Source organism: Frigoribacterium sp. PvP054 (genome assembly GCF_040547465.1).
In the GTDB taxonomy this organism is placed as follows: Bacteria; Actinomycetota; Actinomycetes; order Actinomycetales; family Microbacteriaceae; genus Frigoribacterium.
In genome coordinates this window covers 57672-169236 of the sequence record NZ_JBEPPU010000002.1, presented here as the reverse complement: position 1 = coordinate 169236, position 111565 = coordinate 57672, and the positions used below count along the sequence as shown (strand labels likewise).

Genomic DNA, 111565 nt, shown 5'->3' with positions numbered 1-111565 from the left:
GTTCGGTGTTCGACACCGGCAGCCTGTTCTTCGCGACCGTGTCGCAGTGGTGGCAGCTCGACCAGGTGCTCATCGTGCTGGGCACCACCGCCTCGATCGTCGCGGTGTTCGTGAAGAAGCTGCGTCCGCTCGGCGTGATGATGGTGTTCCTGATCGCGTTCATGTTCCGCCCCGGCGGGTACCTGCCGGTGCCCTACGTGATCATGCTGCTGCCCTTCGCGGCGCTGCTCGTCGCGGCGGTCACCGACCACGCGGTGAAGGCGTTCCGGGCCCGTCGGTCCGGCGCCCTCTCGACCGCGGCCACCCGCACCGGTTCGGTCGCGTGGCTGGCCCTCACCCTGGCCGCGATCGTCGCCGTCGTGCCGCTCTGGGCCGTCCAGCTGCGCGGGTTCCTCGACAGCGACCTCGACGCGCCGATGCGCAACGCCGAGACCTGGGTCGAGACCAACGTGCCGAAGGACAGCCGCCTGCTGGTCGACGACGCCGTGTGGGTCGACCTGGTCAAGGCCGGCTTCTCCCGCGAGAACGTCATCTGGTTCTACAAGATCGACACCGACGGTGCCGTCCAGGCGCAGTCGCCGAACGGCTGGCGCGACTCGGACTACCTGTTCGAGACCGAGTCGGTGCGCACCTCGGGGGCGGCCTCGGCCGACATCCGCGACGCGCTCGCCAACTCGACGGTCGTCGCCACCTTCGGCGAGGGCGACCAGCAGGTGAACATCCGCCAGATCGACAGCCAGGGCGAGGCCCAGGCGCAGACCGAGGCGGACGACGCCGCGTCGGCCCGGTCGCAGGCCGGTGCCGAGCTCGCGCAGAACCCGAACCTGCAGATCTCGTCGACGCTCCGGACCGCGCTCTCGGACGGCCGCCTCGACCCGCGGGCCATCATCGTGCTCGGGCAGCTGGCCGCCATGGGTCCGATCTCGGTCGCCGACCCGCAGGCGCTGCCGGGCGAGCAAGAAGCGCTGTTCCGTCGGTTCGACGTCACCCCGCAGGGCGGCCAGTCCGTCGACCAGCTCCGGTCGACGCTCGAAGGGCTGGGCAGCGTCTACGTGCCCGAGTCGGTCGTCCCCTCGGGCGACGGGCTCCAGGTCACCTTCTCGGCCGTCGCGCCGAGTGGAGTGCTCAGCAACTGATCGCCACGCCGGTGCCCGCCCCCGCGGCGGGCACCGGCACCTCCTCACCGCGTCCCACCCCCGGGTGGGACACCCGACCGGAAAGGACCAGCCACATGGCTTCCCTCTCACGCACCACCGGCGCCCTCGCCGCCACCGCTCCCGGACAGCCCGTCCGGCGTCGTCGCCTCGCGACGGTGCTCGCCCTCACCGCCGCGGCGGGCGTCGCCCTCGCCGGCTCGCTCGTCGGCGTCTCGCCGGCGAACGCCGCCGACGGCGACGGCTGGGTGCGCGTCGGCCACCTGTCGCCCGACACCAAGGCCGTCGACGTCACCCTGACCTCGCTCAAGGGCGGGCAGGTCGTCATGGACCTCGACGACGTCACCTACGGTCAGGTCAGCCCGTACCAGGCGCTGGCCGCCGGGACGTACGTCGTCTCGATGACCGCCGCGGACGCGCCCACCGACGCCAAGCCGGTCATCACGTCGAACATCACGGTCGACAGCGGCCAGCCGATCACCGCCGTCGCCTACGGACCGAACGACGACCTCAAGACTCAGGTCTTCAAGGACGACCTGACGGCACCGGCCGAGGGCCAGGCGAAGGTCCGTCTCGTGCAGGCGGCCAACGTCAGCAAGACCGTGACCGTCGCCACCAGCACGGGCACCACCATCGCCGAGGACGCGCCCTTCGGCAGCGCCAGCGGCTACGCCCAGGTGGCCGCCGGTCCGTGGACCCTCGACCTCACCGGCCAGAAGGTCACGGGCACCAGCGACGTCGACCTCGCCGCGGGCAGCATCAACACGCTGTTCGTGCTCGACAACTCGACCGGTGGCATCACCATCGTCCCCGTGGTCGACAGCGCCGCCACGGCGCAGGCACCCGTCGGCGGCGTCCAGACGGGTGGCGGCTACCTCGCCGAGCACCCCCAGAAGAGCGAGTCGAAGGGCCTCTGGGCCACCGTGCTCGGCTGGTTCGGCATCTGACGCCGAGCACGCTCCCGGCCGGACGGGGAGGCGCGGTGGACGACCGCGTGCACCGCGCCTCCCCGACCCCCACGGCCCCGCACGACGGCCCGCCCCGGCGGTCCGCCCACGGCATCGAGACGAAGAAGAAGAGAACGACATGACGAAGAAGACGAAGGCGCTGCTCGCAGCGGCCGTCGTGGTGGCCCTCGCCGTCACGGCCGGCATCGCCTCCCTCGTCGTCGGAGGGTCTGGCGGCCCGTCGACGGACCAGGCAGGCGCCGGCGCGGACGCGACCGGCACCCCCGGCACGGGCACCCCGACCCCGCAGGCCCGCACCGCCACCGAGATCGGCCAGGACTTCCTCGACGACTACGTCGACGACGACGGTCGGGTCGTCCGACGCGACCAGGGCGACGACACGGTCAGCGAGGGGCAGGCCTACGGCATGCTCGTCGCGGTCGCCGTGGGCGACGAGAAGCGCTTCGACGCCATCTGGACCTGGACGCAGGACGAGCTCGTCCGCCCCGACGGCCTGCTCGCCTGGCAGTGGAAGGACGGCGCGGTCGTCGACGACATGCCCGCCAGCGACGCCGACGTCGACGCCGCCCGGGCCCTCGTGCTCGCCGGCTCGACCTTCGACCGCCCCGACCTCACCACCTCGGGCGTCGACCTCGGCACCGACGTGCTCGACGAGATGACCGTCTCGACCGACGTCGGCCGCATCCTGCTGCCGGGCCCCTGGGCCATGGGCCCCGGCCCCTGGTCGTACAACCCCTCGTACGCGTCGCCCGCCACCTTCGCCCAGCTCGGCGAGGCCAGCGGCGACCCCCGCTGGGCCGAGCTCGAGGCCGGGTCACGAGCCGTGACCACGAACATCCTCGCCTCGACCGCGCTGCCGAGCGACTGGGCGCAGGTGCGGCAGGACGGCACGACCGTGCCGCTGCCGAGCGCCGACGGGTCGTCGGGCAGCGTGCAGTACAGCTACGACGCCGGCCGTCTCGCCCTGCGCTACGCCGAGTCGTGCCAGCCCGAGGACGTGGCCCTGGCCGCGTCGATGGCCGGCGTGCTGCAGCGGTACGACGAACTGCCCATGCAGCTCGACCTCGGCGGGCAGTCGGTCGGCTCGGACCAGAGCCCGCTCGCCTACGCCGCCCGCGCGGCGGCCGAGGCCAGCGCCGGCCAGGACGACCGTGCGTCCGCCGACCTGCGGACCGCCGACGACCTCTCGCAGTCGACCCCCACCTACTACGGCTCCGCCTGGGCGGCGCTCGCCGCCCTGCAACTCGAGGGCACGAGCCTCGGTGCCTGCTCACCCCTGGCGGTGGCCCGATGAGCCTCGCGACCTTCGTGGCGGGCCACCGTGCAGCCGTCCTCGCGGCCGGAGCGGCCGTGGTGCTCGTGGCCGGCGGCGTGACCGTGGCAGCCGTGGCCGCACAGCCCGACGGCACCTCGGCCTCGGCCTCGGCCACGCCCTCGCCCACCTCGACGCCGGACGCCGCCCGCGGGTCGGCCGGTGCGTTCCAGGACCCGGCGGCACCGTCGTACACGGCGCCCCCGGCGGACGCCACCCCCGTCCGCGTCCAGATCCCGTCGATCGGCGTGGACTCCGGCCTCGAAGACCTCGGCCTCGGCGCCCAGGGCGAGCTCGACCCGCCGAAGGCCTGGCAGTCGGCGGGCTGGTACCAGGACGGCGTCGTGCCCGGCGCCGTCGGCCCCGCCGTCATCGCCGGCCACGTCGACTCGGGCAGCGGCCCGGCCGTCTTCGTCGACCTGGCGAAGCTCACGACGGGCGACGAGGTCATGGTGACGCTCTCGACCGGCTCGGTCGAGACCTTCCGCGTCACCGGCAGCGAGCGCACCCCGAAGGCGACGTTCCCCACGAGCGACGTCTACGGGGCGAGCCCGACGCCCGGCCTCCGGTTGATCACCTGCGACGGCACCTTCGACCGGTCGACCGGGCACTACGTCGACAACCTCATCGTGTTCGCCGACCTGGTCACCTCGTGACCCGGCGCCGCCCCGCCGGCCCCCGCCGCGCCTCCTGAACCCGACGCACCCACCGACACCCGACACCTCCGACTCCCACCCGACGGGAAAGGACCCCACCATGAACGACGCACTCGTCATCATCCCGACCTTCAACGAGCGCGAGAACCTCGACTGGATCGTGGGGCGCACCCTGGCCTCCGGCGCCTCGGTCGACGTCCTCGTCGTCGACGACGGCTCGCCCGACGGCACCGGCGAGCTCGCCGACGCCTACGCCGCCCGCGACCCGCGCGTGCACGTGATGCACCGCACCGAGAAGGCCGGCCTCGGCGCCGCCTACCTGGCGGGCTTCGCCTGGGGCCTCGAGCGCGGCTACGACGCCCTCGTCGAGATGGACGCCGACGGCTCGCACCACCCCGAGTACCTGCCCGGCATGCTCGAGCTGCTGCGCGAGAACGACCTGGTGCTCGGCTCGCGCTGGGTGCCCGGCGGGGCCGTCGAGAACTGGCCGCTGCGGCGCGAGCTGCTCAGCCGCGGCGGCAGCTGGTACACCCGCGGCGCCCTCGGCATCCGGGTGGCCGACACGACCGGCGGGTTCCGGGTGTTCCGGTCGTCGGCGCTGCGTCGCATCGACCTCGACCGGGTCGAGTCACGCGGGTACTGCTTCCAGGTCGACCTGCTCTGGCGCGCGCTGCAAGCGGGCCTGCGGGTCGTCGAGACTCCGATCACGTTCACCGAGCGCATCCACGGTGCCTCGAAGATGAGCGGCTCGATCGTCAGGGAGTCGCTGACCAAGGTGACCCTCTGGGGTCTGCGACGACGGACCCGTGCCGTCGTCGAGTTGGTCGTGCGACACCGTCGCCTGCCGAGCGTCCGCGCCACCTCGCACCGGGTCGGGCCCGTGCGGGGCGGCGTGTCGACGCGCTAGCAGGGAGGCGGCACACAGCGCGCGCGCCCGGGGTGGTCAGCCCCGGGCGCGCGCGTCGTGCGTGGTGCGGCGTCAGCGGACGATCGCGACCGAGTGCGCCGGCAGCAGCAGGCTCGACCCGGGGGTGATCGACCCGTCGCTGGCGAACAGGACGGTCTCGGCGCTCACCGCGACCCGCGCCTCCTGGTCGGCGAGGTTGATCGCGATCTTGAGGTCACCGCGCGTCAGCACGAGCCAGCGGGCGTCGCCGTCGTACTCGACGCTCGTCTCGCCGAAGCGCGGGTCGGTGAGCGCGGGCTCGCTGCGACGCAGGGCGCCCAGGCGTCGGTAGGCGTCGAGCAGGACCGCGTGCCGACCCGTCTCGAGCTCGGACCAGTCGAGCTTGCTGTTCTCGAAGGTCGAGGGGTCCTGCGGGTCGGGCACCGACGACTCGTCCCAGCCCATCTTGGCGAACTCCTCGATCCGGCCCTTCGCCGTGGCCTCGCCGAGGTCGTGCTCGGGGTGCGAGGTGAAGAACTGCCACGGGGTCGAGGCGGCCCACTCCTCACCCATGAAGAGCATCGGCGTGTAGGGTCCCGCGAGGGTCAGGGTTGCGGCGATGACGAGCTGGCCGTCGTCGAGCGTCGCCGCGAGGCGGTCGCCGATCGCCCGGTTGCCGATCTGGTCGTGGTTCTGGTTCGCCACGACGAGCCGCCAGGTCGGCATGTGCTCGGTGTCGACCGGGTACCCGTGCTCGGCCTCGCGGAAAGACGACCACGTGCCGTCGTGGAAGAACCCCCTGGTCAGCACCTTGGCGAGGGCGCCGAGCGGTTCGAAGTCGGCGTAGTAGCCGGTCGTCTCGCCGGTCAGCGCGACGTGCACGGCGTGGTGGAAGTCGTCGCTCCACTGCGCGTCGAGGCCGTAGCCCTGACGGTGGTCGGGGCCGAAGCCGCCGCCGTCGCGCGGGGTGATCAGCCGGGGGTCGTTGAGGTCGCTCTCGGCGATGAGCGAGAGCGGGCGGCGGAGGTGGCTGCTCAGGGCGGCGGTCCGCTCGGCCAGCTCCTGCAGCAGGTGCACTTCGCTGTCGTCCTTGAGCGCGTGCACGGCGTCCAGGCGCAGGCCGTCGACGTGGTAGTCGTCGAGCCACATCGCCGTGTTGTCGAGGATGAACTCGCGCACCTCGTGGGCGCCGTCGTCGTCGAGGTTGACGTTGTCGCCCCAGGTGTTGGCGTGCTTGCTCGACAGGTAGGGGCCGAACAGCGGCAAGTAATTGCCCGAGGGGCCGAGGTGGTTGTAGACGACGTCCTGCACGACGCCCAGGCCGGCCGAGTGAGCGGCGTCGACGAAGCGCTGGTAGGCCTCCGGTCCGCCGTAGTTGTCGGTGACCGTGAACCAGTCGACGCCGTCGTATCCCCAGTTCCAGCGGCCGTTCACGCCGTTCACCGGCAGCAGCTCGACGAGGTCGACGCCCAGGTCGACGAGGTGCGGCAGCTTCTCGATCGCCGAGTCGAGCGTGCCGTCGGGCGTGAACGTGCCGACGTGCAGCTCGTAGACGACCGACCCGGCCAGCTGACGCCCGGTCCAGGCGTCGTCGGTCCAGGCGAAGGCCGACGGGTCGTAGGTCTCGCTGAGGCCGTGCACGCCGTCGGGCTGGCGGCGCGATCGCGGGTCGGGCAGCGGCGTCTCGCCCTCGGGGGAGTCGCCGCCGTCGAGCACGAAGCCGTAGCGGTGGCCCGGCCCGCGGTCGAGGTCGGCGGGGGCCCGCCACCAGCCGGTCTCGGGTTCGGCCGTCAGCGGCAGCAGCTCGCCGTCGAGGTGCAGGTGCACGGTGGTCGCTTCAGGGGCCCAGACGTCGTAGACGCTCATCGGTCTCCTCGGGTTCGGAACGGGTGGGGGAGGGGGCGAGGAGCCACGACGTGCCGCCCACGTCGGGACGTGGGCGGCACGGTGATCGCTCGACTGGGGCCGACGCTAGTCGGGCGCGACGTGGCGCGACCCGACGGGGTCAGTCCTCTGCGGGGATCAGCAGGGCGACGGGGTACGTCTCGAGCACGTCGGCCAGGCGGAGGCGACCGCCCTCGTGCCGCCGGCCGGTGAAGACGTCGCGGTACGCGCCTCCCGAGGTCAGCACGACGGTGTCGTCCCAGCCGCCGGCCTGCTCGAGGGCGACGGGCAGGCGGGTCGCGATCGCGAGCGCGCCGCCACGGTCGACGGCGACCGCCGACGCGGCCTGCTCGCCGAACACCGGCAGCGCGGCGTACCGCGTGAAGAGGTCGGGACGGTCGCGGCGCAGCGTCAGCGCGTGGTGCGTGACGACGAGCTTGGCCGCACCGGTGTCGTCGACCGCGGGCGTCGCGCCGCCACGGACCTCGTCCAGGAGGCGCCGGCGCAGTCCGAAGTCGACCTCGCGTCGGTTGTCGGGGTCGACGAGCGAGAAGTCCCACAGCTCGCCGCCCTGGTAGACGTCGGGGCTGCCCGGCCCGGTCAGCTGCATCAACGCGACGCCGAGCGAGTTGCTGTAGCCCGGGGCGCGCAGGACGTCGACGATGCGCTCGACCTCGTGGCGCACCTCGTCGTCGTCGAAGGCCGCGTCGACCGCCGCGTGCATGCGCTCCTCGAAGGCCTCGGCCTCGTCGGTGCGGTCGGTCCACGTGGTGGACGTGCTCGCCTCACGGGACGCCTTCTCGGCGTAGTCGTGCAGGCGTTCGCGAGACGTCGGCCACGAGCCGACGATCGTCTGCCAGAGGATGTTCTCGAACGGGCCGTCGCCGACCGGGGCGAGTTCGCGCAGGCGTTCGAGGGTCGCGGCCCATTCGGTGGCCACCTCGGCCAGCACCGAGATGCGCGCCCGGACGTCCGCGCTGCGCTTGGTGTCGTGGGTCGACAGGGTGGTCATGCCGAACGGGCGCTCGGCCAGGCGCACCTGCTGACGGGCGTGGAACTCGTCGGGGGTGAGGGCGAACTCGCTCGGGTCGGCTCCGACCTCGGTCAGCGTCGCGAGACGGCTGTAGCGGTAGAAGGCCGTGTCCTCGACGCCCTTCGCCATCACCATGCCGCTCGTCTGCTGGAACCGCACGGACGCCGGGTGCGTCTCGTCCCGCAGCACGGCGACGACCTCGTCGATCGCGTCGGTCAGCTCGGGCCGGTGCGACATCGCGACCTCGGCGGCCTCGGTGAGCCAGGCGGCACCCTGCGGCAGGTAGCTGCGGTACACCGGGAACGCCGCGGCGAGTTCGGCCAGGGCGTCGACCACGGCGGGGTCGACGGTGCCGCCGCCCGCGACCAGGCGGGCGAGGCGGTTGATCTCGCTGCCGAGGATGCCGTCCGCGATGCCGCGCTTCGTGCCGAGGATCATCTCGTGCCAGTCGGCGGGCTCGTCGCCGGTGGTCTCGTCGGCCCCTGCGGCCTGCTCGTCGGCGTCGACGCCGCGTGCCCGACGGAGGCGGGCGTCGAGGGCGTCGAGGGCCGGCGCCCCGTGGGGGTCGACGAAGAGGCGGTCGAGGTCGGCGAGGGCGTCGTAGCCCGTGGTGCCGGCGGTCGCCCAGTCCTCCGGGAGGCGCTCGTCGCCCTCGAGGATCTTCTCGACGAGGACGTGGGCGTCACCCGTGAGGGTCGCGAGCCGGTCGAGGTAGCCCTTCGGGTCGGCGAGTCCGTCCGGGTGGTCGACGCGCAGGCCGTCGACGAGCCCCTCGGCGAACCAGCGGCCGATCTCGGCGTGCGACTCGTCGAAGACCCGCTCGTCTTCGACGCGGATGCCCGCGAGCGTGTTGACCGCGAAGAAGCGGCGGTAGTTCAGGTCGGTGTCGGCGCGCTTCCAGTGCACGAGCTCGTAGGCCTGTCGCGCGTGCACCGCGGTCGCGTCGTCGCCGGGCGCGCTCGTGCCCGGGGCGATCGGGTAGACGTTGTCGTAGTAGTGCAGTTCGTCGCCGTCGACGCTCAGGCCCTCGATCGAGCCGTCGGCCGCGGCGGGCTCGCCGAGCACGGGCAGCAGCACCTTGCCGCCGCCGGCCGCCCAGTCCACGTCGAACGCGTCGGCGTACCGCGACTCGCGACCGTGGGTCAGCAGGTCCCACCACCAGACGCTCGCCTTCGGCGTGGCGACGCCGACGTGGTTCGGGACGATGTCGACCAGCACGCCGAGTCCCGCGGCGTGGGCCCGGGTCGACAGCTCGTCGAGCCCCTCGGCGCCGCCGCGCTCGGGGTCGACCAGGCTGTGGTCGACGACGTCGTAGCCGTGGTCGCTGCCCGGCTCGGCGGCGAGGATCGGCGAGAGGTAGACCCAGTCCGCGCCGAGGTCGTGCAGGTACGGCACCAGCTCGGCGGCGGCCTCCAGGTCGAAGGAGGCGCGCACCTGCAGGCGGTACGTCGAGCGCGGGTGCATGGTCGGTTCGTGTCGGGTCACAGTTCTTCCTCGGCCGTGGCACGCAGGACGACGAGCGAGCGACCCACCACGGGGAGTCGGTCACCGGCCCGCAGGGCCGCGGGGGCCTGCGGTGTCGAGGGCGGTTGGGGGGTGGTGGCGGCCCGGGTGGCCGTCGGGGTGCGGGGGGCGGCGTTCGCCGGCGGCGGGGGAGCGGTCACGGTGCTGTCGACGACGACCTCCCAGCCCTGGGCGTACTCGTCGGGCGGCAGGACGAACGTGACCGTCTCGGCGCTGGCGTTGAAGTAGAGCACGAAGTTGACGTCGGTGATCCGGCCGCCACGGGCGTCGCGCCCCCGGATGCCGTTGCCGTTCAAGAACATGCCGATCGCCTTGGCGTACGACTCGTTCCACTCGCCCTCGTGCATGGCGTCGCCCTCGGTGGTCAACCACACGATGTCGGGCAGGGGCTCGCCTTCTCCCCGCGTGACGGGTCGGCCGTTGAAGTAGCGCTGACGACGGAAGGTCGGGTGGTCGTGGCGCAGCTTGATGACCTCGGCGACGAACTCGATCAGTTCGCGGTCGGCGTTCGGCCAGTCGATCCAGCTGATCGAGTTGTCCTGCGCGTAGGTGTTGTTGTTGCCGCCCTGGGTGCGGCCCAGTTCGTCGCCGTGCAGCAGCATCGGGACGCCCTGGCTGAGCAACAGGGTGGCCAGGAAGCTGCGCTGACGCTGTTCGCGCAGCGCACGGATCTCGCCGTCGTCGGTCTCGCCCTCGACGCCGGAGTTCCACGAACGGTTGTGGCTCTCGCCGTCGTTGCCGTTCTCGCCGTTGGCGTCGTTGCGCTTGTCGTTGTAGCTGACCAGGTCGCGCATCGTGAAGCCGTCGTGGGCCGTGACGAAGTTGATGCTCGCCACAGGGCGACGCCCGTCGCGTTCGTACAGGTCGGCCGAGCCCGTGATGCGGCTGGCGAACTCGCCGAGGGTCGAGGGCTCGCCGCGCCAGAAGTCGCGCACGGTGTCGCGGTACTTGCCGTTCCACTCGGTCCACTGCGGCGGGAAGTTGCCGACCTGGTAGCCGCCGGGCCCGACGTCCCACGGCTCGGCGATCAGCTTGACCTGCGAGACGATCGGGTCCTGCTGCACGAGTTCGAAGAAGGTCGAGAGGCGGTCGACCTCGTAGAACTCGCGGGCGAGCGAGGCGGCGAGGTCGAAGCGGAACCCGTCGACGTGCATCTCGGTGACCCAGTAGCGCAGGCTGTCCATGATCAGCTGCAACGAGTGCGGGTGCCGCACGTTCAGGCTGTTGCCGGTGCCCGTGTAGTCCATGTAGTGCTGCTGGTCGCCGTCCATCAGCCGGTAGTACGCGGCGTTGTCGATGCCCTTGAACGACAGCGTGGGCCCCAGGTGGTTGCCCTCGGCGGTGTGGTTGTAGACGACGTCGATGATGACCTCGATGCCGGCCTCGTGCAGCACGCGCACCATCGTCTTGAACTCCTGCACCTGCTGGCCGATGTCGCCGGTCGCCGAGTAGGCGGCGTGCGGGGCGAAGAAGCCGATGGTGTTGTAGCCCCAGTAGTTGCTGAGGCCCTTCTCGAGCAGGGTGTTGTCCTGCACGAACTGGTGCACCGGCATGAGCTCGAGCGTGGTGATGCCGAGCTTCTTGAGGTGCTCGATGATCGCCGGGTTCGCGACGCCGGCGTAGGTGCCGCGCTCTTCTTCGGGGATGTCGGGGTGCGTCTCGGTGAGGCCCTTGACGTGGGCCTCGTAGATGACGGTCTCGTCGTAGCTGTACTTGGGGGCGCGGTCGCCCTGCCAGTCGAAGAACGGGTTGATGACGACGCCCAGCATCATGTGCGGGCCGCTGTCCTTGTCGTTGCGCGAGTCGGGGTCGCCGAAGGTGTAGGCGAACAGCGCCTCGTCCCAGTCGATCTCGCCGCAGGTCGCCTTGGCGTAGGGGTCGAGCAGCAGCTTGTTCGGGTTGGCCCGGACGCCGTTCGCGGGGTCGTAGTCGCCGTGCACCCGGTAGCCGTACCGCTGGCCGGGCTGGACGGTGGGCAGGTAGGCGTGCCAGACGTAGGCGTCGACCTCGGTGAACTCGACCCTCGTCTCGGTTCCGTGGTCGTCGAACAGGCACAACTCGACCTTGCTGGCTGCTTCGCTGAAGATCGCGAAGTTGGTGCCGCTGCCGTCGTAGGTCGCGCCGAGGGGGTAGGGGTTGCCGGGCCAGGTGTGCATCGAACCTCCGATTGGGACTCGTTCAGCCTAGGGGCGAACGGGCGCGCCGTCCGCGCGAGGACGGGGCGCCCGACCGGCCGCTCGGGCCGGACGGACGCCCCGTCGTGGGCGGTGCCCGCTACTTCGTGACGGCCGCCAGGGCGTCGACGATCCCCTCGCCGAACCAGCCGTTGTCCGCGGCCGAGCCCGTGCAGGTCGTCGTGCCGGTCGGGCACGGGGTGTCGGTCGCCTGCCGCTCGAGCAGGCCGGTGAGGGCGGCGCCGCTCAGGCGCGGGTGGGTGGACTTCAGCAGGGCCAGCACGCCGGCGACGTGCGGCGAGGCCATCGAGGTGCCCGACTTGGTGCCGTAGCCCCCACCGGTCACGGTCGACAGGATCGCCGAGCCGGGGGCCGCGACGTCGATCACGCCGTCGCCGTAGTTCGAGAAGCTCGACTTCGCCCCGGCCGACGTGGTCGACGACACGGTGACGACGCCGTCGAGTTCGGTCGGGATGTCCAGGCAGCGCGAGTCGATCGGCCGGGTGACCGGCGTGGTGTCGTTCGGGCTGTCGGTGTCGACGGTCTTGTTCGCGAGGTCGATGGACGAGTTGCCGGCCGCCGCCACGTTGACGATGCCCTTCTTCTGCGTGAACTGGACGGCCCGGTCGACGGCGGTCAGCACGGCCGCCTGGTCGACGTCCGAACCGCACCAGAACTGCCACGGGTCGACGTAGTAGCTGTTGTTCGTGACGTCGGCCCCGGTCGCCGCGGCCTGCATGAAGCCGCAGATGGCGGCCTCGGGGTAGATGAAGCCGTCGTCGTTGACGACCTTGACGGCCGACATCGTGACGCCGGGGGCGACGCCGACGATGCCGACGCCGTTGCGGGCGGCGGCGATCGTGCCGGCGACGTGGGTGCCGTGGTCGCTCGTGGTGGGCTGCCAGGCGGCGTAGCTCGAGTCGGGGGTCCCGGTCAGGCAGCTCGCCGAGGCCGCGACGTCGATGTTGGGCTGCAGGTCGGGGTGGTCGCCCTGGATGCCCGAGTCGAGGACGGCGACGAGCACGTCGCGGCTGCCGTCGGTGACCTGGTGCGCCCGGTCGGCCCCGATCGCGGCGAGGTCCCACTGCTGGGCCTCGAGGGGGTCGGCGACGACGGTCGTGGTCTCCTCCAGCCGCTGCTCGGGCGAGGTCGCGGCCCGCGGTCCGCCGGGGTGTCCCGGGCCGCCGGGCGTGCCGGGCCCGCCCGGGGTGCCGGGCTTCACGGGCTTGCCCGGGCCGGGGGCCGTCGTGCCCACGCCGTAGGTCGGGTCGGTCTCGGCGACCGCGGCGGTGCGGGTGGCTCCGGCCGAGAGGACGGCCTTGTCGCCGCGCACCGAGGCCGCGAAGTTCACGTTGCTCGACTGGGCCACGACGACGCCGAGGTCGGCGTACGCGGCGATGACGCTGCCACCGGCCGCGGCGACCGCGCGCTCGACCTGCTTCGTCGCGCCCGGGTTCGCCTTGGTCGCGTTGACGGCGTAGTTCATCACCGGTCCCTCGACGACGGGCAGTGCGGGGCCCGGTCGGCCGGGCGCGGCCGGAGCCGACGGGCCGGCACCGGGAGGCGCGGCGACGGCGGCACCGGAGCCCACGGCGACGAGTCCCAGGGTCAGGGCGGCCGCGAGACAGACGGTCGCGGCGCGGCGGCGGGTGCCGCGCGGGCGGGGATCGGTGAAGGTCATGGTTCTCCTCGTCGGGTGGCGCGTGCCGGGTGGGACGCGCGGAGCGGGTGGCTCGTCGCGGGCCGTGCCCGGTGATCCGACGAGCCGCCGTGCCCCTCACAGGAAGTCTGAAGAATCTTCGGCCCGGGCACAGTGGGCACTTGGGGGGACGCCTCGTGACCCCCGGACGGGGTACGCCCGTCGGGGGTGGGCCGGGTAGCGTCGGCTCATGTCCTCCGCTGCCGCTCGACGAGCCGCCACCCCGCCTCCCTGCCGCGCCCTCCCGACGATCTCGGGCTCGGCCTCGTGAAGATCGTCGTCATCGGGTCCACCGGCCACGTGGGTGGCTTCCTCGTCCCGCGACTGGTCGAGGCCGGCCACGAGGTGGTCGCCGTCAGCCGCGGCGCGTCCGAGCCGTACCGACCGCACGCCGCGTGGTCACGCGTGACGCGCCTCCTGCTCGACCGCGAGGCGGGCGACGCCGACGGCACGTTCGCGCGCGAGATCGCCGGCCTCGGCGCCGACGTCGTCATCGACATGATCTGCTTCACGGTCTCGTCCGCGCGCAAGATGGTCGACGCGTTGCAGGGCACGGGCACCGTGCTCGTCCACTGCGGCACCGTGTGGGTGCACGGCCCCTCGCGCGAGGTCCCGATCACCGAAGAGGCCGAGCGCACGCCGTTCGGCGAGTACGGCACGCAGAAGGCCGCGATCGAAGAACTGCTGCTGCGCGAGTCGCGGAGGCCGGGCGGGGTTCGGTCCGTCGTGCTGCACCCGGGGCACATCACGGGCCCGGGCTGGCCGATGATCAACGCCGTCGGCAACCTCGACCTCGCAGTGTGGGAGGCCCTGGCCACGGGTGGCGAGGTCGCCGTGCCGGGCCTCGGCCTCGAGACCGTCCACCACGTCCACGCCGACGACGTCGCGCAGGCCTTCCAGCTCGCCGCCGAGCGGCACTCGCAGGTCGTGGGCGAGGCGTTCCACGTCGTCAGCGACCGCGCGATCACGCTGCGCGGCCTCGCCGAGGCGATCGCCCGCCACTACGGCCAGGAGGCGCGGCTGCGGTTCGTCTCGTGGGCCGAGTTCCGAGACCAGACGACCGCCGAGCACGCCGACGCCTCGTGGCAGCACGCGTCGCGCAGCCACTCGATGAGCATCGCCAAGGCGCGCCGCCTGCTCGGCTACGCGCCGCGGTACACCTCGGTGCAGGCCGTCGTCGAGGGCCTCGAGTGGCTCGAGGCCGACGGGCAGCTGACCCTGGCCTGAGCCGAACGCCGTGCCCCGGGCCGGAAACCGCACCGTCGTGCGCGGACCGCGCCCGGGCGCGGTCGACGGTGCAGTGTCGAGGCATGATCGAACGAGACGACAGCTTCACCGCCCTGACCGTCGAGCGCGCCCAGCAGAACGTCGACGAGGGCGGCAAGCCTTTCGCCTGCCTGCTGGTCCGCGACGGTGAGATCGTCGCCGAGGCGACCAACCACGTCGCGCAGACCGGCGACCCCACGGCGCACGCCGAGATCCTGGCGATCCGGCTCGCCGCCGAGCAGGGCATCACCGACCTCCGCGGCGTCGACGCCTACGTCACCGCCTACCCGTGCCCGATGTGCCTCGGCGCCCTGTACTACGCGCAACCGGATCGCGTCGTCTACGCGGTGTCGCGCGAGCAGGAGGGCGAGCACTACGAGGACGGCAACCGGCTCATGTCCCTGGGCACGTTCTACGACGAGTACTCCAAGCCGGTCGACGAGCGTGCGCTCCGATCCGAGCAGGGGCACGCCGAGGACGCGACGGCCCCCTTCGCCGACTGGACGGCCCGACACGCGTCGTGAGGCCGAGCGCGTCGTCCCCGCTCAGGCCTCGGCCTCGCCCGCCGTGGTCGTCAGGAGCGGGGCCAGCACGATGATGCCGGCTCCGAGCAGGCTCACGGCCGAACCGACGTAGTCCCACGTCGTCGGCTTGAACCCGTCGACCACGATGCCCCAGGCGAGCGAGCCCGCGACGAAGACCCCGCCGTAGGCCGCGAGCACCCGACCGAAGGTCGCGTCGGGTTGGAACGCGGCGACGAAACCGTAGGCGCCCAGCGAGACGATGCCGAGCAGGGCGAAGAGCCAGCCCCGGTTCTCGCGCACGGCCTGCCAGATCAGCCAGGCACCGCCGATCTCGGCGACGGCCGCGAGGACGAACAGCAGGACGATCCGGACGACGGTCATGCTGCATCTTGGCAGGCCTCCGTGCCCGCGTGGCCTGGTGGTCGAGGCGGGCGCGCCTCCTCGGGGCCTCGGGGCGTAGCGTCACGGGCGTGGATGCTCCGGCCCTCGGCGCATCCCTCGATCGAGGGAGCGCGTCATGAAGGTCGTCATCACGGGGTCACGCGGCAAGGTCGGCCGCGCGGCCGTCCGCCGGTTCGTCGAGGCCGGCCACGACGTCCTCGGCGTCGACCTGGCTCGGCCCGTCTTCGACACGGGCGTCGACGAACCCGGCCGCTACGTGATGGGCGACCTGACCGACGCCGGCACCGCCTTCTCGGTCGTGGCGGGTGCCGACGCCGTCGTGCACGTCGCGGCCATCCCGCAGCCGACCGCGAACCCGGCGCACGTCGTCTTCCACACCAACCTCATGTCGACGTTCAACCTGGTCGAGGCGGCCGTCCGGTTCGGCGTTCCCCGCTTCGTCAACGTGTCGAGCGAGAGCATCGTCGGCAACTTCTTCCCCGAGCGGCCCTTCCTGCCCGACTACGTCCCGGTCGACGAAGAGCACCCCTTGTACCCGCAGGACCCCTACGCCCTCTCGAAGGCCTTCGGCGAGCAGCTGATGGACGCCGCCGTCCGGCGCTCCGACCTGCGGGCGATCTCGATCCGCCCGAGCACCGTCCACGACGAGACGAACTACGAGGCGAACCTCGGGCCGCAGGTGCGCCGAGCCGACCCCGACAGTGCGAACTTCGGCAGCTACGTCGACGCCGACGACCTCGCCGACGCCCTCCTGCTCGCCGCCGAGAGCGACCTGCCCGGTCACGAGGTCTTCTACGTCGCCGCGGCCGACAACGCGGGCGGCCACGACCTCGCCGCCACCCTGCGCGAGCACCACGGCGACCGCATCGCACTCCGGCAGCTCGACCGGGTCGACGCGTCCGGCATCTCGACGGCGAAGGCCCGTCGGCTGCTCGGCTGGACGGCGACGCGGTCGTGGCGGGACCACCTCGACGCCGACGGACGCGCCCTGCCGAGAGCCTGACCGGCCGCCGTCCGTCAGAGCAGCTCGGCGAGCATCGCGAACGTGCGGTCCGGGGCCTCGAGCTGCATGTCGTGGTGCACGCCCGGCAGGCGGCGGACCTGCCACCCCACCCTCTGGTAGTCGGACACGAGGCGTTCCGGCACGACCGCGGGCGAGTCGTCCGACAGCACGACGACCGACGGCACGGCCGGCGCCGTCGCCGCCACCGGGTGGAACGCCACGTCGCGGAACACCCCGATCGCCATGCTCGAGTCGAACCGGGCACGGGCGTCGTCCAGGGAGGTGCGGGTCGCGTCGTCGTACCCGGCGCGCAGCCGGGCGCCCTTCCGCGCCTGGGCGAGCGCCGCGACGCCCATCGTCACGGTCGGCGCGGCCCAGAACAGCCGCCCGGCGAGCCCCGTCGTCGGCAGGGCCAGCGAGAACCCGGGGTCGAGGTAGACGGCGGTGCGGGGCTGCAGCCGGTCGACGGCACGGACGAGCACCGACCCGCCCAGCGAGTGTCCGACGACGCCGTGCAGACCCCGGGGCAGGGCCGAGGCGACGTCGTCGGCGAAGTCGCCCAGCCGGTACGACGACGCCCGGTCGCTCTCGCCGTGGCCCCTCAGGTCGACGGTGGTGACGGTGTACGACCCGGTCGCGACGAACCGGTCGACGATCGGCCGCCAGGTCGCCCCGTCGGCACCGAGCCCGTGGACGAGGGCGACGTGGCGCTCGCCGTCGCCCGTGGTCGTCGTTTGGAGGTGCATGACGACCATCCTGCCTGTCATCATGGGGCCCATGCCGACCCGACCGGGCCGACCCACAGCACGCAGGCACGAGAAGGGCACGACCATGGCGGACGCCGGGTTCAGCACGGAAGAGAAGGCCGCGATGAAGCAGCGTACGGCCGAGCTGCGGGCCGAGGCGAAGCGTCAGAAGGCCGCCGACAAGTCGGCCGCCGAGGCCCAGGACGCCGTGGACGCCATCGCGGCGATGACCGACGCCGACCGGCCCATCGCGCAGATGGTGCACGAGGTCGTCGCCGAGCACGCGCCGGACCTCGCCCCCAAGACCTGGTACGGCTTCCCGTCGTACGCGAACAGCGACGGCAAGGTCGTCGTGTTCTTCCAGCCGGGCGCCAAGTTCGGCACGCGGTACTCGACGCTCGGCTTCCAGGACGCCGCCCGGCTCGACGACGGGTCGATCTGGGCCACCTCGTACGCGGTGACCGACGACGACGACGCGACCCGCGCCTCCGTGGCCGCGCTCGTCCGCAAGGCCGCCGGGCTCTGACCCGCCCGGGGGCGGCGCTATGATCGTCCCCACGACACACGGGAGTCCGGTGAGCCGGGCTGAGAGGAAGCGAACCACGCTTCGACCGTCGAACCTGATCTGGGTCATGCCAGCGCAGGGAGGAGAAGAACAGATGTCCACGTCCACGCCCGAAAACCGTTCCACGGCGGCTCGCGACAGTTCGACCGGCTTCACGCCGAAGCCCCGCACCACCCCCACCCGACGCTGGCGCGTCGTCGACATCGTCGTCGCCAGCGTCATCGGCGTCGCCGCCGGCGTCGTGTTCTGGGCCTGGGGCCTGGCCTACACGCCCATCGACAGCGTCCTGAGCTTCTCGGGCGGCTTCGAGGGCGTCCTCAACGGCGGCTGGCTCTTCGCCGGCGTGCTCGGCGGCATCGTCATCCGCAAGCCCGGCGCCGCCGTCTACACCGAGGTGGTCGCCGCCGTGGTCTCGATGCTCATCGGCACGCAGTGGGGCTTCTCGGTGCTCATCTGGGGCATCGTCCAGGGGCTCGGCGCCGAGATCGTGCTCGCGATGTTCCTGTACAGGTCGTGGCGGCTCGGCACGGTGCTGCTCGCCGGTGCCGTCGCCGGCCTCGCCGTCGGCCTGATGGACACCAGCTTCGCCTCGGCTGCCGCCTACGCCGCGGGGTCCAAGGCGATCTACGTCGTGACCTCGATCGTCTCGGGCACCGTCATCGCCGGCCTGCTCTCGTGGCTCGCCGCCCGCGGCCTCGCCCGCACCGGGGCGCTCTCGCGGTTCGCCTCGGGACGCTCGGCGGACGCCCGGGTCTAGGCGCGCCTCCTCGTGTCCTCCGTGTCCCACGGGGCGGGCGGCGCAGGCGAGCCGACCCGCGGTGGCGTCCGCGGCGCCCGCGTCACCGCCCGCGGCTGGGGTTGGCGTCACGCCGGCCGCCGCCGGCCCGCCGTGTCGCAGCTCGACCTCGACGTCGCCCCCGGAGAACGCGTGCTGCTGCTCGGTGCCTCCGGTGCCGGCAAGTCGACGTTGCTCGCCGGGCTCGCCGGCGTGCTCGGCGGCGACGACGAGGGCGACGAGGCCGGCGACCTGCTGGTCGACGGGCGCGAGCCCGCCGACCAGCGGGGCCGGGTCGGGCTCGTCCTGCAGGACCCCGACTCGCAGGTCGTCCTCGCCCGCGTGGGCGACGACGTCGCGTTCGGCTGCGAGAACCTCGGTGTTCCCCGCGACGAGATCTGGCGTCGCGTCGGTCACGCCCTCGACGCCGTCGGGCTCGACCTGCCGTTGGCGGCGGCGACCTCCGAGCTGAGCGGTGGACAGAAGCAGCGCCTCGCCCTCGCCGGTGCCCTCGCCATGCGGCCCGGACTGCTGCTGCTCGACGAACCGACCGCCGCCCTCGACCCCGAGGGCGTCGTCGAGGTGCGGGACGCCGTGGCCCGCGTCGTGGCCGCCACCGAGGCGACGCTGGTCGTCGTGGAGCACCGGGTCTCGGTGTGGCTCCCCGTCGTCGACCGGGTGGTCGTGCTCGACGCGGGCGGGGGAGTGCTGGCCGACGGCCGCCCCGACGACGTGCTGAGGGCCGAACGCGACCGCCTCGTCGACGCGGGGGTGTGGGTCCCGGGCGCCGCGCCTCCTGCGCCCGCCCGGTCGCGCACGACCGGAGACCGGCTGATGACGGCGATGGGTCTCGGGGTGGGACGCCGGGGCGCCAGGGGCCGTGCGGTCGCGGCGGGCATCGACCTCACCGTCACCGAGGGGCGCGCGCTCGCGGTGACCGGCACGAACGGTTCGGGCAAGTCGACGCTCGCCCTCACCGTCGCGGGGCTGCTCGCTCCCGTCGCGGGCGCCCTCGAGGCCACCCCGTCGTTCGCCGACGGAGCCGGTGCGTCCCCGATCCGGTGGAAGCCCCGACAGCTGCTGACCCGCGTGGGCACGGTCTTCCAGGACCCCGAGCACCAGTTCCTGACGGCGACCGTCCGGCGCGAGCTGGCGGTGGGTCCGGAGGCGCTGGGCGGGTCCCCGACGGAGGTCGCCTCGCGCGTCGACCACCTCCTCGACCGGCTGCGCCTAGACCACCTCGCCGGGGCCAACCCGTTCACGCTCTCGGGCGGTGAGAAGCGCCGGCTCTCGGTCGCGACCGTGCTCGCGTCGCGCCCGTCGCTGCTCGTGCTCGACGAGCCGACCTTCGGGCAGGACGCCCGCACCTGGCGCGAACTCGTCGCCCTGCTCGCGGAGCTGCTCGACGAGGGACGCGCGGTCGTCGCCGTCACCCACGACGCCGAGTTCGTCGACGCCCTCGCCGACGGCGTCCTCGACCTGAGCGCCCACGCCCGGCGCGTCGACGCCACCGGGACGCCCCGGTGAGCGTGCTGACGCCCGTCGTCGCCACCGGGGCGGTCGGGCGCGTCAACCCGGTCGCCAAGCTGCTCGCCGCGGTCGTGCTCGCGGTCGCCCTGCTGCTCTCGATCGACTGGGTCTCGGCGGGCACGGCCCTGCTGCTCGAGGCCCTGCTGCTGCCCTTCGCGGGCCTCTCGGCCCGGCAGCTGCTCGCCCGCACCGCGCCGCTCTGGGTCGCCGCCCCCACGTCGGTCGTGGCCATCGCGCTCTACGGTCGCGACGGGGGTGCGGCGGTCGTCGAGTGGGGGCTCGTCACGGTGACCGAGGGCTCGCTCGCCCTCGCCGGGGCGATCGGGCTGCGCATCGTGGCCGTGGGGGTGCCGGGCATCGTGCTCTTCGCGACCACCGATCCGACCGACCTCGCCGACGGTCTCGGCCAGGTGCTGCGGCTGCCGGCGCGGTTCGTGCTCGGCGGGCTCGCCGGGCTGCGACTGGTGGGCCTGTTCATGGACGACTGGCGGCAGCTCGCCCTGGCCCGCCGTGCCCGGGGCGTCGCCGACTCGGGCGGCCCGGTCGGCGCCCTGCGGCGCTTCGGGCAGCAGGCCTTCTCGTTGCTCGTGCTGTCGGTGCGACGAGGCAGCAAGCTCGCGACGGCCATGGAGGCCAAGGGCTTCGGCACCGACACCCCGCGCACGTGGGCACGCCCCTCGACCTTCGGGCTGCGCGACGGCGTGCTGGTCGCCCTCGGCGTCGTCATCGCCGGGGCAGCCGTCACGGCGGCCGTGCTCGCCGGGACGTGGGAGTTCGTCCTTGCCTGAGCGGGTCGCCGTCGACGACGCCGTCGGCGTCCTGCTGCGGCGGGCCGAGGAGGCGCGGGCCGGGTCGCACCGCGTGGTGCTGCTGATCGACGGCCGGTCGGGTTCGGGCAAGACCACGCTCGGCCGTGCGGTGGCCGCCGCGTGGCCCGCCGACCGGCTGGGCCCCGTGCGTCTGGTGCACCTCGACGACGTCTACCCGGGCTGGCACGGTCTGGCCGCCGCGTCACGGACGGTCGAGACGACGCTGCTCCGGCCCGTCGACCCCGGCTGGCGGCGATGGGACTGGACCGCGGACCGTGCGGGCGGGTGGGAGGCGCTCGACCCGGCCGTCTCGCTGATCGTGGAGGGGGCCGGGGCGGTGACCCGCGCCTCCTCGGCTCTGGCTGACGTGCGCGTGTGGCTCGAGCTCGACGCGGGATCGCGGCGGGCACGGGCGCTCGCCCGCGACGGGGCGACGTACGAACCGTGGTGGGACGTCTGGTCCGAGCAGGAGGAGGTGCACCTGGCGAGCGAGGAGCCGCGCTCGCTGGCCGACGTGGTGGTCGACGCCTAGGGCGCGAACCCGGTCCGGTTCGGCGGGTGCGGTCGTCCGGGGCCGCCGGGGCACGTCGGATTCGCCCGGGTGTGGGTCAGGCCCAGCCGAGTTCGTGCAGCTGGTCGTCGTCGAGGCCGTAGAAGTGGGCGATCTCGTGGACGAGGGTGACGTGGATCTCGTCGGCCAGCTGGTCGAGGTCGTCGACGGCGGCGAGGTGCGGTTCGCGGTAGAGGATGATGCGGTCGGGCAGTTCGCCGAAGCCGTACTGGCCGCGTTCGGTGAGGGCGACGCCGTCGTAGAGGCCGAGCAGGTCGAGTGAACCGTCCTCCGGTCGGTCCTCGGTGACGAAGACGACGTTGTCGAGACCGTCGACCATGTCGTCGGGCAGCAGGTCGAGCTGGTCGACGACCATGGCGTCGAACGCGGCGGCGCTCACAAGGCCCGGGTCGACGCCCTTCGGTCCGGCGTCGGCAGCGGGCGCGTCGTCGTCGTTCGCGGGGGAGTGGTCCACTCCCTCACTCTCGCACGCCCACGCGGCCTGTCGCTGGACATTGCCCCGACCGTGACGAGCGCCGGGGGTCCCCTGCGATGCCCCGAACGTGACGAGCGCATCGAAGTCTCCCCCCGCGACGTCTCGGATGCGCTCGCGCATCCGAGACCACAAGGCGCTGAACCCGAAAACGGCCCTGCCCCATCAGGGCAGAGCCGTTTCATTCGGGTGAGTAACGGGGCTTGAACCCGCGGCCTCCTAGACCACAACCAGGCGCTCTACCAGCTGAGCTATACCCACCATGTGCGACCACCGAGGCGATCGCAACGAGAAGACTCTACTACAGCCTGGGGGCCCATTCGTCCACGACGGCCTTCGAGATCGCCTGGACGTCTTCGGTGGTGGGGCCGGGGTCGGCGACGAAGCCGGCGCGGCGGTAGTACTCGAGTTCGCGGATGGATTCGAGGATGTCGGCGAGGGCGCGGTGGCCGCCGTGCTTCTGGGGGGCGTTGAAGTACACGCGGGGGAACCACCGGCGGGCGAGCTCCTTGATGGACGAGACGTCGACGCTGCGGTAGTGGAGATGGCCGTCGACGCGGGGCATGTACTTGGCGAGGAAGGCCCGGTCGGTGCCGATGGTGTTGCCGGCGAGGGGGGCATGCTGTTCGGTGGGCACGAACTTGAGGATGTACTCGAGCACCTCGAACTCGGCCTCGGCGAGGCTGACGCCGTCGGGGATCTCGTCGATGAGGCCTGACGAGCGGTGCATCTCGGTGACGAACTCGCCCATGTTGTCGAGTGCCGACTGGTCGGGCTTGATGACGATGGTGAAGCCCGGGTGCACGGGCGTGAGGTCGAAATCGGTGACGACCACGGCCACTTCGACGAGTTCGTCGACCGTGAGGTCGAGCCCGGTCATCTCGCAGTCGATCCAGACCAGTCGGTCGTTGCTCGTAGCCATTGGGCGAGTCTAGTCCGGTGCCCGTCCGCGGCCGCGCCTCCCGGGCTCGTCCGACGGTCGGACCAGGAGGCGCGGCTGCGGACGTGCCGGACGTCCGGTCTACAGGGCCTCGCCGGCTCCGATGGCCTCGGCCTCGACGCGGGCCGGTTCGGGGCCGTCGTCGACGCGGCGGAGGGCTCCGCGGGCGGCGACCACGACGACGAACGCGACGGCGACGCTGGCGGCGGCGAACACGTAGGCGGCGCTCGGCGCGATGGTGTCGGCCAGCAGGGTCGCGACGGGTGGGGCGACGGCGCCGCCGAGGAACCGCACGCCCGAGTAGGCGCTGGACGCGACCGAGCGGGGCAGGTCGGTGGCCTCCATGACGGACTCGGTCAGCACGGTGTTGAGCACGCCGAGCACGAGGCCGCCGACGACGACACAGACCACCAGGGCGGCCGGGGTGCCCACGAACACGGCCGCGGCGACCAGGTCGAGTGCCAGGAGCGGCAGGGCGATCCGCAACACGGTCGTCCGCCGGAGGCGCGCGGTCAGCAGGGGCGCGACCCACACCGACGTGACGGCGAGTCCGACGCCCCAGCCGAAGAACGTGAACCCGATGCCGAGCGCACCGAAGCCCAGTGGGTAGGGCGTGTAGGCGAGCAGGACGAAGAAGCCGATGTTGTAGAAGAGTGCGGTCGCGGCGAGGGCGCCGAGGGCAGGGCGGCCCAGGGCGCGGAACGGGGCCGAGAGATCGGTCGGGGCGACCTTCTCGGTCGCGCCGCCCTTGAGGAACAGCACGATCGCGATGAAGGCGATCGCCATCAGGGTCGTGACGCCGAAGAACGGTCCGCGCCAGCTGACCGACCCGAGCAGGCCGCCGATCAAGGGGCCGATGGCGATGCCGAGGCCCAGGGCGGCCTCGTAGAGGATGATCGCCGAGGCGGTCCCCCCGGACGCGGCACCCACGATGGTGGCGAGGGCGGTCGAGATGAAGAGGGCGTTGCCGAGGCCCCACCCGGCTCGGAAGCCGATGATCGACCAGACGTCGCCGCTGGTGGCGGCGAACAGGGCGAAGACGACGATCAGGGCGAGCCCGATCAGCAGGGTGCGCTTGGCGCCGAGTCGGCTCGAGACCCAGCTGGTGAAGAACATGGCCACGCCCGTAACCGCGAGGTAGCTGGTGAAGAGCAGTTCGGTCTGGGTGGGGCTGGCCTGCAGCGACTCGGCGATGGCCGGCAGGATCGGGTCGACGAGCCCGATGCCCATGAAGGCGACGACGCAGGCGAAGGCGATGGCCCAGACGGCCGTCGGCTGCTTGAGGATGCTGGGTGCCGGCTCGTGCGCGGTCGGGGTCGCGGCGCTCATGCGAACACCGCCTCGGTGTCGGCGCGGACGTCTGTGCGGCTGCTGAAGCGTGAGGCCAGCAGGCTGGTGGCTCGGTCGAGCACGGCCCAGTCGTCGTCGTCGAGGTCGGCGAACAGGTCGCCGAGCGAGTCGGCGAGCTGACCTCGCCACTCGGTGAGGGCGGCCGTGCCCTTCGGGGTGATGGCGATGAGCCAGGCGCGCGAGTCGTCGGTGTCGGCGATGCGCTTGACCAGCTCGTCCTCGGCGAGGCCGCGCACGAGCTTCGTCATGGTGGGCTGCGAGACGCGGCTGGCCCTGGCGAGGTCGCCGACGCGCAGGTCGCCGTCGGTCGTCAGGATCGAGAGCGTGCGCCAGACGGCGGGGGAGGTGGTGCGGCCGGTCTCCTGCGCGGCGATCCGCGTGAGGCGATGGGTCGACGTCAGGAGGGATTCCAAGATGTCTGTCGGCTGGGAAGTCATCGCACTAGTGTATAGCCAAGCTATATAGCTTGGCTATACTTTTGGGGAATCGCTCGGAGGCGGCAGGGCGGTGAGAAGACTGGACGCCGACTCCGCGCCTCCTGGTAGACCTGTGGGCATGACAGACAGCAAGCCCACCGTGGCCGAGGGTTCCGAGTACGTCGTCTTCTTCGACGGCGGTCCGAGCGACGGCTCCACCGACACCCGCATCAGCACCGATGGCTCGTACGACGAGCAGATCACCGACTTCGTGCTGATCGACGGCATGGAGACGGGCATCGTCTACACGGCCACCGAAGCGAAGATGGTCGGCGAGCAGCTGCAGGTGCACTACTCGCTCGACGCCGCGGACAGCGACCCGGTCGACGATCCCGAGGACCGCAACGACGACCGAGACAACTGACGCCCGCGGCCTCGGCCGCGACGACGCACGAGACCGCAGGAGGCGCGGGGGAAGATTCCCCCGCGCCTCCTCGTTGTTCCCCACATGAAGCTCGAGCTGTACACGTCCGCCTTCTGCGGCCCCTGCCACGCGGCTCGAGCGGTCGTGGCCGAGGCCCGGGCGCTGGTCCCGTCGCTCGTGGTCGACGAAGCCGACGTCGCCGCCCGGCCGGAGCAGGCCGAACGGCGCGACGTCCGCAGCACGCCGACCCTCGTGGTGACGCGCGACGACGGCGAGGTCGTCTTCCGGTCACCCGGCGTCCCGACGCTCGACCGACTGCTCGGGGCCCTGGCGCTGGCGGTCTGATCGTCGGCCCGACCTGACGGGCCATCGCCGAACCCGGCATGCGCCCCGTGTCGCACCGCCTTTCGTGCACTGCACCGCGACTAGTCCGGGCGACGTGCACGAGACGCGGTGCCGAGCCGGGCTCGGCCGCTGCGGGGCCGCGTGACTCGGCACGGTATCGTGGGCGAGTCCGCCCCCGTAGCTCAGCGGATAGAGCAGGAGCCTTCTAATCTCTTGGTCGCAGGTTCGATTCCTGCCGGGGGCACCCCGAGCCACTAGTTCTCGCGGTGCTTCTCATCTCTTGGTCGCAGGTTCGATTCCTGCCGGGGGCACCAGATCTCGCGGTGCTTCTCATCTCTTGGTCGCAGGTTCGATTCCTGCCGGGGGCACCAGGCGTCCGATGATCCACGCGGTCCTTCTCGTCTCTTGGTCGCAGGTTCGCGGTGTCGATGGCGCAGCCTGCCGGGGGCACCAGGCGTCATCCACCGCCCGACACGACGACGCGCCCCCGACCGAGGTCGGGGGCGCGTCGTCGGCCACGGGGTCAGTCGTCTGCGCGGTCGGGGGCGATCCTGCGCCGGACCTGGCTGGCACTGACCGGCTGCTCGTAGCGCTCGTCGTCCATCGGGTCGTCACGTGTGTCGTCGTCGTCCGAACCTGACGCCGACGCCGACGCCGACGCCGACGCCGACGCCCAGGCGGCCGGTGCTTCGGGAGCCGAGACGGGCGGCGGGCCGGTCAGAGGCGACGTCAGGGACCCACGCCGGGCATCGCCACCCGGGGCCGGGGCCGGGGCCGGGGCGTCGCCGAGGACGGACGGTCGGAGCGGGGTCGCGGCGTCGGGCCCGCCCTCGGAGCCGCTGCCGCGTCGGACGTCGGCGGCCGCCGCGGCACGCTGCTCGGCCTCCCAGGCCTTCTGGCGCTCGGCGGCCTCACGGTCGACGTCGGCTTCTTCGTACTTCCAGCGGGCGAGGTCGTCGCGGAACAGCTTCTTCGCCCGACCGGGGCGGCGCTGCCACTCGACGAGGCGGTCGGTCATCTCACCCAGCGACCGGTCGGCCTGGAAGCTGAAGGACGCGGAGTTGCGCTTGATCTCGGCGAGTTCGTGCGCCGCCCAGTCCGCGGCGAGCGTGCTCCCCGTGGACGGCAGCAGGCGCAGGCGGACGTCGGCCTCGTGACCGAGGTGGTCGACGTACGTCCGTTCTTCGGTGCCGAGGGAGCTGTACACGGCACCCTTGCGCGCTGCCGAGACGACCCCCGCGATGGCCGCCGCCCGGGCGGCGTCGTCGTGCGCCGAGAGGACGCGTCGGGTGGCCCCGCGACCGATCAGGGCTGCGACGACGCCGGCGACGACGATGGCGACGAACGGGACCGCCGCATCCGTGACGACGCGCTGACCGTTGTCGGACGAGAGCCAGTCGACGAAGGTGTTCCACCAGTTCATGGGGCGAACACTACAGCTGAGGTCGAAGGTTGCCGCGGTGCGACATGCGAGCGCGCCCGGCCCCTCGACGGTCGCGCTCAGGCGAACCGGAAGCAGTCGGTGGCGTCGTCGCGGCTCCAGAACTCGCCGATCTCGACGAACTTGCGCTGTCGAGGAAGGAAGCGCTTCGCGCGGTAGCGGTCACCCTGCGGGTCGTCGAAGCGTTCGACGTACCCGACGACCTCACCGCCGGGACGCGTCACGCGCGCGAGGTCGTCGTGCACCTGCACGAGCCTCAGGCCGCCGCGTGTCGTTCGCAGGGCGGGGCGCGTCGCATCCGCGAGGGCGTGCGCGTGCGGGGCGGGGGAGGTGAGGACGGAGGTGCTGGTGGTCATGAGGTGCTCCTGAGGTCATCCGGCCGATGCTGTCGAGAACACCCCCGACGTTAGGGGGCACCACCGACATCGCCGCGGGACGACCTCGGGGGGCGCGGTGCCCGACCGGCACCGCGCCTCCTCGGGGTCAGCGACCGGTGCCGTCGACCGCGAGCGGTTCGATGGCGGCGAGCTCGTCCTCGGTGAGCTCGGCTCCGTCGAGGGCGTCGAGGCTGTCGTCCAGTTGGGCCACCGACGACGCCCCGATCAGGGCACTGGTCACCGCGGGCTGCCGCAGCACCCAGCTGAGCGAGAGCTGCGCGAGCGACTGACCCCGCGCCTGTGCGATCTCGTCGAGGGCCCGGACGCGCGAGAGGTAGGTCTCGTCGAAGGCGTCCTCCGAGAACCAGCGGCCCTCGGCCGCGCGAGAGCCGGCCGGTGCCTTGCCCGAGAGGTAACGGTTCGTCAGCAGGCCGCCGGCCAGCGGAGAGAACACGATCGACCCGACGCCGTGCGTGAGCAGGGTGTCGAAGAGTCCTCGCTCGGGCCGTCGGTCGAACATGTTGTAGCGCGGCTGGTGGATCAACAGCGGCACGCCCTCGGCGGCCAGGGCGTCGATCGCGGCCTCGGTCTGCGCCGGGTCGTAGTTCGAGATGCCCGCGTAGAGCGCCTTGCCCTGCCGCACGGCCGTCGCGAGCGCCCCCATGGTCTCGTCGATCGGGGTCTCGGGGTCGGGACGGTGCGAGTAGAAGATGTCGACGTGGTCCATGCCGAGGCGCCCGAGGCTGGCCTCGAGCGAGTTCAGCAGGTACTTGCGCGACCCGCCGTCGCCGTAGGGCCCCGGGGTCATGTCGTAGCCCGCCTTCGACGAGACGACGATCTCGTCGCGGTAGGGCCGCAGGTCGGCCGCGGCGATGCGCCCGAACTGCTCTTCGGCCGAACCGTACGGAGGGCCGTAGTTGTTCGCCAGGTCGAAGTGGGTGACGCCGCGGTCGAAGGCGCGCAGCACGATGTCGCGCTGGGTCTCGAGGCCGCGGTCCGAGCCGAAGTTGTTCCAGAAGCCGAGCGAGATGCGGGGCAGCTTGAGCCCGCTGCGACCCGTGCGGACGTAGTCGAGTCGCGAGTACCGTGCGTCGTCGGCGACGTAGGGGGTGAAGGGTGATCTCATGCGGTCAGCCTAGGGCTGGGCCCCGGGCGCAGGAGTAGGTTCACGGGCATGACGACGTTCGTTCTGGCCGGTGGCTGCTTCTGGTGTCTCGACGCGGTCTACCGCACCCTCGACGGCGTGCTCGAGGTGGTGCCCGGCTACACGGGCGGGCACACCGCCGACCCCGACTACGACGACGTCTGCACCGGCCGCACGGGGCACGCCGAAGCGGTCGCGGTCACCTTCGACCCCGAGAAGATCCCGGCCGACGTCGTCCTCGACGTGTTCTTCACCCTGCACGATCCGCGTCAGCTGAACCGGCAGGGTGCCGACGTCGGTACCCAGTACCGGTCGGCGATGTTCGCGGCCGACGACGAGCAGACCGAGTTCTTCGAGGCCGCCCGCGAGCGCGCCTCCGAGGCCTGGGACGGCGGCGTGGTCACGACGATCGAGCCGCTGTCGACCTGGTACGACGCCGAGCCGTACCACCAGGACTTCTTCGCCAAGAACCCCGGTCAGGGCTACTGCCTGGCCGTCGCGCTTCCGAAGGTCAACAAGATCCGCAAGTCGTACGCGAAGTACGTGCTCGCCTCGTAGACGGGTCGCGTCGTCCGACGCGACCGACCGAGAAGGACGAAAGGGGCGCTCGACGATGAGTGACCAGAACACGATGCACCGCCAGACCTGGGTGGCCGTGGGGCCGGCCGGGGCGGTCGGTTCCATCCTGCGGACCGACGACGGCTTCGAGGTCCGCCTGCCGGGCAAGGCGCCGGAAGGCGGCCTCTACCCGACCCTCGCCGTGGCCAAGAGCGCCCTGTTCGCGGCTCTCGGGCCGGGGGCGGACTACCCCGAGTTCCACGAGCACTGACCTGCCCGCCGTCGGCCGACGCCGCCGACGACGGGTCGTCCCCAGGTCGGCCCCGCGCCTCCTCGTGCACAAGGAGGCGCGGGTGCCGTCCCCGGGGCGCCCCGCCTTCGCGAGACTCCCGTCATGACAGACACCATCACCCTCACGGGCATCATCGCCACCGACCCCCGGGCCCTCGTCACGCAGTCCGGCCTCTCCATCACGAGCTTCCGCCTCGCCTCGACCCAGCGCCGGTACGACCGGGTCAAGGGCGAGTGGCTCGACGGCGAGACCAACTGGTACACGGTGACGGCCTTCCGCCAGCTGGCCGAGAACGTCGTCGGCAGCCTCCGCAAGGGTCAACGCGTCGTCGTGACCGGGCGACTCCGCATCCGGTCGTGGGAGTCCGGCGACCGGAGCGGCCTGACGGTCGAGGTCGACGCCGACGCGATCGGTCACGATCTCACCTGGGGCACCTCCTCGTTCGAGCGCCGGGTCGCGTCGGCGCCGGCGGGTGACCGGGCGGCGACGCCAGCCGACGGTGGCGACACCGTGACGTCCGATGCGACCGAGGCGTCCCCGGCGGAGGCGTCGCCTCCCGGAAGCGGCCCCGAGGGCGACGCTCGCGGGCGGTCCACGGACGCCGGGTCGGGGGCGGACGGTGCCTCACCGGTCGACGGCTCGTCCGGTTCCCCGGCCGGAAGGGCGACGTCCGGCTCGGCCGAGGCCTCCGACTGGGGTGCTCCGGCGCCGCTCGGAGCGGACGAGGTGCTCGCGCCGTTCTGACCGAGCGGGCACCGTCCGGGGCGGGGCGTGGTGATGTCGTCCTCCCGGGTCGCGGGCGGGTGCGCCCTAGAATCGAGGCGGCTCGCCGACCCGCGGCGACGCCGACGACGAAGGACACCCGTGACCGGTTCGAGATTCCTGCGAGGCCCCGCGCTCGCCGCGATCCTGCTTGCGGCGTCGGGCTCCCTTGTCGGCTGCACGTCGTCGCCCGACGTCGAGCCGACGACACCGCCGAGCGCGGCGTCGACGGAGGCGGCCCCGTTCTCGTCGGATTCGTCGACGAGCGACGCGGCCGCTCACTTCGACGAGGTCGTCAGGGCCACCGTCGCCGCGAACGCGCGCCCGGGCGGCCGGGCGCTGGTCGACGCGCTGGTCGCGGCGGGCTTCGACAAGTCGACGATGCAGGTCACGGCCGACACGACCTCGATCGGGCGCGACGCCGACAGCGTCCAGTTCTCGGTGCGCTGGCGTGACGACTGCCTGATCGGGCAGGTCTCCGACGCGGGCTACTCGAGCCAGACGGCGCCGGTGCTCGGCACGGGCGCCTGTCTCGTCGGGTCCACGCGGACCATCGACTGGTGACCTCGGGCGCGGGCCGCCGCCCGATAGACTCGCTCCCATGGCCGAATACATTTACTCGATGGTGCGCGCCCGCAAGGCGGTCGGCGACAAGCTGATCCTCGACGACGTCACCATGTCGTTCATCCCGGGGGCGAAGATCGGCGTCGTGGGGCCGAACGGCGCCGGCAAGTCGACGATCCTCAAGATCATGGCGGGGCTCGACACCCCCAGCAACGGCGAGGCGAAGCTGAGCCCCGGCTACACCGTCGGCATCCTCATGCAAGAGCCCGAGCTCGACGAGACCAAGACGGTCCTCGAGAACGTCCAAGAGGGCGTGGGGCCGATCAAGCAGAAGCTCGACCGGTTCAACGAGGTCTCTGCCGCCATGGCCGAACCCGACGCCGACTTCGACGCGCTGCTCGCCGAGATGGGCACCCTGCAAGAAGAGATCGACGCCGCCGACGCGTGGGACCTCGACTCCCAGCTCGAGCAGGCCATGTCGGCTCTGCGGACGCCGCCCGGTGACGCCGAGGTCGCCAACCTCTCCGGCGGTGAGAAGCGCCGCGTCGCCCTCTGCAAGTTGCTGTTGCAGAAGCCCGACCTGCTGCTGCTCGACGAGCCCACCAACCACCTCGACGCCGAGAGCGTGCTCTGGCTCGAGCAGCACCTCAGCAAGTACCCCGGCGCCGTGCTCGCCGTGACCCACGACCGGTACTTCCTCGACCACGTGGCCGAGTGGATCGCCGAGGTCGACCGCGGGCGCCTCTACCCCTACGAGGGCAACTACTCGACGTACCTCGAGAAGAAGGGCGAGCGCCTGCAGGTCCAGGGCAAGAAGGACGCCAAGCTGGCCAAGCGCCTCGCCTCCGAGCTCGAGTGGGTGCGCAGCAACGCCAAGGGCCGCCAGGCCAAGTCGAAGGCACGCCTGGCTCGCTACGAAGAGATGGCGAACGAGGCCGAGCGCACGCGCACCCTCGACTTCGAGGAGATCGTGATCCCCGTGGGCCCGCGCCTCGGATCGCAGGTCATCGACGCCAAGAAGCTCCACAAGTCGTTCGGTGAGCGGGTGCTCATCGACGACCTGTCGTTCACCCTGCCCCGCAACGGCATCGTCGGCGTCATCGGCCCGAACGGCGTCGGCAAGACGACGCTCTTCAAGACCGTCGTCGGCCTCGAGCCGCTCGACGGCGGCGAGCTGAAGGTCGGCGAGACCGTCGACATCTCGTACGTCGACCAGAGCCGGGGTGGCATCGACCCCAACAAGAACCTGTGGGAGGTCGTGTCCGAGGGGCACGACTACATCCAGGTCGGCAAGACCGAGATCCCGTCGCGCGCCTACGTGTCGCAGTTCGGCTTCAAGGGCCCCGACCAGCAGAAGAAGGCCGGCGTCCTGTCCGGTGGCGAGCGCAACCGGCTCAACCTCGCGCTGACCCTGAAGCAGGGCGGCAACCTGCTGCTGCTCGACGAGCCCACCAACGACCTCGACGTCGAGACGCTGGGCAGCCTCGAGAACGCACTGCTCGAGTTCCCCGGCTGCGCCGTCGTCATCACCCACGACCGGTGGTTCCTCGACCGCATCGCGACGCACATCCTGTCGTGGGAGGGGCTGAACGACGACGGCACCCCGAACTGGTACTGGTTCGAGGGCAACTTCGAGGCGTACGAAGAGAACAAGGTCGAGCGCCTGGGCGCCGACGCGGCGAAGCCCAGCTCGGCCACGTACCGCAAGCTGACGCGCGACTGACCGGCACCCCACCGTCATGACCCGCCTGCACGTGCCGACCCGAGTGCGCTGGAGCGACCTCGACGGGTACCGGCACGTGAACAACGCGTCGATGCTGCGCCTCCTCGAGGAGGCGCGCATCGACGCGTTCTGGTCGGCCGAGGGTGCGGTCGACGAGCGATCGTCGGCCGCCGTGCTCGACGGCAGCCCGGACGCCGCGACCATGACGCTCATCGCGCGTCAAGAGCTCGAGTACCTGATCCCGATCCCGTACCTCCGGGCACCCCTCGACGTGCAGATCTGGGTGGGGCGCCTGGGCGGGGCGAGCCTCGAGGTCTGTTACGAGGTGTGGTCGCCCGAGGGCGTCGAGCCGCGGCAGCTGTTCACCAAGGCCGCGACCACCATCGTGTTGGTCGACTCCGCGACGAACCAGCCGCGGCGCATCTCCGGCGTCGAACGTGACGCCTGGGCTCCGTACGTCGAAGAGCCCCTGACCTTCCGCCGCCGCTGACGGCTCGTCAGCTGCGGGGCACCCGCACCATGCCCTCTTGCGCGACGCTCGCCACGAGGGTGCCCGCGCGGTCGTAGATGCGACCGAGCGACAGCCCCCGACCGCCGACGGCGTTCGGGCTCTCTTGCACGTAGAGCAGCCACTCGTCGACCCGGGCCGGTCGGTGCCACCACATGGCGTGGTCGAGGCTCGCGGCCTTAAGGCCGGGGGTGACGAAGGCGATGCCGTGCCGTCGGTAGATCGGCTCGAGCAATGTGTAGTCGCTGGCGTACAGCAGCGCGGCGCGGTGCAGGTCGGCGTCGTCGGGCATCGGGCCGGTGGCTCGGAGCCAGACGGCCTGGTGGGCCACGTGGTCGCCCTCGACGCTGAAGTACACGGGTGAGGGCACGTGCCGCATGTCGAAGGGGCGTCGGGCCCACGAGCGCGCGACCGGGTTGTCGACGGCCGACAGCAGCTCGGCGTCGCTGGGCACGTCGTCGGGCTCGGGCAGGCCGGACGGCATGTCGACCTGGTGGTCGAGGCCCTCGTCGGGGGTCTGGAACGAGGCGATCATCGAGAAGATCGGCACGCCGTCCTGAGACGCCTGCGTGCGCCGCGTCGCGAACGAGCGGCCGTCGTGGATGCGGTCGACCGTGAAGGTGATGGGGATCGTCAGGTCGCCGGGCCGCAGGAAGTACGAGTGCAGCGAGTGGACGTCGCGACCGCCGCCGACCGTGCGCTGGGCCGCGACGAGGGCCTGGGCGGCGACCTGCCCGCCGAACACGCGCCCCAGGGGCTCGGGCTGCGACCCGCCGGTGAACACGTCCTGCCCGCCGACGATGCCGGCCGGTGCCAGGTCGAGGGTGGACAGCAGGCTCTGCAGCGGATCGTCGGTCACCCGATGTAGTTTAGGGGGCCGATGAACGACGCATTCACCCTCCCCGACTCCCTGTCCCTCAGCGATCTCGCGACCTATCTCGGGCGGGCCGGCCGGGTCGAGGACGGCTCGGTGCGGCTCATCGCCGGCTCGGGCGTGCTCGCCGTCTACGTGGCGGTGTTCTACCCGATGGGCCTGCTCGACGCGAGCCCCACGGTGCTCGGCCTCCGGACCTTCCAGCTCGACGACCGCCCCGAGTTCGACGCCGTCGTGCCGGTGCGTTCCCTGAAGGAGCGCCTCGTGCGCCTCCAGAACGACGTCGTCGATCCCACCGCGGCGGTCGAGGTGTCCGTGCCCGCCACGGTCAACACGGTGACCTGGGCGGCCATCTCGCCGCCTCGCGGGGGATGGGCGAGGCTCGACGCGATCGAGGCGGCCCGCCTGCGGACGACCGCCGAGGCCGGCATCGCCCGGGTGGCCGAGGCCATCCCGGCCGGCACGGGTGAGCAGATCGTGCACCGGGTGCGGGCCGACGTGTGGTCGGCGCCGGTCGAGGGTGCCGAGGCGGTCCCGGCCGGAGCGGGTTTCGGGGCGCTCAGCCTGGGGTTCCTCGACGGCGAGGACGAGGTCGCGGTCTTCGAGACCGGCACCTGGACGCGCCTCACGACGCCCAAGGGGCACGTGCTCGTCAAGCGCCGTTCGTCCCTGCTCTGAGGCGCGGTCCGGGGCACCCTCGGCCCGGCGGCCGCACGACGTGTGGCCCGGCCGCTCGGCCCGCCCGCTCGGCCCGTCATCGCTCGAACGTGTTGACCATGGCCTGGGCGGCGCGGTCGAGGTAGCCCCAGAGCATGGCGTCGTCGAGAGGTGCGAGCTCGAGCTCGTCGACGGCCACCCGCATGTGCCGGAGCCACCGGTCGCGAGCCTCGGGGGTCACGCGGAACGGCATGTGCCTCATGCGCAGGCGCGGGTGCCCGCGCTCCTCGCTGTAGGTCGTCGGGCCTCCCCAGTACTGCTCGAGGAACCCGGTCAGCCGTTGGATCGCCCCCTCGAGGTCCGCCTCGGGGTACATCGGCCACAGCACGTCGTCGGTGCGGACGCCCTCGTAGAACCGACGCACCAGCTTCTCGAAGGTCGGGCGCCCGCCAATCTGGTGCCAGAAGTTGCCCTGGGCCGAGTCGTCGCCGAGCCCGCGTCGCACGGTGACCGGCACGGCCGTGGGCAGGGCCGGTGGCGTCGACGGAGTCGGCGGGCGACCGTCGGACGCACCGGACGCACCGGACGCACCGGACGCACCGGACGCACCGGACGCGTCCGACGGCCGCGGCGTCAGCGGCAGGTCGTTCACTTGCGCTTCCCCCGGGGGACGTGGGGCGTCGGCACGGTGCGCGGCGCCCGGGCACCCTGCACCGAGGAGGCGCTGTCGAAGCCGGTCAGGACGACGCTCGTCAGCGACGGCAGGACGATGTCCATGCCGTCGAGCGTCTTCTTGAGCCGCGACCGCAGTTCGCGGTCGACGTTGTCGCGGTCCGCGGATCGGGTCTTGGCGACGATGCGGATGATCACGTGTTCGTCCGCGATGGACTGGATGCCCCACACCTCTGGCTGGTCGATGATCGCTCGCTTCCACTTGGGGATCGCCGCGAGCTCGTTCGCCGTGTTCAGCATCGCGTCCTGCACCTGGTCGACGTCGGCCGAGTAGGGCACGGCGAGGTCGATCACGACGCGCGTCCAGCCCTGGGACATGTTGCCCACCCGCAGGATCTCGCCGTTGCGGACGAACCACAGCACGCCGTTGACGTCGCGGATCTGCGTGACCCGGATGCCGACGGCCTCGACGACGCCGGCGGCGGGGCCGACGTCGACGACGTCGCCCACCCCGAGCTGGTCCTCGGCCACCATGAAGATGCCGTTGAGCATGTCCTTCACGATGTTCTGGGCGCCGAACGCGAGGCCCGCGCCGACGACGCCCGCGGCGCTGACGATGGCGACGACGTTGAAGTCGAGCTCGCCGAGGATCAGCACGAGGGCGATCGCGGCGACGACGACCGTGACGACGTTGTTGAGCACGCTGCCCAGCGTCCGGGTGCGCTGGACGACCCGGACCGCCTGCAGCGGCGAGGCGATGAGCGCCTGCGTGTCGTCGACGTTCTGCTTGCGCTTGATGCCGTTGACCACCTGGTCGACCACCCGGCGGATGGTGAAGTGCAGCGCGACGCGCAGCAGCACCGCGATCAGCAGGATGGCCGCGATGCGGATGGGCACGCGCCACATGTTCCAGAAGGCGTCCCAGTCGAACGACAGGGGGGCGGCAGGGTCGGTGGCGGCAGCGAGGAGGAGGTCCATATGGGCATCAAGTGAAGCACGCCTCGGGCGGCGCACCCGTGAGGCGCCTGGACGCACGGACGGCGGACCCTGTGACAGGGCCCGCCGTCCGCACGGTCCGCCGGGTCGACGGGCGACCGGTGCCGCGACTACTGCCGGTCGACCGCCTGCACGCGCAGTGCCCGCTCGACGCCCGCGACGCTCTCGCTGACGATCCGTCGGAGGGCCGGCGTCTCGGGGTTCGCCTCGAGCCACGCGTACGACGCGTCGACCAGGGCCTGGTCGGCGAGGCCGGCCGGGTACAGCCCCGAGACGAGCGTGTCGGCGATGTGGTAGCTGCGCGACTCCCAGATGCCGGTGAGCGACGCGAAGTAGCGCTCGACGAGCGGCTGCAGGACCGCCGGGTCGTTCGTGTGCTGGAACCCGAGCGTGGTCGCCCGGACGATGGCGTTCGGCTGCTCGGCGCTGTCGACGACCGACGCGAAGGCGGCGAGCTTGCCCTCGGTCGTCGGGATGGTCGCGCGCGCGCGTGCGGCCGCCTGGGCGCCGTTCGCCGTGTTGTCGTCGGCGAGCGCGGCGTCGATCTCGGCCTCGCCGGCTCCGCCGACGAGCACGAGGCCCTCGAGCAGCTGCCAGCGCAGGTCGGTGTCGACGGTGAGGCCGTCGAGGACGCGTGATCCGTCGAGCAGGCCGGCCAGCGCCTCCCGGTGCTCGTCGGTCGAGGCGATCGCCGCGAAGAACGTGACGAACTGGAACTGGGCGTCCGACCCGGCCTCGGCGTTCTGGGCGAGCGCCCAGAGGCCGTCGCCGACCTCGGTGACCGTGGAGGCGCGGCGCGCGGGGGCGACGTAGCTGCGGGCGGTCTGCAGCAGCTGCGAGAGCGTCGTGCGGATGGTCGTCGACTCGGTCTCGGTGGCGATGTTGTCGAGCACCAGGCGGACGTAGTCGGACGGCGAGGTCTCGGCGTCGCGCGTGGCGTCCCAGACCGAGCCCCACACCAGGGCGCGGGCGAGCGGGTTCGAGATCTTCGACAGGTGGGCGATCGCCGTGGCGAGCGAGACCTCGTCGAGGCGGATCTTCGCGTAGGCGAGGTCGTCGTCGTTGATCAGCACGAGGTCGCCGCGCGTCAGGCCGACCAGCTCGGGCACCTCGGTGCGCGTGCCGTCGACGTCGATCTCGACGCGGTCGGTGCGCACCAGGGAGTCGCCCTCGAGGGCGTAGAGGCCGATGGCGAGGCGGTGCGGGCGGATGGTGGGGTGGTCGGCGGGTGCCTCCTGCAGCACGGCGAACGACGTGATGACGCCGTTCTCGTCGACCTCGAGCTCGGGACGCAACGTGTTGACGCCCGCGGTCTCGAGCCACGCCTCGGACCAGCTGGTCAGCTCGCGGCCCGAGGTCGCCTCGAGCTCGACGAGCAGGTCGCTCAGCTCGGTGTTGGAGTGGTGGTGCTTCTTGAAGTACGCCGCGACGCCGGCGTAGAACGCGTCGATGCCGACCCAGGCGACGAGCTGCTTCAGCACCGACCCGCCCTTGGCGTAGGTGATGCCGTCGAAGTTCACCTGGACGTCTTCGAGGTCGGTGATCGTGGCCACGACCGGGTGGGTCGAGGGCAGCTGGTCCTGGCGGTAGGCCCAGCTCTTCTCCATGGCCTGGAAGGTCGTCCACGCCTCGGTCCACTCGGTGGCCTCGGCCGTCGAGATGGTCGACGCCCACTCGGCGAACGACTCGTTGAGCCACAGGTCGTTCCACCACTTCATGGTGACGAGGTCGCCGAACCACATGTGGGCGAGCTCGTGCAGGATCGTGACGACGCGACGCTCCTTGATGGCGTCGGTGACCTTGCTGCGGAAGACGTAGGTCTCGACGAAGGTGACGGCGCCCGCGTTCTCCATCGCACCGGCGTTGAACTCGGGCACGAAGAGCTGGTCGTACTTCTCGAACGGGTACGCGTAGTCGAACTTGTCCTCGTAGTAGGCGAAGCCCTGACGGGTCTTCTCGAAGATGTAGTCGGCGTCGAGGTACGCGGTCAGCGAGCGGCGCGTGAAGATGCCGAGCGGGATGGTGCGGCCGTCGGCGCTGGTGAGGTCGCTGCGGACGACGTCGTACGGGCCCGCCACGATCGCGGTGACGTAGCTCGAGAGCACCGGCGTGGGCGAGAAGGACCAGGTGCCGACCTCGCCGTCGACGACGGGCTCGGGGGTGGTCTGGTTGCTGACGACCTGCCAGCGGGCGGGGGCGGTGACCGTGAACCGGAACGTCGCCTTGAGGTCGGGCTGCTCGAAGACCGCGAAGACGCGGCGGCTGTCGGGCACCTCGAACTGCGAGTAGAGGTAGACCTCGCCGTCGACCGGGTCGACGAAGCGGTGCAGGCCCTCGCCCGTGTTGGTGTACTCGGCGTCGGCGACGACCTCGAGGACGTTCTCGGCCGCCAGGTCGGCGAGCTGGATGCGCACGCCGTCCGACACCGCGTCGACGTCGAGTGCGGTGCCGTTCAGCCTCACCGAGTGGACGGTGCGGGTGAGCGCGTCGATGAAGGTCGAGGCGCCGGGGATGGCGGTGAAGCGCACGGTGGTCGAGCTGCCGAACACCTCGTCGCCGCGGGTCAGGTCGAGGGCGATCTCGTACGACTGCACGTCGACGACGTTCTTGCGCTCCTGCGCTTCGACGCGGGTGAGGTTCTCTCCGGGCACGCTTGCTCCATCCGTCTGGGGTGAGTGGGGGGACTCGTGGTCCGCTGAGAGCCTAGACCGGCTGTACGACACCGGGGTGTTGACTGTGCGCATGACCGACACCACCGCGCCCGCCCCGGCCCCCGCCTCCCACACCGTCGTCGACTTCTGGTTCGACCCCTCGTGCCCCTGGGCCTGGATGACCAGCCGGTGGGTCGACGAGGTCGCGAGGCACCGGGACCTCGACGTCACGTTCCACGTCATGAGCCTCGCGGTGCTCAACGAGGAGAACGACGTCAGCGACGAGTACAAGGCGAACTTCGCGCGCATGCTGCGGTACACGCGACTCGTCACGGCGGCCGGCGAGCTCCACGGCCAGCAGATCGTGAAGCCCCTCTACGACGCGCTCGGCACCCGCATCCACCACGACGGCGAGAAGGACGGCGACGTCGTGATCGCCGGCGCGGTCGCCGAGGTCGGCCTGCCCGCCGACTTCGCGCGCCACGCCGACACCGACGAGTACGACGCGCAGATGCGCGCGAGCCACTTCGACGGCATCGGGCGCGTCGGCCAGGACGTCGGCACGCCCGTGATCGCCGTCGACGGCGTCGCGTTCTTCGGCCCCGTCATCTCGCCCGCACCGAAGGGCGAGGAGGCGCTGCGCCTGTGGGACGGAGTCGTCGCCGTGGCCTCGTACCCCGGCTTCTTCGAGATCAAGCGCACCCGCACGGTCGGGCCGATCTTCGACTGACCGGGGCACGGGGTCGAGGGCGGCCGGGCTTAAGATCGAGACCATGCGCATCCACGTGGCGACCGATCACGCCGGCCTCGACTTCAGCAAGACCGTCATCCAGCACCTCACCGACGCGGGCCACGACGTGACCGACCACGGTCCGACGAGCTACGAGCCGCTCGACGACTACCCGTCGTTCTGCATCGCGGCGGCGCGTGCCACCGTGCGCGACCAGCGTGCCGGTCACGAGGCGCTGGGCGTCGTCTTCGGCGGGTCGGGCAACGGCGAGCAGATCGCCGCGAACAAGGTCGAGGGCATCCGTGCCGCCCTGGTCTGGAACGACTCGACGGCGAAGCTCGCCCGTCAGCACAACGACGCCAACGTCATCGCCATCGGCGCCCGCCAGCACACCGAGGCCGAGGCCCTGGCCTTCATCGACGCCTTCGTCGCCGAGCCGTTCAGCCACGACGAGCGCCACGTCCGCCGCATCGCGCAGGTCAGCGAGTACGAGACCACGGGCGCCATCGCCGGGCACCCGGTCGACTGATCGCCGGGCACCCGGTCGACTGACGACGTAACGTCGAGAGCGGCGAGACCCCGACCGGGGGCTCGCCGCTCCGTCGTCTCCGCCCCCGCGCGCGAGACCGTCACACCGTCCCACCGAGAGAGGTGCCGCCGTGCCCGAGGGCCATTCCGTCCACCGCATCGCCAACCAGTTCCAGCAGAGCTTCGTCGGCCACCGCGTCGAGGTCAGTTCGCCGCAGGGGCGCTTCGCCGCCGGGGCCGAGAGGCTCGACGGCGCCACGATGGTGGACTCGAAGGCCGTCGGCAAGCAGATGTTCCTCGAGTTCGACAACGGGCTCTGGTTGCACGTGCACCTCGGGCTCTACGGCGCCTGGGACTTCGCCGGCGAGATCGCCACGGGCCACTCGATGGCCGAGTCGCGCACGCGCCGGTCGGCCACCCGGAAGGCCGAGGCCGCCCCCGACGACGACGGCGAGCACTCGATGTCGAGCATCGGCGCCCCCCGCAAGACCAGGGTGCGCATGGCCGAGCAGGAGAAGACCGAGGACGACGTCGAGTCGTTCCCGCCCGACCCCGTCGGTCAGGTGCGCGTCCGCCTGCTCACCGACACCGCCGTGGGCGACCTCCGCGGCCCGACGAAGTGCGAGGTGCTCGACGCGGCCGGCGTCGACCTGGCGATCTCGAAGCTCGGCCCCGACCCCCTCGTCGACTCGCCGAAGAAGGGGGCCGACCGCTTCGTGTCCATCGCGGGCAAGAAGCGCACCCCGATCGGCCTGCTGCTGATGGACCAGAGCGTGGTCAGCGGCATCGGCAACATCTACCGCGCCGAGCTGCTGTTCCGAGCACGGCTCGACCCGCACACCCCCGGCAACCAGGTGCCGGAGGACGTGTTGCGCGCCCTCTACAAGGACTGGACGAAGCTGCTCAAGAGCGGTGTCGAGCTCGGCCAGATGATGACGATGGACGGCCTCACGAAGGCCCAGCACGCCAAGGCCCTGCGCAGTCGGGCCGACCGCCATTGGGTGTACCACCGCGAGGGCCTGCCCTGCCGGGTCTGCGGGACGAACATCGTGATGGAGATGGCCGCGGGTCGCAAGCTCTACTGGTGCCCGACCGACCAGACTTGAGTGCATGCGGCACACCCCCACGTTCGTCCTGTCCGACGTCGACGAGGTCAAGCGGCTGGTCCGTGAGAACCCGTGGGCCACGATCGTCTCGCACACGGCCGCGGGGCTCGTCGCCTCGCACTACCCCGTCGTTCTCGAGGAGGACGCCGCCGACCCCGACGCGATCGTGCTCGTCAGCCACGTCGGCCGCCCCGACGAGCGCTCGCACGAGCTGGGCGAGCACGAGGTCATGGTCATCGTCCAGGGCCCGCACGGTTACGTCTCGCCCGGCTGGTACCCCGCCGAGCAGATCATCCCGACCTGGAACCACGTCACCGCGCACCTCTGGGGCACCCCCGAGATCCTCTCGGACGACGAGAACTTCCGCGTGCTGGGCGAGCTCGTCGACCACTTCGAGCGCGTCATGCCCGAGCCGTCGACGCTCACCCTCGACGAGGCGGGTTCGCGCCGGGTCGCGAAGGGCACCGTCGGCATCCGCCTGCGCGTGACCCGGTTCGACGCCCGCGCCAAGCTCAGCCAGAACAAGGCGCCCGAGGTCGTCGACCGCATCGTCGACGAGCTCGAGCACGGCGAGCACTACGCGCAGCCCGCGCTCGCCGCCGAGATGCGCCGGGTGCGCGACCGATGACGGTCGTCGGCGCCCCCGGAGGCGAGGAGGCGCGGCGCACGCTCCTGCGCGACGTCCGCCTGGTCGGTGGCGGGCCCGCCCCCGTGGACGCCCTGCTCGACGGTGGCCGGGTCGTCGCGCTCGCGTCCGGCCTCGCCCCCGACGGTGCCGAGGTGCACGACCTCGACGGCCGCTGGCTCGCCCCCGGCCTGTGGGACTCGCACGTGCACATGGACCAGTGGGCGCTCGTCCGTCGCCGCCTCGACCTGTCGGGGGCGCGCTCCGCCGCCGAGGCGGCGACGCTCGTGGGGGAGCGGCTGCGGTCCCGACCGGTCGAGGCGGGGTCGAGCCTGGTCGGCTACGGCTTCCAGGACGCGCTCTGGCCCGACGCCCCGAGCCGGGCGCTGCTCGACTCGGTGGCCGGCGACGTGCCGGTCGTCCTGGTCAGCAACGACCTGCACTCCGTCTGGCTCGACTCGGCCGCTCTCGCCCGGCACGGTCACGCCGACCACCCGACGGGCCTGCTTCGCGAGCAGCCGGCCTTCGACGTCAGCGCCGCGGTGAGCGTCGTCCCCGACGACCTGCTCGACTCGTGGGTCGACGAGGCCGTCGACGCGGCCGCCGCCCGAGGGGTCGTCGGCGTCGTCGACCTCGAGATGACGCTGGGCCTCGACCGCTGGGCGCGACGGGTGGCCGGCGGGACGCGCGGGCTGCGCATCCGTGCCGGGGTGTACCCGCGCGGTCTCGACACCGTCGTCGCCCGGGGCCTGCGAACCGGAGACGTCGTCCCCGGCACCGACGGCCTCGTGACGACGGGGCCGTTCAAGATCATCACCGACGGCTCCCTCGGCACCCGCACCGCGTGGTGCCACGACCCGTACCCCGGGCTCGAGGGCGACCCCGCGGCCCGGGGGCTGCGCATCTACGAGACCGACGAACTCGTCGGGTGGCTGCGCCGCGCCTCCTCGGCCGGGCTGGTGCCGGCCGTGCACGCCATCGGGGACGCCGCCAACGCCCAGGCCCTCGACGCCTTCGAGCAGGTCGGCTGCGCCGGCAGCATCGAGCACGCCCAGCTGCTCGACGCACGAGACGTCGAACGCTTCGCCCGCCTCGGCGTCGTGGCCAGCGTCCAACCCGAGCACGCCATGGACGACCGCGACGTGGCCGACCGGTACTGGGCGGGCCGCACCGGGCGCGCGTTCGCCTTCGAGAGCCTGGTCGCGGCCGGCGTCCGGCTGCAGCTCGGGTCGGACGCCCCCGTGGCACCGCTCGACCCGTGGGTGGCGATGGCCGCGGCGGTCTCCCGCTCGCGTGACGGGCGCGAGCCGTGGCACCCCGAACAGCGCGTGGTCGCCTCGGCGGCGCTCGCCGCGTCGACCGGCGGTCGGTCGACGGTCGAGGTGGACTCGGTCGCCGACCTCGTCGTCACCGAGCTCGACCCGCTCGCCGCGTCCGACGTCGAGCTGAGGGGCATGCCCGTCTCGGGCACGCTGCTCGGCGGCCGCTGGACCCACGCCGACCTCTGACCCGGGGACCCGACGGCGAAGGCCGCCACCCCGTGCAGGGTGGCGGCCTTCGTCCGTCTGGCGGGTGGCTCAGCCGGCGACGTGCGCGGCGAGGAACCAGCGGTCCTTCTCGAGGCCGCGCGAGATCTCGATGGCGACGTCCTGGCTCGAGGCGTCGAGTTCGCCGAGCTCGTCGATGGCCTCGCGGACGGCGACGAGCGAGGCGTCGATCTGGGCGACCAGCTCGGCGACGGTGACGTCGATCTGGTTGAAGCCGGGCGAGGTCGGGGGGATGACGGTCTTCGCGGCGACGGTCTCGATGCGGCCGTCGACGGGCAGGCCGAGGGCGACGACGCGCTCGGCGGCGAGGTCGGCCCATTCGCGGGCGTGGTCGACGACCACGTCGATGAGTTCGTGGACGGCGACGAACGCGATGCCGCGCACGTGCCAGTGGGCCTGCTTGCCGTTGACCGACAGCGCCGTCATGTCGGTGACGATCTGGCTGAGGAACTGGGCGACGCCGGCGGCGACGTCGGGGTCGACGGAACCCTGGGGGACGGTGCGGGTGATGTCGGTCATGACGTGGTCCTTTCCTAGACGATGAGGCAACGCTAGACGCCTGTGAGGATTCCGCAAGCAAGCTGAGGCTCGGCTCACCAAGGACAGGCTCACCTCACGTCTCGCCGCCCCAGGGCCGGGGTGGGGATAACCCCACCGTCGTTCCGGGCGCTGGCACCATGGGGTCGACGCGTCGGGCCGACCAGGCTCGAAGCATGATCCAGGAGACCCCCATCACCGCCGCGAACCCCTACCTCTCACCACCGTCCCGCCCCGGCGGGTACCGACGACGCTGGCGCGAGCTGCCGCGAGAGCTCGGCTACGTCGCGCTCTCGGCCGTCCTCGTCGTCATCGTCTCGGCGGCGGCCTCGCTGTTCCTGCACGCGGTCAACGGATCGAGCGACTCGCTGGGGACGCTCGTGTTCCTCGCCGTCGTCGTGTTCGGCGCCCTCTGGGTAGCCCGCTGGTTCGGCACCTTCGAGGTGCTGCGTCTGCGGTGGGCGAGCGACCGGCCGATCCGACCGGTCGACTGGACGCCGAACACCGCCTGGGGGCGGTCGACGAACCGCTTCGTGCGGGCCGTCTCGGTCTTCGCCAACCCGCACTACTGGCTGTACCTGCTCTACGGGGTCGTGGTCTTCCCGATCGTGGCGGGGTTCAGCACGTTCGTGCTGGTGTCGCTGCTGGCCGGCCCGATCGTGTTCGTCGTCGGGGCGTCCCTGCTCTTCGGCATCGTGCCCTCGATCCAGCCCGGCGACTGGATCTCGTTCGTGGGCAACGGGGCCGGCGTGGCCCTGACGCTCATCGCACTGGCGCTCTTCGCCGGCGTCGTCCTCCTCTACCCGTACGTCGTCCACGCCGCCGTCGTCATGCACCAGGCGATCGCCGCCGCCATGCTCGGCGGGTTCCGCAGTGAACAGCTCGAGGTCGAGCTCGCCGACCGCGAGATCTCGCGCACGGCCGCCCTCTCCGCCGAGGGCACGGCTCTCCGACGCCTCGAGCGCGACATCCACGACGGGCCGCAGCAGCGCCTGGTGCGCCTCCAGATGGACCTCGCCGCGGCCTCCCGCGTCGTCGACGCCGACCCCGAGAAGGGCAAGGCCCTCATCGAGGAGGCGCGGGCGCAGTCGCGCGAGGCCCTCGAGGAGTTGCGCGCCCTGTCCCGCGGCTTCGCGCCTCCGTTGCTCCTCGACCGCGGCCTCGTCGCGGCCCTCGAGTCGCTCGTCGACCGCTCGGTCGTGCCGACGACCCTGCTCGACCGGGTGCCCGCGCACGTGGTCGTGCCGAGCGACATCGAGCGCAACGCCTACTTCATCGCCTCCGAGCTGGTGACGAACACGGGCAAGCACGCCCAGGCCGCGAGTGCCGACCTCGTGCTGCGCACGCGGCAGGCGCCGGACGGCGTCGGCACCCTGCTCGAGCTCGTCGTCACCGACGACGGCCGGGGCGGCGCGGGGCTCCGCGACGGACACGGTCTCGCCGGCGTGCAAGAGCGCCTCGTGGGGCTCGGCGGGTTCCTCGACATCAGCAGCCCGCAGGGCGGGCCCACCATCGTCACGGTGAGCATCCCGATGGCGGTCGACGTGCCGAGCAGCCTCACGCTGCCCCTGCCGACCGAGCCGCTGCCGCCGTTCTCGGCGACGGCCGTCACCGAGCCGCTGCCCGACGGCCCGCTCGACCCGCCCGCGACGCTTCCGGGCGGTCCACTGGACCCGCCCGCCGGGCCGGCCCCTCGGTCGTAGACCCCCGGCCCGCCCCTAGTCTGGTCGGGTGAGTCTCCAGAGCCCCTCCCGTCAGCCGCTCCGCGTCGTCGTCGCCGACGACTCGGTGCTGCTGCGGGAGGGGCTCGTCCGGTTGCTCGACGAGATCGGGGTCGAGGTCGTCGGGGCGTACGGCGACGCCGACTCGCTGCTGGCCGACCTCGCCGAGGTGAGACCCGACATCGCCGTGCTCGACGTGCGCATGCCCCCGACCCACACCGACGAAGGCGTCCGGGCCGCGATCGAGGCCCGTCGCCGACGACCCGACCTCGGCATCCTGCTGCTGTCGCAGTACGTCGAGGTGGCGTACGCACGCGACCTGCTGGAGGCCGGCTCGGGCGGGGTCGGTTACCTGCTGAAGGACCGCATCGCCTCGATCGACGAGTTCCGTGACGCGCTCGCGCGGGTCTCCGACGGCGGGACGGTCCTCGACCCCCAGGTCGTGTCGCAGTTGCTCGGTCGACGCAGCGACCCGCTCGCGGCGCTCACCCCGCGCGAGCGCGAGGTGCTGACCCTCATGGCCGAGGGGCGGACGAACGCCGCCATCGCGGCCGAACTGGTGATCGGCACCGGGGCGGTCGAGAAGAACGTGACCTCGATCTTCCAGAAGCTGTTGCTCGAGGACAGCGGCAGCGACCACCGCCGCGTGTTGGCCGTCCTCGCGTTCCTGCAGCGCTGAGCCCACGGGTCGACGCACGGGTGCGACCACCGCGCGCCGTCCTCACGACGCCACCCGCGCCTCCTCGGGGCGTCAGCTGCCCGACTGCGAGCCGTCGGCGTCCGGGTCGGTGGGGGAGTCGGCCTGCGGGGCGCCGGCACGCGCGCCCGCGACGTCGAGGACGACGTCGCGCAGTTCGTGGCCGATGGTCTCGTAGCCGGCCGTCGTCGGGTGGATGCCGTCGAGGCTCGTGCCGGGTGCGTAAACCTCGCCGGCCCGGGCGAAGCCCCACGGATCGGTGAACGTCCACCCCTCGTCGACGACGTAGCGCTCGAGTTCGGCCTCGTACCGCGCGGCGGCGGCCGGGTCGCGGTCGTACGGCGGGATGGCCGCGACGACGACGTGCTTCGGTCGGATGGTGTCGACGATCGCGTCGTACGACGCCGCGGACTCGGCGAATCCCAGCCCGAGCCGCACGTCGTTGGTGCCGGACATGAGCACGAGGACGTCGACGTCGGCGACGGGCCGGACGGCGGCGGCCTGTTCTTGCACGGTGGACCCGCCCTTGGCGTAGCCCCCGACGTAGTCGACGCCGTCGCCCTGCGCGTAGGTCATCCAGGTGTCGGCGGTCAGCCCGTCGCTCAGCAGGCGACCTCCGCCTGCGGTCAACGAGTCGCCGACGACGGCGACGCGCACGCCGCCCGAGGCGGACGCCACGGCCCTGCCGGGTGCGGCGGCGGCCTGCACCGTCGTCGACCCGGACCCGGAGGCGCCGGTCGCGTGGGTCGTGGGGGCGGCGCACCCGGCCGCGAGGGTGGTCACGATCGCACCCGTCAGTGCGATCCGTGCGAGCGTCGCGTGTCTCATACGGTCATCTTGGGCCACGCCGCGTCGCGAGAAATCATCCCGCAGCAGGAGTTCTCGATGAACCCGCCGCGAGCCACCTGAGTGCCCCGAGCAGCGCCGGGCGCCCGCGGGAGAGGAGCGGAGCACGTTCGTCCACGGCACCTCCGGCGCCGGACGCCTCCGTGCAAGTAGCAGCCGAGATTCATACACGGCGCCCCCCGGCGCCGGACGCCGGAGGCGTCGAACAAACACGAGGGGATGACGGGAATCGAACCCGCGTGATCAGTTTGGAAGACTGAGGCTCTACCATTGAGCTACATCCCCGTGAGCGGCCTGGCCGCACGGGTGAGACAAGCATAAGGCATCGGTCGAGGTCGCTCCGTCACGGGCCCCCGGCGTCGGCTAGACTCGACGCGGCCTTCACGCACCCGACCTCAACGGGGACCACGTGTGGCGGCCGGTTCCAGGCTGAATCACGGGGCGTAGCGTAGTGGCTAGCGCGTCCGTTTTGGGGGCGGAAGATCGCAGGTTCGAGTCCTGTCGCCCCGACGATCGTCTACCTGCTGTCTCGGATGTGAGATCAGCGCCACCAACACAGGAGAAGCCCCACATTGGTCCAGACCACGGTTGAGAAGCTCAGCCCCACGCGCGTCAAGCTCAACATCGTCGTCACCCCCGACGAGCTCAAGCCCAGCGTCACGCACGCCTACGGTCACATCGCCGAGTCGGTCAACATCCCCGGGTTCCGCAAGGGCAAGGTGCCGCCGCCCATCATCGACCAGCGGGTCGGTCGTGAAGAGGTGCTCAACCACGCCGTCAGCGAGAGCCTCGACAAGTTCTACCGCGAGGCCGTGACCGAGACCGAGATCCGCGTCCTCGGCCGTCCCGAGGCCGACGTGGTCGAGTGGCCGGACGTCAAGGACTTCTCGGGCGACCTGAAGATCGCCGTCGAGGTCGACGTGCGTCCCGACTTCGACCTGCCCGACTACGACGGCCTCGAGCTGACGGTCGACACGGTCGACGTCACCGACGACGAGATCGCCGAAGAGCTCACGAACCTGCGCACCCGTTTCGGCACGCTGGTCACCGTCGACCGTCCGGCCACCTCGGGTGACTTCGCGCAGATCGACCTGACCGCCACCATCGGCGACGACGTCGTCGACACGGCCAAGGGCATCTCGTACGAGCTGGGTTCGGGCGAGCTGATCGAGGGCATCGACGAGGCCCTCGAGTCGCTGACCGCCGGTGAGAGCACCACGTTCGAGTCGAAGCTGCTCGGCGGTGACCGCGAGGGCGAGACCGCCCTCATCGCGGTCGACGTCACGGCCGTCAAGGAGCGCGAGCTGCCCGAGGCCGACGACGACTTCGCCCAGATCGCCAGCCAGTTCGACACCATCGACGAGCTCAAGGGCGACCTGAAAGAGCAGCTCGCCAAGTCGAAGACCTTCGGTCAGGGCGCGCAGGCGCGTGACCAGGTCGTCGAGAAGCTGCTCGAGTCCGTCGAGATCCCCGTCCCCGAGAAGCTCGTCGAGGACGAGGTGCACCGTCACCTCGAGCAGGAGAACCGCCTCGAGGACGACGAGCACCGTGCCGAGGTGAAGGAGAGCAGTGAGAAGGCCTTCCGCAACCAGATCCTCCTCGACGCCATCGCCGAGAAAGAGGCCGTCAAGGTCGAGCAGGACGAACTGACGCAGTACCTGATCCAGGGCGCCGCGCAGTACGGCATGGAGCCCGGCGAGTTCATCAAGGTCCTCGACCAGAACGGCCAGATCCCCGCCATGGTCGGCGAGGTCGCGCGTAGCAAGGCCCTCGCGGTCGTGCTCAGCAAGGCGAAGGTCGTCGACGGCGAGGGCGCCCCGGTCGACCTGTCCGCCTTCACCGCCACCGCGGGCGTCGGTGACGACGACGACCATGAGGGTCACGACCACGCGTAGTCGACGGGGTCGGGTCGTGTGACCCGTCACGTCGAGAGGGCCGGGTGCGGATGCGCACCCGGCCCTCCGTCGTCTGCGACGCCGCGCCTCCCGGGGCGTCTGGCGTGGCCCCGGAGGGCCCGGGAGGCGCGGTATCTGCCGTGGGCGAACAGCCCGGAACCCGCGCGTCGGCTCCGATAGATTCGACGACAAGCGACAACGAATGGGAGCTCCACCATGGCCGACGTGACACTGCCCAACAGTGTTTTTGACCGACTGCTCAAAGACCGGATCATCTGGCTCGGCTCTGAGGTCCGCGACGAGAACGCCAACGAGATCGCCGCGAAACTGCTGCTGCTCGCTGCGGAAGACAGCGAGAAGGACATCTACCTCTACATCAACTCGCCCGGCGGGTCGATCACGGCGGGCATGGCGATCTACGACGCCATGGAGTTCGTGCCGAACGACATCGTCACGGTCGGCATCGGCATGGCCGCGTCGATGGGTCAGCTGCTGCTGACCGCCGGCACGAAGGGCAAGCGGTACATCACGCCGAACGCGCGCGTCCTGCTGCACCAGCCGCACGGTGGGTTCGGCGGCACGTCGTCCGACATCCAGACGCAGGCCCAGCTGATCCTGTCGATGAAGCGTCGACTGGCCGAGATCACGGCGGCACAGACGGGCAAGACCGTCGAGCAGATCAACGAGGACGGCGACCGCGACCGCTGGTTCACCGCCGAAGAGGCCCTCGAGTACGGCTTCGTCGACCACATCCGCGGGTCGGCCACCGACGTCGTCGGCGGTGCCGGCACCGACCAGGCCTAGGCCTCCGCCCCTTCGTCAGAACGAGAAAGAGAAGAACTCATGGAACTCCCGATGATGGGTGGCGCGGGTCGAGTGCAGACCCCCGACTCCCGGTACATCCTGCCCAGCTTCGAAGAGCGCACGGCCTACGGCTACAAGCGCCAGGACCCCTACGCCAAGCTGTTCGAAGACCGCATCGTCTTCCTCGGCGTGCAGGTCGACGACGCCTCGGCGGACGACATCATGGCCCAGCTGCTCGTGCTCGAGAGCATGGACCCCGACCGCGACATCACGCTCTACATCAACTCTCCGGGTGGCTCGTTCACGGCCATGACGGCCATCTACGACACGATGCAGTACATCCGTCCCGAGATCCAGACGGTCTGCCTCGGTCAGGCGGCCTCGGCCGCGGCCGTGCTGCTCGCCGCCGGGCAGCCCGGCAAGCGCCTCGCGCTGCCGAACGCCCGCGTGCTGATCCACCAGCCCGCGACCGGTGGCAGCAGCGGTGGCCAGGCCTCCGACATCGAGATCCAGGCCGCCGAGGTGCTCCGCATGCGCACCTGGCTCGAAGAGACGCTGTCGAAGCACTCGAACAAGACGCCCGAGCAGGTCAACCGCGACATCGAGCGTGACAACATCCTCGGTGCGCAGGAGGCCCTCGAGTACGGCCTGGTCGACCAGGTCCTCGGTTCCCGCAAGAACCAGCCGGCCGCCCTCACGCGCTGACCACCGCATGACCACGAAGGCCCCGGGCGCCAGCCCGGGGCCTTCGTCGTGCCGACCGTCCGTCGCACGACCGGCGGGGCGCGGCGGATGTGCGCGAACCACCCGGGTCGGTCCGTGGGCGTCGGTGGTTCGGGTTAGGCTCGTGGACACGACGACCGGTCCCGGTCGATGACCTCAGCCAACCAGGGAGGCCGAGCATGGCGCGCATAGGTGAGAGTGCCGATCTGCTCAAATGCTCGTTCTGCGGCAAGAGCCAGAAGCAGGTCCAGCAGTTGATCGCCGGTCCGGGCGTCTACATCTGCGACGAGTGCGTCGAGCTCTGCAACGAGATCATCGAAGAGCGCCTCGCCGAGGCGGGTGACGAGCCCACGAGCGAGTTCGACCTGCCCAAGCCGCGCGAGATCTACTCGTTCCTCGAAGAGTACGTGATCGGTCAGGACGCCGCGAAGCGCGCCCTGTCGGTGGCCGTCTACAACCACTACAAGCGCATCCGTGCCGCGTCGACCCTCACGGCCGCCGAGTCGCTGGCCGACGAGGTCGAGATCTCGAAGTCGAACATCCTGCTGATCGGCCCCACGGGCTGCGGCAAGACGTATCTCGCGCAGACCCTGGCGAAGCGGCTCAACGTGCCCTTCGCCGTGGCCGACGCCACGGCACTGACCGAGGCCGGCTACGTCGGCGAAGACGTCGAGAACATCCTGCTGAAGCTGATCCAGGCCGCCGACTACGACGTCAAGCGTGCCGAGACCGGCATCATCTACATCGACGAGATCGACAAGATCGCGCGCAAGGCCGAGAACCCGTCCATCACCCGTGACGTCTCGGGCGAGGGCGTGCAGCAGGCGCTGCTCAAGATCCTCGAGGGGACGGTCGCCTCGGTGCCGCCGCAGGGTGGCCGCAAGCACCCCCACCAGGAGTTCATCCAGGTCGACACGACGAACGTGCTCTTCATCGTCGCCGGGGCGTTCGCCGGGCTCGAGGACATCATCTCGAACCGCGCGGGCAAGCGCGGCATCGGCTTCGGTGCCCCGCTGCACACCAAAGAAGACGAGGCGGCCCTGTTCAGCGAGGTCCTGCCCGAAGACCTGCACAAGTTCGGGCTGATCCCCGAGTTCATCGGGCGTCTCCCCGTCGTCACCACGGTCACGCAGCTCGACCAGCCCGCACTGATGCAGATCCTCACCGAGCCGAAGAACGCGCTCGTGCGCCAGTACCAGCGCATGTTCGAGATCGACGGGGTCGAGCTCGAGTTCGACCGCGGTGCCCTCGAGGCCATCGCCGACCTCGCGGTCCTGCGGCAGACGGGTGCCCGCGGGCTCCGTGCCATCCTCGAAGAGGTGCTGGGGCCGATCATGTTCGACGTCCCCTCCGACGAGACGGTCGGGCGCGTGGTCGTCACCCGCGCCTCCGTCCTCGAGAACGCCGCGCCGACCATCGTCCCGCGGCTCGTCGAGCACCGCACCGAGAAGTCCGCCTGACACCGGCTCGCAAGCTGCACGGCACGACGAACGCCCCCGCTCCTTGAGTGGGGGCATTCGCCGTCCCGAGGGCGCGTCCTGGTGTGCGAGGCCTGGATTCGTGCAGCGGCGGACCGGGCGCCACGACACCGCGTTTCGTGCATGGCACCCCGACTAGTCCGGGTGCCATGCACGAAACGCGGTGCGGTGCGGTGCGATGCGCGCCGAACCTGAACCTGAGCCCGAGCAGCAGCCCGCAGCCAGCCCGCCGTCAGGCGAGCCCGCGGCGGGCGAGCAGCGGCTCGACCCGGGCGTCGCGCCCGCGGAAGTCGCGGTAGGCCTCGAGGGGGTCCTTCGAGCCGCCGACGCCGAGCAGGCGCGACCGGAAACGGTCGCCGTTCTCGCGCACGAGCCCGCCGTTCTGCTCGAACCACTCGACGGTGTCGGCGTCGAGCACCTCGCTCCAGATGTACGAGTAGTAGCCGGCGTCGTAGCCCCCGGCGAAGGTGTGGGCGAAGTAGGTGCTCGAGTAGCGGGTGGGGACCGACGCGAGGTCGAGGCCGACCGCGGCCAGCGCCTCCTGCTCGAAGGCCTCGACGTCGGTGACGGCCGCCGCCTCGGCCGCCGACAGCGCGTGCCAGGCCTGGTCGAGCAGGGCGGCGGCGAGGTACTCGCTCGTCTCGAAGCCCTGGTTGAAGTCCTGCGAGGCGAGGAGGGCGTCGACGAGGTGCCGGGGCAGCCGCTCGCCGGTCTCGTGGTGGACGGCGTAGTGGGCCAGCACCTCGGGCCAGAGCATCCACATCTCGTTCACCTGGCTCGGGAACTCCACGAAGTCGCGGAAGACGTTGGTGCCCGAGAAGGACGGGTAGGTGACCCGGGCGACCAGCCCGTGCAGTGCGTGCCCGAACTCGTGGAAGAACGTGGTGACCTCGTCGAGCGTCAGCAGGGTCGGCCGGCCGGCCGACGGCTTCGGCACGTTCAGGTTGTTGACCACGACGGTCGGCAGGCCGGTCAGGGACGACTGCGAGACGAGCGGGTTCATCCAGGCACCGCCGCGCTTGCTGTCGCGCGTGTACAGGTCGAGCACGTAGAGGCCGACCTCGCCGCCGTCCGCGTCGGTGACCTCGAAGACGCGGGCTTCGGGGTGGTAGCCGACGAGGTCGCGGCGTTCGGCGAAATGCAGGCCGTACAGCGACTCCGCCGCGAAGAAGACGCCGTCGTGCAGCACGCGCTCGGCCTCGAAGTACGGGCGCATCGCCGCGGTGTCGACGTCGTGTTCGTCGGCGCGGACGCGCTCGGTGTAGAAAGCCCAGTCCGAGGCGCGGACCGGTCGGCCGGCGACGCGTTCGAGCGCGGCCTGCTCTGCACGGGCGTTGCGGGCCGCCGGCGGCGCGAGGCGGCCGAGCAGGTCGGCCACCGCCTCGGGGGTGCCGGCGGTCTCGCCCGCGGTGACGTAGGCGGCGTGCGAGGCGAAGCCGAGCAGCTCGGCACGCTCGGCCCGCAGGCGGGCGATCTCGAGCACGAGGCCGCGGTTGTCGTGGTCGCCGCCGCGGCGTCCGCGGGACAGCGAGGCCTGCATGATGCGCTCGCGCAGCGACTCGCTCGTCAGGCTCGCCAGGTACGGGTGGCCGCTGAACAGCACGAGGGTGATGACGTACCGGCCGTCGAGCCCCCGCTCGCGCGCGGCCTCGGCGGCCGCGTCGATAGCCCCCTGGTCGAGGCCGTCGAGCTCGGCGACGTCGTCGACCACGACGGCGAGGTCGTTCGTGTCGGCCAGCAGGTTCTTCTCGAAGCGGGTGGTCAGGGTCGAGAGCCTGCCGTTGAGCTCGCGGAGGCGCCCCTTCTCGTCGTCGCCGAGCGCGGCACCCGAGCGGGTCGCCTCGTCGACGAGTCGTTCGACCAGGTAGCGCTGCTCGGCGGTCAGGTCGAGGTCGTCACGGTGCTCGTGGACGGCGCGCAGCCGGGCGAACAGGCGCGGGTCGAGGCGGATGGCGTCGGCGTGGGCCGCCAGCCTGGGGGCGAGGTCGAGCTCGAGGGCGTCGGTCGCCTCGGTCGAGTCGGACGAGGTCTTGTTGAAGAACACGTGCTCGACCCGGGTCAGCGTGGCTCCGCTGCGCTCGAGGGCGGCGACGGTGTTCTCGAAGGTCGGCTCGGCCGGGTCGGTGGCGATCCGCTCGACCTCGGCCAGCTGCTCGGCGAATCCGGCCTCGAACGCCGGGCCGTAGTCGTCGTCGGTGATGTCCGCGAACGGCGGCAGCGAGTACGGCAGCGTGCTGGGGGTGAGGAACGGGTTCGTCATCAGCCCACCCTAGGAGGCGCGCTAGGGTCGCGACATGAGCGACCGCCCCGAGACGCCCGCCCGTTACACCCACGGCCACCACGAGAGCGTGCTGCGCAGCCACTCGTGGCGCACGGTCGAGAACTCGGCCGCGTACCTCGAGCCGCACCTGGTGCCCGGCGTGAGCGTGCTCGACGTCGGCTCGGGCCCCGGCACCATCACCGTCGACATCGCCGGACGCGTCGCCCCGGGGCGGGTGGTCGGCGTCGACGCTGCCGCCGGCATCGTCGAGCAGGCGACGGCCCTCGCGGTCCGGTCCGGCCTGCACAACGTCCGCTTCGAGACGGCCGACCTCTTCGCGCTGCCCTTCGACGACGACGCGTTCGACGTCGTGCACGCGCACCAGGTGCTGCAGCACGTCGGCGACCCGGTCGCGGCCCTCCGCGAGATGCGCCGGGTGACCCGGCCCGGGGGAGTCGTGGCCGTCCGCGACGTCGACTACCACGGCTGCGTCTGGGCTCCCGAGAACCGAGGTCTCGATCGCTGGATGACCGTCTACCAGGCGGTGCACCGGGGCAACGGCGGTGAACCCGACGCGGGGAGGCGCCTCAAGGGCTGGGCGCTCGAGGCGGGCTTCGTCGACGTGGCGAGCAGCGCCTCCGTGTGGTGCTTCGCCTCGGACGAGGACCGCACCTGGTGGGGCGACAGCTGGGCGGCCCGGGCGACGGAGTCGGCGTTCCACGCCGACGCGATCGAGAAGGGCGCCGCCACCGACGGCGAGCTGCACGCGATCGCCGACGCCTGGCGCGCCTGGAGCGACGCCCCCGACGGCTGGCTGATCATGCCCCACGGTGAGGTGCTCGCCCGCGCCTGAGGGACGGCACGCCCCGCACGACGCGACGTGCCGCCCGCCTGGCGAGGCGGACGGCACGTCGTGGCGTCGAGAGGCGGCTGGCCCTAGTCCTCGTCGCCCTCGGCATCGACGGGCTCGTGGACGTGGGCCTCGCCGGTGACGGCGTCGACGCGGATGACCGTGCCGTCGTCGAGCTCGACGACGGGGCGGCGCTCGAGCCAGGTCAGCGTCCAGCGCCACGACGTCGCGTCGACGCCCTGGTCGGAGAGCTCACGCTCGACCTGGGCGACCGCCCCGAGGACGGGAGCGGGCAGTTCGGCCGGAGCCGCGCCTCCCACGCTCCACCGCGTGCCGAGCTGCATCAGGCACCCGCCGTCGGAGCGGGGGCGGCTGCCGGGGCGGTCGCCCCGTCGGCCGGCTGCTCGGCGAACACGATGTCGCCGACCGCGAGCTCGTCGCCCTCGGCGAACGACAGCTCGGCGATCTTGCCGACCGCCGCGAGGTCACCCGCCGCGAGCCGGACGAGGTCGAGCTGGGCGGCCGGGCCCGTGATGACGGCCGAGGCCACCGGGGTCTTCTGCGAGGCCTTCGCGTCGGACTTCGCCCGACGGACGAAGATCAGCGCCTGGCCCACGAGCCCGACGAGGCCCGACGAGCGCTCGCCCTCGGCGAGGCCGAGCTCGCCGACCGTCGGCCACGCGGCCCGGTGGACCGAGTCGTCGTGGGTCCACGACCAGACCTCCTCGGTCGCGAAGGGCAGGTACGGCGCCAGCAGGCGCAGCAGGCCCTCGAGGACCGTCCGCAGTGCGAGCACGGCCGAGGCCTGCTCGGCCGGGGTGGTCGCCCCGTAGGCGCGCTCCTTGACGAGCTCGAGGTAGTCGTCGCAGAAGGCCCAGAAGAACTTCTCGGTCGTCTCGAGCGCGCGGGCGTGGTCGTAGCCCTCGAGTGCCTCGGTCGCGGTCTCGACCACGGCGGCGAACGACGCGAGCAGGTCGCGGTCGAGCGGCTGCGTGATCTCGAACTCACCGGAGGGCAGCTCGAACGAGTACACGAACTTCGCCGCGTTCAGCACCTTGATCGCCAGGCGACGACCGATCTTGATCTGCTTCGGGTTCTGCGGGTCGAACGCGGCGTCGGTGCCCAGTCGGCTCGACGCCGCCCAGTAGCGCACCGAGTCGGAGCCGTGCTCGTCGAGCATGGCGGCCGGCGTGACGACGTTGCCCTTCGACTTCGACATCTTCTTGCGGTCGGGATCGACGATGAAGCCCGAGATCGAGGCGTTCTTCCAGGGCACGGTGCCCGACTCGAGCTGCGACCGCAGCATCGTCGAGAACAACCAGGTGCGGATGATGTCCTGCCCCTGCGGGCGCACGTCGTACGGGAACACCAGGTCGAACAGTTCGGGGTCGCGCTCCCACCCGCCGGCCAGCTGGGGCGTGAGCGACGAGGTCGCCCAGGTGTCCATCACGTCGACCTCGCCCTGGAACCCGCCGGGCACGCCGCGCTGCGACTCGTCGTAGCCGGGCGCCGTGTCGGACGCCGGGTCGATCGGCAGCTGGTCCTCGGACGGGACGATCACCCGGTCGAACACGGGGTTGCCGTCACCGTCGAGCGGGTACCAGACCGGGATCGGCACGCCGAAGAAGCGCTGACGCGAGATCAGCCAGTCGCCGTTCAGGCCGTTGACCCAGTTGTCGTACCGCACGCGCATGAAGTCGGGGTGGAAGGCCACCTGGGCGCCCCGCTCGAGCAGCGAGCCCTTGAGCTGCTCGTCGCGGGCTCCGTTGACCACGTACCACTGCCGGGTCGACACGATCTCGAGGGGCTTGTCGCCCTTCTCGAAGAACTTCACCGGGTGCGAGATCTTGCGGATCTCGCCCACGAGCTCGCCCGAGGCCGTGAGCTGCTCGACCACCGACTGCTTGGCGCTGAACACCGTCTTGCCGGCCAGCTGGGCGTACGAGGCGCGACCAGCCTCGGACGTGATCGCCTCGGGCGCCTCGCTGACGAACCGTCCGTCGAAGCCGATCACGGCTCGGTTCGGCAGCTGCAGCTCACGCCACCACACCACGTCGTTCGTGTCGCCGAAGGTGCAGACCATGGCGATGCCCGACCCCTTGTCGGGCTGGGCCAGGTGGTGCGCGACCACGGGCACCTCGACGTCGAACAGGGGCGAGCGGACGGTCGTGCCGAACAGCGCCTGGTAGCGCTCGTCGTCGGGGTGCGCCACGAGGGCCACGCAGGCCGGCAGCAGTTCGGGGCGCGTCGTGTCGATCAGCACGTCGCCCTCGCCGTCGGTGCGGTGGAAGGCGAGCTTGTGGTACGCACCGGGCATCTCTTTGTCTTCGAGCTCGGCCTGGGCGACGGCCGTGCGGAAGGTGACGTCCCAGAGGGTGGGGGCGTCGGCCTGGTAGGCCTCGCCGCGCGCCAGGTTGCGGAGGAACGCCTTCTGGGCGATGGCCTGCGACCCGTCGTCGATGGTGCGGTAGCTCTGGGTCCAGTCGACCGAGAGGCCGAGCTTCCGCCAGACGTCCTCGAACTGCTTCTCGTCCTCGACGGTCAGGCGCTCGCAGAGCTCGATGAAGTTGCGGCGCGAGATCGGCACCTGGTCGGCGGCCTTCGACGACTTGTTGTCGCCGCCCTCGAAGGGCGGGGTGAAGTCGGCGTCGTAGGGCAGCGACGGGTCGCAGCGCACGCCGTAGAAGTTCTGGACGCGACGCTCGGTGGGCAGGCCGTTGTCGTCCCAGCCCATCGGGTAGAACACGCTCTTGCCGCGCATGCGTTCGAACCGGGCCTTGACGTCGGTGTGCGTGTAGCTGAACACGTGGCCGATGTGCAGGCTGCCCGAGGCCGTGGGCGGGGGCGTGTCGACCGAGAACACGGAGGCGCGGGTCGCGCCGGTGCGGTCGAAGCGGTAGGTGCCGCGGCCCTCCCAGACCTGACCCCAACGGGCCTCGAGTCCTTCGAGGGCGGGCTTCTCGGGCATCGCTGACGGCATGGTCTTCTCCGGTTCTGTGGACGGCACCGTGTCGGTGGGGAGGTGCCTGGTTGTGGGACTCCGACCAGTGTACGCACCCTCGCGAGGCGTCCTCGGGGACCGTCGCCGCGCCTCCCGGGCGGTGCGGTCGCTGCACCGATGCAGTCGCTGAACTGGTACTGACATGGCAGCCCTGGTAGGCTCGACGGGTTTTGCCGACACCGGGGTCGACGTCCACCGCCCGACGACCTGGAGGCCTCACCTGATGTCAGCCAAGAAGCACGACAGCAAGAAGTCCGCCCGCCGCACGCTCACCACCGACGACGTCACCGTCGTCGAGGAAGGTCTGCTCAAGCGCGCGGTGAGCGCCGCGGCGCTCGGCAACGCCATGGAGTGGTTCGACTTCGGCGTCTACGCCTACATCACGACGACCATCGCGCAGGTGTTCTTCCCGCCGGGCGACGACGCGCTGAACATCCTCTTCACCTTCGGCACGTTCACCGCCGCGTTCGTCGTGCGCCCGATCGGTGGCGCGTTCTTCGGTCCACTCGGCGACCGCATCGGCCGGCAGAAGGTGCTGGCGCTGACGATGATCCTGATGGCCGCCGGCACGCTGGCCATCGGGCTCATCCCGTCGTACGCGACGATCGGCCTCTGGGCGCCCGTGCTGCTGCTGCTGGCCCGCCTGCTGCAGGGCTTCTCGACCGGCGGCGAGTACGGAGGCGCGGCCACGTTCATCGCCGAGTACTCGCCCGACAAGCGCCGCGGCTTCATGGGCTCGTGGCTCGAGTTCGGCACGCTCGCCGGCTACGTGCTCGGTGCCTCGCTGGTCACCGGCCTCCAGCTCGGCATGAGCGAGGAGGCGCTGCTCGCCTGGGGCTGGCGCATCCCGTTCCTGATCGCCGGGCCCCTCGGCCTCATCGGGCTCTACCTGCGGCTCAAGCTCGAGGAGACGCCCGCGTTCCAGAAGCAGCAGGAGGAAGCCGCCGGACGCGAGCACGCGAAGGTGCCGTTCGTGAAGCTGTTCGCCGAGAACTGGCGTGCGCTGATCGTCTGCATCGGCCTCGTGCTGGTGTTCAACGTGACCGACTACATGCTGCTGTCGTACATGCCGACCTACCTGACCAACACGCTCGGTCGCAGCGCGACCTCGGGGCTGCTGCTCGTCATCGTCGTGATGGTGCTGATGATGATCGTCATCACGTTCAGCGGGCGCCTCAGCGACCGGTTCGGCCGCCGACCGGTGCTCTTCGCCGGCTGCGTCGGGTTCCTGGTGCTGTCGTGGCCGGCGCTCAAGCTCGTGCAGTCCGAGAGCACGCCGCTCGTCTTCGTGGGCCTGCTGGTGCTCGGCCTCGTGCTCGTCACGTTCACCTCGACGATGCCCTCGACGCTGCCCGCGCTGTTCCCGACGATCATCCGCTACGGCGCCCTGGCCATCGCGTTCAACGTGTCGGTCTCGCTGTTCGGCGGCACCACCCCGCTCGCGACCGAGGCGCTCGTCGTCTGGGCCGAGGGTCGTGGCTTCTCGTGGGCCCACGACATCCCGGCCTTCTACCTGATGGCCGCGGCCGTGATCGGCCTCGTCGCCGTCTGGTTCACGAAGGAGACCGCCAACGAGCCGCTGCTCGGTTCGGGCCCGTCGGTCGCCACCGACGACGAGGCGCGCGAACTGGTCGAGGCCTACGCCGACGAGTCGAGCGAGGTCGCGAAGTCGGACTGGGCGCTCGAGTGGGCCCAGTCCGGGCTGATCGACGTCGTCGACCCGAAGGCCGCCGAGGCCGACGCCGCCCGCCGGGGCTGAGCCGACCCCGCCGTCCGGGGCCGGACCGACCCGTCGTCCGGGCCGACTACGGCCGGGCGGCGAGCAGGGCCCGCGTGTGGGCGTGCTGCGGGCGACCGAAGACGTCGGCCGTGGCGCCCTGCTCGACGACCCGCCCCTCGTGCAGCACGGCGACGCGGTCGGACACGTGCTCGACCACGTCCAGGTCGTGCGAGATGAAGAGGTACGCCAGGCCGTCCTGACGCTGCAGGTCGTCGAGCAGGTCGAGCACCTGGGCCTGCACCGAGAGGTCGAGAGCCGAGACGGGCTCGTCGCAGACGATCACCCGGGGTCTCGGGGCGAGGGCCCTGGCGATCGCGACCCTCTGGCGCTGGCCGCCCGACAACGTGTCGGGGCGGCGCCCGACCGTGTCGGCCGGGAGCCCGACCCGGCCCAGCAGGGCGACGACCTCGGCCTCGACCGGTCGGAGGCGCGTCCGGCGACCGGACGTCAGGGCGTCCGCGAGCACCCGGCCCACCGTGAAGCGCGGGTCGAACGAACTCGAGGGGTCCTGGTAGATCGCGCCGAGGTCGGCCCGGCGCGGACGCCGGTCCCGCTCGCGCAGCGGAGCCCACCGGGCGCCGAGCAGGTCCACCGTCCCGTCGTCGGGTTCGTCGAGGCCGAGCAGCAGGCGCGCGGTCGTGGTCTTGCCCGAGCCCGAGGCGCCGACCAGGCCGAGGGTCTCGCCGGCGTGAAGCGTGAGCGAGACGCCGTCGACGGCGACCCGGTCGGGGCCGCGGCGGCCGGCGAAGACCCGGCGGAGGTCCGTGGCGACGAGGACCGGCGGGGCCGTGACATCCGTCGCCGAACCGCGCGCGCCTCCTGACGGGGGAGGGGTGCTCGCGGGGTCCGGGGCCGAGTCGCGCGCGCCTCCCGCCGCCCGGGTGCCGGGCGTGGAGGGCGTCGACAGGCGGCGCCCGCGCGGCACCCCGCCGGGCAGGGCGGCGACGAGCATCCGCGTGTGGTCGGCCTCGGGGGAGTCGAGCACGCGCGCCGTGGGCCCCTGCTCGACCACGACTCCGTCGCGCAGGACGACGACCCGGTCGGCCAGGCGACGCACCACGCCGAGGTCGTGACTGATGGCGAGGACGGCCGTCCCGTCGTCGCGCAGGGCGGCGAGCCGGTCGACGACGACGCGCTGCACCTCGGAGTCGAGCGCCGTCGTGGGCTCGTCGGCGACGATCAGGCCGGGGCGCAGCGCGAGGGCCGCCGCGATGAGTGCCCTCTGACGCAGGCCCCCCGACAGCTCGCCCGAGCGGAGCCCCCGACGCGTCTCGGGGTCGGGCATCCCGACCTCGGTCAGCACCTCGAGCACGCGGGCCCGACGCTCGGCGGCCGACAGCCGGGTGTGCAGCCGCAGTGCGTCGTCGATCTCACGCCCGACGGGGCGCAGCGGGTCGAGCGAGACCAGGGCGTCCTGCAGGACGAGACCGACGCGCGGGCCGCGCAGCCGTCGCCAGCCCCGCTCGGTCAGCGTCAGCAGGTCGTCGTCGCCCAGCCGGAGCACGTCGGCGCCCACCGTGCCTCCGGTCAGTCCCAGCAGGGCCCTGGCGGTCACGCTCTTGCCCGACCCGGACTCGCCGACGAGGGCCACGCACTCGCCGGGGCGGAGCGAGAACGACACGTCGTCGACGGCCGTGACCCCGTCGAAGGCGACGTGCAGGTGCTCGACGACGAGGTCGTCCGAGGAGGCGCGGCGCCCGTCGCCGTGCGGGGCCGCGGGGCCCGAGGGGGTCGCGGTCACGGCCGACCTCCCCGGCCGCGACGGGCGAGCCCACGACCGAGCACGGTCGCGGAGGCGGCCGTCACGACCACGGCGAGGCCCGGGAAGACGGTCATCCACCAGGCGATCGCGAGGTAGGTGCGGCCGGCCGACAGCATGGCTCCCCATTCCGGCGCCGGCGGAGGCGACCCGAGACCGAGGTAGCTCAGCGACGACGCCCAGACGACGGCCTGGCCGAGGCCCAGCGTCGCGAGCACGACGACCGGCGCCAGCGCGTTCGGCAGCACGTGGCGCACGAGCACGACGGCCGGTCGTCGGCCGAGCACGGTCGCGGCCTCGACCATCGGCGACCGGCGGACGGCGGCCACCTGGCTGCGCACGATGCGGGCGTACCCCGGCGCCGTGGCGAGGCCCACGGCGATCGTCGCGGGCACGGCGCCCGGGCCGGTGAAGGCTATGACGACGAGCGCGAGCAGCAGGCCGGGAAGGGCGAAGAGCACCTCGAGCACCCGGCTGACGCCGGCGTCGGTCGCGCGCCCGGCCCACCCGCGTCCCCCGAGACCCGCCAGCACCCCGAGCGCCGTGCCGAGGCCGGTGCCGACGACCGTGGCGACCAGCCCGATGGTGAGCGAGGCGCCGGCTCCGTGCACGACGCGGGTCCACACGCCGCGCCCCGACTCGTCGGTGCCGAAGGGGTGGGCGAGCGACGGGCCGGCGAAGGCGTCGCCCGGGGACACCGCGAGCGGGTCGGCGGGGGCCAGCAGTCCCGGCGCGACGGCCATCAGGACGACGAGCAGCAGCAGGGCCGCGGCGACCGTCTCGGCTGCGCCGAGCGGTGGGCGACGCCGGCGGGTGCGGGACGAGGAGGCGCGGGTCGGTCCGCCACCCCGGGGCAGGTCGGGCAGCACGGTCACGTCGCACGCCCCCGGGGGTCGACGGCCCGCTCGGCCAGGTCGCCGAGCGCGACGACCACGACGTAGGCCAGGGCCGAGACGAGGGCGACCCCGGTGACGAGCGGGATGTCGCGCAGGGTGACCGCGCCCAGCAGGGTGCGGCCGAGGCCCGGGCGGGCGAACACCGACTCGACGACGACGGCGCCGCTCAGCAACGAGCCGAACGCCCACCCCGACAGGGCCAGTCCGGGCAGGGCGGCGTGGCGCAGCAGGTGGCGGGAGAACAGCCCGGACGGGCTCTCGCCCCGCGCCCGTGCCGAGATCGCGAACGGCGCCGCGGCCGCGTCGAGCAGCGAGTCGCGGGTGACCTGGCCGAGGAACCCGGCGACGGGGATCGCGAGGGTGACGACCGGCAGCACGAGCCCGGCGGGCGTGCCCGTGCTCACCGGGGGCAGCAAGCCGAGGCCGGTGCTGAAGACGAGGATCAGCAGGCTCGCCAGCCAGAAGTGCGGCACCGCCGAGGCGACCACCTCGAGCCCGGACGAGACCGTCGCGGCGACCCGGCCGCTGAGGGTCGCCCACCAGGCCGTGCCGATCGCCAGGAGCCAGGCCACGACGAGCGACAGCAGCGCGAGGCCGATCGTGCCGGGCAGTTGGTCGAGCAGCAGTCGGCCGACGTCGGTCCGCAGCGAGTACGAGGTGCCCAGGTCGCCGGTCGCGAGCCTGCCGAGCTGCGCGAGGTACTGCACCAGCAGGGGCTGGTCGAGACCGTACTGCCGACGCACCGTGTCGAGCGCCTCGGCCGACGCCTGGGACCCCGGCCCGCCGAGGATGGCCTCGGCGGGGTCGCCCGGCACGAGGCGGATCGCGAAGAAGATCAGGGTGGCGACCGCCCAGAGCACGAAGACCGCACCCAGCAGGCGGCCGACCAGCCACCGCCCGGCCCGTCGCCACCGCCCCGGCCGCACCCCGGTCAGCTCGCCTTGTAGGCGTCGTACATGGTCGGGGCCTGGACGGTCGGGAGGGCGCGGACCCCCTGGACCTCCGAGCGCACGAGGTAGTGGTTCTGCTGGTCGTAGAGCGGCAACACGTGCCACCCCTCGAGGATGGTCTGCTGGGCCTGCTGGTAGAGGTCGGCCCGTTCGTCGGCGTCACTGGTCTCGGAGGCGCGGGTCAGCAGGTCGTCGAGGGCCGGGTCGTCCGTCTGGGACAGGTTGGCGAAGTAGCCGCTCGGGGCCGGGGTGATGCCGGCGCTGTCGTAGAGGATGCGCAGGACGTCGGGACCGACCTTCGTGTACGGCGCGCTGACCAGGTCGTACTCGTTCGCGGCGAGGGCGCCATACCAGCTCGACAGGTCGAGGGGCTCGAGGGTGACGGCGAAGCCGAGGTCCTTCGCGCCGGCCTGCACCTGTTCGAAGAGCGACTGCTCGGCGGGGATCGACTGGTTCGTGCTGACCGGGAAGGTCGCGGCGAGGCGCACGCCGTCCTTCGTGCGGTACCCGTCCGCGTCGCGGGTGGTCCAGCCGGCCTGGTCGAGCAGGTCGTTCGCCGCGTCGGCGTCGACGTCGAAGAGCGACTCGTCCGAGAACGCAAGGGGTTCGACGCTCGAGAGCGGGCTGTAGGACCGCTTCGCCGTGCCGAAGAAGAGCGAGTCGATGCCGGAGTCGACGTCGACGCCCCGGATGAACGCCTCGCGGACGGCCGGGTCGTCGAACGGTGCCTTGCCGGCGTTGAGCTCGATGCGGTTGGAGGCGCCGGGCCGGGGGGCGTCGATCTCGTCCAGCGAGTCGTCCTTCGCGGCGGCGACGAGGGTGTCGGGCTGGGCGTTGTCGATCACGTCGACCTGGCCGGCCTGGAGGGCGGCGTAGCGGGACGCCGAGTCGGGGATGAATCGCCAGACGATCTCGTCGAGGTAGGCCGGACCCTGGTGCCCGGCGTCGGCCGGTGGCGACGTGTAGTCGTCGTTGCGGGTGAGCACCACCTGTTGCTGCTTCGTCCACGAGTCGACGACGAACGGCCCGGTGCCGACCGGCGACTCGCAGTTGACCTCCTGCGTGCGGGTCAGGGCCTCGGGGGACTCCATGGCGAGCCACGGCTGCGAGAGCGACTCGAGCAGTGCGCTGTCGGGCGCGCTCAGGTCGAAGCGGGCCGTCCGGTCGTCGACCGCCTCGACGCCCGTGACCTTGCCGAGGGCGAGGTACCCGGTGGACGAGAGGGTCGTAGGGTCCTGCAGGTGGGCGACGTTGGCGGCCACGGCTGCGGCGTCGAACGGGGTGCCGTCGGTGAAGGTGACGCCGTCCTTGAGCGTGAAGGTCCAGCTCAGGCCGTCGTCGGCCTCTTCCCACGAGTCGGCCAGCCACGGCACGACGTCGCCGTTCGCGTCCTTCGAGACGAGGGACTCGAGGTACTGGGTCGACACGAGCGCCTGCGGGTAGTTGCCCCCGACGTGCGGATCGAGGCAGGTGGGCTCGGCGTCCCCCGACGCGTAGGTGAGCGTCCCGCCCGCGACCGGGGTGGACGAGGCGTCGGGATCGCCCCCGCTCGTGCACCCGGCGAGCACGAGGCCCGCCGCGGCGGTGGCGGCGATCAGGGCGGGCAGGCGACTGCGCATGGGACTCCGGGCGTGGGGATCGGGTGCGTACGGGACGGGGAGGTCGGGGGCGGTCCGAGGCGCCCCGGTGCGGGGCGGCATTCGTGGACCGGGTGCAACAAGTGCGCCGTCGAGTCTAGCGGCATGATGGTCTCCATGTCCGATGGCCCAGGTACCCGCCCGCGGCGGCCGGTCGGTCGACCGCGACGGTCGTCGGCCGAGATGCTGGCCGACGCCGCCGCCGAGCTGTTCCTCGAGAACGGCTACGCCCGTACGACCGTCGACGACATCGCTCGGCGCGCCGGCGTCAGCCGGGGCACGTTCTTCAACTACTTCGAAGCGAAGTCCGACCTCTTCTGGCTCGACCTCGACCAGAGCCTGGCCGACCTCGGCGACCTGTTGCGCGCCTCCTCGTCGCTCTCGCCGGTGCGCGCCGTCGAGGCCGCGCTCGTCGCCCTCGCCGAGGCGCACGACCCCGAGCGCGTGCCCTGGGCCCTGACCCAGTCCGAGGCCATGGCCCTCGGCGACGACCTCGTCGCCTCGGCGGCCGTCCGCTTCGTCCGGCAGCAGGCCGTCGTCGCGTCGTACGTGGCCGAGCGCACCGGCCGCGACCGGCCGGACCTGTCGGCCCAGGTGGTGGGGTCGGCCCTGATCGCCGCCGCGTCGGCGGCCGTGGCCACCTGGGCCAGGGCCGGGGTGTCGCGGGGTGACCTGGGGTCGGTCGTCGCCGCTGCCGTCGGACCGGTGGCCGACGGACTGGCGGCCCGGGAGGCGCGCTCGGCCTAGACCGTCGGCGTCGGTGACGTCGACGGCGACGTGGGCGAGAGCACGTCGGCGATCTCGGCCCGCTTCGGGAAGACCCACTTGTTCATGGCCCAGTAGCGGAAGACCATGGCGAACAGCGTGCCGATGACCGGGCCGCTGACGAAGTCCGCGATCTCCTGGGTCGCGCGGGAGACGTTCGGCACCTCGAGGCCGAGCCCGTAACGGGACAGGTAGGCGGGCGCCGAGTTGATGGCGACGCCGACGAGGCTGACCACGACGAACAGCAGCATCTCGTGGGCGGTGTGCCTCTCACCGCGGTCGTCGAACGACCACTTCTTGTTCATCCAGTACGAGACGATCGTCGCGACGACGATGCCCAGTGCGAGAGCCGTGACCGGGTGCTGCGGGATGACGAACAGCTTGAGCCCGTAGTTGATCGCCATCGTGATCACGAAGCCGATGCCCCCGACGACGAGGAACCTCGCCGCGGACGGGTGCTCTCTCACGAGCTTGATGACTGCATGCACCGGCTCACGGTATCCGAGGGGGCCAAGAACCGGCTGCGAACGACGCAGGAACGGTCGTGATTCATCCCCCGAACGAGTGGATGACCCGACGGGGTCGTCCGGGGGTGGAGGCGCGCTCATCACAGCGGATGATCTCGCGCAACGAACGGGTCACGGAGTGAGAGAAGCTCGGTACGAGCCGATAGCGTCGAACTCGTCGGTTCGGATCACCAGGCCGACGATCGGGCGTCCGGGGTGGGTCGGGGCGGGCCGGTCCTCTCTGACTCACGAAGAGGAAGTCACGCATGAAGAAGACCGTGTCGAGCGCCGCCGCGTTGTCGACGGCCATCGCCATCGCCCTGGGGGGCGTCGCCCTGAGCGGACAGGCCGCGATCGCGGCCCCTGCGCCGCTCGGACACGAGACGGCGTCGCCGTCGACCGACGCCGTGGACCCGGCAGCGGGTGGGACACCGGGCGCCGACGCGGCGACCGGCGACACGGCGACCGGCGACGCGGCGGCCGACGACGCGTCGGTCACCGACGAGGTCCCCGTGGCCGAGACGGCTCCATCAGCCGAGCCGGACGCCGGCACCGCGGACGACACGGGGGACGCGACGGATGCCGTCGGTGCGGCCGGGGTCGGCGAGGAGGTGCCGATGCCCGAGGCGGCCGTGCCGGCGACCCCTGGGCCGACGACCGAGCCCGCGCCGGTCGCGGCGCTCGCCGCGACGCCGGCCGCTCCGGTGATCACGTCTCCGGCCGACGGGCAGTCGCTCGAGGTGACGGCGGCGGACGGGGCGACCGAGGGTGACGTGCCCGTCGCCCTCGCGGGCACCGGGCAGCCGGGTGCCGAAGTCGCCCTGTCGTTCGTCCGCGACGACGCCGCGGCAGACGTCTCCACCGAGGCGGACGTGAGCACCGTGGTCGGATCGGACGGCACCTGGACGGTCACGGTCGGCTTCGAGGGCGGTCGGTGGGCCGCGACGGCCACGCAGCGCTCACTCGACGCCGACGGCCTCGCCGACAGCGACCCCTCGGCCGAGTCGTCCGTGACGCGCTTCGAGGCGATCGCGCAGGTCCTGCCGCAGTGGGCCGTCGTCGACCAGGCCGGCGACGAGGTCTACGTCGCCGACGCGGAGGTCGACGGAGAGCAGCGCGCGACCGTCTTCACGACCGGTACGACCGGCACGCTGTACCGGGCCGAACTGACCTTGGTCAGCGAGGACGGCACGCGGGTCCTCGCGCCCGTCGTCGCGGACGAGTTCCGTGACGGCGGATTCGCGACCGAGCTGTCGGTGCCCGTGGGCGTCTGGCGCATCGCGGCGAAGCAGGTCGACCTCGAGGCTTATCCCACGCACCCCGGCATCAAGTCGGCGTCCTCCGCCGCCAACCTCTCGCCCCTCATCACCGTCCTGCCGAGTGAGGCGGGCGTCGTGGACGCACCGGTGGTCACCTCGCCGGGCGCCGGTGCGACGATCACGGGACGACCCGACCCGCGGCCTGGTGCCGAGGGCTACCTGGAGTTCGACATCACGGGCACCGGTACGCCGGGGGCGTCCATCGCGCTCTACGGCTTCTTCGACGACGGGACGAGCGGCATCGAACGGTACGCCGCAGCCCTGCGCGGAGAGATCCCGGTCACCGAGGTGGAGCGCCCCTCGGCCGGACTGGACCCGGTCGTCGTCGGATCGGACGGTCGCTGGAGCACGACCGCCTCGTTGCGGCCCGGCACCTGGTCGTTCGCCGCTTTCCAGCTCGACGACCGCCTGGGCGTCGAGCTGATCTCGGACGCGAGCGTGCCGGTGACCTTCACGCTGGCCGCCCCGGTGATGCCCGCCGTGTCGACGACCGTGCGGGGCACCTCCCCGACGTCGTTGGCCTACACGGGGTCGTCGGACTCGGCACCGCTCGCGGGGCTGGCCGGCATGCTGCTGGTGGGCCTCGGGGCGGCGGCGGTCGTCGTCTCGCGGCGCCGCGCCTCCCGGGGCTGACCCCGGTCGCGCGAGCGTCCCTCACGGGCCGGGCCCGACACCTCTCGAGGCGTCGGGCCCGGCTTCGTCGTACGCGGTCGACGCGCCCGAGACCGCACCCGGAGGTGCGTCACGACGTGCCCCGAGGAGGAGACCGCGACCGACCGCGCCGTCCGGCGGACGAGGGGGCCTCACCCCTCCGGATGACCTTCGGTCACGGACCGGTCACGGCGTGAGGATTCGTCGTCATGGGTCGCTAGCGTCACAGGTGTCGGACCGGAACGCCGGGCCGACGGCCGGTGGCCCGGGGTGGGTCAGGGCGACCGGCCCACCCTGACTCACTGACAAGGACAACACTCATGAAGAAGACCGTGTCGACCGCCACCGCGCTGTCGACGGCCATCGTCATCGCCCTGGGGGGCATCGCACTGAGCGGGCAGGCGGCACTCGCCCAGCCGGCCGTCGAGTCGGGGGGCGACCTCGCCCGCCCGCAGGGAGACCTCGTCTCGACCGACGGGGGCGAGGAGGCTCAGGCTCCGGTCGCCGTCACGCCGACACCGGAGGCGTCCGAGGCCGCCGAGGAGGCGCCCGCGACGGCCCCGGAGGCGTCCGCGCCGGCCGAGGAGGCGCCTGCGACGGCCCCGGAGGCACCCGTGGCGACCGAGGAGCCCGCCGTGCCCGCCGACGAGGTGCCGGCGTCCGAGGGGCAGGCCGACGTCGAGGCCGACGAGCAGGCGGCCCTCGTCGCCCCCGAGGCCCCCGTCGTGGAGTCTCCGGCACCCGACGCCTTCGTCTCGGTCTCGACGGCCGAGGGAGCCCAGGGGTCCACGCTCCCCGTGACGGTCGCGGGGACCGCCGCCCCGAGCGCCGTCGTCACGATCACCTTCGAGCGCCTCGAGGCGGACGGCGCCTCGGCCGATCCGGTCACGGTCGGCACCGACGACGCCGGCCGGTGGACCGCGACCACGAGGCTGGCGAGCGGGGACTGGTCGGTGACGACCACGCAGCACCTCGTCGACCCCGCCGGTGAGCGCGCCAGCGAGGACTCGCCCGCGTCGACTCCGGTCGAGTTCCGGGCCGTCGCCGTGACGCTCCCGGCACCCACGCTCGACGGACCGGCGGCCGGCGACCGGTTCGCGGCCGTCGGGGGAGGAGAGGCCGCCGTCGCCGTGACCGGGGGTGGTGAGCCGGGTGCCCGCGTGCGGCTGGCGGCCGTCGCCGCGGACGGGACCGACGTCGACTACGACGGATCCGTCCCGGTCGACGAGGCCGGCCGGTGGACCGCCACCGTCCGGGTGCCCGTCGGGACCTGGACCCTCGGTGCGATCCAGGACGTCGTGGTCGACGCGGTCACCACGCGGACGTCGCCGAACGCCCTGGGGGGGACCTTCGTCGTCGAGGCCCGCGACCGCCTCGCGGCGCCCGTCGTCCTGTCGCCCCGGGCAGGCGACCGGTTCGAGCAGGCGTCCGACCTGGCTCCCGGCTACGTCGACACCGTCTTCGAGGGCACCGGGGAGCCCGGCGCGTTCCTGCTGCCCTTCTCGGGCACCCGTGCCGAGGTCGACGACTTCCTCGCCGTCGTCGCGACCGAGCCGATCCCGGGCTACGACTTCCCGATCGTGGTCGGCGCGGACGGGACCTGGAAGATCTACGGAGCCGAGCTGCCGGGTGACTACCTCTTCACGGCGGTGCAGTACGACCCGGCCTTCACGGCCCCGGTGGTCTCGGCCGGCGCGGACACGGTCGCCTACTCGGTCGGTGCGCCGGCCGAGGTGCCGGCCGGGACGGGTGGCCCGGGCGTGACGCCGGTCGTGGTGGCGACCGGCTCCGGGCTGCCGGTCCGTGCCGTGACGAACGCCACGGGCCTGGCCTACACGGGCGCGTCCGAGTCGGCGCCGTGGGCGGGCCTGGCCGGGCTGGTGCTGGTGGGCCTCGGGGCCGCGACCGTCCTCGTCACCCGGCGTCGCGCCTCCCGGGGCTGAGCCGCCGCGCGACCGTCAACGACGAGCCGGGTCGGACGCCCCCGCGGGCGTCAGGCTCGGCTCGTCCGGCGTGGAGAGGGTCAGCACGGCCTCTTCGACGGCGTCGTGGTCCTCGAGCTCCCGCTCGACCCGCCGCAGTGCCACGGCGACGTGCTCCTCGCGATCGTTGCCGGTCATGTCGACCGCGGCGACCAGGTAGAGCCGGCCGGGGCCCACGAACTCGGTGTGCAGGTAGGTCACGCGAGCGATCTCGGGGCGGGCCAGGAGGCGCTCGAGGACGGTCGACTCGAGTTCGTCCGACGGGCTCTCGCCGACGAGGAACCTGCGGTTGCGGTCGACCAGCACGAGAGCGACGACGCCCAGCAGCACGCCGACGGCGATCGACCCCACGGCGTCGAACACCGCCGACCCGGTGATCTGGTGCAGGAAGATGCCGAGGAACGCGATGAGCAGTCCGACCAGGGCGGCCGCGTCCTCGGCGAAGACGGCCCGCAGGGTCGAGTTCGAGCTGCGCAGGACGAAGCGCAGGGTCGGGGCGCCCCGCTCGCGGGCCGAGCCCCTGGCCTGTCGGAAGGCCTGGAGGAAGGACGTGCCCTCGAGCGCGAACGCGATGGCCAGCACGACGTAGTTGATCAGGTAGTCCTCGGCCTGCTCGTCGGCCGTCAGCTGCGAGATGCCGTGCTGGATCGAGACGACGGCGCCCACGGTGAACAGGCCGAAGGCCGCGAACATCGACCAGACGTACGTCTCCTTGCCGTAGCCGAGCGGGTGCGCGTCGTCGCGCCGCTTGACGCCGCGCTTGTCGGCGATGAACAGGAAGATCTCGTTGCCGGTGTCCGCCCACGAGTGCGCCGACTCGGCGACCATCGAGGCCGACCCCGTCAGGAACGCGGCGACCGTCTTGGCGACGGCGATCAGCAGGTTGGCGAGGAACGCCACGATCACGGTGACCGTGCTCTCGGGCTTGGCCGGCGGGGCGGACGGGGTGGAGGACATGGCCTCGATCCTGCTCCTCGCGACGGCCTCGCGCCTCCTCGGCTCTGACGGTAGGATCGGACACGCGTCGATCCGGCCATCACCGGGGAGCACCCGGAAGAAAGCGACCGGCGGGCCACGGCCCGGTGGTCGTCGGTAGAACCGGGCGGGGCAGGCCCGTCACAGCCGGAGCAGAGCGGTCACGGTCACCGTCCGAGAGGGCGGGGTCGGTGACAAGCGGGGTGGTACCGCGCCCCCGGGTCACGCACCCGGACGGCGTCCTCGTGGTCAGAAGGTCCCTCGGCCGGAACAGCGGGGGCGACCCACCGCACGACCTGGAGAACCGATGACCTACCCCAAGGGTTCCGACGCCACCGGCGTCCCCGCCTCGCCGCGATTCCCCGAGATCGAGACCGGCGTCCTCGCGGCCTGGAAGCGCGACGACACCTTCGCCGAGTCGATCCGCGCCCGCGAGGGATGCACCGAGTGGGTCTTCTACGACGGCCCGCCGTTCGCCAACGGCCTGCCGCACTACGGCCACCTGCTGACCGGCTACGCCAAGGACGTCTTCCCGCGGTACCAGACGATGCGCGGCAAGCAGGTGCACCGACGCTTCGGCTGGGACACCCACGGGCTGCCCGCCGAGCTCGAGGCCATGCGCCAGCTCGGGCTGACCGAGAAGCACGAGATCGTCGACATGGGCATCGACGTGTTCAACGCCGCCGCCCGCCGCTCGGTGCTGCAGTACACCGACGAGTGGCAGCGGTACGTCACCCGGCAGGCCCGCTGGGTCGACTTCGAGAACGACTACAAGACCCTCGACGTCGACTACATGGAGAGCGTCGTCTGGGCCTTCAAGCAGCTGCACGACAAGGGCCTCGCCTACGAGGGGTTCCGGGTGCTGCCCTACTGCTGGCACGACCAGACCCCCCTGTCGACCCACGAGTTGCGCATGGACGACGACGTCTACAAGACGCGCCAGGACCAGACCGTCACCGTCGCGTTCCCGTTGGTCGGGGCCAAGGCCGAGGCGCTCGGCCTGACCGGCGTCGAGGCGCTCGCCTGGACCACCACCCCGTGGACCCTGCCGACCAACCTGGCGCTCGCCGTGGGCCCCGGCATCGAGTACGTCGCCGTCCCGCACGCCCTGCTGCCCGGTGAACGCACCGGAGACCAAGAGCTGTTGACGGGCAGCGTGTTCCTGCTCGCGGCCGACACGCTCGCCGCCTACGCACGAGACCTCGGTTACGACACTCCCGAGGCCGCCGCAGCCGCCGTGACCGCGACCTTCACGGGAGCCGAGCTCGAGGGCGTCGAGTACGACCGCATCTGGGACGTCTACGCCGACACGGACGCCTGGGGCACCGAGAACGCCTGGCGCGTGCTGGTCGCCGACTACGTGGCGACGGGCGAGGGCACCGGCATCGTGCACCAGGCCCCCGCCTACGGCGAGGACGACCAGCTGGTCTGCGCGGCCGCCGGCATCCCCGTGATCGTCTCGGTCGACGACGGCGGGCGATTCCTGCCGATGTTCGACGAGCTGGGCGTGGCCGGGGTGCAGGTGTTCGACGCCAACAAGACCCTCGTGCAGCGCCTGCGGGCCGACGGCCGCCTGGTGCGCCTCGCCAGCTACGAGCACAGCTACCCGCACTGCTGGCGCTGCCGCAACCCCCTCATCTACAAGGCGGTGTCGAGCTGGTTCGTGCGCGTCACCGAGTTCCGCGACCGCATGGTCGAGCTCAACCAGCAGGTCACCTGGGTGCCCGACAACGTGAAGGACGGCCAGTTCGGCAAGTGGCTGGCCGGTGCCCGCGACTGGTCCATCTCGCGCAACCGCTTCTGGGGTTCGCCGATCCCCGTGTGGAAGAGCGACGACCCCGCCTACCCGCGCGTCGACGTCTACGGGTCCCTCGCCGAGATGGAGGCCGACTTCGGCCGCCTGCCGACGAACGCCGACGGCGAACCGGACCTGCACCGCCCCTACATCGACGAGCTCACCCGGCCGAACCCCGACGACCCGACGGGGCAGAGCACCATGCGCCGCATCGAGGACGTCCTCGACGTCTGGTTCGACAGCGGATCGATGCCGTTCGCGCAGGTCCACTACCCGTTCGAGAACGAGCGGTGGTTCGACGAGCACAGCCCCGCCGACTTCATCGTCGAGTACATCGGCCAGACCCGCGGCTGGTTCTACACGCTGCACACCCTGTCGACCGCGTTGTTCGACCGTCCGGCCTTCTCGAACGTGGTCAGCCACGGCATCGTGCTCGGCTCCGACGGCCAGAAGATGTCGAAGAGCCTGCGCAACTACCCCGACGTCAGCGAGGTCTTCGACCGCGACGGGGCCGACGCCATGCGGTGGTTCCTCATGTCGAGCTCGGTCATCCGCGGGGGCAACCTCGTCGTCACCGAGGAGGGCATCCGCGAGGGCGTCCGGCAGTTCCTGCTGCCGCTCTGGAGCACCTGGTACTTCTTCTCGCTCTACGCCAACGCCGCGTCGGGAGGCGCGGGTCGCCACGCCGCCGCGGGGTACGACGCGCAGTGGCGCACCGACTCGAGCGACGTCCTCGACCGGTACCTGCTGGCGAAGACGCGCCTCCTGGTCACCGACGTGCAGGCGGCGCTGGACGCCCTCGACACGCCCCTCGCCACGGCGACGCTACGCGACTTCGCCGACGTGCTCACCAACTGGTACGTCCGTCGGTCGCGTGATCGCTTCTGGTCGGGCGACGACCCGGTCGCCTTCGACACCCTGTACACGGTGCTCGAGACGCTCACCCGGGTCGCGGCGCCCCTCGCCCCGCTCGTCGCGGACGAGGTCTACACGGGCCTCACCGGCGGGCGCTCGGTCCACCTGACCGACTGGCCCGACGCCTCGGCGTTCCCCGCCGACGACGCCCTCGTCGACGCGATGGACGCCGTGCGTGCCGTCGCCTCGAGCGGACTGGCGCTGCGCAAGGCCCAGGGGCTGCGGGTGCGCCTGCCGTTGGCGAGGCTGACGGTGGTCACGCCCGACCCGGCCGCCCTCGAGGCGTTCGCCGACATCGTGCGCGACGAGCTGAACGTCAAGGAGGTCGTGGTGACCCAGCTGACGGAAGAGAGCCTCGGCGAGTACGGGGTCACCCGCAAGCTCACGGTCAACGCGCGGGCCGCCGGTCCACGCATCGGCCGGCAGGTCCAACAGGTCATCCCCGCGGCGAAGAAGGGCGACTGGCAGCCCGCGGGCGAGAACGTCGTCGTCGGCGGGGTCGAACTGCTGCCGGGCGAGTTCAGCCTCGAACTGGCCGTCGCCGACTCGTCGAGCGCGCTCTCGTTCGTCGGTGACGGCGGCTTCGTGCTGCTCGACACCGCGACGACGCCCGAGCTCGAGGCCGAGGGGCTGGCGCGAGACGTCGTCCGGGCCGTCCAGCAGGCCCGCAAGGTCGCCGACCTCGACGTGTCCGACCGCATCGCGACCAGGCTGACGACCGACGCCGCGGCGGCCGAGGCCGTCGAGGCCCACCGCGAGCTGATCTCTCGCGAGACCCTGACCACCGAGCTGACCGTCGACGTCCACGAGGGCGTGGGCGACCGGCCCGAGAAGACCGTCGTCGGATCGGGCCCCGGCTCGGCCGTCGTCGTGGAGGTGCGACGCGCATGACCCCGAAGAACGACGACCGGGCCGCCGACGCGGGCGACGAGTTCGCCGAGGGCGCCCGTCGCGTGTACGACGAGCTGCTCGCGCGGATCGGCGAGCAGGCGCCCCAGCCGCGGCTCGAGCCGACCCGACGCGCCGTCGAGCTGCTGGGCGACCCGCAGCGGGCGTACCCCGTCATCCACCTCACGGGGACGAACGGCAAGACATCGACCAGCCGCATGATCGAGAGCATCCTGCGGGCGCACGGCCTGCGCACCGGGCTCATGACGAGCCCGCACCTGGTGCGCCTGAACGAGCGAATCGTCGTCGACGGCGAGCCGATCAGCGACGAGCGTCTGGTCGCCAACTGGGACGACATCCAGCCCTACCTGACGATGGTCGACACCGACCTCGAGTCCTCCGGGGAGCCGGCCCTGACCTTCTTCGAGGCCCTGACGGTGCTGGCGTTCGCGTGCTTCGCCGACGCCCCCGCCGACGTCGTCGTGCTCGAGGTCGGCATGGGTGGCGAGTGGGACAGCACCAACGTCGCCGACGGGCAGGTCGCGGTCTTCACCCCGATCGCCCTCGACCACCAGGCCCGGCTCGGGTCGACCGTGGCCGAGATCGCCCGGACCAAGGCCGGCATCGTCAAGCCGACCGCGGCCGTCGTGTCGGCCTCGCAGACACCGGAGGCGCTGGCCGAGATCGAACGCGCCGTCGAGTTGAGCGAGGGGTCGCTGAGCGTCGAGGGCACGGCCTTCGGCGTCGAGTCGACGACCGTCGCCGTCGGCGGCCAGGTCGTGACGATCCGCGGGCTCGCGGGTCGGTACGACGACCTGCTGCTGCCGCAGTTCGGCGACCACCAGGCCCAGAACGCGGCCGTGGCCGTCGCCGCGGTCGAGTCCTTCCTCGGCGGAGGGTCGCAGCCGCTCGACCACGACGTCCTCGCCGAGGGCCTCGCGAGCGCGACCTCACCCGGCCGGCTGCAGATCGTGGCCAACGAACCCACCATCCTCGTCGACGCCGCGCACAACCCGCACGGCGCCCGCGCCCTCGCGAAGGCGCTCGACGACTACTTCCAGTTCGGGGGCGTCGTCGCCGTGCTCGGCGTGCTCGCCGACAAGGACGCGGCGGGCATCGTGCGCGCCCTGGCGCCCACGGTCACCCAGTTCGTCGTGACCAGTTCGCAGTCCGACCGGTCGATCGACGCCGACGAGCTCGCCGCCATCGCGGTGGGCGTCGTGGGGGCCGACCGCGTCGTGGTCGAGACCGACCTCGTGGCCGCGCTTCGCACCGCCCGCGACCTGGCCGACGAGGTCGAGGGCGACGAGCCCGGCGGTGTCGTCGTCACGGGGTCGATCACCCTGGTCGGTGACGTCATCGCCTTGTCGCAGCAGCCCGAGGGCCTCTCGTGACGACGGCGCCGCCCCCCGCGGGCGCCGGTGCGACCGGTCGGCCCCCGCGTCCTCGCCGGCGTCGGGGAGCCGTCGAGAGCCTGCTCTCGATCGTCCTGGTGCTCGAGGCCATGACCCTGTTCTTCGTCACGCTCGTCGTGTTCGGACGACAGCTGCTGCCCGCCGGCGTGGCCTGGGGCTGCGGCCTCGGTGCCATCGTGCTGACGCTGCTGATCTCGCAGACCCTGCGCTGGCGCTGGGGCGTCGCCCTGGGGTGGCTCGTCCAGCTCGGCCTCGTCGCGTGCGGGTTCCTCGATCCGGTCATGTTCGTCGTCGCCGCCCTCTTCGTCGCGATCTGGACCTACTGCCTCGTCAAGGGCACGCAGCTCGACCGCATGAACGCGGCCCGACTGCGTGAGACGCCCGGCGACGCGGCCTGACCGCGCCCCGCACCCCCCGCCCGCCGGGCCACCCGCTCCGGCAGCCATCCGCCACCCACCGAAAGAGGAGCAATGTCCGATCTCGAAGAAACCCTCGTCCTCGTCAAGCCCGACGGCGTCGCCCGCGGCCTGACCGGCGAGATCCTCCGCCGCATCGAGGCCAAGGGGTACTCGCTCGTCGACGTCCGCCTCGTGCAGGCCGACCGCGACCTGCTCGCGAAGCACTACGAAGAACACGTCGGCAAGCCCTTCTACGAGCCGCTCGTCGAGTTCATGCAGAGCGGCCCGACCGTGGCGCTGCGCATCGCCGGCGACTCCGTCATCGCGGGCTTCCGCTCGTTGGCCGGCACGACCGACCCGACGACCGCGGCCCCCGGCACCATCCGCGGTGACCTCGGCCGCGACTGGGGCCTCAAGGTGCAGCAGAACCTCGTGCACGGCAGCGACGGCGCCGAGAGCGCCGCGCGCGAGCTGGCCCTCTGGTTCTGAGCCGGGGGTGACCGACCGAGCCCGCGCCTCCTGAGTCGATCAGGAGGCGCGGGCTCGGTCGTCCGCGCCGGTCGCGCGCTCAGGGGGTCGGCGTCGCCGTCGACCCCTCGGTCTCGCCGGTGCTGGTGTCGCCGGTCGGCTGGCCGCCCTGGACCTCGGCGACGAACTGGGCGAACGCGCTCGCGTCGGTGAGCGAACCCTGGTACTGCTGGCCGTTCACGAGGACGAGCGGCGTGCTCGACAGCTTCGCGAGCGACGAGTTCGGGATGGGGTCGTTGAGGGCGCGCTGGGTGGCCGAGGCGACCCAGTCCTCGAAGTCGCCACCCGTGATGCACGAGGCGATCTGGTCGTCGGTCGCCCCGGCGCCCTGCACCAGCGTGACGAGTTCGTCGTTCGTCAGGCCCCGCGTGTTCTCTTCGGGTTGCTGCGCGAACAGGGCGGTGTTGACGTCGAGGGCCTTGTCGGGCTCGTAGTTCGCCACGCACGCGAAGGCGTTGGCCGCCCGCGTCGAGTACCGGCTGCCCTGCGAGGCGTTGTCGAGGAACCCGATGGGGTGGATCGCCAGCGTGGCGGCGCCGCTCGAGACGGCCTCTTCGAGCTGGGCGGCGTTCGTCGTGTCGAACTGGCCGCAGTAGGGGCACATGTAGTCGAGGTAGACGACGATCGACGGGACGGCGCCCGATGCGCTCGGGGCGGGCGTCGGGGTCGCGTCGGCGGCGAGGGCGCTGCTCGGCACGGCCGTGACCGCCCCGTTCGACCCTTCGAGGAGCAGGCCGTCGCTCGCCATGTTGGCCGGACCGGGGCCGGCCGGCTTGATCGACTGCGAGATGACGAGCCCCACGATCGCGAGCACCGCCACGACGCCGAGGACGAGGCCGCCCTGCACCAGCCACTTGTTGCGTCGGCGCCGACGGGCCTCGGCCTCGCGCGTGATGCGGGCCTTCTCTCGGGCCGCCTCTCGGCGCTCCTTCTTGGTGGCCGGGGAGTCGTTGGGTGGAGTCATCAGTCCTCGTCGTGGTCCGGGGGTCGTCAGGACAGGGTGCCGAGGTCGTCCTTGATTCCGCTGAGAACGACCTGGGCGCGCCGGGCGACGGCGGGTGGAGGCGTCCCGGGCGACGAGGGGAGGCGCGGGGCGGCCGGGCCGCGTCAGCCGGCCGTCGTCAGCCGAACAGCGTCGGCAGCAGCAGGGGGAACACCACGACGATCGTCGTGGCGACGACGACGTAGTTCAGCACCGGCAGCACCCACGAGTACGGCAGGAACCTCGCGGCGACCCGCTGGAGCCCGCCCTCGTGGACGGTCACGCCCCGGGCGGCCGCCCAGACCGTGAAGACCCAGAAGAGCGGGATGGTGACGAGCCAGACGAGCATGCACCACGGGCAGAGGGCGCCGATGACGAACACCGTCTGGGTGAACAGCCACGTGACGAAGACCCAGGCGAGCAGCAGGCCGACGTTGAAGGCCCACCAGAACCACCGGGCGAAGCGGGCGCCGGCGAGCAGCCCGAGGCCTACGGCGACGGGAGCGGCGAAGCCGACGAGGCCGAGGATCGGGTTCGGGAAGCCGAAGAGGGACGCCTGCCAGCTCGCGATGACGGGTGAGCAGCCCACGAACGGGTTGACGTCGCAGCCGAGCGCCGCGCCCGGGTCCTCGAGCAGCCGGAACTTGTCGAGCGTGAGGGCGAAGGCTCCGAGCAGACCGCCGAGACCGGCGACGACGAGCAGGACGGCCGTGACGAACGGGGTGCGGCCGGTGGGCAGGGTCACGGCCCGGGGCGTCTCGACGGTCACGGTCAGCAGTATCGCACGGCCCGACTCGACCTCGGGTCGACCCAGAGGGCCCCCGGGCGTGCGATAATCGAGCCAGTCGTGGGGCCCAGGCCCCGAGATCCAGGCTTACCGGGCAGTGCCGGCCGCCGTCGTCACGCGAGAGATCGCGGTGTCGACCAGGTCGAGCGGAAACCGGGCCAGAGCGCAGGCGCTCACCGTCGGATGGCCAGTTCCGAACCAGCAAGGCGACACGAAGAACAGCACGTCGACGAACGACATCGAGGGCGACGACCGCAGGTCGGTCGACACCCCGGGTGACCGAACGTGACGTGTCCGACAAGGCGCGCCGTGAGAGGGCGCGGTGGTCAGGGGCAGGTGCGACGTCACCGCCAGGCCACGACACGAGAATTCCTGCCGACGGCATGGCCTCGGCGGGGCGAGGAGCGCACCGCAAGTGGTGAACGACAACACAGACAACGACGGACGTCCGAAGAAGAGAAGGGGATTGTTCGCAGGCCTCAGGGCACGCCAGGCGGCGTTGGACGCCGCCCCGGCGGCAGCCCCCGACGCTCAGCGACGAGAACCCACCCCACCCGTCCGGACGACAGACGACGCCCAGGAGGCATCCCCCGTGACCCACGAGACCGTGACCACCGACGAGCAGGTCGCGGCCCAGGCCCCGACCGCCGAGCAGAGCGCGACCGACGCCGTCGCCCAGGCGTTCGTCGCCGGGGCGGCCCGGCCGTCCGCGGACGACGAGGCGACGGGTGACGAGGCGTCCGCGTCGCCGATCCCGGCGAACCTGACGACCACGTCGCTCATCTTCCACGCGCCCGAGATCACCGTCCTCCCGGCTCGTCCCGGTCGACGCCAGCGCGACGACCGCTACGACCGTGACGACTCGTGGGACGACGACCGTGAGGGCGACGACCGCGACGACCGCGACGACCGCGACGACCGCGACGACCGCGACGACCGCGACCAGCAGCCCGCCTCGCGACGCCGCCAGCGCGGCCGCTCGCAAGACCGGGAGGAGCGCGACGCCGAGCCCCGGGGTCGCGACCGCGACCGGGCCCCTCGTCAGGCCGAGCTCATCACCGAGCCGCAGCGCATCAAAGGCTCGACCCGGCTCGAGGCCAAGAAGCAGCGTCGTCGTGACGGGCGCGACGCCGGTCGTCGACGCACGGTCATCACCGAGGCCGAGTTCCTCGCGCGCCGCGAGAGCGTCGACCGCAAGATGATCGTCCGCTCGTCGGGCGACCGCATCGAGATCGGCGTGATGGAGGACGGCACCCTGGCCGAGCACTACGTCGCCAAGGCCCAGAACGTCTCGCTCATCGGCAACGTGTACCTCGGTCGCGTGCAGAACGTGCTGCCCAGCATGGAGGCGGCCTTCGTCGACATCGGACGCGGCCGCAACGCCGTCCTGTACTCGGGCGAGGTCGACTGGGACTCCCTGTCGACGGGCAACCAGCCCCGCCGCATCGAGCTGGCCCTCAAGCCCGGCGACCGCGTGCTCGTCCAGGTCACGAAGGACCCCGTCGGCCACAAGGGCGCCCGGCTGACCAGCCAGATCTCGCTGCCGGGCCGCTACCTCGTGTACGTGCCCAACGGGTCGATGAACGGCATCAGCCGCAAGCTGCCCGACACCGAGCGTGCGCGCCTGAAGAAGATCCTCAAAGAGGCCCTGCCCGAGAACACCGGCGTCATCGTGCGCACGGCGGCCGAGGGCGCGACCGAAGAGCAGTTGACCCTCGACGTCAAGCGCCTGACCAACCAGTGGGCCGACATCGAGAAGAAGGTCGCGGCGGGCAACGCCCCGAATCAGCTGCACTCCGAGCCCGACCTCCTCATCAAGATCGTCCGCGACGTCTTCAACGAGGACTTCCACGAGATGGTCATCGACGGCGACGAGGCGTTCGAGACGCTGCAGTCGTACCTCTCGGCCGTGGCGCCCGACCTCATGGACCGCGTCAAGCGCTACGAGGGCGACAAGGACGCGTTCGACGAGTACCGACTCAACGAGCAGATCGAGAAGGCGCTCGACCGCAAGGTCTGGCTGCCGTCCGGCGGCTCGCTCGTCATCGACCGCACCGAGGCCATGACCGTCGTCGACGTCAACACCGGCAAGTTCGTCGGCTCGGGCGGCAACCTCGAAGAGACCGTCACGAAGAACAACCTCGAGGCCGCGGAAGAGATCGTCCGCCAGCTGCGCCTCCGCGACATCGGCGGCATCATCGTCGTCGACTTCATCGACATGGTGCTCGAGTCCAACCGCGACCTCGTGCTCCGTCGCCTGGTCGAGTGCCTCAGCCGCGACCGCACCAAGCACCAGGTGGCCGAGGTCACCTCGCTCGGGCTGGTGCAGATGACGCGCAAGAAGCTGGGCCTCGGCCTGGCCGAGTCCTTCTCCGAGGCCGGCAGCGCGGCGCGCGTGCAAGAGCAGCAGCCCCGCAAGGGCGGCCAGCAGGGCGATCGTCGACGCGGCGGTCAGGCCGGCGGGCCGGGCAAGTCCGGCGGCAACGGCCACAACACGGGCGCCGGTGCCGGCACCGCGCCGCAGTCCGGTCGAGGCGGCCCCGCCTCGCCCGCCGGCGGCTCGCACCCCACGACCGGCACCCACGCCATCACCGACGACGTGAAGAACGCCCTCTCGCGCATCGCGGCGAGCACCATCGCCCACGCCGAGGACGGCGGCGCGAAGGACGACGACGCGGCCAGCCAGGCCGCCGCCGCCGTCGAGGCCGCCATCGACGCCGCCGCGGCGAGCGCCGCGAAGGCCGAGCCGGCCGCGGAGGCACCCGTCGACGCCGGTGACGAGGGTCGCCGTGGTCGCTCGGGACGCAAGGGCCGTCGTGGCTCGTCGCGCGCCCAGCGCGAGGCCGGTGAGGGCACCGACGGGTCGGCACCCGCCGAGTCGCCCGCGTCCGAGCAGGGCGTCGGGGTGATCGAGGTCCCGGCCGCGGCCCCGGCCGAGCGCACGGCTCCGGCCGAGCCCGCCGTCCCCGCCGCGAGTGCGCCCGTGGACGAACCCACGGAGGCGCGGGTCGAGAAGACCACGGAACGTCGCCGCTCGTCCGCGACGGTCTCGACCCCGGACGCGACGGTCGCGATCCTCGACATCCCGGTCGCCACGACCCGTCGCGAGCCCCGTCGCATCAGCAGCCAGGACGCCGAGCAGCTGCTCGACTCCGTCCTGGGCGCACTGCCCGAGCCGAAGCAGCCCGGCCAGGGTCGTTCGCGCTCGCGCCGCGCCTCCAGCCAGGGCACGACCGCGGCGGCCCCCGTCGAGCCGACGGCAGCCGGCGAGTCCGGCCCGTTCATCCTCGGCGTGGGGGTCAGCTCCGACGATCTGTGAGTCGTCTAGGGTGACTTCGTGCCCCTGACCCAGCCCGGAACCACGACCGTCAGGTCGAGGCTCCGGGCTGTGTCCGTCGCGGTCTCCGGGCCCGAGGGGCGCGAGCGCGTGCTCACCGCGGGCACGGCCCTCGTGGTGGTGCTGGTCGCCCGCTTCGCCCTGGGGCTCGTCGCGCTCGTCGGTTCGGCGGTCGGCTTCTCGGTGACGGCCTTCCCCAGCGGGTTCGTCGCGACGCCCGTCGGGCAGTTCCTCGGCAGCTTCGCGTTCTACCCGTTCCCGTTCTACGTCGCCTCGTTCGTGGTGCTCGTCGCCGTCCGACCGCTGACGCCGCGGTCCGACCTGCGCACCGTGGTGCGTCACGCCGCGTTCGCGGGCGGTGTCGGCACCGTCGCCCTGGCGGTCGTCGGCATCGTGCCGGGCATCGTCCTCTCGATCAGCGGCGGCACCTGGGTCAACCTCGCGCTCTACCTCACGACCATCCCGCTCTCGGCCGGCATCGTCGACACGGCACTCCTCGTCGCCGGTGCGGTCCTCGCCCGGCTGTGGACCGGTGGCGGCGACGGCGACGAGGTGTGGGCGGTCGAACCCGTGGCCCGGGTCGACGAGGGCGAGGCGGACGCCGCCGCGACGGTCCTCGACCACGACGTCGCGCCTCCCGTCGTGGACGACGACCGGTTCACCCGCGTCCCGACCGTCCGCGCCGCGGGTCCTTCGACCCCCGTCGTCCCGCCCGAGCGTCCCGTCGTCCCCGCACACCCCGCCCCCGCGCCCGAGGACTGGTCGCGCTTCGCGCCCCCGGCCGCGCCGCGCGAGGACGACCGGTGAGCGCTCCCGTCCGCGAACGAACCGCCCACGCCGGGCACGGCGCCGGTCGGCGCGCCCGTCGCGCACCGTCGCGCGCCCCGCTGCTCGTCGCCGGCGGGCTCGTGCTCGCCGTGCTCGTGGCCGTCCGGCTCGCGTCGTCGCTGCTCGGCCCGGGGCTGCTGCCGAACGCCCTGCAGGACTTCGTCACGCTGACCATCAGCGTCATCGTCGAGTCGATGCCGTTCGTGCTGCTCGGCATCGTGCTGTCGATCGTCGTGCAGGAGTGGCTGCCGCAGGCGTTCTTCTCGTCATGGCTGCCGAAGCGCGGCCTGCCGCGTCGGGCCGTCATCTCGTTCCTCGGGATGTTCCTGCCGGTCTGCGAGTGCGGCAACGTGCCGCTGGCGCGCGGTCTCGTGCTCAAGGGCTTCACGGTCTCGGAGTCGATGACCTTCCTGCTCGCGGCGCCCATCCTGAACCCGATCACGATCATCACGACGCACCAGGCGTTCGGGTGGGACGGCGGCATCCTGGTCGCGCGCTTGATCGGTGGCTTCGTCATCGCGAACCTCATCGGATGGCTGTTCAGCAAGCACCCGAACCAAGAGAGCCTGCTCACGCCGTCGTTCGCGGCCGAGTGCCGGGTGGACGACGGGCACGGTCACGGCCGTGGTCGCACCGCCAAGAGCGTCGACCTGTTCCGTCGCGAGATGTCGACGATGATGCCCGCGCTCTTCGTCGGCGCCGCCGTCGCGGGCGCGATCCAGACGATCGTGCCGCGATCGGTGCTCGTGACCCTCGGCAGCAACCCGGTGTGGTCGGTGCTGGCGATGATGGTGCTGGCGTTCGTCATCTCGATCTGCTCCAACGTCGACGCCTTCTTCGTGCTGCCGTTCGCCTCGACCTTCATGCCCGGCGGCATCGCCGCCTTCCTCGTCTTCGGCCCGATCATCGACGTCAAGATGCTCGCCCTGCTGCGGACGACGTACACGCCCAAGGTGCTCGGTCAGGTCACCCTCGTGGTGGCGCTGACGAGCGCCGCGATCGGACTGGTGGTCAACTATGTCGCCTAGCCCCGCCCACGGCCCCCTGCGCCGTCTCCTCGACCGGTGGCAGGGGGTGCTGCTGACGCTCGTCGTCGGCGTCGCCACCCTCTGGCTCGCCGCGACCGGGCAGCTCGTGCTCTACATCCACCCGCGCTACGACGTCTTCACGGTCGTGATGATCATCGTCGGCATGCTGCTGTCACTTGCCACGCTCGCCCTCTCGCCCGCCCGCGGCGACGACGGGCACGACCACGCCGACCACGCCGACCACGACGGGCCTCGTCACGACGCCCGCCTCGAGGCCGCCACGGTCCCCGCCGCCGAAGACGGACCGCGCCCCCCGCGAGGTCGCCCGGTGGCCTCCGGGCTCCGACGCGTCGCCTTCTCGGCAGGCGTCGTCGTCACGACGGCGATCGCGATCGCCGTCGTCGCCCTGCCCCCGGCGACCCTCACGAGCGCCACGGCCGGCCAGCGCGACGTGAACTCGTCGACCGCGGCGCTGGACCGGACGACCGTCGCGGACGCGGAGGGCGCCTCCTCGGACGCCTACCGGTCGTTCAGCGTCCTCGACTGGGCGGGCCTGCTGCGGCAGACGACCGACCTCGCGTTCTACCAGGGCAAGACCGCCGACGTCGTCGGGTTCGTCACGCCGTCGGACACCGATCCGGACGACGTGTTCTACGTGTCGCGCTTCGTCGTCACGTGCTGTGCCGTCGACGCCCAGCCCGTCGGCGTGCCGGTGTACCTGCCGGGCTGGCAGGACCAGGTCGCCGCCGACGACTGGGTCGAGGTCACGGGCGGCTTCGACACGAACCGCAGCAGTGCGAGCCAGGACCCGATCGCCCTCGTGCCCGACGAGGTCACCACCGTGGGACAGCCCAGTGACCCGTACCTCTACTGAGGACGGGCGGGGCCGGGCTGCGACGGGCGGTGTGACGCCCGACCCGTTCGCGTCCGACCCGGTCTTCCTCACCGAGCAGGACGCGCGCGAGGCCCAGGCCCGCTGGCGCACCCGCTGGATCGCCGTCGTCACGGTGCTCGCTCTCGTCTGCGCCGCCTTCGTGGGGCTCACGTACTTCCAGGGGCCGAGGGTGAGCGACACCCAGGTCGACGCGGCGGCGACCGTCGAGCGCCCGGGGCAACAATTGAGGGTGTTCGCGAACCAGGCCGTCTCTCACGTCGACCCGTCACAGGTCGTCGTCTCGCCGGCGACCGCGTTCACGGTCCAGACCTCGGGTGACGTCATCGCCGTGACCTTCACCGACCGGCTCGACCACGACACCGACTACCGGGTCGTCATCGACGGCGTCTCGAGCGTCTACCAGCGGCAGACGTCGACCCTGGAGGCGCGGTTCAGCACGCCCCCGGCGACGCTCTGGCGGCTCGTGCGAGGCACGGGCGGGGCCGACGACCGCATCGAACGGGCCGGGCTGCGCGGCTCGGACCGCACGACGGTGTGGTCGGCACCGCGCATCCAGGCCTACGAGGTCTTTGACTCGGCCGTCGCGGTGGTCACCGACGACGGGGCCCAGAGCGTCCTCAGCCTCGTGTCGCTCGACGGCGCGGCGGTGGAGACGCTCCCGGTGCCCGACCAACCGGGGTTGATCACGCGCTTCGCGGCCGACGCCGCGACCACGACGTTGGCCTTCTCGTTCCGGCCGACGGGTTCCGACGTCGAGACGCTCTACACGCTGCCCCTGCAGGGGCAGCGGGCGGTGGCCCCGGTGCTGTCCCTCGCCGGTCAGCCCGTCGAGCCGGCCGACTGGGCGTTCGTCCCGGGCGAGGACGACGTCGTCGTGCAGGCCCTCGACGACTCCGTCAGCCTCATCGACCTCTCGGGCGTCGATCCCGTCCGGCCGTTGGGCACCTACTCGCTGCTGCAGGGCGTCTCGCTCGACGGGACGACCGTGATCGCCGCGTCGAGCATCGCGTCCATGGTCGTCGACCTCGCCACGGGTGACGAGCGCCCTCGTGCCCCCGCCCCCGTCGACGGCGTGCTGCCCTTCGCCGGGCCGCTCGTCGCCCTCGACGCCGACCACGTCGTCCAGCAGGTCTCGGTGCCGTCGGACGACGGCCTGACCTACCGCACGCTCGTCGTGGCCGACGACGGCGCGACGTCCCGGACGCTCTGGCAGCCGCCGAGCGCGTCGGGCGTCGTCGAGGGGTTCGGCGTCTCGCCCAACGGCCAGTACCTGGCGGTCCAGTCGGTCGGCGAGGCGACGGCGCCGACCGACTACTCGTACACGATCGACCCGGTGGCCGACGGGGTGACGACGACCATCGTCGACATCGCCTCGGGGGCGGTGCTGGCCAGCTACGACGGGTTCGACACCGCCTGGTGAGGGGATGGGGCGGCCGATCGCCCGGGCGGCCGGGCGGTCGGTCGGCTGGTCAGGCCGTCAGGCCCCGCTTGACGCGCTGCGAGACCCTCAGGCCGCTGCGTTCGAGGCGCCGGGCGAGCTCGAGGCCCGTGACGGCGACCGCGCCCCCGTCGATCAGATCGGCCCGCCGGGACTCGGGGACGTCGTAGTGGTCGTGGTCGAAGCCGCGCCGCGGGATGCCGTGCCGTGCGGCGAACTCGTGCAGCTCGTCGTACGAGGCGTCGCTCACCAGGTGCGCCCACAGGGTGTCGTGGGCCGGCCACACGGCCTCGTCGATCAGGATCACGCCCTGGATGCTAGTCGCCGACCGCGTCCGGGTGCCGGGCTGGTCCGCGATCGGGGCGACCGCCCGGGCGCCGGGCGCGTTGACGGCCCGAGAGGCCCCCTGTACGATGGGCGGTTGGTGCGCGCCGGTCCAGGGCCGCGATGTGCCGCACACCCCAACTCTTAAGGAACAGACATGGTCTACGCAGTCGTGCGCGCCGGTGGTCGGCAGGAGAAGGTCGAGGTCGGCACGATCGTCACCCTCGACCGCCTCAAGGCCGCCGAGGGCGACTCCATCACCCTCCCCGCCGTGCTGCACGTCGACGGCGACACCGTGACCTCGGCGGCGGACGCCCTCGCGGGCGTCACCGTGACGGCCGAGGTGCTGAACGACCTGCGCGGCCCGAAGATCGTCATCCAGAACTACAAGAACAAGACCGGCTACAAGCGTCGCATGGGCTTCCGTGCCGACCTGACCCGCGTCAAGATCACCTCGATCGACTGAGCAAGGGGCTGAGAACACATGGCACACAAAAAAGGCGCATCGTCCACCCGCAACGGCCGTGACTCGAACGCACAGCGCCTCGGCGTGAAGCGCTTCGGCGGCCAGGTCGTGCTCGCCGGCGAGATCATCGTCCGCCAGCGCGGCACCCACTTCCACCCCGGCGTCAACGTCGGCCGCGGCGGCGACGACACGCTCTTCGCCCTCGCCCCCGGCTCGGTCCAGTTCGGAGCCAAGGGCGGCCGCAAGGTCGTCAACATCGTCGCGGCCGAGACGGCGACGGTCTAGCACGACCACGCGGCGTCGACACCCGGCCCGCATCGGCGACCCCTCGAGGGTCGCTCCGTCTGGGGCGAGCATCCTGCTCGCCCCAGACGTGTTTGACCCGGGCAGCTCGCACCGGCACGCACAGACAAAGAGATCAAGCACCCCATGGCCACATTCGTCGACCAAGTGACCCTCCACCTCCGCGCCGGCAACGGCGGCAACGGCTGCGTGTCGGTCAAGCGCGAGAAGTTCAAGCCGCTCGCCGGCCCCGACGGCGGCAACGGCGGTCACGGCGGTGACGTCGTCATCGTCAGCGACACCGGCGTCACGACGCTGCTCGGGTTCCACCGGGCGCCCCACCGCTCCAGTGACAACGGCGGCTTCGGCATGGGCGACCACCGGGCCGGCACGAACGGCGAGACCCTCGAGCTCGTCGTGCCCGTCGGCACGGTCGTCAAGTCCGCCGACGGCGTCGAGCTCATCGACATGGTCGAGCCGGGCATGCGCTACGTCGCCGCCGAGGGCGGCATCGGCGGCCTCGGCAACGCGGCCCTCTCGTCCACGAAGCGCAAGGCCCCCGGCTTCGCCCTGCTGGGCACCCCCGGCTGGGCCGGCGACGTCCTGCTCGAGCTCAAGGTCGTCGCCGACGTGGCCCTGGTCGGCTACCCCTCGGCCGGAAAGTCGAGCCTCGTCGCCGCCCTCTCGGCCGCGAAGCCGAAGATCGCGGACTACCCGTTCACGACCCTGCACCCCAACCTCGGCGTTGTGGAGTCGGGCGACACCCGCTACACCGTCGCCGACGTCCCGGGCCTCATCGAGGGCGCCAGCGAGGGGAAGGGGCTCGGGCTCGAGTTCCTCCGCCACGTCGAGCGCTGCTCGGCCCTGCTGCACGTGCTCGACTGCGCGACCCTCGACCCCGGCCGCGACCCGCTGACCGACCTCGACGTGATCCTCCGCGAGCTCGAGGCATACCCGGTCCCCGACGGGCAGAAGCCCCTGCTCGAGCGCCCGCAGCTGATCGCCCTCAACAAGGTCGACGTGCCCGACGGGCGCGAGCTGGCCGACTTCGTCACGCCCGAGCTCGAGGCCCGCGGGTACCGCGTGTTCGAGATCTCGGCCGTCAGCCACGAGGGGCTGCGCAACCTGTCGTTCGCCCTGGCCGAGGTCGTCGAGGCCAGCCGGGCCGAGATCGCCGCCCGACCCGCGCCTCCTCGCATCGTCATGCGCCCGCGCGCCGTCAACGAGAAGCCCTTCGTCATCCGCGTCGAGGGCGGCACGTACGGCAACGTGTACCGCATCCTCGGCCAGAAGCCCGAGCGCTGGGTCGTGCAGACCGACTTCAACAACGAAGAGGCCGTGGGCTACCTCGCCGACCGGCTCAACGCCATCGGCGTCGAGGACGCGTTGTTCAAGGCCGGGGCTCAGGCCGGCTCGACGGTCGTCATCGGCCCCGAGGGCGGCATCGTCTTCGACTGGGAGCCCACCCTGACGTCGACGGCCGAACTGATGACCAGTGCCCGCGGCACCGACCCCCGACTCGTCCAGAACGACCGTCCGACCCGCAACCAGCGTCGCGAGGAGTACTTCGAGCGCATGGACGCCAAGGCCGAGGCCCGCGCCGAGCTGCAGCGTGAGCGGGCCGCCGGCCTCTGGACCGACGACGAGGGGTTCCTCGTGAAAGAGGGCGACGAGGTCGAAGGCGACGAGCGGGCGTGACCGGGGGCGTCCTCGACCGCGCCGGCATCGCCGGGGCCCGCCGCATCGTCGTCAAGGTCGGCTCGTCGTCGATCAGCGGCGAGAACGCGGGGCAGATCGAACCACTGGTCGACGCCCTGGCCTCGGCCTACGGACGCGGCGCCCAGGTCGTCCTCGTGTCGTCCGGCGCCATCGCCACCGGTCTGCCGCACCTGCGGCTCGACGCGCGTCCGACCGATCTCGCGACCCAGCAGGCGGCCGCCGCGGTCGGGCAGAACGTCCTCATCTACCGGTACCAGCAGAGCCTGCGGCGGTACGACATCGTCGCCGGCCAGGTGCTCCTCACGGCCGGCGACATGCAGAACGCGACCCACCGCAGCAACGCGCAGCGTGCCATGGAGCGCCTGCTCGACCTGCGCATCCTGCCGATCGTCAACGAGAACGACACGGTCGCCACCCACGAGATCCGGTTCGGTGACAACGACCGGCTCGCGGCGTTGGTGTCGCAGTTGATCGGTGCCGACGCCCTCGTGCTGCTCAGCGACGTCGACGCTCTCTACACCCGACCGCCGCACGAGCCGGGCGCGGTCAAGATCGTCGACGTGCCCTTCGGCGACGACCTCGACGGCGTCACCTTCGGCGCCGCGGGTGCGGCCGGGGTCGGCACGGGAGGCGCGGGCACGAAGGTCGCGGCGGCCCGGTTCGCGGCCGAGGCGGGCACCCCCGTCCTCGTGACCAGCACGGGCAACGTCGCCAGGGCCCTCGCCGGCGAGCACGTCGGCACGTTCTTCGAGGCGGCGGACGCCGGGTCGACGGTCGAACGCTCGGCCTGACCCGCGCCTCCCGGGCCGGCCGCCGGTCCGATCGACCGGCGACGAGCGGGGAGGGCCTCGCGGGACGGGGGAGCGGCGGCATAGGCTTCGACCATGTCCCTCATCGCCGCACCGGCCCCGTCGCTCACCGACAAGTTGACCGCGGCCAAGGCCGCCTCCCGCGTGCTCGCGACGGCGACCGCCGACCGCAAGGACGAGGGGCTGCGGGCGATCGCCGCCGCCCTCGTCGCGAACGCCGACCGCATCGTCGAGGCCAACGCGCTCGACCTCGCGAACGCCCGTGAGAACGGCGTCGGCGCCTCGCTGCAGGACCGCCTGCGGCTCGACGCCGTCCGTCTGGCCGGGCTCGCCGAGGCCACCGAGCTGGTGGCCTCGCTCGTCGACCCGGTGGGTGAGTCGGTGCGGGGCAAGGTGCTGCCGAACGGGCTGCGACTCGACCAGATCCGGGTGCCGTTCGGCGTGGTGGGCGCGATCTACGAGGCCCGGCCCAACGTGACGGTCGACATCGCGGCGCTGGCGCTCAAGAGCGGCAACGCGGCCGTCCTGCGGGGCGGCAGCGCGGCCCGGCAGTCCAACCGCGTGCTGGTCGAGGTCATGCGCGAGGCGCTGACCGGGGTCGGCCTGCCCGCCGACGCCGTCGTCACCGTCGACGAGTTCGGCCGAGACGGGGCGGGTGAGCTGATGCGGGCGAGGGGACTGGTCGACGTGCTGATCCCGCGCGGCAGCGCCGAGCTGATCGAAACGGTCGTCCGCGAGTCGAAGGTGCCGGTCATCGAGACGGGGGCGGGGGTGGTCCACGTGTTCCTCGACGCCAGCGCCGACGAGACCTGGGCCGTCGACATCGTCCGGAACGCCAAGGTGCAGCGGCCGAGCGTGTGCAACGCCCTCGAGACGCTGCTCGTGCACCGTGACGCGGCCGAGCGCCTGCTGCCGCCGGTGCTGGGTGCCCTGCGCGCCTCCGGGGTGACGATCCACGGTGACGAGCGCACCCTCGAGGTGTTCCCCGACGGCGTTCCCGCGACCGACGACGACTGGGCGACCGAGTACATGGGGCTCGACCTCGCCGTGCGCGTCGTGGCGGACGTCGACGAGGCCATGGAGCACATCGCCCGGTGGTCGACCCATCACACCGAGTCCATCGTGACCGCCGATCTCGCGACCGCCGAGAGGTTCCTGGCCGAGGTCGACAGCGCCGTCGTCATGGTGAACGCGTCGACCCGCTTCACCGACGGTGGCGAGTTCGGCTTCGGGGCCGAGGTGGGCATCTCGACCCAGAAGCTGCACGCCCGCGGCCCCATGGGGCTCGCCGAGCTCACGAGCAGCAAATGGGTCGTGCGGGGCCAGGGGCAGGTCCGCGGGTAGACTGAGCGTCGATCGTCATCGCCTGAACGGGAGAACCCATGCTCGACGCCTCGCTGCTGCTCGCCGGAGCCCACGAAGAACTCGCACCGCTGATCGCCCCGGCCCCGGTCATCGCCGGCGTGTTCGCCGTCGCGTTCCTCGCGCTGGGCTACGTGGTCTTCAGCTACCGCGACGTCGCGAACCGGTCGCTGCGCAAGGCGAACAAGCTCGACCACCACGACGGCCCGATCGACGAGTTCGGTCACCCCGAGCAGCACTGACCGCCGGGGCCACCGAGATGGTCGTTGCGGGCACGACCGTGCCCGACGGCGAGGGGGTCAGGCGACCCCGCGTCGGCATCATGGGCGGCACGTTCGACCCCATCCACCACGGGCACCTGGTCGCCGCGAGCGAGGTCGCGCAGTCGTTCCACCTAGACGAGGTCGTGTTCGTGCCGACCGGTCAGCCGTGGATGAAACCCGAGGTCAGCGAGGCGGAGCACCGCTACCTCATGACGGTCATCGCGACGGCGTCAAACCCGACCTTCACGGTCAGCCGGGTCGACGTCGACCGCGAGGGGCCCACCTACACGATCGACACCCTGCGCGACATCCGCCGGCTGCGCCCGACGGCCGAGCTGTTCTTCATCACCGGGGCCGACGCCGTCGCGCAGATCCTCGACTGGAAGGACGTCCAAGAGCTCTGGGACCTCGCCCACTTCGTGGCCGTCTCGCGGCCGGGGCACGACCTCAGCGTTAGCGGTTTGCCCGAGAGCGACGTAAGCTTGCTCGAAGTCCCCGCACTGGCCATCTCGTCGACCGATTGCCGCGCCCGGGTGGGTCGAGACTTTCCGGTGTGGTACTTGGTCCCCGACGGCGTCGTCCAGTACATCTCCAAGCACCATCTGTATCGGAGCGTTTCATGAGCACGTCCGACGGTCAGCCGCCCCTCACCAGGCGACAGATCCGCGACCTCGAGCGAGCCCGCGAGGCCGGCCAGGCCGTCACCGGTGCCGTGCCGGTGGCATCCGCCTCGACCTCCGCGCCCGAACCGACGTCCACGCCCGGTGCCGTGTCGACGCCCGCACCGGCCTCGGCGCCCGAGCCCACGCCGGCCCCCCGGTCGGCCGTCGCCTCGACGGGCGACGCGCCGCTGCCCGCGCCCGTCCCGTCGGCGCAGTCTCGCACCGACGTCCCTCCCCCCGCTCCGGGGTCGGTGGTCGACCCCGGCACCGGCCTCACCCGTCGTCAGATGCGTGCCCTGCGTGACGCCGACCAGAGCCGCGGCGCCTCGCCGGTACCCCTGCAGGCCCCGGCCCCCGAGCCCCGCCGTCCCCTCGCGGACGCCCTGAACACGGTGGACGAGATCGCTCCGGCAGCGGCCCGGCCCTCGTCGGCGCCGTCGGGCTCGCCGTCGGCCGGCGCTCGTCCCGCGTCGGCGCCCGCACCTCGACCGTCGTCGGCCGACGACGCGTCGGACGTCGACGCCTCGGAGGTCGTGCCCGGTCCCCGTCGAACGGGGCAGGCCCCGGTCGCACCGCCGGTCACCTCGGCACCCGCCCCGACGTCGACACCCACCGTGTTCCCCTTCGCGCTCACCGACGAGCAGGGCCGCGGGCCGCAGTCGTCGCCGAGCGCGCCTCCCGCGCCGTCGCGTCCGACGACGTCGGCACCTCGCCCGTCGGCCGGGGCGTCCGGCGCGGCCTCGGGCTCCGCCTCGGACGACCGTCGCGACGACTCGTCCGACGCCGTGCCCGTCGTGCCGCCCGGCCACTGGTCGGCCCAGTCCGACGAGCCCGACGCACAGTCGGTCCCGGGTCGTCAGCTCGGCACGAGCACGGGGCAGCAGAACGCCCTCATCCTCACCGACGCCCAGGTCGCGGACGTCACCGGTGCCCTCAACGCCACCGGCGAGATCATCATCACGGGGTCCATCGACCTGCCCCGCAGCCTGGCGTCGACCGGCTCGCAGGCCCGAATCGACAACTCCGACATGGACCGCATCCTCGAGCAGGGCGATGCCGAGCAGGCCTCGAGCGACGCCGAACCGGTCCGCGCCAGCCGGGCGATCAGCACGCACACGTCCACGCGGGCTGTCGTGCTGGCCGCCTCGCAGCCCAAGGGCAACCACCTGCCGCTGATCCTGGGCATCTCGGGCGGCGTGCTCGGCCTGGGTATCATCGGTCTGATCATCGGCGGCTTCGCCACCGGGGTGCTGGGCTGACGCCCGACCCACCCGAACCGACCCCGGTCGGCCCTCACCCGCACCACCGACCCCTTAAGGAACACGTGACAGCCACCCCTCGTGCCATCGAGCTGCTGCAGATCGCCGCACGCGCGGCCGACGACAAGCAGGCCGACGACCTCGTCGCCCTCGACGTCTCGGGCCCCCTGCCCCTGACCGACGTGTTCCTCCTGGCCACGGGCCGCAGCGAACGCAACGTGGTCGCCATCGCCGGCGAGATCGAGGACAAGATGCTCGAGGCCGGCGTCAAGACCCTCCGACGCGAGGGCCGGGCCGAGGGCCGCTGGGTGCTGCTCGACTTCGGCGACGTCGTCGCGCACGTCTTCCACGACGAGGACCGTCAGTACTACGCGCTCGAGCGACTCTGGAGCGACTGCCCGACGATCCCTCTCGACGTGCTGACCGAGTCGGCCACCGCGCCGGCCGAGGTCGCCGCCGACGCGCCGGCCGAGGCTTAGTCGGCCCGCGCCTCCTCTGTTTCGCCGCATCGGCGAGACGTCACGACATGCCGCTCACCTCTCGAGGTGAGCGGCATGTCGCGTCTCCAGGGTCGGATGCCGAGAGTCGCGCGCCGAGCGAGCCGGTGTCGGTGGTGGCTGACAGGCTGAGGCCGTGATAGTCGAGCGCCTGCGGGTCCCCGAGGCACTCGTCCCCGACCGCGACGAGTGGCCCTTCACGGTGCCCGTCGTGCGGTCGCTGATCGGCGAGGGGCTCGCTCTCGACCGCCCGGTTACGTTCGTCGTCGGCGAGAACGGCAGCGGCAAGTCGACCGTCGTCGAGGCGCTGGCCGAGGCCTGGGGCGTCGACGTGCGGGGAGGCCGCGGCGATTCGCGTTGGTCGTCGCCGCTCGAGAAGTCCGCGCTCGGCCGCGTGCTGAGGGTCGACCGGACGCCGGTGGGGGCCCGGCTGACGGGCACGGCGGCCCGGGGATTCTTCCTGCGATCCGAGACTGCTCTCGACATGTTCGGGCGGTTCGAGCCCGGTGATCCGGCGTTCCGTGACGTCAGCCACGGTGAGAGCTTCCTCCAGGCATTCGACAGCCACTTCGACGGTCGGGGGCTGTACCTTCTCTACGAGCCCGAGGCTGCGTTGTCCTTCAGCTCGTGCCTTCGCCTGATGGGCACGCTGGCCGACGTCGTCGAGACCGGCGGGCAGGTCGTCTGCGCCACGCACTCACCCGTCCTGACGGCCTGGCCCGGGGCACGCATCCTCGAGGTGGGCGACCACGGGGTACGGGCGGTCGAGTGGGCCGACCTCGACCTCGTGCGCCACTGGCGGTCGTTCCTCGAGGGGCCCGAGGGGTACCTGCGTCACCTCTGACGTCGGGGTGAACTTGCGGTCCGAAAAAATGTAGTAATGTAGACGAGTTGCTTCCGACGGGGTGAAAGCCTCACACGAGCAGCAGTTCTGGGTCTGTGGCGCAGCTGGTAGCGCACCTGCATGGCATGCAGGGGGTCAGGGGTTCGAGTCCCCTCAGATCCACCAGAACGGGTTCGCCAGAACCACACGAAGGCCCCTCCTCGGGAGGGGCCTTCGTCATTCGTGGGCCATCTGTCGGGGCGTCGGCCCCTACGCCGCCACGAACTAAACACCCCGCCACGAGAACTCGTGGCGGGGTGTTTAGTTCGTGGCGTGAGAGCGGGCCGGGTGGAGCGGACGGCCACGGGACCCACGCCGACGGGCGCAGGAGGCGCGGGTCGCGCAGGAGGCGCGGGTCGGCTCAGACGCGCGAGCGCAGGTCCGCCGACGCCCGGGCCGCACCCTCGGCGAGCAGCCCCTGGTCGGCGTGCACGAGCTCGCCGTCCGCGACGACGGAGTCGCCACCGACCCACAGGCGAGCCAACGGAGGCATCGAGGCCAGTCCGAGCGCGGCCACCGGGTCGGCGATGCCGGCGAACTCGACGCCGTCCACCCGCCAGAGGGCGAGGTCGGCGAGCTTGCCGACCTCGATCGAGCCGAGGTCGGCGTCCCGCCCGAGCACCCGGGCGCCGCCGATCGTCGCGAGGCGCAGGCCCTGCCGCACCGAGAACGCGTCGGCCCCCGAACGCAACCGCCCGAAGAGCACCGCCTGGCGGATCTCGGTGCCCAGTTGCCCCGACTCGTTCGAGGCGGCACCGTCGACGCCCAGGCCCACGGGCGCCCCGGCCGCCAGCAGTGACGCGATCGGCGCGATGCCCGCGGCCAGGCGTCCGTTCGACGACGGGCAGTGCGCCACTCCCGTCCCGGTCGCCGCGAAGCGTCCGATCGCGTGGTCGTCGAGGTGGACGCAGTGGGCCATCCAGACGTCGTCGCCGAGCCAGCCGAGGTCCTCGAGGTACTGGGTCGGCGTGCGGCCGAAGCGCTCGAGGCAGAACGCGTCCTCCTCGACGGTCTCCGAGCCGTGGGTGTGCAGCCGGACCCCGAGCTGCCGGCCGAGCACCGCGGCCTCGCGCAGCAGGTCGGGCGTGACCGAGAACGGCGAGCACGGCGCGATCGCGATCTGGACCCGCGCGTCACCGGACGGGTCGTGGAACCGGGCCACCGCCTCCTGGCTGGCGTGCAGCGCGGCGTCCGTCGTCTCGACCGCGAAGTCGGGGGGCAGGCCGCCCTGGGACCGGCCGAGGTCCATCGAGCCCCGGGTGGCGTGCAGGCGCACGCCGACCGTGTCGGCGGCCCGGACGATGCCGCCCAGCAGGTCGCCGGCACCGGCCGGGAAGACGTAGTGGTGGTCGCCGACGGTCGTGCAGCCCGATCGAGCGAGGACGGCGATCGCGGCGGCGGCTCCGGCCTCGACGAGCGGCTCGTCGATGCGGGCCCAGGTCGGGTAGAGCGCGACGAGCCAGTCGAAGAGGATGGCGTCCTGCGCGATGCCGCGGGTCAGCCACTGGTACAGGTGGTGGTGCGTGTTGACGAGCCCCGGGGTGAGCAGGTGGCCGCGGCCGTCGACGTGCTCGACCGGGATCGGCGCGGCACCCGGTGCGGTCGACCGGGGCTCCGCCCCCGGCACCGCCCGCCCGTCGCGGGCCCAGGCGGGGGCGGGCCCCGGCCCGACGGCGACGATGCGCGACCCGTCGACGACGACGTGCCCGCCGACGTGTTCGGTGTCGAGGGCGTCGACCGTCGCGACGTGGGCGCCCTCGACGACGAGTCGCCGGACGGGTACGGCCGGAGTCGCGGACGCCGCCGCGGCCACGCCGGGAGCCGTCACGCCGCCAGCCACGCCGCGATCTCGCCGGCGGCCCGCGCCTTCAGCTCGTCGCTCGCCCCCGAGCACTCGATCGAGCTCAGCGCGCACGCGGCGAGCTGATCGTCCGACAAGCCGAGGGTCGTGCGGGCCAGCTCGTACTCGGCGAGCACGCCGGGCCCGAACAGGATCGGGTCGTCGGCGTTGATCGAGCACCGCACGCCGGCCTCGACCAGGCGCTTCAGCGGGTGGTCCTCGATCGTCGGGATCACCGACAGCAGCACGTTCGAGGTGAGGCACACGTCGAGGCAGACGCCCTCGGCGGCGAGGCGGGCCGTGAGCGGCTCGCTCTGCACGGCCGTCACGCCGTGCAGCACGCGGTCGGCACCGAGGACGTCCAGCGCCTCCTCGATCTGGTCCGGCCCGGCGAGCTCGCCCGCGTGCGGCGTCGAGAGCAGCCCCGCGTGCTTGGCGATGCGGAACGCCTCCTCGTAGCGTGCCGCCGGGTTGCCGCGTTCGTCGTTGGCGAGGCCGAGCGAGACCACGCCGCGGTCGGCGTAGGCCGCGGCCAGGTGGGCCAGCTCGTTCGCGGCCTCGACGCTCTCGGTGCGGTCGACCGTGATCATCAGGCCGACCTCGACGCCCCACCGCTCGCCGCTCTCGGCGCAGGCCGCGAGCATCGCGCGCAGCGAGGCGTCGAGCGACCCGAAGGTGGCGACGTAGAACTGCGGGCTCGCCCCGAACTCGACGTAGGCGACGCCCTCGTCGGCGCAGTCCTCGACCGCCTCGTCGATCAGGCGGAAGAGGTTCTCGCTCTCGGCGAGGACGACGAGCATGCCCTGGTAGGTCGCGCTGAACTCGCTGAAGTCGCCGAAGCTGGTGGGCATCGGCACGACGACCCCCGACGCCGCCGCCATGTCGGCCAGCGAGTCCGGTCGGATCGCCGCCTCCATGTGCAGGTGCAGGTGCCCCTTGGGCAGGGCGCGCAGGTCTCGTGCGGCGTCGTCGGCCGGCGAGGGCGACGGGGTCGAGGAGGCGCGGGTGCCGTCGGCGGGGGAGGTGGTGGTCACGAGCGGGCTCCGTGGATCAGGGCGTCGACGAACGACGGCAGGAAGAGGTCGGTGCGGACGGCGGTGACCGCCGTCGTGCGGGTCGTGGGGTCGTCGTCCGGCGCCGACCCTCGGGGTGCCAGTCCGTCGCGCGGCCGTCGGCCGTGAGCAGCACCCGGCCCCGGGTGGCGAAGCCGTCGTGGGTGATGCCGACCGGGCCGGTGACGCTGTCGGCGATCCACTCGGGGTGCACCATCAGGGCGGCGGCGAGGCCGTCGTGCACGGGGCTGACCCGGCGGCCCCAGGCGTTCCGGTAGAAGTCGAGGTAGGTCGCGAGGACGTCGGCGGCGAACGTGCCGGTCGGCGTGCCCGAGTCGCGGAGCGCGGCGACGTGCGACTCGTCGGTGATCACCTGCGACGTCGCGTTCACGCCGACCATGAGGCGCGAGGTCGCGGGGGCGGCGAAGACCTCGCGGGCGGCCTGGCCGTCGTTCTGGACGTTGGCGTCGACCATGTCGGTCCGGCCGAGCTCGGGGAACGGCCCGCTGCCGCCCATGATCGTCACCGAGCGGAACAGCGTCAGGAGGCGCGGCTCGGCCCTCAGCGCCAGGGCCACGTTCGTGAGCGGCCCCAGGGTGAGCAGGTCGATCTCGCCCGGGGACGCCCGGGCGACCTCGACGAGCCGGTCGGCCGCCGGGGTCTCGAGCAGCACGCGGGGGAGCGGCCGGTCGGCGACGACGTCGCCGAGGCCGTCGTGACCGTGAACGTAGTGGGCGATGTGCGCCTCCGCCTCGAGGGGCCCCTCGGCGCCGCGGGCGACCGGGACGTCGTCGAGACCGACGAGCCCCAGCACGTGCCCGACGTTGCGCAGGGCGTCGTCGACGACGCAGTTGCCGTAGACGGCCGTGATGCCGACGATCTCGACGTCGGGCTGCGCGGCGAGCCAGAGCAGGGCCAGGGCGTCGTCGATGCCGGTGTCGGTGTCGATCAGCACGCGGCGGGTCATGCGGTGCCCGTCACGACGCGGTCGCCTTGCCGGCGTTCGGGCCCCACTTCGCGAGCACCGCCGTCTCGACGAACGTGGTGATCGTGTAGAGCACGATCGAGACGAGGGTGATGAGCACGACGATCGCCCAGATCTCGCCGTACTGCGACTGCGACTTCGCCGCCGTGATCGCGGCGCCGAGGCCCTCGTAGGTGAAGAGCCACTCGTAGAGCATCGCGCCGGTGATGGCTCCGGGCACGGCGATGCGCATCGACGCGAAGAAGTACGGCAGGGCCGTCGGGATCGCCACCTTGCGCATGATCGTCCAGCGGCTGCCGCCGTAGACGCGGACGAGGTCGACCGACTGCGCGCTGACCGACCGGAACCCCAGCGTCAGGTTGACGAGCAGCGGGAAGAACACGACGACGCCGCCGATGAAGCCGGCGGTGACGATGCCGTTGCCCAGCACGAGGTAGATGACGGGGGCCATGGCGAGCAGCGGCACGGTGCGCAGCAGCATGGCGATCGGCATGAACATGAACTCGACCGGCCGGATGAGCGTGAAGACGACGGCCACGACGAGCGACCCGCCGACGCCGAAGACGAACCCGATGGCCGCGTGCCACAGGGTCACGCCCAGCAGGCCGGCGATGTGCACGCGGTTCTCGGCCGCCGTGGTCCGGCTGAGCTCGGAGTCGACGAAGAACCAGCGGAACACGTCGGCCGGGGTCTTCGCGATGAACGCGTTGGCCTGCAGCACGACGATGGCGAGGTTCCAGAGGATGCCGAGGATGATCGCCGAGATCGCGATGGTCAGAACCGTGCGGCCGATCCGCCGCAGGACGAACCGGGCCGTCGAGGAGGCGCTGGTCGACATCTCGGGAGCGGTGACGCGGGTGCCGGTGCCCGTGGGCAGGGTCGTGGCCATCAGAAGCCCTCTCCGGCACGGCTGTCGCCGGCCGACCAGGGCGTGACCAGTCGGCTGATCCGCCCGATGACGAAGTAGGCGATCCCCGCGATGCCGCCCGAGATGAGGGCCAGGGCCCAGAGCTTGACCGACGCCGCCGTGGCCTGTGCCGCGAGCAGCAGGATGCCGAGGCCCTGGTCGACGCCGATGAGGAAGTACTCGCCGAGGACCGCCCCGAGGAACGCGGCGGGTGCCGCGAGCTTCAGGGCGGCGAGGATGCTGGGCAGCGCGGCGATGAGACGGACCTTCACCAGCTGCGTCCAGCGGGAGCCGCCGTAGGCCGTGATCACGTCGAGCTGGGTCTCGCTCGCGGCGCGGAGGCCGAGCAGCGTGCCGACGACGGTCGTGAAGATCACGCTGAGCGCCGCGAGGAAGATCGAGGTCGTCCGGCCGCCGGCGGGCGACATGAGGGTGACGATCGGCGCGATGGCGGTCAGCGGGATGCACGAGCAGACCACGGCGAGCTGGGTCGACAGTCCCTCGAACCACGGCACGAGCAGCACGGCGAAGGCCAGCGCGAAGGCGATGAGGTTGCCCCAGAGGAAGCCCCAGGCCGCGCTGCCGGCGGTCGCGGCGATGGCGCGCCAGTAGACCAGGTCGCTGAGGTCGGTGACGAGCTGGACGAGCACCTGGCCGGGAGGGGGCACCGAGCCCGTGACCGAGAACAGCGTGACGGCCACGACCTGCCAGACCGCGACGATGAGCACGATGCCGACGAGGGCGCCGACCCACGGCGGTGCCGCCGCCATCGAGCCCAGCACCGACCGACGCTCGCCCCCTCGGGCGGTCTCGGCCTGGAGCGCCACGCTCTGGCCCAGTTCGGCCTCGATCTCGCGCTCGGCCGTCTCGCGCGGCGACGTGTGGAGGTCAGTCATCGGCTGCCGCCCCGTGCGAACCGAACAGGATCTCGGAGATGCGGTCGACGTACGCGTGGAACTCGGGCGTCCGGGTCAGCTCGGGCAGGCGCGGGCGGGGCAGGTCGATCTCGACGACCTCGGCGATGCGGCCCGGCCGGGCGCTCATCACGGCGACGACGTCGGACAGGAACACGGCCTCGCTGATGCCGTGTGTCACCATCAGCGTGGTGGCCGGCTTCTCGCCCCAGATGCGCAGCAGCTCGACGTTCATGCGTTGCCGGGTCATGTCGTCGAGCGCGCCGAACGGTTCGTCGAGCAGCATGATGGTCGGCTGGACGACGAGGCAGCGGGCGATCGAGACGCGCTGCCGCATGCCGCCCGACAGCTGCGCCGGCTTGGCCTTTTCGAACCCCCTGAGCCCGACGAGGTCGATCAGGTCGTCGATCAGGCCGGCCGGGGGAGTCAGCCCCGCGACCTCGAGCGGCAGCCGGATGTTGTTCTCGACGCTGCGCCAGGGCAGCAGGGCCGAGTCCTGGAACGCGATGCCCGTCTCGTGGCCGCGCTGCACCTCGGCCGCGGTCTTGCCGTTGATCACGACGGTGCCCGACGTGGGCGTCTCGAGCCCGGCCAGGATGCGCAGGATGGTCGACTTGCCGCAGCCCGAGGGCCCGAGCAGGCTGAGGAACGAGTCCTTCTTGGTGCCCAGGTCGATCTGCGTGAGGGCCTGCACGCTCTTCCGGCCGAGCTGGAACGACTTGGTCAGCCCCTGGATGTTGATGCCCGTGGCGAGCTCGGGTCGACCGGCGGGGTCGCCCGTGGCGGTGGTGAGCGCGGTCGTGGTGCCGTCCGTCATGGTCATGCCGTGGGGATCGTGAAGGTCGTGACGAGGTCGGGGTTCTCCTCGTAGACCTCCTTGATGAGGCTGAGGTCGAACAGGTCGTCGGCCGACACGTCGGTGCCCATCGCCTTCAGCGAGGCGATGTTCTCGGCGACCAGCTCGTCCGTCATCGTGAACAGGCCGTTGGCGTTGACGTCCTCGGTGAGGATCAGCGTGTTCTGCGCCTCGGCCTCGGCCGTCTGCTCCTCGACGTCGAGGTCCTGGTCCTTGCCGTACTTCTCGGCGGCGTACTTCGCGCTCTGCCCGGGGTCCTTGACCGCGTCGGTCCACCCCTTGATCTCGGCCACGAGGAAGGCCTTGAGCATGTCGCGCTCGTTGTCGATGGTCTCCTGCGTGACGGTGAAGGTCTCGGCGACGAACGGCAGCCCGTTGTCGGCGAAGCCCAGCACGACGGGGGTGAAGCCGTCCATCTCGGCGAGGATCGGCTCGTTCGTGATGTACGACATGTGCGCGTCGTACGCGTTCGTCTCGAGCGGGGCGATGTCGTACTGCGTGGCGACGAGCTCGACGTCGTCGAGCGTCATGTCGTTCGCCTTGAGGAACCCCTCGAAGATGGTCTGGTTGCCGCCGGACTGGACCCCGATCTTCTTGCCCTTGAGGTCGGCGAGGGTGCGGATCGGGTTGCCCTCCTCGAGCGACAGGAGGCAGAACGGGTTCTTCTGGAAGGTCGTGCCGATGATCTTCAGCGCCGCGCCCTGGGCGACCGACGGGCCGGTGAGCGACGCCGACGACAAGCCGACCTTGGCCTGTCCGGCGAGCAGCGCCTCCTCGGCTCCGGTCTGTCCACCACCGGCGAGCAGCGTCACCTCGCTGAAGCCCGCGTCGGTGTAGTAGCCCTTCTCGGTGGCGAAGTACTCACCCGCGAACTCGATGTTCTTGATCCACGAGAGCTGCACAGCGATGGTGCCGAACGCTCCGCCCGACGCCGCCCCGCCGGTGGCCGCACCCGTGCCGGCCGACGAGTCGGTGCAGGCGGCGAGCAAGGCGGTCGTGCCGACGACGAGGGCGGCCGAACCGCCCAGGCGCAGGAACCCGCGGCGGTCGAGGGAGGTGTTGCGGAACGCGGCAGGTACGGAGAGGGGGCTCATGTGGGTCTCCTGGGGTAGGCGAGGCGCTGACGCTCGCGGTTCGGGGTGCGGCCCGCGGTGCCCGGAGTCGTGCGCCGCCGTGGAAGAGGCGGGTCGATCGGTACACGCGACGTGGTCGGTGTCGAAAAGCTAGACCCGGACTGTTTCATCGTCGTTTCGGACGTGTTGCCGTCGTCGGCGACCTCGGGACGCGTTAGTTTCGGGGTCATGACCACGCGCGAGTCCTCGGACAAGAGGGCCGAGCTGCTCGAACGCGTCGTCGACCACGTCCTCGCGAACGGCGTCGGCCAGCTCACGCTGCGCGGCCTCGCGACCGCCGTGGGCTCGAACAACCGCATGCTGCTCTACTACTTCGGCAGCCGCGAGGAGCTGGTCGTCGCGGCCCTGCACGGCGCCGAGCGGCGGTTCCCGGGCATCGTGGGGGTCGTGGACCACCTGGCCGGGCCCGACCTGCCGCTCGACCAGCGCCTCCTCGCCGTCTGGCGGACCGTGTCCGATCCGGTCAACCAGCCCTTCAACCGACTGTTCTTCGAGGTCTTCGGCCTCGCGAGCTTCGACCGCGAGCGCTACGCCACGCTGCTCGGCGACATCGGCACCGAATGGGTGGGCCAGGTCGCGGCGGCGTACCGCGCCGAGGGCGTCGAGGAGGCGCGGGCCGAGTCCCTCGCGCACGAGACGGTCGCGCTCTGGCGCGGCTTCCAGGCGACGCTGCTCAGCGCCGGGTCGAGCCGGGCCGTCGACCGCGCCGCGGTGGAGGCCACGGAGGCGCTGGTCGCCCGGGTCCGCGCAGCCGCCGACGGGACCCGCTGACCGCTCGACGTGTTAAGAGTTCGTTTCGACGCTGGACTCGCGGTGAACCATCCGGTTCACTGACGGCATGAAGCAGATCCGTCTCGGTGTGTTCGAAGTCGCCGGCCCCCAGGTCGGCGGCACCCTCAGCTGGTCCCACCCCCGCAGCGACTCGCTCGGCTACCACGGGCTCGACCTGTGGATCGGCATGGCGAAGCTGCTCGACCGGGCCGGCTTCGACTTCCTGTTCTTCGCCGACGGCTTCGGCTACCCGTCCATCGACGGCGACCTGCCCGAGACGGCGGCCCGCGGCGGCATCAACTTCCCCGGGATGGACCCGGCGCTGCTGATCCCGACCCTCGCGCGCGAGACCGAACGTCTCGGCTTCGTCGTCACCTCGTCGACCGGCCTGGACCACCCCGTGCAGTCCGCCCGCCGCTTCGCCACCCTCGACCACCTGACCGGCGGACGCATCGGCTGGAACATCGTCACGGGCGCCTCGCAGAACACCGTCGCCGAGCTGTTCGGCCACGACGAGATGCGCGGGCACGACGCCCGCTACGACCAGGCCGACGAGTACGTCGACCTGGCGATGACCCTGTGGGAGGGCTGCTGGGAGGACGGCGCGTTCCGCGGGGACGCCGAGGCCGGCGTCCTCGCCGACCGCGACCGCATCCACCGCGTCGAGTTCGCCGGCGAGCACTTCCGGTCGTCGGGCTACTTCACGGTCGCCCCCTCTCCGCAGCGCACGCCCGTGCTGTTCCAGGCCGGGACGTCCGACCGGGGCCGTGCCTACGCCGCGCGCAACGCCGAGTGCGTCTTCGTGCAGGGCACCACGGTGCCCAAGACGGCCGCGAACGTCGCCGACATCCGGGCCAAGGCGGCCGCCCTCGGTCGCGACCCCGGGTCGGTCAAGATCATGGTGGGGCTGACCGTGACGGTCGCCCCGACCCACGACGAGGCCGTCGCCCTGCGGAAGGAGTTCGACGACCTGCAGACGGACGAGGTCGTCGCCGTCCTCTACGCGGGCAACACGGGCATCGACCTGCTCTCGCTCGACCCCTCGCGCGACCTGACGCAGCTGCAGGACGACGGCGGACCCGTCGGTCAGATGGGTCAGAGCAACATCGACCGGTTCCTGCCGAAGGACGGCTCACCGGCACCGACGGTGCGCGAGATCCTCGACGACCTGCGCGGCAAGGGCACGCGCGGCCTGCAGCTGGTCGGCGACCCGGTCGAGGTCGCGGATGAGCTCGAGCGGCTGGTCGACGAGACCGACCTCGACGGCTTCTTGCTCGAGCCGATCTTCGGCACGGCCGACCTGGCCGACTTCGCCGAGCTCGTCGTGCCCGAACTGCGCCGCCGCGGCCGCATGCCGGCCGAGCCCGCCACGGGGACGCTCCGCGAGCAGATGCTCGGTCGCCCCGGCCCGCACCTCTCGGCCGACCACCCCGGCGCACGCTTCGCGGTGGTGCCGGCGACGGTCTGAGGTCGTCCTCGCCCCGGGAGGCACGGTGCGGCTCAGGAGGCGCCGGTCGCCCAGGCGCGGATCGCCGGGTACAGCTCGGGCAGCGTCGTCGCCCGGTGCGTCGGTCGGGCGTCCGGGGCGGCGAAGCGTTCGACCAGGGCCGTCGGCGACCCCTGTGCCGCGGCCGGCTCGAGGTCGTTCGGCCAGATGTCGCCCACGCTGAGCAGGCGGTCGGGCCGGTCGCCGAGGCCCGCCTCGGCCCGGAGCCGGTCGAGCACGGCCGGCAGGCCCGACGGTTTGCGGGCGTCGGTGACGATCTCGTCGACGCGGTCGGCGAGCCCCAGCCGTTCGAGCGGCTGCACCACGCCGTGCTCGGGGGAGTTCGTCACGAGCACGACCCGCACGCCCTCGGGCAGCGCGTCGAGGAACCCGGCGAGCCCGTCGGGTGCGGAGATGTCGAGGCGTCCCTCGGCGAGGGCGGCGCGGGCCCCCGCGTAGGCGGCCGAGCGGGCCGCGTCGTCGACGCCGAGTGCCCGCGAGACCCGCTCGGCGACGACGTACCCGTCGGGAGAACCCTGGGCGTGCGCGAGGGCCTCGTCGACCCCCTCGGGCTCGTCGTCGAGCGGACTGCCGACGAAGCGTGCCAGGACGGCCTCGACCACCCGACGCGGGTGCCCGTCGTCGGTCGCCGCGAGGGCGTCGTCGAGGAGGCGCCCGTACGTCAGGACGGCGCCGTCGCCCAGGCAGACGGTCCCGTCGAAGTCGAGCACGAGGACGTGGGTGGTGGTCATCCGTCGATCCTGCCGCACCGTGCCGGTGTCGGCACGGAGTCCACGTCTGGGAGCCGGCCAAGGCTTGCTGTGGGGCATCTGTGCATTCCCTCCGCATGGACGCGGGCAGGATAGAACGGGAGCATGAGCAACGAGCAGGACACCACGCCCACCCCCGACGACCGCCCGCGTCCCGCGTACGGCGAGTACGCACCACAGGGCGCGGGGCCGCAGGCCACGCCCGAGCAGGCGCCGAACGCGGGCCCCGTCCCCGGGCAGCAGGCTCCCGGCCAGCAGGTGCCGCCGCAGGGGGCGCCGTACGGTCAGCCCGGCTACGCCCAGCCCGGCCCGCAGGCGACCCCGACCTCCGGCACGCCCGGCCCCGGCGGCATCGGCGCGTTCGCCGGAGCCGGCTACCCCCAGGTGCTCGCCTCGTTCACCAAGTACGAGGACGCCCAGTCCGCCGTCGACCTGCTCTCGGACGAGGGGTTCCCCGTCGAGAGCGTGTCGATCGTGGGGCACGACATCCGCACCGTCGAGAACGTCTCGGGTCGCCTGACCTCGGGCAAGGCCGCCGGCCGTGGCGCCGGTGGTGGGGCCTGGTTCGGTCTGCTGCTCGGCCTGCTCTTCGGCATCTTCGCCCCGACCGGCGCCTGGATCGGCGTCCTGCTCGTGGCCGTCGGCCTCGGTGCGCTGTGGGGGGCCCTGTGGGGCTTCGTCGGCCACAAGATGCTGCGCGGCCGCCGCGACTTCTCGTCCGTGCGCACCATGGAGGCCGGACGCTACGAGGTGCTGGTCCGCGGCGAACTCGCCGCCCGGGCACACCAGACGCTCGCGCAGGGACGCACGGCGGCCTGACCGGCGTCACCCGCGCCTCCTCGGCTCGACCGATCCGCGCCCGTCCCGTTCGTCGGGTCGGGCGCGGTCGTCCGTCCGGGGGCACCGGGCTGTAGCCGACGAGGGGAGTGGTTCCGCCATTGCTTGGTGTACCAATGGTTGGTACACTCAGGATCATGACGAGACCCGAGCGGCACCACGAACACGGCAGCAGGTTCGGCGACCTGGTCGAGCGCATGAACGCCCGACTGCGGCCCTACATCGGCGGCGCCCAGCTGGGGGTGAAGAACGAGGCTCCCGCGGTCGCGCCGCAGCACGGTGGGGCCTGTCCGCTCTGCGGCGCGCCGATGGACGAGCACGTCGTCGACCGGACGGGCGTCCGCACCATGGTGCACTGCCCGGTGCCGCGGGCATGAGCGCCGCCGGCGTGAGCGGCGTCGGCATCGTGGGTTCTGGCGCGCCCCGGGCCGCGGACCCGCTCGACCTCGAGAGCCAGATCTGCTTCGCGCTGTCGGTGGCGTCACGAGGCGTCGTCGCGGCCTACCGTCCCGTGCTCGAGCCGCTCGGGCTGACGCACCCGCAGTACCTCGTGATGCTGGCCCTGTGGCAACACGCCCCGCTGTCGGGTCGCCAACTCAGTCGTCTGCTGCGGCTCGACCCGGGCACACTCAGCCCGCTGCTCAAGCGGCTCGAGGCCCAGGGGCTGCTGACCCGAGGGCGGCGGGCCGACGACGAGCGCGCGTTGTCGATCGAGCTGACCCCCGAGGGCACCGCGTTGAGACACGAGGCCGAGAGCATCCCCGGGCGCATGATGGCGCGGCTCGGGGTGACGCACGACGAGCTCGTCGTGCTGCACCGCACGATGACGAAGCTGATCGACGCCGCCGACGCCGAGGGCGACTGACCCCGTCGGTCTCCGGTGCGCCTCAGCGCAGCGGCGCCGGCACGGTCGCGGAGCGGGACCACACGACGTCGACGGTGCGGCCCAGCACGCGCGTCGCGATCTCGCCGGCGAGGGCTTCGCGGAAGTGCGAGGCGGCCCGCTCGTCCGAGACGACGACGTCGACGCGCAGGCCCGCGAGCTCGTCGGTCACGAGGGCGGGGCCGTCGGCGAACCGGACGAGGTACTGGTGGTCCCGGACGGGCACGTTCTCGTAGTGGTCGCGGAGGCTCTTCTCGAGCAGGCGGAGCGAGTGGATTCCGTCCTTCGGCTTCACGAGGGCGCTGAGCGAGATCATGCGTCGATGCTCCACCCCGCGGGCGACCGGTGCGTGAACGGGACGTGACGGACGCCTGTGCGTTCGCCGCGCCTCCTCGGCGTGCCGGCCGACCAGGACGGGAGGCGCGGGTCAGGGGGTCGTGGAGCCGCCGGCCTCGGCGACGAACTCGTCGACGGTCGTGTCGATCAGTCGCCAGGCGCGCGAGAAGGCGTCGTCGGCGTCGCCGGACCGGATCGCGAGGGCCAGGTCGAGGTGGAGCTCGGCCGCCGCCGGCGTGTACCCGGTGATGGTGAAGCGGCGTTCCTCGGTGCGGGTGCGCAGCAGCGCCTCGACGGTCGTGGCGAAGTGGCCGATGACGTCGTTGCCCGAACCCCGCAGCACCGCGGTGTGGAACGCGACGTCGGCCTCGAGGTAGGCGCGCCCGTCGCCGGCCGCGGCGGCCGCGACCATCGTGCGTGCCGCCTCCTCGACGGCGGACGCCTGGTCCGGCGTGCCGGCCAGCGCGCTCAGCCGGGCCGCGACCGGCTCGAGGCCGAGCCGCAGTTCGAGCAGCTCGCGCATCTGGACGAAGTACTCGGGGCTGCGCCCCCGCCAGAGGATGATCTGCGGGTTCATGAGGTCCCACGAGGTGCGGGGCAGCACCTGCGTGCCGATGCGTTGTCGCGGTTCGACCATGCCGAGCGACTGCAGCACCCGCAGGGCCTCGCGCAGCACCGACCGCGAGACGGTGAACCGGGCCGCGAGGTCGTCGAGGTTGAGGATGGAGCCCACGGCGAGCCGACCGTCGACGATCTCGGTGCCGAGGACGTCGACCACGCGGGCGTGCAGGCCGCGTTCTCGTGATGCTGCGAGGCCGGGGATCATCGTCGACTCCTTGCGAGGGGGTGGGGTGGGCACGGGTGGCGCGGTCGTGCCGACTGTGGCACACTCCATAAGTCTGATTATTCACACTAATCAGATTCGTTCGTCAGACCAGACTGCCAGACATCCGTCGGGCCCCGGCGATCGACAACCCCCGGGCCTCGGCCCACGACGAAGAGGTCGCAGTGACGCGTCCTCGGAAGGACGCGACCGGATGCACCTCCTCGCCGCGGCGACCGCCGCCCCCACGCCCTCGGGCACCGACGCGCAGTTGATCATCGCGGCCCTCGCGGGCATCGTGGTGATCGTCGGCCTCATCACCTGGCTGAAGGTCCATCCCTTCCTCGCGCTGCTCCTCGGCGCGGTCGGGGTCGGCATCGGCGCGGGCCTCGCGCCGGGCGACGCCGTCACGAGCTTCGGCACCGGATTCGGCTCGACCATGACGAGCGTCGGCATCCTCATCGGCCTCGGGGCCATGTTCGGCAAGCTGCTCAGCGACTCCGGCGGGGCCGACCGCATCGTCGACACGCTCATCTCCCGGTCGTCGCAGAAGGCGCTGCCGTGGGTGATGGCCCTGATCGGCGCCCTGATCGGGCTGCCGATGTTCTTCGAGGTCGGCCTCGTGCTGCTGATCCCGGTCATCGTGCTCGTCGCCCGCCGGTCGGGCCTGCCGCTCATGCGCATCGCCATCCCGGCGCTCGCCGGCCTCTCGGCCATGCACGCGCTCGTGCCGCCGCACCCCGGCCCGTTGCTCGCCGTCTCGACCGTCGGCGCCGACCTCGGCCTCACCCTCGGCCTCGGCGTGCTCGTGGCCGTCCCCACCGTCATCGTCGCCGGGCCGCTGTTCTCGACGCTCGCCGCGAGGTGGGCGCCCGTGCCCGTGCCCGACCTCTTCGTCTCGAAGGAGGAGGACGGCGGCGAGGGCTCGGTCCGCAAGCGCCCCAGCTTCGCGAACGCCCTGGTCGGCATCCTGCTGCCCGTCGTGCTGATGCTCGCCCGCTCGATCCGCGAGGCGGCGCTCCCGGCCGCGACGGGTGCCTGGGTCGACCTGCTCGAGTTCCTCGGCACGCCGATGGTCGCGCTGACGGTGGCCGTGCTCTACGCGATGGTCTTCTACGCCCGCGCCGGGGGCATGGACAAGGCGGCCGTGTCGAAGACGCTCGGTTCGTCGCTGCCCGACGTCGCGGGCATCCTGCTCATCGTCGGCGCCGGCGGCGGGTTCAAGCAGGTGCTGATCGACACCGGCATCGGCACCGTGATCGGCGACGCCGTCTCGGAGTCGGGCGTCAGCGTGCTGCTCGTCGCCTGGGTCGTCGCCGCGCTGGTGCGCGTCGCCACCGGCTCGGCCACCGTCGCCACGGTCACGGCCGCCGGCATCATGGCCCCGCTCGCCGCCGACATGTCGACCCCCGAGGCGTCGCTGCTCGTGCTCGCCATCGGAGCGGGCTCGGTGTTCCTGTCCCACGTGAACGACGCCGGCTTCTGGCTCATCAAGGAGTACCTCGGCACCACCGTCGGCCAGAACTTCAGGACCTGGAGCCTGATGGAGTGCGTCCTCAGCCTCACGGCCCTGGCCGGCGTCATGCTCGCGAGCGTCTTCATCTGATGGGCGTCCTCGAGGGCGTCGACCGCGCCTCCTCGGCCGTGGCCGTCGGGAGCGCAGGAGGCGCGGTGCCGGCCCGAGGGCCGTACGCCACCGACCCCGTGCTCGTCGTCATGGGCGTGTCGGGTTCGGGCAAGTCGACGGTCGCGGCGCTGCTCGCCGAGCGGCTCGGCTGGGACTCGTACGAGGGCGACGACCTGCACCCCGACGAGAACGTCGCGAAGATGGCCGCGGGCCGGCCGCTCGACGACGACGACCGGGCCCCGTGGCTCGACACGGTCTCGTCGTGGATCGTCGAGCACGCGATGGCCGGGGTGCCGGGCGTGATCACCTGCTCGGCGCTCAAGCGGACGTACCGCGACGTGCTGCGCGAGCACAACGTCGTCTTCGTCTACCTGCGGGGCAGCCGCGACCTGCTCGGCGACCGGATGGCCGCCCGAGAGGGGCACTTCATGCCGACGTCGCTGCTCGACTCGCAGGTCGCGACGCTCGAACCGCCCGAGGCCGACGAGCGACACGTCGTCGTCGACGCCGGGCGGTCGCCCGAGGACGAGGTCGACGAGGTGATCCGCGCGCTGGGACTCGTGCCGGTCGGCTGACCCGATCCGCGCCTCCCGTGCTGCCGTGGGTGCTCGAGTGGGCAGGAGACGCTGGTCACGAGGTGGGCGACGGCATCTCCTGCCCACTCGACGGATCGCCGCGTTCACCGGGTGGACGCCGGGGGTTCGCCCGCCCGCCACCCGCGCTGCCTAGGGTCGTGGCGTGCGCCGGAGGCCGGGCGCGAGGGGCGGGGACGATGTCGAGGGCGACGCAGGCGGGGCGGCTGCGGGCCGACCCGATGCGTCCGGTGCTCGACGGTCGCGACGTGTGCCTCGACCCGCCGGCGACGGCCCAGGTCTGGCTCGGCCCGGGCGCGGGGGGCGGGAGCGGCGTGGGGGTCGGGACCGGCGGGCGAGGCGGTGCGGGCTTCAGCGAGATCGCGGTGCCCGGCGTGCGGCTCGCGCGCGGGGACGCCCTGGTCGCCGTCGAGCTCGCGGTCGCCGGGGCGGACGAGGTCGACGTGGTGAGCGGGCGGGCGGGCGTGCCGGCACCGGTCGTGCTCGGCGGCTCGGCCGTGGGGCGCGTGGTCGAGGCCGACGAGCACGCGCGGGCCCACGACGGTCGGCGGCTGCGGCCGGGCATGCGCGTCGTCTGGTCACGCACCGTGACCTGCGGCCGGTGTGCCGCCTGCCATCGCGGCCTGGGCGCGGCGTGCACGTCGCTCGAGGGGTACGGGCGCGAGCGCACGCGACGCAGCTGGCAGCTCTCCGGGGCGTTCGCGAGCCACGTGCACCTGCGCCGGGGCACCGCCGTGCTGGTCGTCTCCGACGACGTGCCCGCGGCCGTGCTCGCGC

General features: G+C 72.2%; 107 protein-coding genes, 5 tRNA genes and 1 riboswitch (2 of these 113 only partly in view). Of the genes, 68 read left to right on the top strand and 44 right to left on the bottom strand.

The window, feature by feature from the left end; genetic code table 11:
* The 5 genes from ABID81_RS03600 to ABID81_RS03580 all read left to right on the top strand — a co-directional run.
* Positions 1-1136 carry the 3' portion of an ArnT family glycosyltransferase gene (locus ABID81_RS03600; protein ID WP_354593457.1) on the top strand. It extends 871 nt beyond the left edge of the window, so the window shows 1136 of its 2007 coding nt (coding positions 872-2007); its start codon lies off the left edge, out of view; the stop codon is at positions 1134-1136.
* Positions 1137-1231: 95 nt separating this feature from the next.
* On the top strand, positions 1232-2101 hold the full coding sequence (locus ABID81_RS03595) for a DUF4397 domain-containing protein (RefSeq protein WP_354593456.1): 870 nt from the start codon (positions 1232-1234) through the stop codon (positions 2099-2101).
* Between the two features lie 139 nt (positions 2102-2240).
* A complete protein-coding gene (locus ABID81_RS03590) occupies positions 2241-3416 on the top strand; it encodes a glycosyl hydrolase family 8 (protein WP_354593455.1) in 1176 nt (391 codons plus the stop codon).
* Positions 3413-4090, top strand: a complete 678-nt coding sequence (locus ABID81_RS03585) for a class F sortase (protein ID WP_354593454.1) — start codon at positions 3413-3415, stop codon at positions 4088-4090. Before ABID81_RS03590 ends, ABID81_RS03585 begins: the two co-directional genes overlap by 4 nt.
* Positions 4091-4190: 100 nt before the next feature.
* Entirely contained in the window at positions 4191-4997 is an 807-nt protein-coding gene (locus tag ABID81_RS03580; protein ID WP_354593453.1) for a polyprenol monophosphomannose synthase, read from the top strand.
* A 72-nt stretch (positions 4998-5069) separates the two neighbouring features.
* Here ABID81_RS03580 and treZ read toward each other — a convergent pair whose 3' ends face one another.
* From treZ to ABID81_RS03560, 4 genes are all read right to left on the bottom strand, one after another.
* Positions 5070-6842: a malto-oligosyltrehalose trehalohydrolase gene (gene treZ, locus ABID81_RS03575; protein ID WP_354593452.1), complete on the bottom strand. Its 1773-nt coding sequence runs from the start codon at positions 6840-6842 to the stop codon at positions 5070-5072.
* 139 nt (positions 6843-6981) lie between these two features.
* Complete coding sequence (gene treY, locus ABID81_RS03570; protein ID WP_354593814.1) at positions 6982-9357, bottom strand: malto-oligosyltrehalose synthase; 2376 nt, start codon at positions 9355-9357, stop codon at positions 6982-6984.
* A 17-nt stretch (positions 9358-9374) separates the two neighbouring features.
* On the bottom strand, positions 9375-11573 hold the full coding sequence (gene glgX / locus ABID81_RS03565) for a glycogen debranching protein GlgX (RefSeq protein WP_354593451.1): 2199 nt from the start codon (positions 11571-11573) through the stop codon (positions 9375-9377).
* A gap of 118 nt (positions 11574-11691) precedes the next feature.
* Positions 11692-13272: a S8 family serine peptidase gene (locus tag ABID81_RS03560; RefSeq protein WP_354593450.1), complete on the bottom strand. Its 1581-nt coding sequence runs from the start codon at positions 13270-13272 to the stop codon at positions 11692-11694.
* Positions 13273-13557: 285 nt separating this feature from the next.
* Between ABID81_RS03560 and ABID81_RS03555 the strand changes: the two genes are divergently transcribed.
* Both ABID81_RS03555 and ABID81_RS03550 read left to right on the top strand, forming a co-directional pair.
* Positions 13558-14517 carry an NAD-dependent epimerase/dehydratase family protein gene (locus tag ABID81_RS03555; RefSeq protein WP_354593449.1) on the top strand — a complete coding sequence of 320 codons (960 nt, stop codon included), beginning with the start codon at positions 13558-13560 and terminating at the stop codon, positions 14515-14517.
* Positions 14518-14600: 83 nt separating this feature from the next.
* Entirely contained in the window at positions 14601-15080 is a 480-nt protein-coding gene (locus tag ABID81_RS03550) for a nucleoside deaminase (protein ID WP_354593448.1), read from the top strand.
* Positions 15081-15101: 21 nt separating this feature from the next.
* On the opposite strand, the gene ABID81_RS03545 is transcribed toward ABID81_RS03550, so the two are convergent.
* Positions 15102-15461 (bottom strand): YnfA family protein, encoded by a 360-nt coding sequence (locus tag ABID81_RS03545; RefSeq protein WP_354593447.1) that lies wholly within the window; start codon positions 15459-15461, stop codon positions 15102-15104.
* A 136-nt stretch (positions 15462-15597) separates the two neighbouring features.
* On the opposite strand from ABID81_RS03545, the gene ABID81_RS03540 reads away from it, so the two are divergent.
* The gene (locus tag ABID81_RS03540) at positions 15598-16485 is read left to right on the top strand and encodes an NAD-dependent epimerase/dehydratase family protein (RefSeq protein ID WP_354593446.1); all 888 of its coding nucleotides are present in this window, start codon (positions 15598-15600) and stop codon (positions 16483-16485) included.
* Between the two features lie 14 nt (positions 16486-16499).
* Here the strand turns inward: ABID81_RS03540 and ABID81_RS03535 are convergent, their stop codons facing one another.
* Positions 16500-17231, bottom strand: a complete 732-nt coding sequence (locus tag ABID81_RS03535) for an alpha/beta fold hydrolase (protein ID WP_354593445.1) — start codon at positions 17229-17231, stop codon at positions 16500-16502.
* An 85-nt stretch (positions 17232-17316) separates the two neighbouring features.
* Here ABID81_RS03535 and ABID81_RS03530 point away from each other — a divergent pair, with 85 nt between their 5' ends.
* The 5 genes from ABID81_RS03530 (at position 17317) to ABID81_RS03510 (ending at position 21442) form a co-directional block, all read left to right on the top strand.
* Positions 17317-17757, top strand: a complete 441-nt coding sequence (locus ABID81_RS03530; RefSeq protein WP_354593813.1) for a hypothetical protein — start codon at positions 17317-17319, stop codon at positions 17755-17757.
* Positions 17758-17786: 29 nt separating this feature from the next.
* A riboswitch (TPP riboswitch) is annotated at positions 17787-17895 on the top strand.
* Positions 17891-18553, top strand: coding sequence for an ECF transporter S component (locus ABID81_RS03525; RefSeq protein ID WP_354593444.1), 663 nt, complete (start codon positions 17891-17893; stop codon positions 18551-18553). (Overlaps the previous riboswitch by 5 nt.)
* 21 nt (positions 18554-18574) lie before the next feature.
* On the top strand, positions 18575-20098 hold the full coding sequence (locus ABID81_RS03520) for an ABC transporter ATP-binding protein (protein ID WP_354593812.1): 1524 nt from the start codon (positions 18575-18577) through the stop codon (positions 20096-20098).
* Positions 20095-20889: an energy-coupling factor transporter transmembrane component T family protein gene (locus tag ABID81_RS03515; RefSeq protein WP_354593443.1), complete on the top strand. Its 795-nt coding sequence runs from the start codon at positions 20095-20097 to the stop codon at positions 20887-20889. Before ABID81_RS03520 ends, ABID81_RS03515 begins: the two co-directional genes overlap by 4 nt.
* Positions 20882-21442, top strand: a complete 561-nt coding sequence (locus ABID81_RS03510) for a nucleoside/nucleotide kinase family protein (protein ID WP_354593442.1) — start codon at positions 20882-20884, stop codon at positions 21440-21442. Before ABID81_RS03515 ends, ABID81_RS03510 begins: the two co-directional genes overlap by 8 nt.
* Before the next feature lie 76 nt (positions 21443-21518).
* On the opposite strand, the gene ABID81_RS03505 is transcribed toward ABID81_RS03510, so the two are convergent.
* The 5 genes from ABID81_RS03505 to ABID81_RS03485 form a co-directional block, all read right to left on the bottom strand.
* Positions 21519-21836, bottom strand: a complete 318-nt coding sequence (locus tag ABID81_RS03505) for a metallopeptidase family protein (RefSeq protein ID WP_354593811.1) — start codon at positions 21834-21836, stop codon at positions 21519-21521.
* A gap of 305 nt (positions 21837-22141) precedes the next feature.
* A tRNA-His gene (locus ABID81_RS03500) sits at positions 22142-22214 on the bottom strand.
* Positions 22215-22254: 40 nt separating this feature from the next.
* On the bottom strand, positions 22255-22875 hold the full coding sequence (orn, locus tag ABID81_RS03495; RefSeq protein ID WP_354593441.1) for an oligoribonuclease: 621 nt from the start codon (positions 22873-22875) through the stop codon (positions 22255-22257).
* A 99-nt stretch (positions 22876-22974) separates the two neighbouring features.
* Positions 22975-24222 (bottom strand): MFS transporter, encoded by a 1248-nt coding sequence (locus ABID81_RS03490; protein ID WP_354593440.1) that lies wholly within the window; start codon positions 24220-24222, stop codon positions 22975-22977.
* Complete coding sequence (locus ABID81_RS03485; protein ID WP_354593439.1) at positions 24219-24680, bottom strand: MarR family winged helix-turn-helix transcriptional regulator; 462 nt, start codon at positions 24678-24680, stop codon at positions 24219-24221. Before ABID81_RS03485 ends, ABID81_RS03490 begins: the two co-directional genes overlap by 4 nt.
* A 118-nt stretch (positions 24681-24798) precedes the next feature.
* On the opposite strand from ABID81_RS03485, the gene ABID81_RS03480 reads away from it, so the two are divergent.
* From ABID81_RS03480 to ABID81_RS03470, 3 genes are all read left to right on the top strand, one after another.
* On the top strand, positions 24799-25083 hold the full coding sequence (locus ABID81_RS03480) for an oligoribonuclease (RefSeq protein ID WP_354593438.1): 285 nt from the start codon (positions 24799-24801) through the stop codon (positions 25081-25083).
* Positions 25084-25167: 84 nt separating this feature from the next.
* Positions 25168-25428: a thioredoxin domain-containing protein gene (locus tag ABID81_RS03475; protein ID WP_354593437.1), complete on the top strand. Its 261-nt coding sequence runs from the start codon at positions 25168-25170 to the stop codon at positions 25426-25428.
* Positions 25429-25599: 171 nt separating this feature from the next.
* A tRNA-Arg gene (locus tag ABID81_RS03470) sits at positions 25600-25672 on the top strand.
* 279 nt (positions 25673-25951) lie between these two features.
* On the opposite strand, the gene ABID81_RS03465 is transcribed toward ABID81_RS03470, so the two are convergent.
* The 3 genes from ABID81_RS03465 to ABID81_RS03455 all read right to left on the bottom strand — a co-directional run bounded on the left by ABID81_RS03465 (position 25952) and on the right by ABID81_RS03455 (position 28372).
* On the bottom strand, positions 25952-26851 hold the full coding sequence (locus tag ABID81_RS03465) for a hypothetical protein (protein WP_354593436.1): 900 nt from the start codon (positions 26849-26851) through the stop codon (positions 25952-25954).
* Between the two features lie 77 nt (positions 26852-26928).
* Positions 26929-27225: a hypothetical protein gene (locus ABID81_RS03460; protein WP_354593435.1), complete on the bottom strand. Its 297-nt coding sequence runs from the start codon at positions 27223-27225 to the stop codon at positions 26929-26931.
* A 127-nt stretch (positions 27226-27352) separates the two neighbouring features.
* A complete protein-coding gene (locus ABID81_RS03455) occupies positions 27353-28372 on the bottom strand; it encodes an aldo/keto reductase (protein WP_354593434.1) in 1020 nt (339 codons plus the stop codon).
* A 48-nt stretch (positions 28373-28420) separates the two neighbouring features.
* On the opposite strand from ABID81_RS03455, the gene msrA reads away from it, so the two are divergent.
* The 6 genes from msrA (at position 28421) to ABID81_RS03425 (ending at position 32779) form a co-directional block, all read left to right on the top strand.
* Positions 28421-28948: a peptide-methionine (S)-S-oxide reductase MsrA gene (gene msrA, locus ABID81_RS03450; protein WP_354593433.1), complete on the top strand. Its 528-nt coding sequence runs from the start codon at positions 28421-28423 to the stop codon at positions 28946-28948.
* A 55-nt stretch (positions 28949-29003) separates the two neighbouring features.
* Positions 29004-29219, top strand: a complete 216-nt coding sequence (locus tag ABID81_RS03445; RefSeq protein ID WP_354593432.1) for a methyltransferase — start codon at positions 29004-29006, stop codon at positions 29217-29219.
* A gap of 123 nt (positions 29220-29342) precedes the next feature.
* On the top strand, positions 29343-29984 hold the full coding sequence (locus tag ABID81_RS03440; protein WP_354593431.1) for a single-stranded DNA-binding protein: 642 nt from the start codon (positions 29343-29345) through the stop codon (positions 29982-29984).
* A gap of 120 nt (positions 29985-30104) precedes the next feature.
* Positions 30105-30566 carry a DUF6993 domain-containing protein gene (locus ABID81_RS03435; protein WP_354593430.1) on the top strand — a complete coding sequence of 154 codons (462 nt, stop codon included), beginning with the start codon at positions 30105-30107 and terminating at the stop codon, positions 30564-30566.
* A gap of 37 nt (positions 30567-30603) precedes the next feature.
* Positions 30604-32289, top strand: coding sequence for an energy-dependent translational throttle protein EttA (gene ettA / locus ABID81_RS03430; protein WP_354593429.1), 1686 nt, complete (start codon positions 30604-30606; stop codon positions 32287-32289).
* Between the two features lie 16 nt (positions 32290-32305).
* On the top strand, positions 32306-32779 hold the full coding sequence (locus ABID81_RS03425; RefSeq protein ID WP_354593428.1) for an acyl-CoA thioesterase: 474 nt from the start codon (positions 32306-32308) through the stop codon (positions 32777-32779).
* Positions 32780-32786: 7 nt separating this feature from the next.
* Here the strand turns inward: ABID81_RS03425 and ABID81_RS03420 are convergent, their stop codons facing one another.
* Positions 32787-33656, bottom strand: a complete 870-nt coding sequence (locus ABID81_RS03420) for an acyl-CoA thioesterase (protein WP_354593427.1) — start codon at positions 33654-33656, stop codon at positions 32787-32789.
* Positions 33657-33677: 21 nt separating this feature from the next.
* On the opposite strand from ABID81_RS03420, the gene ABID81_RS03415 reads away from it, so the two are divergent.
* On the top strand, positions 33678-34349 hold the full coding sequence (locus ABID81_RS03415; RefSeq protein ID WP_354593426.1) for a DUF8185 domain-containing protein: 672 nt from the start codon (positions 33678-33680) through the stop codon (positions 34347-34349).
* 76 nt (positions 34350-34425) lie between these two features.
* Here the strand turns inward: ABID81_RS03415 and ABID81_RS03410 are convergent, their stop codons facing one another.
* The 3 genes from ABID81_RS03410 to pepN all read right to left on the bottom strand — a co-directional run bounded on the left by ABID81_RS03410 (position 34426) and on the right by pepN (position 38647).
* A complete protein-coding gene (locus ABID81_RS03410) occupies positions 34426-34833 on the bottom strand; it encodes a globin (RefSeq protein WP_354593810.1) in 408 nt (135 codons plus the stop codon).
* 143 nt (positions 34834-34976) lie between these two features.
* Positions 34977-35978, bottom strand: coding sequence for a mechanosensitive ion channel family protein (locus tag ABID81_RS03405; protein ID WP_354593425.1), 1002 nt, complete (start codon positions 35976-35978; stop codon positions 34977-34979).
* Positions 35979-36106: 128 nt separating this feature from the next.
* Positions 36107-38647: an aminopeptidase N gene (gene pepN / locus ABID81_RS03400; protein ID WP_354593424.1), complete on the bottom strand. Its 2541-nt coding sequence runs from the start codon at positions 38645-38647 to the stop codon at positions 36107-36109.
* A 91-nt stretch (positions 38648-38738) separates the two neighbouring features.
* Here pepN and ABID81_RS03395 point away from each other — a divergent pair, with 91 nt between their 5' ends.
* The 5 genes from ABID81_RS03395 to ABID81_RS03375 all read left to right on the top strand — a co-directional run bounded on the left by ABID81_RS03395 (position 38739) and on the right by ABID81_RS03375 (position 43144).
* The gene (locus ABID81_RS03395) at positions 38739-39377 is read left to right on the top strand and encodes a mycothiol-dependent nitroreductase Rv2466c family protein (RefSeq protein ID WP_354593423.1); all 639 of its coding nucleotides are present in this window, start codon (positions 38739-38741) and stop codon (positions 39375-39377) included.
* Between the two features lie 43 nt (positions 39378-39420).
* A complete protein-coding gene (locus ABID81_RS03390; RefSeq protein ID WP_354593422.1) occupies positions 39421-39906 on the top strand; it encodes a ribose-5-phosphate isomerase in 486 nt (161 codons plus the stop codon).
* Between the two features lie 130 nt (positions 39907-40036).
* Positions 40037-41011, top strand: coding sequence for an Fpg/Nei family DNA glycosylase (locus tag ABID81_RS03385; RefSeq protein WP_354593421.1), 975 nt, complete (start codon positions 40037-40039; stop codon positions 41009-41011).
* A gap of 4 nt (positions 41012-41015) precedes the next feature.
* On the top strand, positions 41016-41639 hold the full coding sequence (locus ABID81_RS03380) for an FMN-binding negative transcriptional regulator (protein WP_354593420.1): 624 nt from the start codon (positions 41016-41018) through the stop codon (positions 41637-41639).
* Positions 41636-43144: an amidohydrolase gene (locus tag ABID81_RS03375; protein WP_354593419.1), complete on the top strand. Its 1509-nt coding sequence runs from the start codon at positions 41636-41638 to the stop codon at positions 43142-43144. Before ABID81_RS03380 ends, ABID81_RS03375 begins: the two co-directional genes overlap by 4 nt.
* A gap of 69 nt (positions 43145-43213) precedes the next feature.
* On the opposite strand, the gene ABID81_RS03370 is transcribed toward ABID81_RS03375, so the two are convergent.
* A complete protein-coding gene (locus ABID81_RS03370; protein ID WP_354593418.1) occupies positions 43214-43702 on the bottom strand; it encodes a Dps family protein in 489 nt (162 codons plus the stop codon).
* Between the two features lie 194 nt (positions 43703-43896).
* On the opposite strand from ABID81_RS03370, the gene ABID81_RS03365 reads away from it, so the two are divergent.
* Together ABID81_RS03365 and ABID81_RS03360 are read left to right on the top strand one after the other, a co-directional pair.
* The gene (locus ABID81_RS03365) at positions 43897-45423 is read left to right on the top strand and encodes a sensor histidine kinase (protein ID WP_354593417.1); all 1527 of its coding nucleotides are present in this window, start codon (positions 43897-43899) and stop codon (positions 45421-45423) included.
* A gap of 28 nt (positions 45424-45451) precedes the next feature.
* Positions 45452-46120, top strand: coding sequence for a response regulator transcription factor (locus ABID81_RS03360; RefSeq protein ID WP_354593416.1), 669 nt, complete (start codon positions 45452-45454; stop codon positions 46118-46120).
* A gap of 72 nt (positions 46121-46192) precedes the next feature.
* Here ABID81_RS03360 and ABID81_RS03355 read toward each other — a convergent pair whose 3' ends face one another.
* Positions 46193-46966 (bottom strand): SGNH/GDSL hydrolase family protein, encoded by a 774-nt coding sequence (locus tag ABID81_RS03355; protein ID WP_354593415.1) that lies wholly within the window; start codon positions 46964-46966, stop codon positions 46193-46195.
* Between the two features lie 232 nt (positions 46967-47198).
* A tRNA-Gly gene (locus ABID81_RS03350) sits at positions 47199-47269 on the bottom strand.
* 152 nt (positions 47270-47421) lie between these two features.
* On the opposite strand from ABID81_RS03350, the gene ABID81_RS03345 reads away from it, so the two are divergent.
* The 5 genes from ABID81_RS03345 (at position 47422) to clpX (ending at position 51866) form a co-directional block, all read left to right on the top strand.
* Positions 47422-47494: transfer RNA gene (locus tag ABID81_RS03345), tRNA-Pro, on the top strand.
* A 62-nt stretch (positions 47495-47556) separates the two neighbouring features.
* Entirely contained in the window at positions 47557-48879 is a 1323-nt protein-coding gene (gene tig, locus ABID81_RS03340) for a trigger factor (RefSeq protein ID WP_354593414.1), read from the top strand.
* Between the two features lie 216 nt (positions 48880-49095).
* On the top strand, positions 49096-49683 hold the full coding sequence (locus ABID81_RS03335) for an ATP-dependent Clp protease proteolytic subunit (RefSeq protein WP_043597035.1): 588 nt from the start codon (positions 49096-49098) through the stop codon (positions 49681-49683).
* Between the two features lie 39 nt (positions 49684-49722).
* Entirely contained in the window at positions 49723-50388 is a 666-nt protein-coding gene (locus ABID81_RS03330) for an ATP-dependent Clp protease proteolytic subunit (RefSeq protein ID WP_056262509.1), read from the top strand.
* A 197-nt stretch (positions 50389-50585) separates the two neighbouring features.
* The gene (gene clpX / locus ABID81_RS03325; RefSeq protein WP_354593413.1) at positions 50586-51866 is read left to right on the top strand and encodes an ATP-dependent Clp protease ATP-binding subunit ClpX; all 1281 of its coding nucleotides are present in this window, start codon (positions 50586-50588) and stop codon (positions 51864-51866) included.
* Between the two features lie 250 nt (positions 51867-52116).
* On the opposite strand, the gene ABID81_RS03320 is transcribed toward clpX, so the two are convergent.
* Entirely contained in the window at positions 52117-54144 is a 2028-nt protein-coding gene (locus ABID81_RS03320; RefSeq protein ID WP_354593412.1) for a M3 family metallopeptidase, read from the bottom strand.
* 34 nt (positions 54145-54178) lie between these two features.
* On the opposite strand from ABID81_RS03320, the gene ABID81_RS03315 reads away from it, so the two are divergent.
* The gene (locus tag ABID81_RS03315; RefSeq protein WP_354593411.1) at positions 54179-54997 is read left to right on the top strand and encodes a methyltransferase domain-containing protein; all 819 of its coding nucleotides are present in this window, start codon (positions 54179-54181) and stop codon (positions 54995-54997) included.
* 83 nt (positions 54998-55080) lie between these two features.
* Here the strand turns inward: ABID81_RS03315 and ABID81_RS03310 are convergent, their stop codons facing one another.
* On the bottom strand, positions 55081-55338 hold the full coding sequence (locus tag ABID81_RS03310; RefSeq protein ID WP_354593410.1) for a hypothetical protein: 258 nt from the start codon (positions 55336-55338) through the stop codon (positions 55081-55083).
* Positions 55338-57962 carry a valine--tRNA ligase gene (valS, locus tag ABID81_RS03305; RefSeq protein WP_354593409.1) on the bottom strand — a complete coding sequence of 875 codons (2625 nt, stop codon included), beginning with the start codon at positions 57960-57962 and terminating at the stop codon, positions 55338-55340. Before valS ends, ABID81_RS03310 begins: the two co-directional genes overlap by 1 nt.
* Before the next feature lie 256 nt (positions 57963-58218).
* On the opposite strand from valS, the gene proP reads away from it, so the two are divergent.
* On the top strand, positions 58219-59754 hold the full coding sequence (gene proP, locus ABID81_RS03300; RefSeq protein WP_354593408.1) for a glycine betaine/L-proline transporter ProP: 1536 nt from the start codon (positions 58219-58221) through the stop codon (positions 59752-59754).
* A gap of 46 nt (positions 59755-59800) precedes the next feature.
* Here the strand turns inward: proP and ABID81_RS03295 are convergent, their stop codons facing one another.
* The 4 genes from ABID81_RS03295 to ABID81_RS03280 are packed head-to-tail and all read right to left on the bottom strand — an operon-like array spanning position 59801 to position 64999.
* Entirely contained in the window at positions 59801-61516 is a 1716-nt protein-coding gene (locus ABID81_RS03295; protein WP_354593407.1) for a dipeptide ABC transporter ATP-binding protein, read from the bottom strand.
* Positions 61513-62409: an ABC transporter permease gene (locus ABID81_RS03290; protein ID WP_502915170.1), complete on the bottom strand. Its 897-nt coding sequence runs from the start codon at positions 62407-62409 to the stop codon at positions 61513-61515. Before ABID81_RS03290 ends, ABID81_RS03295 begins: the two co-directional genes overlap by 4 nt.
* The gene (locus tag ABID81_RS03285; protein WP_354593406.1) at positions 62406-63356 is read right to left on the bottom strand and encodes an ABC transporter permease; all 951 of its coding nucleotides are present in this window, start codon (positions 63354-63356) and stop codon (positions 62406-62408) included. Before ABID81_RS03285 ends, ABID81_RS03290 begins: the two co-directional genes overlap by 4 nt.
* Positions 63357-63361: 5 nt before the next feature.
* A complete protein-coding gene (locus tag ABID81_RS03280) occupies positions 63362-64999 on the bottom strand; it encodes an ABC transporter substrate-binding protein (protein WP_354593405.1) in 1638 nt (545 codons plus the stop codon).
* 135 nt (positions 65000-65134) lie between these two features.
* On the opposite strand from ABID81_RS03280, the gene ABID81_RS03275 reads away from it, so the two are divergent.
* Positions 65135-65764 carry a TetR/AcrR family transcriptional regulator gene (locus ABID81_RS03275; protein ID WP_354593404.1) on the top strand — a complete coding sequence of 210 codons (630 nt, stop codon included), beginning with the start codon at positions 65135-65137 and terminating at the stop codon, positions 65762-65764.
* On the opposite strand, the gene ABID81_RS03270 is transcribed toward ABID81_RS03275, so the two are convergent.
* Entirely contained in the window at positions 65761-66270 is a 510-nt protein-coding gene (locus tag ABID81_RS03270) for a GtrA family protein (protein ID WP_354593403.1), read from the bottom strand. The two genes, ABID81_RS03275 and ABID81_RS03270, sit on opposite strands and share 4 nt — an antisense overlap.
* A 284-nt stretch (positions 66271-66554) precedes the next feature.
* On the opposite strand from ABID81_RS03270, the gene ABID81_RS03265 reads away from it, so the two are divergent.
* Entirely contained in the window at positions 66555-68240 is a 1686-nt protein-coding gene (locus ABID81_RS03265; RefSeq protein WP_354593402.1) for a hypothetical protein, read from the top strand.
* A 338-nt stretch (positions 68241-68578) separates the two neighbouring features.
* Positions 68579-70201, top strand: coding sequence for a hypothetical protein (locus ABID81_RS03260; protein WP_354593401.1), 1623 nt, complete (start codon positions 68579-68581; stop codon positions 70199-70201).
* A 15-nt stretch (positions 70202-70216) separates the two neighbouring features.
* Here ABID81_RS03260 and ABID81_RS03255 read toward each other — a convergent pair whose 3' ends face one another.
* A complete protein-coding gene (locus ABID81_RS03255) occupies positions 70217-71197 on the bottom strand; it encodes a cation diffusion facilitator family transporter (RefSeq protein ID WP_354593400.1) in 981 nt (326 codons plus the stop codon).
* Between the two features lie 325 nt (positions 71198-71522).
* On the opposite strand from ABID81_RS03255, the gene ileS reads away from it, so the two are divergent.
* The 4 genes from ileS (at position 71523) to ndk (ending at position 77115) form a co-directional block, all read left to right on the top strand.
* On the top strand, positions 71523-74816 hold the full coding sequence (gene ileS, locus ABID81_RS03250) for an isoleucine--tRNA ligase (RefSeq protein ID WP_354593399.1): 3294 nt from the start codon (positions 71523-71525) through the stop codon (positions 74814-74816).
* Positions 74813-76207 carry a bifunctional folylpolyglutamate synthase/dihydrofolate synthase gene (locus ABID81_RS03245; RefSeq protein ID WP_354593398.1) on the top strand — a complete coding sequence of 465 codons (1395 nt, stop codon included), beginning with the start codon at positions 74813-74815 and terminating at the stop codon, positions 76205-76207. Before ileS ends, ABID81_RS03245 begins: the two co-directional genes overlap by 4 nt.
* A complete protein-coding gene (locus tag ABID81_RS03240) occupies positions 76204-76626 on the top strand; it encodes a DUF4233 domain-containing protein (protein ID WP_354593397.1) in 423 nt (140 codons plus the stop codon). The genes ABID81_RS03245 and ABID81_RS03240 overlap by 4 nt, the downstream gene beginning before the upstream one ends.
* 72 nt (positions 76627-76698) lie before the next feature.
* Complete coding sequence (gene ndk, locus ABID81_RS03235; RefSeq protein ID WP_354593396.1) at positions 76699-77115, top strand: nucleoside-diphosphate kinase; 417 nt, start codon at positions 76699-76701, stop codon at positions 77113-77115.
* A 79-nt stretch (positions 77116-77194) separates the two neighbouring features.
* On the opposite strand, the gene ABID81_RS03230 is transcribed toward ndk, so the two are convergent.
* The 3 genes from ABID81_RS03230 to ABID81_RS03220 all read right to left on the bottom strand — a co-directional run bounded on the left by ABID81_RS03230 (position 77195) and on the right by ABID81_RS03220 (position 79193).
* A complete protein-coding gene (locus ABID81_RS03230) occupies positions 77195-78118 on the bottom strand; it encodes a DsbA family protein (protein ID WP_354593395.1) in 924 nt (307 codons plus the stop codon).
* Between the two features lie 157 nt (positions 78119-78275).
* Positions 78276-78905, bottom strand: coding sequence for a vitamin K epoxide reductase family protein (locus ABID81_RS03225; protein WP_354593394.1), 630 nt, complete (start codon positions 78903-78905; stop codon positions 78276-78278).
* A gap of 105 nt (positions 78906-79010) precedes the next feature.
* A complete protein-coding gene (locus ABID81_RS03220; RefSeq protein WP_354593393.1) occupies positions 79011-79193 on the bottom strand; it encodes a hypothetical protein in 183 nt (60 codons plus the stop codon).
* A gap of 322 nt (positions 79194-79515) precedes the next feature.
* Here ABID81_RS03220 and ABID81_RS03215 point away from each other — a divergent pair, with 322 nt between their 5' ends.
* The 5 genes from ABID81_RS03215 (at position 79516) to ABID81_RS03195 (ending at position 86431) form a co-directional block, all read left to right on the top strand.
* Positions 79516-82242 (top strand): Rne/Rng family ribonuclease, encoded by a 2727-nt coding sequence (locus ABID81_RS03215; protein WP_354593392.1) that lies wholly within the window; start codon positions 79516-79518, stop codon positions 82240-82242.
* A gap of 69 nt (positions 82243-82311) precedes the next feature.
* Positions 82312-83067 (top strand): hypothetical protein, encoded by a 756-nt coding sequence (locus ABID81_RS03210; protein WP_354593391.1) that lies wholly within the window; start codon positions 82312-82314, stop codon positions 83065-83067.
* Positions 83064-84116 (top strand): permease, encoded by a 1053-nt coding sequence (locus ABID81_RS03205; RefSeq protein ID WP_354593390.1) that lies wholly within the window; start codon positions 83064-83066, stop codon positions 84114-84116. The genes ABID81_RS03210 and ABID81_RS03205 overlap by 4 nt, the downstream gene beginning before the upstream one ends.
* Positions 84106-84990, top strand: coding sequence for a TIGR03943 family putative permease subunit (locus ABID81_RS03200; RefSeq protein ID WP_354593389.1), 885 nt, complete (start codon positions 84106-84108; stop codon positions 84988-84990). The genes ABID81_RS03205 and ABID81_RS03200 overlap by 11 nt, the downstream gene beginning before the upstream one ends.
* A gap of 31 nt (positions 84991-85021) precedes the next feature.
* Positions 85022-86431, top strand: a complete 1410-nt coding sequence (locus tag ABID81_RS03195) for a hypothetical protein (protein ID WP_354593388.1) — start codon at positions 85022-85024, stop codon at positions 86429-86431.
* 49 nt (positions 86432-86480) lie between these two features.
* Here ABID81_RS03195 and ABID81_RS03190 read toward each other — a convergent pair whose 3' ends face one another.
* On the bottom strand, positions 86481-86753 hold the full coding sequence (locus tag ABID81_RS03190) for a DUF4031 domain-containing protein (RefSeq protein ID WP_354593808.1): 273 nt from the start codon (positions 86751-86753) through the stop codon (positions 86481-86483).
* Positions 86754-86930: 177 nt separating this feature from the next.
* On the opposite strand from ABID81_RS03190, the gene rplU reads away from it, so the two are divergent.
* The 11 genes from rplU to ABID81_RS03135 all read left to right on the top strand — a co-directional run bounded on the left by rplU (position 86931) and on the right by ABID81_RS03135 (position 95101).
* The gene (gene rplU, locus ABID81_RS03185; protein WP_354593387.1) at positions 86931-87239 is read left to right on the top strand and encodes a 50S ribosomal protein L21; all 309 of its coding nucleotides are present in this window, start codon (positions 86931-86933) and stop codon (positions 87237-87239) included.
* 18 nt (positions 87240-87257) lie between these two features.
* Complete coding sequence (rpmA, locus tag ABID81_RS03180; protein ID WP_194595457.1) at positions 87258-87524, top strand: 50S ribosomal protein L27; 267 nt, start codon at positions 87258-87260, stop codon at positions 87522-87524.
* A gap of 144 nt (positions 87525-87668) precedes the next feature.
* Positions 87669-89219: a GTPase ObgE gene (obgE, locus tag ABID81_RS03175; RefSeq protein WP_354593386.1), complete on the top strand. Its 1551-nt coding sequence runs from the start codon at positions 87669-87671 to the stop codon at positions 89217-89219.
* Positions 89216-90031 carry a glutamate 5-kinase gene (gene proB / locus ABID81_RS03170; protein ID WP_354593385.1) on the top strand — a complete coding sequence of 272 codons (816 nt, stop codon included), beginning with the start codon at positions 89216-89218 and terminating at the stop codon, positions 90029-90031. The genes obgE and proB overlap by 4 nt, the downstream gene beginning before the upstream one ends.
* Positions 90032-90124: 93 nt before the next feature.
* A complete protein-coding gene (locus ABID81_RS03165; protein WP_354593384.1) occupies positions 90125-91393 on the top strand; it encodes a glutamate-5-semialdehyde dehydrogenase in 1269 nt (422 codons plus the stop codon).
* Between the two features lie 38 nt (positions 91394-91431).
* Positions 91432-91653, top strand: coding sequence for a hypothetical protein (locus ABID81_RS03160; RefSeq protein ID WP_354593383.1), 222 nt, complete (start codon positions 91432-91434; stop codon positions 91651-91653).
* Between the two features lie 17 nt (positions 91654-91670).
* Positions 91671-92297, top strand: a complete 627-nt coding sequence (gene nadD / locus ABID81_RS03155; RefSeq protein WP_354593382.1) for a nicotinate-nucleotide adenylyltransferase — start codon at positions 91671-91673, stop codon at positions 92295-92297.
* Positions 92294-93595 carry a hypothetical protein gene (locus ABID81_RS03150; protein WP_354593381.1) on the top strand — a complete coding sequence of 434 codons (1302 nt, stop codon included), beginning with the start codon at positions 92294-92296 and terminating at the stop codon, positions 93593-93595. The genes nadD and ABID81_RS03150 overlap by 4 nt, the downstream gene beginning before the upstream one ends.
* A gap of 65 nt (positions 93596-93660) precedes the next feature.
* The gene (rsfS, locus tag ABID81_RS03145; protein WP_055973644.1) at positions 93661-94074 is read left to right on the top strand and encodes a ribosome silencing factor; all 414 of its coding nucleotides are present in this window, start codon (positions 93661-93663) and stop codon (positions 94072-94074) included.
* Positions 94075-94228: 154 nt separating this feature from the next.
* Positions 94229-94936 carry an AAA family ATPase gene (locus tag ABID81_RS03140; protein WP_354593380.1) on the top strand — a complete coding sequence of 236 codons (708 nt, stop codon included), beginning with the start codon at positions 94229-94231 and terminating at the stop codon, positions 94934-94936.
* An 89-nt stretch (positions 94937-95025) separates the two neighbouring features.
* A tRNA-Ala gene (locus ABID81_RS03135) sits at positions 95026-95101 on the top strand.
* 235 nt (positions 95102-95336) lie between these two features.
* On the opposite strand, the gene ABID81_RS03130 is transcribed toward ABID81_RS03135, so the two are convergent.
* The 7 genes from ABID81_RS03130 to ABID81_RS03100 are packed head-to-tail and all read right to left on the bottom strand — an operon-like array spanning position 95337 to position 102623.
* Positions 95337-96803, bottom strand: coding sequence for an 8-oxoguanine deaminase (locus ABID81_RS03130; RefSeq protein ID WP_354593379.1), 1467 nt, complete (start codon positions 96801-96803; stop codon positions 95337-95339).
* Positions 96800-97849 (bottom strand): adenosine deaminase, encoded by a 1050-nt coding sequence (gene add, locus ABID81_RS03125; RefSeq protein WP_354593378.1) that lies wholly within the window; start codon positions 97847-97849, stop codon positions 96800-96802. The genes ABID81_RS03130 and add overlap by 4 nt, the downstream gene beginning before the upstream one ends.
* A gap of 16 nt (positions 97850-97865) precedes the next feature.
* The gene (locus tag ABID81_RS03120) at positions 97866-98834 is read right to left on the bottom strand and encodes a nucleoside hydrolase (RefSeq protein ID WP_354593377.1); all 969 of its coding nucleotides are present in this window, start codon (positions 98832-98834) and stop codon (positions 97866-97868) included.
* 10 nt (positions 98835-98844) lie between these two features.
* The gene (locus tag ABID81_RS03115; protein ID WP_354593376.1) at positions 98845-99741 is read right to left on the bottom strand and encodes an ABC transporter permease; all 897 of its coding nucleotides are present in this window, start codon (positions 99739-99741) and stop codon (positions 98845-98847) included.
* Positions 99741-100655 carry an ABC transporter permease gene (locus ABID81_RS03110; protein WP_354593375.1) on the bottom strand — a complete coding sequence of 305 codons (915 nt, stop codon included), beginning with the start codon at positions 100653-100655 and terminating at the stop codon, positions 99741-99743. The genes ABID81_RS03115 and ABID81_RS03110 overlap by 1 nt, the downstream gene beginning before the upstream one ends.
* Positions 100648-101496, bottom strand: coding sequence for an ABC transporter ATP-binding protein (locus ABID81_RS03105; protein WP_354593374.1), 849 nt, complete (start codon positions 101494-101496; stop codon positions 100648-100650). The genes ABID81_RS03110 and ABID81_RS03105 overlap by 8 nt, the downstream gene beginning before the upstream one ends.
* Positions 101493-102623: an ABC transporter substrate-binding protein gene (locus ABID81_RS03100; RefSeq protein WP_354593373.1), complete on the bottom strand. Its 1131-nt coding sequence runs from the start codon at positions 102621-102623 to the stop codon at positions 101493-101495. Before ABID81_RS03100 ends, ABID81_RS03105 begins: the two co-directional genes overlap by 4 nt.
* A gap of 207 nt (positions 102624-102830) precedes the next feature.
* Here ABID81_RS03100 and ABID81_RS03095 point away from each other — a divergent pair, with 207 nt between their 5' ends.
* Both ABID81_RS03095 and ABID81_RS03090 read left to right on the top strand, forming a co-directional pair.
* The gene (locus ABID81_RS03095) at positions 102831-103433 is read left to right on the top strand and encodes a TetR/AcrR family transcriptional regulator (protein WP_354593372.1); all 603 of its coding nucleotides are present in this window, start codon (positions 102831-102833) and stop codon (positions 103431-103433) included.
* A gap of 67 nt (positions 103434-103500) precedes the next feature.
* Complete coding sequence (locus ABID81_RS03090) at positions 103501-104901, top strand: NtaA/DmoA family FMN-dependent monooxygenase (RefSeq protein WP_354593371.1); 1401 nt, start codon at positions 103501-103503, stop codon at positions 104899-104901.
* 32 nt (positions 104902-104933) lie between these two features.
* Here the strand turns inward: ABID81_RS03090 and ABID81_RS03085 are convergent, their stop codons facing one another.
* Positions 104934-105671 (bottom strand): HAD family hydrolase, encoded by a 738-nt coding sequence (locus ABID81_RS03085; protein WP_354593370.1) that lies wholly within the window; start codon positions 105669-105671, stop codon positions 104934-104936.
* 123 nt (positions 105672-105794) lie between these two features.
* Here ABID81_RS03085 and ABID81_RS03080 point away from each other — a divergent pair, with 123 nt between their 5' ends.
* The 3 genes from ABID81_RS03080 (at position 105795) to ABID81_RS03070 (ending at position 107391) form a co-directional block, all read left to right on the top strand.
* Complete coding sequence (locus ABID81_RS03080) at positions 105795-106508, top strand: general stress protein (protein ID WP_354593369.1); 714 nt, start codon at positions 105795-105797, stop codon at positions 106506-106508.
* Between the two features lie 155 nt (positions 106509-106663).
* Positions 106664-106903, top strand: coding sequence for a hypothetical protein (locus ABID81_RS03075; RefSeq protein WP_354593368.1), 240 nt, complete (start codon positions 106664-106666; stop codon positions 106901-106903).
* Entirely contained in the window at positions 106900-107391 is a 492-nt protein-coding gene (locus ABID81_RS03070; protein WP_354593367.1) for a MarR family winged helix-turn-helix transcriptional regulator, read from the top strand. Before ABID81_RS03075 ends, ABID81_RS03070 begins: the two co-directional genes overlap by 4 nt.
* A gap of 22 nt (positions 107392-107413) precedes the next feature.
* Here ABID81_RS03070 and ABID81_RS03065 read toward each other — a convergent pair whose 3' ends face one another.
* Both ABID81_RS03065 and ABID81_RS03060 read right to left on the bottom strand, forming a co-directional pair.
* A complete protein-coding gene (locus tag ABID81_RS03065) occupies positions 107414-107725 on the bottom strand; it encodes a hypothetical protein (protein WP_354593366.1) in 312 nt (103 codons plus the stop codon).
* A gap of 111 nt (positions 107726-107836) precedes the next feature.
* A complete protein-coding gene (locus ABID81_RS03060; protein WP_354593365.1) occupies positions 107837-108571 on the bottom strand; it encodes a FadR/GntR family transcriptional regulator in 735 nt (244 codons plus the stop codon).
* 211 nt (positions 108572-108782) lie between these two features.
* Here ABID81_RS03060 and ABID81_RS03055 point away from each other — a divergent pair, with 211 nt between their 5' ends.
* The 3 genes from ABID81_RS03055 to ABID81_RS03045 form a co-directional block, all read left to right on the top strand.
* Positions 108783-110174: a GntP family permease gene (locus ABID81_RS03055; protein ID WP_354593364.1), complete on the top strand. Its 1392-nt coding sequence runs from the start codon at positions 108783-108785 to the stop codon at positions 110172-110174.
* 110 nt (positions 110175-110284) lie between these two features.
* Entirely contained in the window at positions 110285-110770 is a 486-nt protein-coding gene (locus ABID81_RS03050; RefSeq protein WP_354593807.1) for a gluconokinase, read from the top strand.
* Positions 110771-110967: 197 nt separating this feature from the next.
* On the top strand, positions 110968-111565 hold the 5' end (the start) of the coding sequence (locus ABID81_RS03045; RefSeq protein WP_354593363.1) for an alcohol dehydrogenase catalytic domain-containing protein. It continues 650 nt past the right edge of the window; the window shows 598 of its 1248 coding nt (coding positions 1-598); the start codon lies at positions 110968-110970; its stop codon lies beyond the right edge, outside the window.

What these genes read in the sequence shown, in the direction of transcription:
- ABID81_RS03590 (WP_354593455.1), top strand. Translation starts at nt 2,241, where the DNA reads ATGACGAAGAAGACGAAGGCGCTGCTCGCAGCGGCCGTCGTGGTGGCC.
- ABID81_RS03245 (WP_354593398.1), top strand. Translation starts at nt 74,813, where the DNA reads ATGACCCCGAAGAACGACGACCGGGCCGCCGACGCGGGCGACGAGTTC.
- ABID81_RS03535 (WP_354593445.1), bottom strand. Translation starts at nt 17,231, where the DNA reads ATGCACCTCCAAACGACGACCACGGGCGACGGCGAGCGCCACGTCGCC.
- ABID81_RS03150 (WP_354593381.1), top strand. Translation starts at nt 92,294, where the DNA reads ATGAGCACGTCCGACGGTCAGCCGCCCCTCACCAGGCGACAGATCCGC.
- rpmA (WP_194595457.1), top strand. Translation starts at nt 87,258, where the DNA reads ATGGCACACAAAAAAGGCGCATCGTCCACCCGCAACGGCCGTGACTCG.
- ndk (WP_354593396.1), top strand. Translation starts at nt 76,699, where the DNA reads ATGTCCGATCTCGAAGAAACCCTCGTCCTCGTCAAGCCCGACGGCGTC.
- ABID81_RS03560 (WP_354593450.1), bottom strand. Translation starts at nt 13,272, where the DNA reads ATGACCTTCACCGATCCCCGCCCGCGCGGCACCCGCCGCCGCGCCGCG.
- ABID81_RS03530 (WP_354593813.1), top strand. Translation starts at nt 17,317, where the DNA reads ATGGCGGACGCCGGGTTCAGCACGGAAGAGAAGGCCGCGATGAAGCAG.
- ABID81_RS03310 (WP_354593410.1), bottom strand. Translation starts at nt 55,338, where the DNA reads ATGCAGCTCGGCACGCGGTGGAGCGTGGGAGGCGCGGCTCCGGCCGAA.
- ABID81_RS03540 (WP_354593446.1), top strand. Translation starts at nt 15,598, where the DNA reads ATGAAGGTCGTCATCACGGGGTCACGCGGCAAGGTCGGCCGCGCGGCC.
- ABID81_RS03370 (WP_354593418.1), bottom strand. Translation starts at nt 43,702, where the DNA reads ATGACCGACATCACCCGCACCGTCCCCCAGGGTTCCGTCGACCCCGAC.
- ABID81_RS03275 (WP_354593404.1), top strand. Translation starts at nt 65,135, where the DNA reads ATGTCCGATGGCCCAGGTACCCGCCCGCGGCGGCCGGTCGGTCGACCG.
- orn (WP_354593441.1), bottom strand. Translation starts at nt 22,875, where the DNA reads ATGGCTACGAGCAACGACCGACTGGTCTGGATCGACTGCGAGATGACC.
- nadD (WP_354593382.1), top strand. Translation starts at nt 91,671, where the DNA reads ATGGTCGTTGCGGGCACGACCGTGCCCGACGGCGAGGGGGTCAGGCGA.
- ABID81_RS03110 (WP_354593375.1), bottom strand. Translation starts at nt 100,655, where the DNA reads ATGACTGACCTCCACACGTCGCCGCGCGAGACGGCCGAGCGCGAGATC.
- ABID81_RS03080 (WP_354593369.1), top strand. Translation starts at nt 105,795, where the DNA reads ATGAGCAACGAGCAGGACACCACGCCCACCCCCGACGACCGCCCGCGT.
- ABID81_RS03255 (WP_354593400.1), bottom strand. Translation starts at nt 71,197, where the DNA reads ATGTCCTCCACCCCGTCCGCCCCGCCGGCCAAGCCCGAGAGCACGGTC.
- ABID81_RS03050 (WP_354593807.1), top strand. Translation starts at nt 110,285, where the DNA reads ATGGGCGTGTCGGGTTCGGGCAAGTCGACGGTCGCGGCGCTGCTCGCC.
- ABID81_RS03355 (WP_354593415.1), bottom strand. Translation starts at nt 46,966, where the DNA reads ATGAGACACGCGACGCTCGCACGGATCGCACTGACGGGTGCGATCGTG.
- proP (WP_354593408.1), top strand. Translation starts at nt 58,219, where the DNA reads ATGTCAGCCAAGAAGCACGACAGCAAGAAGTCCGCCCGCCGCACGCTC.
- ileS (WP_354593399.1), top strand. Translation starts at nt 71,523, where the DNA reads ATGACCTACCCCAAGGGTTCCGACGCCACCGGCGTCCCCGCCTCGCCG.
- ABID81_RS03505 (WP_354593811.1), bottom strand. Translation starts at nt 21,836, where the DNA reads ATGGTCGTCGACCAGCTCGACCTGCTGCCCGACGACATGGTCGACGGT.
- ABID81_RS03585 (WP_354593454.1), top strand. Translation starts at nt 3,413, where the DNA reads ATGAGCCTCGCGACCTTCGTGGCGGGCCACCGTGCAGCCGTCCTCGCG.
- ABID81_RS03485 (WP_354593439.1), bottom strand. Translation starts at nt 24,680, where the DNA reads ATGACTTCCCAGCCGACAGACATCTTGGAATCCCTCCTGACGTCGACC.
- ABID81_RS03415 (WP_354593426.1), top strand. Translation starts at nt 33,678, where the DNA reads ATGAACGACGCATTCACCCTCCCCGACTCCCTGTCCCTCAGCGATCTC.
- ABID81_RS03460 (WP_354593435.1), bottom strand. Translation starts at nt 27,225, where the DNA reads ATGACCACCAGCACCTCCGTCCTCACCTCCCCCGCCCCGCACGCGCAC.
- ABID81_RS03280 (WP_354593405.1), bottom strand. Translation starts at nt 64,999, where the DNA reads ATGCGCAGTCGCCTGCCCGCCCTGATCGCCGCCACCGCCGCGGCGGGC.
- ABID81_RS03375 (WP_354593419.1), top strand. Translation starts at nt 41,636, where the DNA reads ATGACGGTCGTCGGCGCCCCCGGAGGCGAGGAGGCGCGGCGCACGCTC.
- rplU (WP_354593387.1), top strand. Translation starts at nt 86,931, where the DNA reads ATGGTCTACGCAGTCGTGCGCGCCGGTGGTCGGCAGGAGAAGGTCGAG.
- ABID81_RS03595 (WP_354593456.1), top strand. Translation starts at nt 1,232, where the DNA reads ATGGCTTCCCTCTCACGCACCACCGGCGCCCTCGCCGCCACCGCTCCC.
- ABID81_RS03550 (WP_354593448.1), top strand. Translation starts at nt 14,601, where the DNA reads ATGATCGAACGAGACGACAGCTTCACCGCCCTGACCGTCGAGCGCGCC.
- ABID81_RS03105 (WP_354593374.1), bottom strand. Translation starts at nt 101,496, where the DNA reads ATGACCATGACGGACGGCACCACGACCGCGCTCACCACCGCCACGGGC.
- ABID81_RS03445 (WP_354593432.1), top strand. Translation starts at nt 29,004, where the DNA reads ATGAGTGACCAGAACACGATGCACCGCCAGACCTGGGTGGCCGTGGGG.
- ABID81_RS03090 (WP_354593371.1), top strand. Translation starts at nt 103,501, where the DNA reads ATGAAGCAGATCCGTCTCGGTGTGTTCGAAGTCGCCGGCCCCCAGGTC.
- ABID81_RS03580 (WP_354593453.1), top strand. Translation starts at nt 4,191, where the DNA reads ATGAACGACGCACTCGTCATCATCCCGACCTTCAACGAGCGCGAGAAC.
- ABID81_RS03230 (WP_354593395.1), bottom strand. Translation starts at nt 78,118, where the DNA reads ATGACTCCACCCAACGACTCCCCGGCCACCAAGAAGGAGCGCCGAGAG.
- ABID81_RS03115 (WP_354593376.1), bottom strand. Translation starts at nt 99,741, where the DNA reads ATGGCCACGACCCTGCCCACGGGCACCGGCACCCGCGTCACCGCTCCC.
- glgX (WP_354593451.1), bottom strand. Translation starts at nt 11,573, where the DNA reads ATGCACACCTGGCCCGGCAACCCCTACCCCCTCGGCGCGACCTACGAC.
- ABID81_RS03100 (WP_354593373.1), bottom strand. Translation starts at nt 102,623, where the DNA reads ATGAGCCCCCTCTCCGTACCTGCCGCGTTCCGCAACACCTCCCTCGAC.
- ABID81_RS03330 (WP_056262509.1), top strand. Translation starts at nt 49,723, where the DNA reads ATGGAACTCCCGATGATGGGTGGCGCGGGTCGAGTGCAGACCCCCGAC.
- ABID81_RS03265 (WP_354593402.1), top strand. Translation starts at nt 66,555, where the DNA reads ATGAAGAAGACCGTGTCGAGCGCCGCCGCGTTGTCGACGGCCATCGCC.
- ABID81_RS03525 (WP_354593444.1), top strand. Translation starts at nt 17,891, where the DNA reads ATGTCCACGTCCACGCCCGAAAACCGTTCCACGGCGGCTCGCGACAGT.
- ABID81_RS03070 (WP_354593367.1), top strand. Translation starts at nt 106,900, where the DNA reads ATGAGCGCCGCCGGCGTGAGCGGCGTCGGCATCGTGGGTTCTGGCGCG.
- ABID81_RS03065 (WP_354593366.1), bottom strand. Translation starts at nt 107,725, where the DNA reads ATGATCTCGCTCAGCGCCCTCGTGAAGCCGAAGGACGGAATCCACTCG.
- ettA (WP_354593429.1), top strand. Translation starts at nt 30,604, where the DNA reads ATGGCCGAATACATTTACTCGATGGTGCGCGCCCGCAAGGCGGTCGGC.
- ABID81_RS03335 (WP_043597035.1), top strand. Translation starts at nt 49,096, where the DNA reads ATGGCCGACGTGACACTGCCCAACAGTGTTTTTGACCGACTGCTCAAA.
- ABID81_RS03395 (WP_354593423.1), top strand. Translation starts at nt 38,739, where the DNA reads ATGACCGACACCACCGCGCCCGCCCCGGCCCCCGCCTCCCACACCGTC.
- ABID81_RS03260 (WP_354593401.1), top strand. Translation starts at nt 68,579, where the DNA reads ATGAAGAAGACCGTGTCGACCGCCACCGCGCTGTCGACGGCCATCGTC.
- ABID81_RS03425 (WP_354593428.1), top strand. Translation starts at nt 32,306, where the DNA reads ATGACCCGCCTGCACGTGCCGACCCGAGTGCGCTGGAGCGACCTCGAC.
- ABID81_RS03380 (WP_354593420.1), top strand. Translation starts at nt 41,016, where the DNA reads ATGCGGCACACCCCCACGTTCGTCCTGTCCGACGTCGACGAGGTCAAG.
- valS (WP_354593409.1), bottom strand. Translation starts at nt 57,962, where the DNA reads ATGCCCGAGAAGCCCGCCCTCGAAGGACTCGAGGCCCGTTGGGGTCAG.
- ABID81_RS03465 (WP_354593436.1), bottom strand. Translation starts at nt 26,851, where the DNA reads ATGAACTGGTGGAACACCTTCGTCGACTGGCTCTCGTCCGACAACGGT.
- ABID81_RS03315 (WP_354593411.1), top strand. Translation starts at nt 54,179, where the DNA reads ATGAGCGACCGCCCCGAGACGCCCGCCCGTTACACCCACGGCCACCAC.
- ABID81_RS03060 (WP_354593365.1), bottom strand. Translation starts at nt 108,571, where the DNA reads ATGATCCCCGGCCTCGCAGCATCACGAGAACGCGGCCTGCACGCCCGC.
- ABID81_RS03440 (WP_354593431.1), top strand. Translation starts at nt 29,343, where the DNA reads ATGACAGACACCATCACCCTCACGGGCATCATCGCCACCGACCCCCGG.
- ABID81_RS03480 (WP_354593438.1), top strand. Translation starts at nt 24,799, where the DNA reads ATGACAGACAGCAAGCCCACCGTGGCCGAGGGTTCCGAGTACGTCGTC.
- ABID81_RS03545 (WP_354593447.1), bottom strand. Translation starts at nt 15,461, where the DNA reads ATGACCGTCGTCCGGATCGTCCTGCTGTTCGTCCTCGCGGCCGTCGCC.
- msrA (WP_354593433.1), top strand. Translation starts at nt 28,421, where the DNA reads ATGACGACGTTCGTTCTGGCCGGTGGCTGCTTCTGGTGTCTCGACGCG.
- treY (WP_354593814.1), bottom strand. Translation starts at nt 9,357, where the DNA reads ATGCACCCGCGCTCGACGTACCGCCTGCAGGTGCGCGCCTCCTTCGAC.
- clpX (WP_354593413.1), top strand. Translation starts at nt 50,586, where the DNA reads ATGGCGCGCATAGGTGAGAGTGCCGATCTGCTCAAATGCTCGTTCTGC.
- treZ (WP_354593452.1), bottom strand. Translation starts at nt 6,842, where the DNA reads ATGAGCGTCTACGACGTCTGGGCCCCTGAAGCGACCACCGTGCACCTG.
- ABID81_RS03365 (WP_354593417.1), top strand. Translation starts at nt 43,897, where the DNA reads ATGATCCAGGAGACCCCCATCACCGCCGCGAACCCCTACCTCTCACCA.
- ABID81_RS03075 (WP_354593368.1), top strand. Translation starts at nt 106,664, where the DNA reads ATGACGAGACCCGAGCGGCACCACGAACACGGCAGCAGGTTCGGCGAC.
- ABID81_RS03165 (WP_354593384.1), top strand. Translation starts at nt 90,125, where the DNA reads ATGTCCCTCATCGCCGCACCGGCCCCGTCGCTCACCGACAAGTTGACC.
- ABID81_RS03120 (WP_354593377.1), bottom strand. Translation starts at nt 98,834, where the DNA reads ATGACCCGCCGCGTGCTGATCGACACCGACACCGGCATCGACGACGCC.
- ABID81_RS03200 (WP_354593389.1), top strand. Translation starts at nt 84,106, where the DNA reads ATGTCGCCTAGCCCCGCCCACGGCCCCCTGCGCCGTCTCCTCGACCGG.
- ABID81_RS03055 (WP_354593364.1), top strand. Translation starts at nt 108,783, where the DNA reads ATGCACCTCCTCGCCGCGGCGACCGCCGCCCCCACGCCCTCGGGCACC.
- ABID81_RS03405 (WP_354593425.1), bottom strand. Translation starts at nt 35,978, where the DNA reads ATGGACCTCCTCCTCGCTGCCGCCACCGACCCTGCCGCCCCCCTGTCG.
- ABID81_RS03490 (WP_354593440.1), bottom strand. Translation starts at nt 24,222, where the DNA reads ATGAGCGCCGCGACCCCGACCGCGCACGAGCCGGCACCCAGCATCCTC.
- ABID81_RS03320 (WP_354593412.1), bottom strand. Translation starts at nt 54,144, where the DNA reads ATGACGAACCCGTTCCTCACCCCCAGCACGCTGCCGTACTCGCTGCCG.
- ABID81_RS03095 (WP_354593372.1), top strand. Translation starts at nt 102,831, where the DNA reads ATGACCACGCGCGAGTCCTCGGACAAGAGGGCCGAGCTGCTCGAACGC.
- ABID81_RS03475 (WP_354593437.1), top strand. Translation starts at nt 25,168, where the DNA reads ATGAAGCTCGAGCTGTACACGTCCGCCTTCTGCGGCCCCTGCCACGCG.
- ABID81_RS03390 (WP_354593422.1), top strand. Translation starts at nt 39,421, where the DNA reads ATGCGCATCCACGTGGCGACCGATCACGCCGGCCTCGACTTCAGCAAG.
- ABID81_RS03455 (WP_354593434.1), bottom strand. Translation starts at nt 28,372, where the DNA reads ATGAGATCACCCTTCACCCCCTACGTCGCCGACGACGCACGGTACTCG.
- ABID81_RS03160 (WP_354593383.1), top strand. Translation starts at nt 91,432, where the DNA reads ATGCTCGACGCCTCGCTGCTGCTCGCCGGAGCCCACGAAGAACTCGCA.
- obgE (WP_354593386.1), top strand. Translation starts at nt 87,669, where the DNA reads ATGGCCACATTCGTCGACCAAGTGACCCTCCACCTCCGCGCCGGCAAC.
- ABID81_RS03085 (WP_354593370.1), bottom strand. Translation starts at nt 105,671, where the DNA reads ATGACCACCACCCACGTCCTCGTGCTCGACTTCGACGGGACCGTCTGC.